At 69.5% G+C, this 115343-nt stretch carries 97 protein-coding genes (2 of these 97 cut by a window edge); 58 read left to right on the forward strand and 39 right to left on the reverse strand.

Annotated elements, in window-relative coordinates; translation table 11 throughout:
* The 6 genes from AC6CH0_RS09400 to AC6CH0_RS09425 all read left to right on the forward strand — a co-directional run.
* Positions 1-564 carry the 3' end of an ABC transporter substrate-binding protein gene (locus AC6CH0_RS09400; protein ID WP_498100027.1) on the forward strand. Its footprint begins 702 nt before the window's first position, so only the last 564 of its 1266 coding nucleotides appear in the window; its start codon lies beyond the left edge, outside the window; it ends in the stop codon at positions 562-564.
* Between the two features lie 90 nt (positions 565-654).
* Positions 655-1575: a carbohydrate ABC transporter permease gene (locus AC6CH0_RS09405; RefSeq protein ID WP_498100029.1), complete on the forward strand. Its 921-nt coding sequence runs from the start codon at positions 655-657 to the stop codon at positions 1573-1575.
* Positions 1575-2516 carry a carbohydrate ABC transporter permease gene (locus tag AC6CH0_RS09410; protein WP_498100031.1) on the forward strand — a complete coding sequence of 314 codons (942 nt, stop codon included), beginning with the start codon at positions 1575-1577 and terminating at the stop codon, positions 2514-2516. Before AC6CH0_RS09405 ends, AC6CH0_RS09410 begins: the two co-directional genes overlap by 1 nt.
* Positions 2517-2521: 5 nt before the next feature.
* Positions 2522-3301 carry a YesL family protein gene (locus AC6CH0_RS09415; RefSeq protein ID WP_498100033.1) on the forward strand — a complete coding sequence of 260 codons (780 nt, stop codon included), beginning with the start codon at positions 2522-2524 and terminating at the stop codon, positions 3299-3301.
* A gap of 31 nt (positions 3302-3332) precedes the next feature.
* On the forward strand, positions 3333-3938 hold the full coding sequence (locus tag AC6CH0_RS09420; protein WP_498100035.1) for a class I SAM-dependent methyltransferase: 606 nt from the start codon (positions 3333-3335) through the stop codon (positions 3936-3938).
* 29 nt (positions 3939-3967) lie between these two features.
* A complete protein-coding gene (locus AC6CH0_RS09425) occupies positions 3968-4162 on the forward strand; it encodes a hypothetical protein (RefSeq protein ID WP_498100037.1) in 195 nt (64 codons plus the stop codon).
* Between the two features lie 58 nt (positions 4163-4220).
* Here AC6CH0_RS09425 and AC6CH0_RS09430 read toward each other — a convergent pair whose 3' ends face one another.
* On the reverse strand, positions 4221-5051 hold the full coding sequence (locus AC6CH0_RS09430) for an alpha/beta hydrolase (RefSeq protein ID WP_498100039.1): 831 nt from the start codon (positions 5049-5051) through the stop codon (positions 4221-4223).
* A 124-nt stretch (positions 5052-5175) separates the two neighbouring features.
* On the opposite strand from AC6CH0_RS09430, the gene AC6CH0_RS09435 reads away from it, so the two are divergent.
* Positions 5176-5748 carry a TetR/AcrR family transcriptional regulator gene (locus AC6CH0_RS09435; RefSeq protein WP_498100041.1) on the forward strand — a complete coding sequence of 191 codons (573 nt, stop codon included), beginning with the start codon at positions 5176-5178 and terminating at the stop codon, positions 5746-5748.
* Between the two features lie 134 nt (positions 5749-5882).
* Here the strand turns inward: AC6CH0_RS09435 and AC6CH0_RS09440 are convergent, their stop codons facing one another.
* Positions 5883-6389, reverse strand: a complete 507-nt coding sequence (locus AC6CH0_RS09440) for a MarR family winged helix-turn-helix transcriptional regulator (RefSeq protein ID WP_498100043.1) — start codon at positions 6387-6389, stop codon at positions 5883-5885.
* A gap of 106 nt (positions 6390-6495) precedes the next feature.
* Here AC6CH0_RS09440 and AC6CH0_RS09445 point away from each other — a divergent pair, with 106 nt between their 5' ends.
* Positions 6496-7287 (forward strand): SDR family NAD(P)-dependent oxidoreductase, encoded by a 792-nt coding sequence (locus AC6CH0_RS09445; RefSeq protein ID WP_498100045.1) that lies wholly within the window; start codon positions 6496-6498, stop codon positions 7285-7287.
* Between the two features lie 13 nt (positions 7288-7300).
* Here the strand turns inward: AC6CH0_RS09445 and AC6CH0_RS09450 are convergent, their stop codons facing one another.
* The gene (locus AC6CH0_RS09450; protein WP_498100047.1) at positions 7301-8209 is read right to left on the reverse strand and encodes a transposase; all 909 of its coding nucleotides are present in this window, start codon (positions 8207-8209) and stop codon (positions 7301-7303) included.
* A 125-nt stretch (positions 8210-8334) separates the two neighbouring features.
* On the opposite strand from AC6CH0_RS09450, the gene AC6CH0_RS09455 reads away from it, so the two are divergent.
* Complete coding sequence (locus AC6CH0_RS09455; RefSeq protein WP_498100049.1) at positions 8335-9030, forward strand: NAD-dependent deacylase; 696 nt, start codon at positions 8335-8337, stop codon at positions 9028-9030.
* A gap of 35 nt (positions 9031-9065) precedes the next feature.
* Here the strand turns inward: AC6CH0_RS09455 and AC6CH0_RS09460 are convergent, their stop codons facing one another.
* Positions 9066-9563 carry an NUDIX hydrolase gene (locus tag AC6CH0_RS09460; RefSeq protein WP_498100051.1) on the reverse strand — a complete coding sequence of 166 codons (498 nt, stop codon included), beginning with the start codon at positions 9561-9563 and terminating at the stop codon, positions 9066-9068.
* A 74-nt stretch (positions 9564-9637) separates the two neighbouring features.
* On the opposite strand from AC6CH0_RS09460, the gene AC6CH0_RS09465 reads away from it, so the two are divergent.
* Positions 9638-10276 carry an SDR family oxidoreductase gene (locus AC6CH0_RS09465; RefSeq protein WP_498100053.1) on the forward strand — a complete coding sequence of 213 codons (639 nt, stop codon included), beginning with the start codon at positions 9638-9640 and terminating at the stop codon, positions 10274-10276.
* Positions 10277-10576: 300 nt separating this feature from the next.
* On the opposite strand, the gene AC6CH0_RS09470 is transcribed toward AC6CH0_RS09465, so the two are convergent.
* Positions 10577-10999, reverse strand: coding sequence for a hypothetical protein (locus AC6CH0_RS09470; protein WP_498100055.1), 423 nt, complete (start codon positions 10997-10999; stop codon positions 10577-10579).
* A gap of 13 nt (positions 11000-11012) precedes the next feature.
* Positions 11013-11492: a hypothetical protein gene (locus tag AC6CH0_RS09475; protein ID WP_498100057.1), complete on the reverse strand. Its 480-nt coding sequence runs from the start codon at positions 11490-11492 to the stop codon at positions 11013-11015.
* A gap of 170 nt (positions 11493-11662) precedes the next feature.
* On the opposite strand from AC6CH0_RS09475, the gene AC6CH0_RS09480 reads away from it, so the two are divergent.
* Positions 11663-11902 (forward strand): hypothetical protein, encoded by a 240-nt coding sequence (locus tag AC6CH0_RS09480; protein ID WP_498100059.1) that lies wholly within the window; start codon positions 11663-11665, stop codon positions 11900-11902.
* A 71-nt stretch (positions 11903-11973) separates the two neighbouring features.
* The gene (locus AC6CH0_RS09485) at positions 11974-12459 is read left to right on the forward strand and encodes a helix-turn-helix domain-containing protein (protein WP_498100061.1); all 486 of its coding nucleotides are present in this window, start codon (positions 11974-11976) and stop codon (positions 12457-12459) included.
* Between the two features lie 99 nt (positions 12460-12558).
* On the opposite strand, the gene AC6CH0_RS09490 is transcribed toward AC6CH0_RS09485, so the two are convergent.
* Positions 12559-13176 carry a ClpP family protease gene (locus AC6CH0_RS09490; RefSeq protein ID WP_498100063.1) on the reverse strand — a complete coding sequence of 206 codons (618 nt, stop codon included), beginning with the start codon at positions 13174-13176 and terminating at the stop codon, positions 12559-12561.
* A complete protein-coding gene (locus AC6CH0_RS09495; protein ID WP_498100065.1) occupies positions 13173-13814 on the reverse strand; it encodes a ClpP family protease in 642 nt (213 codons plus the stop codon). Before AC6CH0_RS09495 ends, AC6CH0_RS09490 begins: the two co-directional genes overlap by 4 nt.
* 177 nt (positions 13815-13991) lie before the next feature.
* On the opposite strand from AC6CH0_RS09495, the gene AC6CH0_RS09500 reads away from it, so the two are divergent.
* Positions 13992-14936 (forward strand): cytochrome b/b6 domain-containing protein, encoded by a 945-nt coding sequence (locus AC6CH0_RS09500; protein ID WP_498100067.1) that lies wholly within the window; start codon positions 13992-13994, stop codon positions 14934-14936.
* A 38-nt stretch (positions 14937-14974) separates the two neighbouring features.
* Here the strand turns inward: AC6CH0_RS09500 and AC6CH0_RS09505 are convergent, their stop codons facing one another.
* Positions 14975-15457: a hypothetical protein gene (locus AC6CH0_RS09505; RefSeq protein WP_498100069.1), complete on the reverse strand. Its 483-nt coding sequence runs from the start codon at positions 15455-15457 to the stop codon at positions 14975-14977.
* 176 nt (positions 15458-15633) lie between these two features.
* On the opposite strand from AC6CH0_RS09505, the gene AC6CH0_RS09510 reads away from it, so the two are divergent.
* Positions 15634-15936, forward strand: a complete 303-nt coding sequence (locus tag AC6CH0_RS09510; protein ID WP_498100071.1) for a DUF1540 domain-containing protein — start codon at positions 15634-15636, stop codon at positions 15934-15936.
* A gap of 36 nt (positions 15937-15972) precedes the next feature.
* On the opposite strand, the gene AC6CH0_RS09515 is transcribed toward AC6CH0_RS09510, so the two are convergent.
* Positions 15973-16710 carry an SDR family NAD(P)-dependent oxidoreductase gene (locus tag AC6CH0_RS09515; RefSeq protein ID WP_498100073.1) on the reverse strand — a complete coding sequence of 246 codons (738 nt, stop codon included), beginning with the start codon at positions 16708-16710 and terminating at the stop codon, positions 15973-15975.
* 303 nt (positions 16711-17013) lie between these two features.
* On the opposite strand from AC6CH0_RS09515, the gene AC6CH0_RS09520 reads away from it, so the two are divergent.
* The gene (locus AC6CH0_RS09520) at positions 17014-17577 is read left to right on the forward strand and encodes a dihydrofolate reductase family protein (protein WP_498100075.1); all 564 of its coding nucleotides are present in this window, start codon (positions 17014-17016) and stop codon (positions 17575-17577) included.
* On the opposite strand, the gene AC6CH0_RS09525 is transcribed toward AC6CH0_RS09520, so the two are convergent.
* Positions 17578-18117, reverse strand: coding sequence for a MarR family winged helix-turn-helix transcriptional regulator (locus AC6CH0_RS09525; protein ID WP_498100077.1), 540 nt, complete (start codon positions 18115-18117; stop codon positions 17578-17580).
* A 100-nt stretch (positions 18118-18217) separates the two neighbouring features.
* Between AC6CH0_RS09525 and AC6CH0_RS09530 the strand changes: the two genes are divergently transcribed.
* A complete protein-coding gene (locus tag AC6CH0_RS09530; protein ID WP_498100079.1) occupies positions 18218-18790 on the forward strand; it encodes an NADPH-dependent F420 reductase in 573 nt (190 codons plus the stop codon).
* A gap of 75 nt (positions 18791-18865) precedes the next feature.
* On the opposite strand, the gene AC6CH0_RS09535 is transcribed toward AC6CH0_RS09530, so the two are convergent.
* Entirely contained in the window at positions 18866-19723 is an 858-nt protein-coding gene (locus AC6CH0_RS09535; protein ID WP_498100081.1) for an MBL fold metallo-hydrolase, read from the reverse strand.
* A 58-nt stretch (positions 19724-19781) separates the two neighbouring features.
* Here AC6CH0_RS09535 and AC6CH0_RS09540 point away from each other — a divergent pair, with 58 nt between their 5' ends.
* Positions 19782-20510 (forward strand): NUDIX hydrolase, encoded by a 729-nt coding sequence (locus AC6CH0_RS09540; protein WP_498100083.1) that lies wholly within the window; start codon positions 19782-19784, stop codon positions 20508-20510.
* 4 nt (positions 20511-20514) lie between these two features.
* Positions 20515-21954 (forward strand): phytoene desaturase family protein, encoded by a 1440-nt coding sequence (locus AC6CH0_RS09545; RefSeq protein WP_498100085.1) that lies wholly within the window; start codon positions 20515-20517, stop codon positions 21952-21954.
* Positions 21955-21974: 20 nt separating this feature from the next.
* Here AC6CH0_RS09545 and AC6CH0_RS09550 read toward each other — a convergent pair whose 3' ends face one another.
* Positions 21975-22856 carry an AraC family transcriptional regulator gene (locus AC6CH0_RS09550; protein WP_498100087.1) on the reverse strand — a complete coding sequence of 294 codons (882 nt, stop codon included), beginning with the start codon at positions 22854-22856 and terminating at the stop codon, positions 21975-21977.
* Positions 22857-22988: 132 nt separating this feature from the next.
* On the opposite strand from AC6CH0_RS09550, the gene AC6CH0_RS09555 reads away from it, so the two are divergent.
* From AC6CH0_RS09555 to AC6CH0_RS09565, 3 genes are all read left to right on the forward strand, one after another.
* On the forward strand, positions 22989-24425 hold the full coding sequence (locus AC6CH0_RS09555; protein ID WP_498100089.1) for a lipase maturation factor family protein: 1437 nt from the start codon (positions 22989-22991) through the stop codon (positions 24423-24425).
* Positions 24426-24581: 156 nt separating this feature from the next.
* Positions 24582-28193, forward strand: a complete 3612-nt coding sequence (locus AC6CH0_RS09560) for a metallophosphoesterase (protein ID WP_498100091.1) — start codon at positions 24582-24584, stop codon at positions 28191-28193.
* A complete protein-coding gene (locus tag AC6CH0_RS09565; protein ID WP_498100093.1) occupies positions 28190-29350 on the forward strand; it encodes a HupE/UreJ family protein in 1161 nt (386 codons plus the stop codon). The genes AC6CH0_RS09560 and AC6CH0_RS09565 overlap by 4 nt, the downstream gene beginning before the upstream one ends.
* A gap of 15 nt (positions 29351-29365) precedes the next feature.
* On the opposite strand, the gene AC6CH0_RS09570 is transcribed toward AC6CH0_RS09565, so the two are convergent.
* A complete protein-coding gene (locus AC6CH0_RS09570) occupies positions 29366-30808 on the reverse strand; it encodes an MDR family MFS transporter (protein WP_498100095.1) in 1443 nt (480 codons plus the stop codon).
* A gap of 253 nt (positions 30809-31061) precedes the next feature.
* Here AC6CH0_RS09570 and AC6CH0_RS09575 point away from each other — a divergent pair, with 253 nt between their 5' ends.
* Positions 31062-32117 carry an AI-2E family transporter gene (locus AC6CH0_RS09575; RefSeq protein ID WP_498100097.1) on the forward strand — a complete coding sequence of 352 codons (1056 nt, stop codon included), beginning with the start codon at positions 31062-31064 and terminating at the stop codon, positions 32115-32117.
* A gap of 22 nt (positions 32118-32139) precedes the next feature.
* On the opposite strand, the gene AC6CH0_RS09580 is transcribed toward AC6CH0_RS09575, so the two are convergent.
* Together AC6CH0_RS09580 and AC6CH0_RS09585 are read right to left on the reverse strand one after the other, a co-directional pair.
* Positions 32140-33471 carry a GNAT family N-acetyltransferase gene (locus AC6CH0_RS09580; RefSeq protein WP_498100099.1) on the reverse strand — a complete coding sequence of 444 codons (1332 nt, stop codon included), beginning with the start codon at positions 33469-33471 and terminating at the stop codon, positions 32140-32142.
* 108 nt (positions 33472-33579) lie between these two features.
* Positions 33580-34581 carry a hydroxyacid dehydrogenase gene (locus tag AC6CH0_RS09585; protein WP_498100101.1) on the reverse strand — a complete coding sequence of 334 codons (1002 nt, stop codon included), beginning with the start codon at positions 34579-34581 and terminating at the stop codon, positions 33580-33582.
* Positions 34582-34723: 142 nt separating this feature from the next.
* Between AC6CH0_RS09585 and AC6CH0_RS09590 the strand changes: the two genes are divergently transcribed.
* The 5 genes from AC6CH0_RS09590 to AC6CH0_RS09610 are packed head-to-tail and all read left to right on the forward strand — an operon-like array spanning position 34724 to position 40650.
* A complete protein-coding gene (locus AC6CH0_RS09590) occupies positions 34724-36049 on the forward strand; it encodes a sugar ABC transporter substrate-binding protein (RefSeq protein WP_498100103.1) in 1326 nt (441 codons plus the stop codon).
* Positions 36046-37032 carry a carbohydrate ABC transporter permease gene (locus AC6CH0_RS09595; RefSeq protein ID WP_498100105.1) on the forward strand — a complete coding sequence of 329 codons (987 nt, stop codon included), beginning with the start codon at positions 36046-36048 and terminating at the stop codon, positions 37030-37032. The genes AC6CH0_RS09590 and AC6CH0_RS09595 overlap by 4 nt, the downstream gene beginning before the upstream one ends.
* The gene (locus AC6CH0_RS09600; protein ID WP_498100107.1) at positions 37029-37895 is read left to right on the forward strand and encodes a carbohydrate ABC transporter permease; all 867 of its coding nucleotides are present in this window, start codon (positions 37029-37031) and stop codon (positions 37893-37895) included. The genes AC6CH0_RS09595 and AC6CH0_RS09600 overlap by 4 nt, the downstream gene beginning before the upstream one ends.
* Positions 37892-39205, forward strand: coding sequence for an alpha-L-fucosidase (locus AC6CH0_RS09605; protein ID WP_498100109.1), 1314 nt, complete (start codon positions 37892-37894; stop codon positions 39203-39205). The genes AC6CH0_RS09600 and AC6CH0_RS09605 overlap by 4 nt, the downstream gene beginning before the upstream one ends.
* On the forward strand, positions 39202-40650 hold the full coding sequence (locus AC6CH0_RS09610) for a polysaccharide lyase 6 family protein (RefSeq protein WP_498100111.1): 1449 nt from the start codon (positions 39202-39204) through the stop codon (positions 40648-40650). The genes AC6CH0_RS09605 and AC6CH0_RS09610 overlap by 4 nt, the downstream gene beginning before the upstream one ends.
* 114 nt (positions 40651-40764) lie before the next feature.
* On the opposite strand, the gene manD is transcribed toward AC6CH0_RS09610, so the two are convergent.
* From manD to AC6CH0_RS09625, 3 genes are all read right to left on the reverse strand, one after another.
* Entirely contained in the window at positions 40765-41994 is a 1230-nt protein-coding gene (gene manD / locus AC6CH0_RS09615) for a D-mannonate dehydratase ManD (RefSeq protein ID WP_498100113.1), read from the reverse strand.
* 102 nt (positions 41995-42096) lie between these two features.
* Positions 42097-43272: a LacI family DNA-binding transcriptional regulator gene (locus tag AC6CH0_RS09620; RefSeq protein ID WP_498100115.1), complete on the reverse strand. Its 1176-nt coding sequence runs from the start codon at positions 43270-43272 to the stop codon at positions 42097-42099.
* A gap of 11 nt (positions 43273-43283) precedes the next feature.
* Complete coding sequence (locus tag AC6CH0_RS09625) at positions 43284-44687, reverse strand: mannitol dehydrogenase family protein (protein WP_498100117.1); 1404 nt, start codon at positions 44685-44687, stop codon at positions 43284-43286.
* 106 nt (positions 44688-44793) lie between these two features.
* On the opposite strand from AC6CH0_RS09625, the gene uxaC reads away from it, so the two are divergent.
* Positions 44794-46212 carry a glucuronate isomerase gene (gene uxaC / locus AC6CH0_RS09630; RefSeq protein WP_498100119.1) on the forward strand — a complete coding sequence of 473 codons (1419 nt, stop codon included), beginning with the start codon at positions 44794-44796 and terminating at the stop codon, positions 46210-46212.
* Positions 46213-46221: 9 nt separating this feature from the next.
* Here uxaC and AC6CH0_RS09635 read toward each other — a convergent pair whose 3' ends face one another.
* Together AC6CH0_RS09635 and AC6CH0_RS09640 are read right to left on the reverse strand one after the other, a co-directional pair.
* Positions 46222-46848: a response regulator transcription factor gene (locus AC6CH0_RS09635; protein ID WP_498100121.1), complete on the reverse strand. Its 627-nt coding sequence runs from the start codon at positions 46846-46848 to the stop codon at positions 46222-46224.
* The gene (locus AC6CH0_RS09640) at positions 46845-48092 is read right to left on the reverse strand and encodes a sensor histidine kinase (protein ID WP_498100123.1); all 1248 of its coding nucleotides are present in this window, start codon (positions 48090-48092) and stop codon (positions 46845-46847) included. The genes AC6CH0_RS09635 and AC6CH0_RS09640 overlap by 4 nt, the downstream gene beginning before the upstream one ends.
* A 203-nt stretch (positions 48093-48295) precedes the next feature.
* Here AC6CH0_RS09640 and AC6CH0_RS09645 point away from each other — a divergent pair, with 203 nt between their 5' ends.
* Positions 48296-48769, forward strand: coding sequence for a hypothetical protein (locus tag AC6CH0_RS09645; RefSeq protein WP_498100125.1), 474 nt, complete (start codon positions 48296-48298; stop codon positions 48767-48769).
* Between the two features lie 46 nt (positions 48770-48815).
* Here AC6CH0_RS09645 and AC6CH0_RS09650 read toward each other — a convergent pair whose 3' ends face one another.
* The 3 genes from AC6CH0_RS09650 to AC6CH0_RS09660 are packed head-to-tail and all read right to left on the reverse strand — an operon-like array spanning position 48816 to position 52212.
* A complete protein-coding gene (locus tag AC6CH0_RS09650; RefSeq protein WP_498100127.1) occupies positions 48816-49694 on the reverse strand; it encodes a sugar phosphate isomerase/epimerase family protein in 879 nt (292 codons plus the stop codon).
* On the reverse strand, positions 49691-50965 hold the full coding sequence (locus AC6CH0_RS09655; protein ID WP_498101088.1) for a dihydrodipicolinate synthase family protein: 1275 nt from the start codon (positions 50963-50965) through the stop codon (positions 49691-49693). The genes AC6CH0_RS09650 and AC6CH0_RS09655 overlap by 4 nt, the downstream gene beginning before the upstream one ends.
* A 2-nt stretch (positions 50966-50967) precedes the next feature.
* Positions 50968-52212 (reverse strand): Gfo/Idh/MocA family protein, encoded by a 1245-nt coding sequence (locus tag AC6CH0_RS09660; protein WP_498101090.1) that lies wholly within the window; start codon positions 52210-52212, stop codon positions 50968-50970.
* A gap of 426 nt (positions 52213-52638) precedes the next feature.
* Here AC6CH0_RS09660 and AC6CH0_RS09665 point away from each other — a divergent pair, with 426 nt between their 5' ends.
* Complete coding sequence (locus AC6CH0_RS09665; protein ID WP_498100129.1) at positions 52639-58992, forward strand: rhamnogalacturonan lyase family protein; 6354 nt, start codon at positions 52639-52641, stop codon at positions 58990-58992.
* Positions 58993-59096: 104 nt separating this feature from the next.
* Here AC6CH0_RS09665 and AC6CH0_RS09670 read toward each other — a convergent pair whose 3' ends face one another.
* Positions 59097-60146: a LacI family DNA-binding transcriptional regulator gene (locus AC6CH0_RS09670; RefSeq protein ID WP_498100131.1), complete on the reverse strand. Its 1050-nt coding sequence runs from the start codon at positions 60144-60146 to the stop codon at positions 59097-59099.
* Positions 60147-60355: 209 nt separating this feature from the next.
* Here AC6CH0_RS09670 and AC6CH0_RS09675 point away from each other — a divergent pair, with 209 nt between their 5' ends.
* Positions 60356-61699: a Gfo/Idh/MocA family protein gene (locus AC6CH0_RS09675; RefSeq protein ID WP_498100133.1), complete on the forward strand. Its 1344-nt coding sequence runs from the start codon at positions 60356-60358 to the stop codon at positions 61697-61699.
* Here the strand turns inward: AC6CH0_RS09675 and AC6CH0_RS09680 are convergent.
* The 4 genes from AC6CH0_RS09680 to AC6CH0_RS09695 are packed head-to-tail and all read right to left on the reverse strand — an operon-like array spanning position 61696 to position 66276.
* Entirely contained in the window at positions 61696-63156 is a 1461-nt protein-coding gene (locus AC6CH0_RS09680) for an aldehyde dehydrogenase (NADP(+)) (RefSeq protein WP_498101092.1), read from the reverse strand. The two genes, AC6CH0_RS09675 and AC6CH0_RS09680, sit on opposite strands and share 4 nt — an antisense overlap.
* Positions 63157-63206: 50 nt before the next feature.
* Positions 63207-64331, reverse strand: coding sequence for a mandelate racemase/muconate lactonizing enzyme family protein (locus AC6CH0_RS09685; protein WP_498100135.1), 1125 nt, complete (start codon positions 64329-64331; stop codon positions 63207-63209).
* Positions 64332-64342: 11 nt separating this feature from the next.
* Positions 64343-65293 carry a 5-dehydro-4-deoxyglucarate dehydratase gene (locus AC6CH0_RS09690; protein WP_498100137.1) on the reverse strand — a complete coding sequence of 317 codons (951 nt, stop codon included), beginning with the start codon at positions 65291-65293 and terminating at the stop codon, positions 64343-64345.
* Positions 65290-66276, reverse strand: coding sequence for an NAD-dependent epimerase/dehydratase family protein (locus AC6CH0_RS09695; RefSeq protein WP_498100139.1), 987 nt, complete (start codon positions 66274-66276; stop codon positions 65290-65292). The genes AC6CH0_RS09690 and AC6CH0_RS09695 overlap by 4 nt, the downstream gene beginning before the upstream one ends.
* Before the next feature lie 157 nt (positions 66277-66433).
* Here AC6CH0_RS09695 and AC6CH0_RS09700 point away from each other — a divergent pair, with 157 nt between their 5' ends.
* The 14 genes from AC6CH0_RS09700 to AC6CH0_RS09765 all read left to right on the forward strand — a co-directional run bounded on the left by AC6CH0_RS09700 (position 66434) and on the right by AC6CH0_RS09765 (position 81656).
* Positions 66434-67444: a LacI family DNA-binding transcriptional regulator gene (locus AC6CH0_RS09700; RefSeq protein WP_498100141.1), complete on the forward strand. Its 1011-nt coding sequence runs from the start codon at positions 66434-66436 to the stop codon at positions 67442-67444.
* Positions 67441-68577 (forward strand): M24 family metallopeptidase, encoded by a 1137-nt coding sequence (locus AC6CH0_RS09705; protein WP_498100143.1) that lies wholly within the window; start codon positions 67441-67443, stop codon positions 68575-68577. Before AC6CH0_RS09700 ends, AC6CH0_RS09705 begins: the two co-directional genes overlap by 4 nt.
* Before the next feature lie 62 nt (positions 68578-68639).
* Positions 68640-69614 carry a DUF6807 domain-containing protein gene (locus tag AC6CH0_RS09710; protein ID WP_498100145.1) on the forward strand — a complete coding sequence of 325 codons (975 nt, stop codon included), beginning with the start codon at positions 68640-68642 and terminating at the stop codon, positions 69612-69614.
* Positions 69611-70420 carry a cupin domain-containing protein gene (locus tag AC6CH0_RS09715; RefSeq protein ID WP_498100147.1) on the forward strand — a complete coding sequence of 270 codons (810 nt, stop codon included), beginning with the start codon at positions 69611-69613 and terminating at the stop codon, positions 70418-70420. The genes AC6CH0_RS09710 and AC6CH0_RS09715 overlap by 4 nt, the downstream gene beginning before the upstream one ends.
* The gene (locus tag AC6CH0_RS09720) at positions 70413-71507 is read left to right on the forward strand and encodes a Gfo/Idh/MocA family protein (protein WP_498100149.1); all 1095 of its coding nucleotides are present in this window, start codon (positions 70413-70415) and stop codon (positions 71505-71507) included. The genes AC6CH0_RS09715 and AC6CH0_RS09720 overlap by 8 nt, the downstream gene beginning before the upstream one ends.
* A 232-nt stretch (positions 71508-71739) precedes the next feature.
* Entirely contained in the window at positions 71740-73056 is a 1317-nt protein-coding gene (locus AC6CH0_RS09725; protein WP_498100151.1) for an ABC transporter substrate-binding protein, read from the forward strand.
* Positions 73057-73298: 242 nt separating this feature from the next.
* Positions 73299-74147, forward strand: a complete 849-nt coding sequence (locus AC6CH0_RS09730) for a carbohydrate ABC transporter permease (protein WP_498101094.1) — start codon at positions 73299-73301, stop codon at positions 74145-74147.
* A complete protein-coding gene (locus tag AC6CH0_RS09735) occupies positions 74144-75061 on the forward strand; it encodes a carbohydrate ABC transporter permease (protein WP_498100153.1) in 918 nt (305 codons plus the stop codon). Before AC6CH0_RS09730 ends, AC6CH0_RS09735 begins: the two co-directional genes overlap by 4 nt.
* Before the next feature lie 7 nt (positions 75062-75068).
* Positions 75069-75728, forward strand: coding sequence for a hypothetical protein (locus AC6CH0_RS09740; RefSeq protein ID WP_498100155.1), 660 nt, complete (start codon positions 75069-75071; stop codon positions 75726-75728).
* Positions 75729-75809: 81 nt separating this feature from the next.
* On the forward strand, positions 75810-76241 hold the full coding sequence (locus AC6CH0_RS09745) for an alpha-L-fucosidase (protein ID WP_498100157.1): 432 nt from the start codon (positions 75810-75812) through the stop codon (positions 76239-76241).
* 81 nt (positions 76242-76322) lie between these two features.
* Positions 76323-77612 carry an ABC transporter substrate-binding protein gene (locus AC6CH0_RS09750; protein ID WP_498100159.1) on the forward strand — a complete coding sequence of 430 codons (1290 nt, stop codon included), beginning with the start codon at positions 76323-76325 and terminating at the stop codon, positions 77610-77612.
* Between the two features lie 125 nt (positions 77613-77737).
* A complete protein-coding gene (locus AC6CH0_RS09755; RefSeq protein ID WP_498100161.1) occupies positions 77738-79771 on the forward strand; it encodes a beta-galactosidase in 2034 nt (677 codons plus the stop codon).
* A 41-nt stretch (positions 79772-79812) separates the two neighbouring features.
* The gene (locus tag AC6CH0_RS09760; protein ID WP_498100163.1) at positions 79813-80544 is read left to right on the forward strand and encodes a ThuA domain-containing protein; all 732 of its coding nucleotides are present in this window, start codon (positions 79813-79815) and stop codon (positions 80542-80544) included.
* Positions 80541-81656, forward strand: coding sequence for a glycerate kinase (locus AC6CH0_RS09765; protein WP_498100165.1), 1116 nt, complete (start codon positions 80541-80543; stop codon positions 81654-81656). Before AC6CH0_RS09760 ends, AC6CH0_RS09765 begins: the two co-directional genes overlap by 4 nt.
* A 27-nt stretch (positions 81657-81683) precedes the next feature.
* Here the strand turns inward: AC6CH0_RS09765 and AC6CH0_RS09770 are convergent, their stop codons facing one another.
* From AC6CH0_RS09770 to AC6CH0_RS09785, 4 genes are all read right to left on the reverse strand, one after another.
* Complete coding sequence (locus AC6CH0_RS09770; protein WP_498100167.1) at positions 81684-81989, reverse strand: hypothetical protein; 306 nt, start codon at positions 81987-81989, stop codon at positions 81684-81686.
* A 198-nt stretch (positions 81990-82187) separates the two neighbouring features.
* Entirely contained in the window at positions 82188-83591 is a 1404-nt protein-coding gene (gene xylB, locus AC6CH0_RS09775) for a xylulokinase (RefSeq protein WP_498100169.1), read from the reverse strand.
* Positions 83592-83596: 5 nt separating this feature from the next.
* Complete coding sequence (gene xylA / locus AC6CH0_RS09780) at positions 83597-84790, reverse strand: xylose isomerase (RefSeq protein ID WP_498100171.1); 1194 nt, start codon at positions 84788-84790, stop codon at positions 83597-83599.
* Positions 84791-84998: 208 nt separating this feature from the next.
* Positions 84999-89663: a glycoside hydrolase family 3 C-terminal domain-containing protein gene (locus AC6CH0_RS09785; RefSeq protein WP_498100173.1), complete on the reverse strand. Its 4665-nt coding sequence runs from the start codon at positions 89661-89663 to the stop codon at positions 84999-85001.
* A gap of 862 nt (positions 89664-90525) precedes the next feature.
* Here AC6CH0_RS09785 and AC6CH0_RS09790 point away from each other — a divergent pair.
* The 6 genes from AC6CH0_RS09790 (at position 90526) to AC6CH0_RS09815 (ending at position 98219) form a co-directional block, all read left to right on the forward strand.
* Positions 90526-91566, forward strand: coding sequence for a LacI family DNA-binding transcriptional regulator (locus AC6CH0_RS09790; RefSeq protein WP_498100175.1), 1041 nt, complete (start codon positions 90526-90528; stop codon positions 91564-91566).
* Positions 91567-91690: 124 nt separating this feature from the next.
* A complete protein-coding gene (locus AC6CH0_RS09795) occupies positions 91691-92980 on the forward strand; it encodes an ABC transporter substrate-binding protein (RefSeq protein WP_498100177.1) in 1290 nt (429 codons plus the stop codon).
* A gap of 70 nt (positions 92981-93050) precedes the next feature.
* The gene (locus AC6CH0_RS09800) at positions 93051-94052 is read left to right on the forward strand and encodes a carbohydrate ABC transporter permease (RefSeq protein ID WP_498100179.1); all 1002 of its coding nucleotides are present in this window, start codon (positions 93051-93053) and stop codon (positions 94050-94052) included.
* The gene (locus AC6CH0_RS09805; protein ID WP_498100181.1) at positions 94049-94975 is read left to right on the forward strand and encodes a carbohydrate ABC transporter permease; all 927 of its coding nucleotides are present in this window, start codon (positions 94049-94051) and stop codon (positions 94973-94975) included. Before AC6CH0_RS09800 ends, AC6CH0_RS09805 begins: the two co-directional genes overlap by 4 nt.
* A gap of 2 nt (positions 94976-94977) precedes the next feature.
* Positions 94978-97107, forward strand: a complete 2130-nt coding sequence (gene yicI, locus AC6CH0_RS09810; protein ID WP_498100183.1) for an alpha-xylosidase — start codon at positions 94978-94980, stop codon at positions 97105-97107.
* A gap of 29 nt (positions 97108-97136) precedes the next feature.
* Positions 97137-98219, forward strand: a complete 1083-nt coding sequence (locus tag AC6CH0_RS09815; RefSeq protein WP_498100185.1) for a LacI family DNA-binding transcriptional regulator — start codon at positions 97137-97139, stop codon at positions 98217-98219.
* Here the strand turns inward: AC6CH0_RS09815 and AC6CH0_RS09820 are convergent.
* From AC6CH0_RS09820 to AC6CH0_RS09840, 5 genes are all read right to left on the reverse strand, one after another.
* The gene (locus tag AC6CH0_RS09820) at positions 98191-99834 is read right to left on the reverse strand and encodes a glycoside hydrolase family 43 protein (RefSeq protein WP_498100187.1); all 1644 of its coding nucleotides are present in this window, start codon (positions 99832-99834) and stop codon (positions 98191-98193) included. The two genes, AC6CH0_RS09815 and AC6CH0_RS09820, sit on opposite strands and share 29 nt — an antisense overlap.
* Positions 99831-102191 carry a beta-xylosidase/alpha-l-arabinosidase gene (locus AC6CH0_RS09825; protein WP_498101096.1) on the reverse strand — a complete coding sequence of 787 codons (2361 nt, stop codon included), beginning with the start codon at positions 102189-102191 and terminating at the stop codon, positions 99831-99833. Before AC6CH0_RS09825 ends, AC6CH0_RS09820 begins: the two co-directional genes overlap by 4 nt.
* Before the next feature lie 101 nt (positions 102192-102292).
* The gene (locus AC6CH0_RS09830; RefSeq protein WP_498100189.1) at positions 102293-103165 is read right to left on the reverse strand and encodes a carbohydrate ABC transporter permease; all 873 of its coding nucleotides are present in this window, start codon (positions 103163-103165) and stop codon (positions 102293-102295) included.
* The gene (locus tag AC6CH0_RS09835) at positions 103162-104199 is read right to left on the reverse strand and encodes a carbohydrate ABC transporter permease (RefSeq protein WP_498100191.1); all 1038 of its coding nucleotides are present in this window, start codon (positions 104197-104199) and stop codon (positions 103162-103164) included. Before AC6CH0_RS09835 ends, AC6CH0_RS09830 begins: the two co-directional genes overlap by 4 nt.
* 12 nt (positions 104200-104211) lie before the next feature.
* A complete protein-coding gene (locus AC6CH0_RS09840; RefSeq protein ID WP_498100193.1) occupies positions 104212-105510 on the reverse strand; it encodes an extracellular solute-binding protein in 1299 nt (432 codons plus the stop codon).
* 144 nt (positions 105511-105654) lie between these two features.
* Between AC6CH0_RS09840 and AC6CH0_RS09845 the strand changes: the two genes are divergently transcribed.
* The 3 genes from AC6CH0_RS09845 to AC6CH0_RS09855 all read left to right on the forward strand — a co-directional run bounded on the left by AC6CH0_RS09845 (position 105655) and on the right by AC6CH0_RS09855 (position 109165).
* Entirely contained in the window at positions 105655-106824 is a 1170-nt protein-coding gene (locus tag AC6CH0_RS09845) for an ROK family transcriptional regulator (protein ID WP_498100195.1), read from the forward strand.
* A 243-nt stretch (positions 106825-107067) separates the two neighbouring features.
* Complete coding sequence (locus tag AC6CH0_RS09850; RefSeq protein ID WP_498100197.1) at positions 107068-108342, forward strand: multidrug effflux MFS transporter; 1275 nt, start codon at positions 107068-107070, stop codon at positions 108340-108342.
* Positions 108343-108481: 139 nt separating this feature from the next.
* Positions 108482-109165 carry a phosphatase PAP2 family protein gene (locus AC6CH0_RS09855; protein ID WP_498100199.1) on the forward strand — a complete coding sequence of 228 codons (684 nt, stop codon included), beginning with the start codon at positions 108482-108484 and terminating at the stop codon, positions 109163-109165.
* 77 nt (positions 109166-109242) lie between these two features.
* On the opposite strand, the gene AC6CH0_RS09860 is transcribed toward AC6CH0_RS09855, so the two are convergent.
* Positions 109243-110286, reverse strand: a complete 1044-nt coding sequence (locus tag AC6CH0_RS09860) for a LacI family DNA-binding transcriptional regulator (protein WP_498100201.1) — start codon at positions 110284-110286, stop codon at positions 109243-109245.
* Positions 110287-110526: 240 nt separating this feature from the next.
* Here AC6CH0_RS09860 and AC6CH0_RS09865 point away from each other — a divergent pair, with 240 nt between their 5' ends.
* From AC6CH0_RS09865 to arfA, 4 genes are all read left to right on the forward strand, one after another.
* A complete protein-coding gene (locus tag AC6CH0_RS09865) occupies positions 110527-111855 on the forward strand; it encodes an ABC transporter substrate-binding protein (protein ID WP_498100203.1) in 1329 nt (442 codons plus the stop codon).
* A gap of 100 nt (positions 111856-111955) precedes the next feature.
* Positions 111956-112909 carry a carbohydrate ABC transporter permease gene (locus tag AC6CH0_RS09870; RefSeq protein ID WP_498100205.1) on the forward strand — a complete coding sequence of 318 codons (954 nt, stop codon included), beginning with the start codon at positions 111956-111958 and terminating at the stop codon, positions 112907-112909.
* Positions 112909-113856, forward strand: coding sequence for a carbohydrate ABC transporter permease (locus AC6CH0_RS09875; protein WP_498100207.1), 948 nt, complete (start codon positions 112909-112911; stop codon positions 113854-113856). Before AC6CH0_RS09870 ends, AC6CH0_RS09875 begins: the two co-directional genes overlap by 1 nt.
* An 88-nt stretch (positions 113857-113944) precedes the next feature.
* Positions 113945-115343 carry the 5' portion of an arabinosylfuranosidase ArfA gene (gene arfA, locus AC6CH0_RS09880; protein WP_498100209.1) on the forward strand. 116 nt of this gene lie beyond the right edge of the window, so 1399 of the gene's 1515 nt are visible here — the first part of the coding sequence; it begins with the start codon at positions 113945-113947; its stop codon lies off the right edge, out of view.

The raw sequence follows: 115343 nt of genomic DNA on the forward strand, positions 1-115343 counted from the left end.
GGTTTCTCGCTCGACTACGCCACCGCCAAGTCGCAGCAGATCAGCTACCGCACGATGTTCGAGACCGGCCAGGCCGCCATGATGCACATGGGCACCTGGTACATCGCCGGCATCAAGGCCGCCATCGACAACGGCACCTCGACCGTCGACTGGGGCGTCGCCTCGATGCCGCAGGTGAAGTCGGGCGACGAGACCGTCACCTTCGGCGGCCCGACCGCGTTCGCCGTGAACAAGAACTCGAAGCACCAGGCGGCGGCGAAGAAGTTCCAGGAGTTCGCGGCCGGCGAGCAGGCCGCGATCGCGATCGCCGGCATCGGCGTCGTTCCCGCGTACAGCTCCGACGCCGTCACCGAGGCGTTCACCGCGCTGCCGACCGACGAGATCTCGGTCACCGCGTTCAGCGAGCCGAAGGACGTCGTGCTCGAGATGCCCGCCACCGAAGACGCCTCCGACGTCAACACGATCCTCGACCAGGAGCACGACCTGATCATGGTCGGTGAGACGTCGGTCGACGACGGCATCGCGGCGATGGACGACCGCGTCACCAACGAGGTGTTGCGCTAGCAACCGGCGGGGTCCGCTCCCCGTCGCGGAGCGGACCCCCTCAGCATCGACGGATGCCGCGGCATCCGACAACCCGGAAGGACCCCCCCCATGGCCGTCACCGCCCCGGCGGCGCCCGCATCCCGCGAGCGCGCGAAGCGCCGGCGTCGACTCCGCGACATCGCCGTCGGCTGGAGCTTCATCCTGCCGAACTTCGCGGGTTTCGCCCTGCTCACCCTCGTGCCGATGGTCGGCGCCCTCGTGCTCGCCTTCATGGAGTGGGACTCCTTCACCCCGCCCGAGTGGGTCGGCCTCGACAACTTCGAGCGCCTCGCGCGCGACCAGACGTTCTGGATCGCACTCGGCAACACCGCCTACTACGCGATCGGCCACATCCCGCTCACGATGGCGGCGGCGCTCGGGCTCGCCCTGCTGCTCAACCGCAAGCTCAGGGGCCTCGGCTTCTTCCGCACCGCGATGTTCTTCCCGTACGTGACCTCGCTCGTCGCGGTCGCGGTGGTGTGGAACATGCTGTTCAACCCGACGGCCGGCCCGATCAACCAGGTGCTGGAGTTCTTCGGCGTCGCCGACCCGCCCGGCTGGACCTCGAGCTCCGCGTGGGCCATGCCGGCCGTGATCATCACGAGCGTGTGGCGCGACATGGGGTACTACATGGTGCTGTACCTGACCGGATTGCAGGCCATCCCCACCGAGTACTACGAGGCCGCCGAGGTCGACGGCGCGAACGCGTGGCAGCGCTTCTGGAGCATCACCCTCCCGTCGCTGCGGCCCACGACCTTCTTCGTTCTGGTGATGATCACCATCTCGAGCTTCAAGGTCTTCGACCTGATCGTCGTCATGACCGACGGCGGGCCCGGACGAGCGACCACGGTGCTCTCGCAACTCATCTACCGTGAGGGCATCGTCGAGAACCGATTCGGATACTCCTCGGCCATCGCCCTCGTCCTCTTCGTGATCGTGCTGGCCTTCACGGCCGCGCAGTTCACCCTGCAGAAGCGCAAGGAGCAGTGATGACCGACACCAGGCTCGACGACGAGACCCGGTTGGGCGCCTTCGAGTCGACCGTCACGGCGGCGATGACCGCTCCCGACGCCGACCGGGCCGTCGGGCGCACGCCTCGGCGCGGACGGCGGCTGCCCTCGGCGAAGCAGGCGGCGCTCTACGCGCTGCTCGCCGTCGTGGTGGGGCTCGTATTCGTCCCGTTCTTCTGGATGATCTCGTCGTCGCTGAAGCACGACAACCAGGTGTTCCAGATCCCGACCCAGTGGATTCCGACCGAGTTCGTGTGGTCGAACTACGTCGACATCTGGACCCGCATCCCGCTCGCGAACTACCTCAAGAACTCGATGTTCCTCGCGATCGTGATCACCTTCCTGCAGCTGCTCACCGGCAGCTTCGCGGCATACGGCTTCGCGAAGCTCCGCTTCCCGGGCCGCGACGTGCTCTTCGTCGCCTACATCGCGACGATCGCGGTGCCGTGGCAGGCCTACATGATTCCGCAGTACATCATGATGCAGCAGGCCGGGCTCGTGAACACGCACCTCTCGATCATCCTGTTGCAGGCGTTCGGCGCGTTCGGGGTGTTCCTCATGCGCCAGTACTACCTGACGATCCCCGACGAGCTCGTCGAGGCCGCCCGCATCGACGGCATGAGCGAGTACGGCATCTGGGCGCGCATCATCCTGCCGCTCTCGAAACCGGCCCTCGCGAGCCTCGGACTGCTCACGTTCGTCACCGTCTGGAACGACTACATGGGCCCGTTCATCTACTTCACGAGCAATGACCTCTGGACGGTGCAGCTCGGGCTGCGCTCCTTCGTCGGGCAGTTCGACGCGCAGTACGCGATGATCATGACCGGCTCGGTGATCTCGGTCGTCCCGATCGTGATCGTGTTCCTCCTCGGGCAGAAGCACTTCATCCAGGGCATCGCGACGAGCGGACTGAAGGGGTGAGCCGCATGGAGGCGACGGGTGGGGGCTCCGCGCGGGGGCCCGTGCGGCGGTTCCTCGCCCCGTCGGCGTCGGCGTTCCAGTCGCTCTTCGAGACCCTCTACCTGGCGCTCGGCGTGGGAATGAGCACCGTGGCGGTCGGCGTGCTGCCGCTCGTCGTCGCGGTCGCCTCGCTCGCGCAGCCCCTCGAGGCCTGGCCGTTCCTGCTCCTCTGCACGTTGCCGCTGGGGCCGGCGATCGCCGCGGGATTCGCCGTGTTCGCAGACGCGAAGACCGCGGCCGACGTGGCGCCGTTCCGCGACTACTTCCGCGCGTGGCCGTCGCTGGCGGTTCCGGCGCTCACGATCTGGGCGACGTTCATCGCACTCGCCGGGGTGCTCGTCGTCGACATCGGGGTCATCTGGGGCTCGCCGTTCGCCGCGCTGATCGGCCCGGTCACCGTCGTGGTGGGCGCCATCGCCGCAGCCGGTACGCTGCACGCGCTCGCCATGCTCGCCTCGCGGCTGCGGACCCCGGCGCGGGTCGGGGCGTTCGCGGCCGTGAAGGCGGGCCTGTACCTCGCGGTGCGACGGCCGCTGCTCAGCGCGCTCTCGCTCGTGGTGCTCGCCGTGTGGGCCATGGTCGTGCTCGCGCAGCCCGCCATCGGGCTGCTCGCACTGACGGGATTCGCGCTGCTCGTGCTGCAGGCGAACTCCGCGGCGGTGATCGCGACGCTCGTGCCGGTCGAACAGCGCGAGCTCGACGCCGTCTCCGAGCCGGAGCACGCCGGTCTCGACCGACGAGGTTGACGCGAGCCCGTCGACGTGCTCGCATGGCGGGATGGAACACCCTTCCGCTCCCGCGTCGACCGACCTCGTCGGCGATGACGAGCTCGACGAGCTCGAACGAGAGTTCGTCGGCCGCGTGCGCGGTCGCGTACTCGAGATCGGCGCCGGCGAGGGCGAGAACTTCGGGGCGCTGCATCCGGATGTCTCCTGGCTCGGCCTCGAACCCGATGCGCCTCGCCGTGCCGAGCTCGCGACCCGCGCTCGCGAGTGGGGGCACGCCGCCGAGCCGTTCGACGCGAAGGCCGAGGCGATTCCGCTGCCCGACGGCTCCGTCGACGCGGTGGTCGGCACCTATGTGCTCTGCTCGGTCGGCGACCTGGCCGCGGCGCTCGCCGAGGTGCGACGGGTGCTCGCGCCCGGCGGTCGGGTCGTGTTCATCGACCACGTGGTCGCGCCGCCGCGCACCGTCAAGCGGCTCGTGCAGCGGGTCGCGACGCCGTTCACCGCGCGGTTCCACCACGGATGCCACTGGGACCGCGACACCCGGCGGGCGCTCGCCGATGCGGGATTCCTGGCCGACGAGGCGCGGCAGCTGCGGGTTCGCTCGGCGCCGTTCGGCCCGGTGCCGACGCTGCTCTTCGACGGGCACGCGCCGTGAGGCATCCGTCGCTCGACTAGCCTCGAACCATGAGCCGCACCGTCTGGACCGTTCTCGGCGTGATCGCCGCCGTCGTCATCGCCTGGTTCCTCGTCGACGTGGTGTTCAGCGTGCTCTGGTTCATCGTCAAGCTCGGCATCGTGGCCGTGGTGGCGGTCATCGTGTTCTTCGTACTGCGCAGCGTCTTCGCGCGGCGGGGCGACCGGGACTCGATCGAGCGCTGACGCGGCGACGGCGCGGAGCCGAAGCTTCCGCGCCGTCCGCGATCTCCGCGATCTTCGGTCACGCCGTGCGCATGGTCGCCTCGGCGTGCTCGGTCGCCCAGGTGAGGGCGTACTCGGCGACCTCCTGCCAGCCGTCCTGGCTGACGATGCGGTGCGTGCGGCCCGGGAATTCCCGGTAGTCGACGATCGCGCGGCTGCCGGTGGCCCGGTACTTCTTCACGATGGCCCGTCCGATGGCCGGCGGCACGACGTGGTCGATCTCGCCGGTGATGACGAGCAGCGGCGCGCGGTCGGCGCGGCCGTAGTCGACGTGGCTGACGCCGCCCCGCTCGTTGAACGCACCCGCGACGCCCTCGAAGAACACCCGGTTGTAGGAGTTCACGGCGAACTCGTCCCAGAGCCGATCGGATGCCGCGCGGTCGAGGTCGTTGCCGAAGGTGAAGTGGAAGTGCGCCTTCGAGATGGGCTTCGCGCCGTTCCTGTCGAACGGGTTGGCGAGGATCGGGAAGCCGGTGCGAAGCGTCGACGGCGGCAACGTCGTGATGCCGGCGGGCTGGCCGGGCGTGACACCCACGTAGGCGACGCCGAGGCCGCGGTCGGCGAGCATCTGGGTGAGCAGGCCGCCGAAGGAGTGGCCCATGATGATCGGCTTCTCGGGGAGGGCGCGGATGATGCGCTCGTAGTGATCGGCGATCTGCTGCAGGCCGATGCCCTTGAGCGCTTCGGCGTTCGAGCGGATGTCGGCGACCTCGCGGTCGTCGATGCCGGGCCAGCCGGGAACGATGACCTCGTGGCCGCGGGCCCGGAAGTACTCGGCCCAGGTGTTCCAGCTCTTCGGGGTCATCCAGAGTCCGTGGATGAGGACGATGGGGGTCTTGGTGGCGTTCATGATCTCTCCTTGGGTGACTTCGTTCGGTAAAAGTAGAACGATCGTTCTGTCTCTGTCTGTGAAGTTACGCCGAGGCGTGGCTCGTGTCAAGCAAAAAGAGAAAGATCGTTCTATCATTTTCCGTATGGCCACTCGAACGACTTCTGCGGGCGCCTCCGAGGCGCGCGAGCGCTTGCTGCGCACCGCGTCCGAGCTCTTCTATCGCGAGGGCATCCACTCGGTCGGCGTCGACCGCATCATCGGCGAGGCCGGCGTCACCCGGGCGACGTTCTACCGGCACTTCCCGGGCAAGGAGGACCTCGTCGAGGCGTACCTCGGCGTCGAAGACGCGAACATCCGCGGTGCGTTCGCGGCAGCCGAGGCATCCGGGGCCGAACCGAAGCCGCTCGTCGGCCTCGTCATCGAGGCGCTCGCCGACGACGTCGCCCGACACCACACGCGCGGCTGCCCGTTCATCAACGCCGCCGCCGAATACCCCGATGCCGACAGCGGCGTGCGCCAGACGGTCGCGCGGCATCGAGCCTGGTTCCGCTCCGAGCTCGAGTCGTTGCTCACCGCGGCTGAGGTGAAGGATGCCGCGACCGCCGCCGGGCAGCTCGTGCTGCTGCGCGACGCGGCCATGGTCGGCGGCTACCTCGACGGATGGGAGCGGGTGCGTCCGGCGTTCCTCGCCGCGGCCGCGCGCACCGCGGTCTGACCCGCACTCCGTGCACATGGCCCGCGTCGGTCAGGCGAGGCCGACTTCTGCCGGTGAGCCGGTCGTCTCCAACTCTGGCCGTGCGCGTAGATGGCCGCCAGCGTTGCAATTCGAGTGGCGCCCGCGGGAGCGACTCACCGCACGCGGTCGGTCTCCGATGGCGGCTGCCAGGCAGCGTCCTGCCGAATGGCGCGCTGGATGCGCCGACTGATCTCGAGCAGTTGCCGCCGTTGAGACGCGGTCAGCGGCTGGAGAACGAGCTGATTCACCGTCTGCACGTGACCCGGGGTGGCTGCGTCGAATTTCGCCACCCCCTGCTCGGTCAGGATTGCGAGTGTGTAGCGGCCATCGTCGGGGTCGGGCCTGCGCTGCATCCACGCGCGGTCTTCCAAGCGCTTCGCGGCGCGCGACAGCCTCGACAGCGAGCTGTTCGCGTAGTCGGCGAGCACGCTCATGCGAAGTGTGCGGTCGCGAGCATTGGCGAGCGCGAACAGGATGCCGTACTCGAAGTGCGTCACCTCGGCGTCTCGAAGCAACTGGGCGTCGAGCGCCGCCGGCAGCCATTCGAGCACGGTCGCGAGAGAAGCCCAGGTCGCGAGGTCGTCGCCGCTCAGAGTCGAGGGCGGGTTCTGATCCGACATAGCAGCAGACTACGGGAGAAGGCGAGTCGTTCGTGGCCGGTTTGACTTGATCAATCAAGTCAGTAGGCTGGCGTGTGACTTTACTGGGAAAGTGAATGGGAGCATCGTGGATCTGCAACTGACGGGAAAGAAGGCGTTCGTGAGCGGGTCGACGCACGGCATCGGCTCCGCGATCGCGCGGGGTCTTCTCATGGAAGGCGCAACAGTCGTCATCAACGGTCGGACCGAGGAGGGTGTGCAGCGCGCGGTCCGGGAACTGACGAAACAGGTACCCGGCGCCGAGCTCTCGGGAATCGCCGCCGACTTCGATGACGCAGATCAGGTGAGCCGGCTCGCGAACGCGCTCGACGACCTGGACATCCTGGTGAACAACGTCGGACTGTTCGAGCTCGCGGCCTTCGAAGACATCGATGACGACACCTGGCAGCGGTATTTCGACGTCAACGTCATGAGCGGCGTGCGACTCTCGAGGCACGTGATGACGTCGATGCTGGCCAAGGGCGCCGGGCGCATCATCTTCATCGGAAGCGAGTCGGGCGTCAACGTCCCTGCCGACATGGTGCACTACGGCGTCACGAAAGCAGCCATGCTCGCCCTGAGCAACGGCCTGGCGAAGCTCACCCGAGGAACGGGAGTCACCGTGAACACGATCCTCGGTGGACCGACCTACTCCTCCGGCGTCGCAGAGACGGTGCACCAGATCGCGCAGGCACAGGGCATCTCGCCCGACGATCTCAAGGCGGCGATCATGTCGGGCACTGCGACCTCGCTGCTCGAGCGGTTCATCGAGCCCGGTGAGCTCGCGAACCTGGTGCTCTACTTGGCGAGTCCGCTGTCGTCGGCGACGAACGGAGCCGCCCTGCGGGCGGACGGCGGGGTCTTGACGGCGATGCTCTGATCGCTGGGCGCCGTCACTCGAGCGCGGCCTGCGCCTCGTCGGCGGCGGCTCGTGCCTCGCGAGCCGACCTGGTCGCGCGATCGTGCTCGCGGCCGAGCGGCCGCAGCTCGTGCTCGGCATCGGCGAGCTCGCCTTCGACCCGGCGCAGCCGCTCCTCGAGCTCGTCGCGCTCCTGAGCGCGTTCGTCGACGAGCCGGCGGAGGGCAGCAATGCGGGAATCGAGCTCGTCGAGTGCCCGTTCGGCCTCGACAGCTCGCTCCTCCGCCTCGCGTGCTTCGCGTTCAGCGCGCTCTCTCGCCTTCGCCTCGCGGGCGCGCTCAGCCTCCTTCGTACCCTCGTCGTGCTTCGCCGAACCCGAGCGTGCCGGCCGGGAACCGTCACGCGACCGCGACGCACCCCGGCCGGCGGGCGACGCTGCCCCGCCGGCGACGGCGCCGTCGAGATCCACCTCGCGGCCGACGGCCTCGAGTGCTCGCACGAGTCGTCCGCTGCGCACGGCGTCGGCAGCGGCGGCATCCGACATCGCAGCCTGCACGGTCTGCGCGACCTCGTCGAGCACGGGGGTGCGCACCGGATTGCCGAGTTCCTCGGCGAGCTCGCCGGCATCGCGGGCGAGCGCGGCGACGAGTTGCCGGCGCTGCCGCGCGAACTGCGCGAGCGTGTCGGCGTCGAGGTCGTCTTGCGCGTCGCGCAGGCGCTCGCCGAGCTCGATGATCGAGTCGACCTGATCGGTGCGGTGCCGCACGAGCTGGTTGACGAGCCACGCGGCAGGCGACGGTCGCCGCAACGCCTGCACGGCATCGGCGAGCTCGCGGTCGTCGACCTTGGCGGCCTTCGCGCGGTCGTTGCGCGCCGCCGTGAACGCGTCGGGGAGCAGCGCGTACAGCTCTGCAGCGACGTCGATCGGCGTTTGCCCGGGCACGCACTCATCCTCGCGGATCGGGCGGCGGGGAGGAAGGGCGGCCCGCCGTCCGCCGTCCGCCGTCCGCAGTGCAGCGGCGCACGCGGCATCCGTGATCTCGGCGGCATCCGCGATCTAATGGACGCATGCGAATCGTCGTGCTGACCGGCGCCGGCATCTCGGCCGAGAGCGGCGTTCCGACGTTCCGCGACGCCGGCGGGCTCTGGGAGGGCCACCGCGTCGACGACGTCGCGACGCCCGAGGGGTTCGAGCGTGACCCCGAGCTGGTGCAGCGCTTCTACGACGCGCGCCGGCACGCCGTGGCGGCCGCACTGCCCAACCCGGCGCACGAGGCACTCGCCCGGCTCGAGCAGCGACTCGGTGACGAGCTGCTGCTCGTCACGCAGAACATCGACGACCTGCACGAGAGTGCAGGATCCACGCGGGTCGTGCACATGCACGGCGAACTCGGCTCGGCCCTCTGCGTCTCGTGCGGCGCGAGGTCTCCCGTGCCGGCCGATCTCGTCGAACGACCTCCGTGCCCGGTCTGCGGTGAGCGGACGCTGCGCCCCGACGTCGTCTGGTTCGGCGAGATGCCGTACGAGCTCGACCGCATCGAGGCCGCGCTCGCGGCGTGCGATCTCTTCGTCGCCATCGGCACGTCGGGCGCGGTGTATCCGGCAGCGGGATTCGTCTGGACGGCGACCGAATACGGTGCCCGCACGCTCGAGCTGAACCTTGCAGCGAGCGAGGTCTCATCGCTGTTCGACGAGTCGCGACTCGGACCGGCCAGCGTGGTGGTGCCGGCCTGGGCCGACGAGGTGCTCAGCGCGACGGCGTGAGCCTCAGCGGCATCCGCTCGCCGCTCACCGGCCGCTCAGCCGACCGTCGAGAGGTGCTGCTCGAGCGCACCGAGCGCCGGTCGCTGGCCCTTCGTGAGGAGTTCGCGGGCGTCGCCGACGCGTACCCACCGGGCCTCATCGACCTCGGGGAACGACCGGTTGCGTCCCGACCGCGGCGGCCACTCCATCTCGAAGGTGTTGCTCGTCAGCTCCTCGATCTCGAAGTCGGGCGCTTCGCCGGCGAACACGTGCACGATCTTGCCGGAGGAGTAGCGGAAGCCGCCGAGATCGAGGTACTCGAGCGCCGGCGGCGGCACGCCGATCTCCTCCGTGAACTCCCGCGCCGCGGCGACCAGCAGCTCCTCGGGGGTGCCGTCGGCGTCGACGCCGACCTCGCCCTTCGGGATCGTCCACGCTCCCTCGTGCTTTCGTGCCCAGAACGGCCCGCCCATGTGCGCGATGAAGACCTCGGTGCCGGTCTCGGTCTCGGCCGGCCGCCGGTAGAGCAGCACGCCGGCGCTCGTCACCGGCACGGCGGACGCACCGCCCCGGCCAGGCCCGGCGCACCCGGGAGTAGCGTTGACGTGAACCCACGAAGGAGAAGCACATGGCACGCATCATCGTCATCGGCGGGCACGGCAGAGTCGCACTGCAGCTCGAACGACTGCTCGTCGAGCGCGGAGACGAGGTCGACGCCGTGATCCGCAACGCCGAACACACCCCCGACATCGAGGCCACGGGTGCCAGGGCGGTCGTCGCCGACATCGAGCGACTCGACATCGATGGGCTCGTCGATCTCATCCGCGGCCACGATGCCGTCGTCTGGTCGGCCGGTGCAGGGGGCGGCGATCCGAAGCGCACCTTCGCGGTCGATCGCGACGCGGCGATCCGATCGATGCGGGCGGCCGAACGCGCCGAGGTGCCGCGCTACGTGATGGTCTCCTACTTCGAGTCGCCCGACCACTCGGTGCCCGAGTCGAACTCGTTCCACGCTTACGCCGAGGCGAAGGCCGTCGCCGACGAGCATCTCGAGCAGACGCAGCTCGACTGGACCATCCTCGGCCCGAGCAGGCTCACCGACGGCGACGGAACGGGACGCATCGACGTCACCGCGACCGAGAGCAGCTCCGTCGATCGAGCGGATGTCGCCGCGGTCGCGGCTGCCGTGCTCGAACGGCCGCACACCGCTCGTCGCACCATCCGCTTCAACAGCGGCAGCACGCCGATCGCCGAGGCGCTCGGCTGAGTCGCGCTCGGCTGGCCCGCCCTCGGTTGACCGGGAGCGCACCGCTGCGCGGGCGCGCCCCGGAACGGTTCGGTGAGCGCTCAGTGCTCGCGGGGCCGGCGCACGAGCGCCCAGAGCGCCGCGACCAGCAGCACCCCGGCGACCGCTCCGATCAGACCGAGAATCGACCACAGCACGAATTCCGTCGACATCGCACACCTTTCGCGTTTGGCGTTCATTCTGCACGCGGCCGGGGTCGACCGCCAGCATTTCGGGCCCGGGTCGGCCCCGGCCGGCCCGGCGGGGCGGGGCGGGGCGGGCTCAGCCGAGCATCACCGAGTTCCGGTCGTTCGGGCTGACCCGCACCGGCAGCACCGAGCCCGGCTGCCAGTTGTGCAACGCCCCCTCGGCGATGACCGTCTGGTACACCGTGCGATAGGTCGACTCACCCGGCAGCGTGACGTCGAGCTGCACCTCGTACACGACCGTCTCGCCGAGGCGCTTGCCCGTGTCGGCGAGCGCGACGACGGTGCCGGAACCCTGGATCATCTGTCCGTAGGCGGCCATGTTGGTGAACGGGTTGGCGACGGCCGCGCCGTGCGTGCCGGTCACGTCATTCGGCCCGACGCCCGCGAACTGCTCAGCCAAGTCGGCCGACTGGCGCAGGTTCTCGCGGTAGTCGGTGTTGACCGACTGGGTGTAACCCGCCTTGGTGAGGCGGAAGAGGTCGCGGAACACGCCCATGATGCCGACCCGGTCAGCTCGTGAAGGCGGTCTTGTTCGGGTCGGCCGGGTCGACCGCGATGTCGTGCACGCTGCCCTCGGCGTAGCTGGCGAGGAACTGCGGCGCGAGCATCTCGCGCTTCTGCACGGTGTACGGTTCCCGACCGGGCAGGGTCACCTCGATCTCGAGCTGGTACCAGGGGTTGCCCGAGATGCGCTCGCCGGTGTCGACCGCGCTGCGGATCACCGAGGTGCCGGGCTGACCGACCGCGATGATGCGGTTGAGCTCCTGACCGTAGGCGTTCAGCACGTCGTGGTCGGCCGACATCGCGGCGCTCACCTCGCTCGCGTTCGCCATCGTGACGGGGGCGCCATCGGTGTATCCGGCATCGCGCATCGCCTGGTTCGCGAGCTCTTGAGCAGCCTGCGCCTGCGCCGCCCAGTCTTGACCGGCCGCCTGCCCCTGCGCCCCGGGCTGCGTGAATGCGTTCTTCGCCTTGTCGAACAAGCCCATCTGCGGTGTCCCTTCGTCTCGGCGCCCGATTCGGGCTCGGTCGCTCCCACCATCTCACGGAGCGGTGTCGCGTGGGCAGCGAATCGATGAACGTGCGCGCCGCGTGCGTCAAGCGGTTGACGGATGTCGCTGCGCCCGCGCACGCTGGAGGCAACCACTGCGGAGGAACCATGACTGACCCACAAGACCCGACCGATGCGCGAGGCGTGACGCAGCGTCGCGACCCGCTGAACGTCGCTGAGCCGAACGATGCCGAGGAGCGCACCGCCGCCGACGACATGGAGACCGCGGAGGAGGACGCCGCGACGCATGCCGCGACGCAGGGCGACGACCGCAACGAGCTCGAAGCCGACAACGCGGTGGAGGCGGATTCGGTCGAGACCCTCGATCCCGACAATCCTCCTGCGTAGGCGCCGACCAGTCGTTCTGCTCTGAGCGGATCGACCTGACGGCGAGCGGATGCCACGGCTAGCCTCTGGGCATGGGCAACGTCGTCGAGTTCACACGGGCAACGGGCGGGCGTGCGGCGGAGTCGCGCACCCCGAAGAACGGCGCATCGAAGCCGCTCTGGAGGCATGCGCTCGGCGAGGTGCTGCGGGGCGAACGCCTCGGGCAGGAGCGAATCCTGACCGAGGTGGCGGCGACCGCCGGCGTCTCGCCGCAGTACCTCTCCGAGATCGAGCGGGGCCGCAAGGAGCCGTCATCAGAGGTGCTCGGCTCGGTCGCCGAAGCGCTGGGGCTCGAATTGATCGATGTCGTGCAGCGCGTCGGAACGCTGCTCGGCGAACGGCAGCGGGCCGAGCGCACGGAGGCGGAGCGACGCGAGCTGTTGCGTGTCGAGGCGTCGTTCGCGTTCCGGGCCGACGCGGTCGCTCCGTACGACGTCGGCTCGGAGCATCCGCTCGCCGTCGTGCCCGGCGCGCCGTTCGCGCCCGCGGTGCTCGACGCGTACCTGCTCGCCGCCTGAGCCCGCAGGTCGCGGGCTGCCGAGCACCCCGGCGCCGCCGTTGGGAGCCCGCGCGAGACGCGCCGGGCTGAGCGACCGCGCCCGGCTACTCGCGCCCGGCTACCCGCGCCCGGCGCCGCCGCCCACGAGCACCTGCCGCGTCAGGACGTGATCGGCGAGACCGTACTCGACGGCGGCCACCGCCGGCAGGATGAGGTCGCGATCGGTGTCGTGGCGCAGCGCGGACGCCTCGCGGCCGGTGTCTGCGGCGAGGGCGGCCTCGAGCTCGGCGCGCACGCGCACGACCTCATCGGCGTGCAGGATGAGGTCGGGGATGGTGCCCCGCCCCTGCGTCGACGGCTGGTGCAGCACGACCCGCCCGTGCGGCAGGATCGCCCGCTGCCCCTTCGCGCCGCCCGCGAGCAGCACGGCGGCCGGCCCACCGGCCTGGCCGACGCACGTCGTCGCGACATCCGGTCGGATGTGCTGCATCGTGTCGTACACCGCGAGGGCCGCCCCCGGCGAACCGCCCGGCGAGTTCAGGTAGAGGCTGATCGGCGTCTCGCTCGACTCCGAGGCGAGGTGCAGGAATTGCGCGATGAGCACATTCGCGACGCCGTCGTCGATCTCGGTGCCGAGGTAGACGATGCGGTCCGAGAGCAGCCGGCTGTAGACGTCGAGCGAGCGCTCGCTGTTGCCGCGCTTCTCGACGACGTAGGGGATCGTGTAACTGGTCATGCGGGCACTCCCATTCCGGTGTTGGCCTGCAGCCCGAGTTGGGGGCGCTGACCCTGCGGGAACATCTCGCCGAAGCCGTCGGCGATGCGGTCGATGAAGCCGTAGTCCACCGCTTCGGCCGCCGTGTACCAGCGGTCGCGCAGGGAGTCCTCGGCGATGCGTTCGACGGGCTGGCCGGTGAACTCCGACACGAGGCCGAGCACGGTGTCGCGGGTGTAGCGCAGGTCGTCGGCCTGCAACTCGACGTCGACGGCCGTGCCTCCGATACCCGCCGAGCCCTGGTGCATCAGGATGCGGGCGTGCGGCAGCGCGAAGCGCTTGCCCGGCGTGCCGGCCGAGAGCAGGAACTGGCCGGCGCTCGCCGCGATGCCGACCGCGATCGTCGAGACGTCGTTCGGGATCGAGCGGATGACATCGGCGATGGCGAGCATCGCTGCGACCGACCCGCCGGGGGAGTTGATCCAGAAGCGGATGTCGCGGCGCGGGTCGTCGGCCGCCAGCGTGACGAGCTGCGCACAGAGCCGATTGCCGCCGGCCTGATCGAGTTCGTCGCCGAGCACGATGATGCGCTCGTGGAAGAGACGCTTCGTGAGCTCGGCGTCGATGGGAAGGAACGGTGGGGAATCGTGGTCGCTCATGCATCCAGACTGCGCGCGCCAGGCCGGGTGCGGGGCGGATGCCGCTGACGGCAGTGCTGCCCTGAGCAGTGCTGCCGAGAGCGGAGCTGCCGAGGGCCGCGGGCGCGCCGCGGCATCCGTGACACTTCGGGTCATGGCCGTCGGCGCGCGCACGGAGCGTCATGTCAAAATGTGTCGGTGACCCGCCTCACCGACCCGACCGCGCATCACGCGACCCGTCGGCGCACTCGGTGGCTGCCCCTCGTCTGGGTCGTGCCGATCGGGGTGGCGCTGCTCGTCGCCGTCGTGCTGCTGGCGATCTGGCTGCGCGGTCAACCGGCGGTGCAGGAGTTCATCGGGCGGTATCCCGGTACGACGCCGCTGCCCGACGGGGCGCCCGTCGGCATTCCCGCGTGGATCGGCTGGCAGCACTTCCTCAACGGGTTCTTCCTCGTACTCCTCGTGCGCACGGGGCTGCTGCTGCGCAAGGGCGGGCGGCCGCCGGCGCGATGGGTGCGGGGCAACAACGGACTCGTGCGCACGAAGAATCCGCCGTGGAAGATCAGCATCTACCTGTGGCTGCACTACGCGATCGACGTGCTCTGGGTGCTCAACGGCGTCGTCTTCATCGTGCTGCTGTTCGTCACCGGTCAGTGGATGCGCATCGTGCCGACGAGCTGGGACATCTGGCCGAACGCCGTCTCGGCGGCGCTGCAGTACGCGTCGCTGAACTGGCCGATCGAGCACGCCTGGGTGAACTACAACAGCCTGCAGGTGCTCACCTACTTCGCGATCGTCTTCATCGTCGCGCCGCTCGCCGTGATCACCGGCCTTCGCCTCTCGTCGGTCTGGCCGCAGCGGGCCGAACGGCTCAACGCGCTCTATCCCGCGTCGCTCGCGCGAGCGGTGCATTACCCCGTGATGCTCGCCTTCGTGGCGTTCGTCATCGTGCACGTCGTGCTCGTCTTCGCCACGGGTGCGCTGCGGAACCTCGATGCCATGTACGCGAGCCGTGACGACGCATCGTGGCTCGGCTTCACCGTCTTCGCGGTCTCGCTCGTGGTCTTGATCGCGGGCTGGTTCGCCGTGCGCCCGGCGGTGTTGAAGCCGATCGCCGAGCGCACGGGTACCGTCTCACGCTGAGCGGCTGACCTGCTCGACCGCCCCGAAGGCTGCGCCGGCTACGACGCTCGGCGCGTGAGGTGCATGTGCCAGTTCGGCGGCTGCCAGGTCGCGCCCCCGTCGCGCGAGAACGATTGCTGCCAGTGCGGATGCTCGGGGTCGCTCGTGATCCACTCGAAGCGCTCGCGGGCGGGCGCACCGCGGAGCTCGAAGTCGGCCTCGAACACGCCGTGCCCGTCGGTGAACCGGCCTTCGACGGGGGTGTCGAGCACTCCGGGGAACCGCGAGGAGCTCCACCAGATGCGCCAGAGGTCGGCACCGGGCTCGTAGAGACGCAGAGTGAACCCCTCGAATGCTCCGCCGTCAGGCGCTGCGGGCACGATCATGCGGTCGACGTGCCCGGCGCCGTCGAGGATCGGATACACCTCGGCGGTCGCGTCGAACTCGACCCACTCGGTGCAGTCGGGATCGGTGACGTCGCGCAGCTTGCGGTTGCGTACGTGCCACTCGCCGTAGAGGAACTCGAAGTCGTCGGATGCCATGGAGGCAAGCCTCCTGCATGCCTCCGACATCTGGCGCCGAACACTGGATAGGTAAGGCTCTCCTCAGAAAAAAGTCCCCTTGATCTGCGGAAAATCAGCGGCCGGATGCTGCGCGGCGAGCGTGCACGGGCGTAGCATCGCCGACAACGAGGTCGTCACCCACTGGGAGGTCCACCATGAGCATGACGCTCGACGAACTGCCCGCCGTCGCCGAATGTTCGGTGTCCGGATGCTCCTACAACGATCATTCCCACTGCCATGCCGCGGCCGTCACGATCGGCGGGTCCGTCGGCGACGCGGAGTGTGCGACATTCATTCCCCTCAGCACGAAGGGCGGCCTCGACAAGGTGCTGACCCACGTGGGCGCCTGCCAGCGCGCCGAGTGCGTGCACAATTCCTCGCTCGAGTGCACCGCGCCCTCGGTGCGAGTCGGCCCCGGCGCCGTCGACGCCGACTGCCTCACGTACGACCCGCGCTGACGCCTCACCACGTGACCGCGCAGCGCTCGACCGCGCTCACCACGCGACCGGGCCTGCGCTGCTGACGAACGTGCCCGACTCGGCGTGCTCCGGAAGTGTCGCCGCGGTCACGACGATGCGGGCCGCTTCATCGGCGCTCGTCGGCGCCTGCTCCCGGTTGCCGGGAGCGAGGTCGGTCTGCACCCAGCCCGGGCACACCGCGGTGACCTTGAGCCGCGTGCCCGCGAGCTGCTTGCTGAGCCCGATCGTCATGCTGTTCACCGCGGCCTTCGACGCTTGGTACGCGGGCACGACGCTCGAGTAGTACGGCGAACTCGCATCCGACTGATCGCTCAACGAACCCATCGTCGACGAGACGTTGACGATGCGGCCGGCGTCGCTGCGGCGGAGCAGCGGCAGGAACTTCTCGGTGACCGTCGCCACTCCGAGAACGTTCGTCTCGAACGTGCGCGCGAACGCGCCCAGGTCGACGAACTCGTGGTCGCCTGCGCTCGTCGCCTCGGGGAGGATGCCGGCGTTGTTCACGAGGATGTCGAGGCGACCGTGGCGCGCGTCGATCGCCTCAGCGCCGGCCGCGACGCTCGTCGCCGAGGCGACATCCATCATCAACGGCTCTGCGTGCAATCCCTGCGCGCGCAGGGTGTCGGCCGCAGCGCCGACGGCGTCGAGGTCGCGTCCGGCGATGATGACGGTGGCCCCGGAGCGGGCGAGGGCGGTCGCTGTTGCGAGACCGAGTCCGCGGTTTCCGCCGGTGACCAATGCGATGGTGCTCATGGAATGGGTACATCCCTCCTGTCCGGCGGCAGGCGCCGGTTCGAGTCGTGCTTCCGATCCTGCGCTGATCGACGACGGCGATCTGGCGCGATTCGGACGTCGCATGGCTGAGGTCGCATTTCCGCGATGGAGTGCGAGCACACGGGCTCTGCTCGCGTGCGTCCGAACGCTCGGTCTGCGGTCGGCTTCGCCTCACGATGGTTGTGGGTTGATGCGATCGGGGCGCTGATGAGACAGTGGTGCCGGCAGACGTCTGGGTACCGTCCGGTGAACGCGCGGCGCGCATCAAGGGGGAGCAACGAGATGAGAGCACTTCGATACTCGATCAACGTCACGCTCGACGGCTGCTGCCATCACGAGGCAGGGCTGCCGCCCGACGAGGAGTCGATGCGCTACTGGACCGCTGAGATGGAGCGAGCCGATGCCCTGCTCTTCGGCCGGGTGACCTACGAGATGATGGAGTCGGCGTGGCGGCAGCCGGCCACGGGCACGTGGCCTGACTGGATGGACGAGTGGGAGATCCCGTTCGCCGAGACCATCGACCGGGCGAAGAAGTACGTCGTGTCGAGCACGCTGAGCGCGGTCGATTGGAATTCCGAGTTGGTGCGAGGCGACTTGGGGTCAGCGGTTCAGCGACTCAAGCAGGAGCCAGGCGAGGGCCTGTGGGTGGGTGGCGTGACGCTCCCCATGGCGTTGGCAGATCTGGGACTGATCGATGAGTACGAGTTCGTTGTTCAGCCGGTCATCGCCGGACACGGGCCGACGTTGCTCGCCGGTCTGCGCGAGCGCATCCAGCTCGAGCTCGTGGACCGCCACGAGTTCCGCTCGGGGGCGGTCGCCCTGCGATACCGGCCCACGCGACCGTGACTACCGAGCGGGGGACTGGAGACGCTCGCCGTCGACGACCGGGCCCTCGCTGAACTGGCACGAGGTCGCGGTGAGGCGTTCGTCTGGGTCGAGTCGGGAGAGCACCGCGCCGGCGATGTCGTAGAGCTGCTCGAGTTGGTCGGGAGACAGCGCGTCGAGCACGTTCGCGCGAACGGTCTCGACGTGCCCGGGCGCGGCGTCGGCGATGAGACCGAGACCGGCGTCGGTGATGCGCGCGTTGGTCGCACGCCGGTCTTCGGGGCACGGGAAGCGTGTGATGAGTCCGCGCTCCTCAAGACGCTTCGCGACGTGCGAGAGGCGGGGGAGTGTCGCGTTCGTGCGCGAGGCGAGCTCGGTCATACGGACGGTGCGGGCGGGCGCCTCCGCGATCGCCATGAGGGCGACGTACTCGAAGTGGGTGAGCCCGGCGTCACGCAGCAGCTGCGCGTCGAGCGCGCCGGGGAGCAGTTCGGCCACCGCGACGAGTCGCACCCACGCCGCCGACTCCTCGGGGGCGAGCCACCGCGTGTCATCCGTCATGCCTGAGAGTCTACCGCATTGGTTGACGCGACAACTGATTGGGCCTAGGGTGATAGTTGTCGAAACAAGTAATCGCGTCGAACGGCGCGGAAAGGAAGTCATGACGACCGTCAGCATCATCGGAAACGGCAACATGGGCACGGCCATCGGAGGCATCGTGGCAGCGGGCGGCAACACCGCGCAGTTCGTCGGGCGCGACACCGCAGATCAGATCACCGGCGACATCGTGGTGCTCGCCGTGCCGCACCCCGCTCTCGCCGAGATCGTCGCGGCGCGCGGCGCCGAACTCGCCGGCAAGATCGTCGTCGACATCACGAACCCGTTGAACTTCGAGACCTTCGACAGCCTGGTCGTGCCGGCCGACGGCTCCTCGGCGAACGAACTCGCCGCGGCGCTGCCCGACTCCACCGTGCTCAAGGCGTTCAACACGAACTTCGCCGCAACGCTCACCTCGAAGTCCGTCGGCGCGAACCCGACGACCGTGCTCATCGCGGGTGACGACGATGCAGCAAAGCAGGCGCTCGCCGAGGTCGTGCGCGCCGGCGGCGTCGACGCGGTCGACGCCGGTCGCCTCTCGCGAGCCCGTGAACTCGAAGCGGTCGGCTTCCTGCAGCTCACCCTCGCCGTGCAGGAGAAGGTCGCCTGGAACGCGGGCCTCGCCCTCGTCGCGTGAGCTGACCAGAGCGCGGCGTCAGAGCCGATGAATCCCGTCCGAGTCAACGAATCCGTTGCCTCGGGCGGGATTCGTTCACTCCGAGGCGGACGACTGCTGCCGCAGGTAGGCCAGTTGCGCCCGAACGGATGCCTCGGCCGCCGTTCGCACCGAGGCATCCGTGTCGGCGTACACGAGGTCGGTGACCGCGTCGTACTGGGCGTCGGCGCCGAGGTGCCGCAACGCCGCGCGCACCTGCTCGAGCCGCTCGGCGCGGTGCGCGAGGTACGCGTCGCAGATCGCTGCGAGGTCGGGCAGCACCGGCCCGTGCCCGGGCAGCACGCCGACCGGCCGCGGTGTGCCGAGCGCCCGGAGCCGCTCGAGCGAGTCGAGATACGGACCCAGGGCGCCGTCGGGATCGGCGATGATCGTCGTGCCGCGCCCGAGAATCGTGTCGCCGGTGAGCACCGTGCCGCGAGCGCCGTGCGAGTGCGTGCCGCCGGCATCGACGGCACCATCCGCGCCGTCGAGGCGGTCGGCCGGCAGCGAGAAGCACGCCGAGTCGGCCGTATGCCCGGGCGTCGCGAGCACGTCGATCTCGAGACCGGCGGCGCGGATGCGCTCGCCGTCGGCGAGTGGTGCCCCGCCGAAGCAGAGTGCCGGGTCGATCGCGCGCACCGGAGCATCCGTCATCGCGTGGAACTCGCCGAGCGCTTCGGTGTGGTCGGCATGGTGATGCGTGACGAGCACGAGCTCGACGCGGCCCGCGGCGGCGAGCGCCGTGAGGTGCGCGGCATCGGCCGGACCCGGGTCGACCACGACGACGCCTGCCGCGCCGCCCGCGCGAAGCAGGTACGAGTTCGTGCCGTCGAGCGTCATCGGCCCGGCGTTCGGTGCGAGCACGAGGCGCGCGAAAGCCGACACGCGCTCGCCGGGGGCGTCGGCCAGATCCATGCCGGAAGTGTATCCGGCACCCGTGCGTCGCGGCCGCACGCGGCCTAGTCTGAAGGGCATGGACAGCGATCTCGAATCATTGACCGATCCCGCGGCCACGGGTTCTGCTGCGACCGTCGTGCTGTTGCGCGACGGCGAACGTGGCCTCGAGGTGCTCCTCGCCGAGCGCCCACGCGATCGGGGATCGTTCGCGGGCGCCTGGGTCTTCCCGGGCGGCGCGGTCGACGAAGCGGATGCCGCGGGCGACCCCATCGACGGCATCGACGCCGCCCGGCGGGCCGCCGCGCGCGAGACCCTCGAAGAGGTCGGTCTCGTGATCGACCCCGCCGAGCTCGTGCCGTTCTCGCACTGGACTCCGCCGGCGAACTCGCCGAAGCAGCTCACCACGACGTTCTTCGCCGTGCGCATGCCCGACGGCGAGCTGCGGCTCGCCCCCGACGAGGTCGCCGCGGCGGAGTGGCTGCGGCCGGTCGACGCGCTCGACCGGCACACGGCCGGGTCGATGACGCTCTGGCCGCCGACCTGGGTGACGTTGCACGGGCTGGCGCAGGCGGCATCCGTCGAGGAGGCACTCGACGAACTGCGTTCGGGCGAGGTGCGGCCGTACGTCGCGCGAGTCGCCGACGGCGGTTCGACGATCCTCTGGCAGGAGGACGACGAGTACGCCGACGCCGAGCAGCTCCGCGAGCGCGAGCCTGCCGTGCCCGACGATGCGCCCGACGCAGACGGCAACCGCCACCGGCTCGTGATGGACCGGCTGCCCTGGGTCTACCTCAACTCGTTCTGATGACATGACCGACGTCACCGTCGTCGGCAGCGGACCCAACGGTCTCGTCGCCGCCGTGATCGCCGCTCGCGCCGGCCTCTCGGTGCGAGTGCTCGAGGCCGCGCCCACGATCGGCGGCGGGCTGCGCACCGCCGAGCTCACGCTGCCGGGGTTCCGGCACGACGTGTGCTCGGCCGTGCATCCGGCCGGCCTCGCCTCACCGGTGTTCAAGAAACTCGGCCTGCTCGACCGTGTCGGCTGGGTAGTGCCCGAGGTGTCGTACGCGCACCCGCTCGACGGCGGGCGGGCCGGCGTCGCGTGGCGCGATCTCGACCGCACCGTCGAGGGGCTCGGTCGCGACGGAGCAGCGTGGCGGCGACTGCTCGCACCGTTGCTGGCTCGCAGCCGCGGCGTCGTGGACTTCACTGGTTCGCAGCTGCTGCGCGTGCCCCGTGACCCGATCGCCGCCGCACTGTTCGGCCTGCGTTCGCTCGAACAAGGCACCCAGATGTGGAACACGCGCTTCGGCGGCGACCTCGCGCCGGCACTGCTGACCGGCGTCGTGGCGCACGCCGCAGGGCCGATGCCGTCGCTCTCGGGCGCGGGCGCCGGGCTGTTGCTCGCGATGCACGGTCACGGCGTCGGCTGGGGGGTGCCGCTCGGCGGTTCGCAGGCCATCGCCGATGCCCTGGCCGACGAGCTGCGCGAGCGTGGCGGAGAGATCGTCACGGATGCCCCGGTGACCTCCATCTCAGAGGTGTCCGACTCCCGCGCGGTACTGCTCGACACCTCGCCCGAACTGCTCTTCACCGCCGATCTGCCGGCGGGATACGCGCGAGCGCTTCGGCGCTACCGCTACGGCTCTGGTGTCGCGAAGGTCGACTTCGCTCTCAGCGGGCCGGTGCCGTGGGCGAATCCCGACGTGCGGCTCGCGCCCACGGTGCACCTCGGCGGGTCTCGTGCCGAGATCGCGGCTGCCGAGAACGCGGTGCACCGCGGATTCCAGCCCGGCGTGCGCGGGGCGGACGGCGGCGCGCGGCATCCGTACGTGCTCGTGACCCAGCCCACGGTCGCCGACCCGAGCCGAGCGCCCGCGGGCCGGCACGTGCTCTGGGCGTACACTCACGTGCCGGCCGGCTCGACGCTCGATGCCACCGACCTCATCACCGCCGAGGTCGAACGCTTCGCGCCGGGGTTCCGCGACGTCGTGCTCGCCTCGGCCGCGAGTTCGGCCGTCGAGGTCGGGCGGTACAACGCGAACTACATCGGTGGTGACATCTACTCGGGCGAGCTGACGCTGCGGCAGTTGGTGAAGCGGCCGGTGGTGTCGACGGCGCCGTGGCGCACCCCGGTCGACGGGGTGTACCTCTGTTCGAGCGCGACGCCGCCGGGGCCTGCGGTGCACGGCATGAACGGATGGTTCGCCGCGAAGCTCGCCCTCCGGGAGCGCTTCGGCATCCGCTGAGCAGTGTGCTCGGCGGCCGGCTACTCCTCTCGCCCTTCGGAGCGCTCGACCGGCAGCCACAGCTCGGAGGTCGCGGTGCTGAAGTCGGCGGCGCGGTCGAGGATGGCCACGATCGACGGGCCGGGCCTCAGTCGCCAGGGGTTCGAGGGGAACCAGTCGGAGGCCGTCGCCGACCATGTGGACTGGAGCGCCGCCGGGTACGGCCCCGAGGTACGGAACACCGCCCACGCACCGGCCGGGACCTCGATCGTGTCGAGGTCTGCGGGCACCGCCGTTCCCTGGTTGACGGCGACGCCGTGCAGGTACGTCAGTTCGCTGCCCTCCGTGTAGTCGGGGTCGACGTCGGCACTCACCTGCAGCAGGCCGGCCGGCTCGGTGTCGCCCAGCGACTTGAGGCGGAGGTGCTCCGCTTCGGGCAGCGAGGCGATGAACGCTTGGATGCGCGGGTTGGGGCCGTCGTGAATGAGCGGCACGCGCGCCGTGTGGCCGACGAGCCGGAAGGCCGGCTGATCTGCGATACGAGTGTCCATCGTGGTGTTCCCTTCTATCGTCAGGCGGAACCTGAGCTGTGGTTGAGTGCGAAGGGGGCCACCGTCTCGGCGTGCATCGCCGGGGCTGATGCCGTGCACCGCCCGGAACGCGCGGCTGAAGGCTTCAGCGGAGCCGTAGCCGAAGCGCACCGCAGTGCCCAGCAGATCACGCTCTTCGAGCACATCGGCTGCGGCGACGGTCATGCGCCGCCGCCGAACGTACTCGGACAACGGCATGCCGGCCAGCGACGAGAACATCCGGCGAACGTGATACTCCGTGGTGCCGAGCTCGCTCGTCAGGCCGGCGACGTCGATCTCCTCGGTGAGGTGCTCCTCGATGAACTCGACGACTCGGTTCAGAACTGCGATCACGGTTTCCCCTTTCCGCATCAAGCCTGCTCATCGACCCGATCTCACACCCAACTATCGCGGTTCGATTCGATCGCAGCACCGGCGTCGGGACTGCGCCGACCGCAACTCGCACGGCGGGCGTAGCGTGAGGGGGTGGACTGGGGCGGCTGGTTCGAGGCGCACGACTACGAGATCGCGCGCCAGATTCTGCAGCGCGGGGTGGCGGCGCTCGCCTTCGTCGCGTTCCTGTCGACCCTGAACCAATTCCGGCCGCTGCTCGGCGAGCACGGACTGCTGCCGGTGCCCGAACTGCTCAGGCTCGCGCCGCGCCTGCGCGGACCGAGCGTGTTCCGGTGGGGCTACACCGACCGCCGGCTCGTCGCCGTCACGGTCGCCGGGCTCGTGCTCGCGGCATCCGTCGTCGTCGGATTGCCGCAGCTCGGCCCGCCATGGGTGCCGCTCCTCGTCTTCCTCGCCCTCTGGATGCTCTACCTCTCGATCGTGAACGTCGGCCAGACCTTCTACGGCTTCGGCTGGGAGATGCTCCTCTGCGAGGCGCTCTTCACGGTGGGGTTCCTGGGCTCGAACGGGTCACCGCCGCCGCTCACGATCATCGTGCTGACCTGGTGGCTCGTGTTCCGGCTCGAGTTCGGCGCCGGCATGATCAAGATCCGCGGTGGGCGGGAGTGGCGCGACCTGACGGCACTCACGTACCACCACGAGACTCAGCCGATGCCGAATCCGCTGAGCCGGCAGGCGCACCTGCTGCCGCGCTGGTTCCACAAGGGCGAGGTGCTCGGCAATCATTTCGCGCAGCTCATCGTGCCGTTCCTGCTGTTCGTGCCCGGGCCGGTCGGTTCGAGCGCCGCGGCCATCGTGATCCTCACCCAGTTGTGGCTCATCGTCACCGGCAACTTCGCCTGGCTGAACTGGATCACCGTCGTGCTCGCGGCATCCGCCATCACGGACTCGGCGTGGCACCGGGTGATTCCGGCGATTCCTGCGGATCTCGGCACGGATGCCGCGGCGACTCCGTCCTGGTGGGCGATCGTGGTGCTCGCGGCATCCGCTGTGCTCGTCGTGCTCAGTTACTGGCCGGTGCGCAACCTGCTGTCGCGCCGACAGCTCATGAACGCGTCGTTCAACCGGTGGATGCTCGTGAACGCCTACGGCGCCTTCGGCACGGTGACGAAGCGGCGCATCGAGTACGTCGTCGAAGGCACGCTGGCCGAGTCGCCAGGCGATGACGAGTGGCGGGAGTACGGGTTCAAGGGCAAACCGGGCGACGTGCGGCGGGTGCCTCGGCAGTGGGCGCCGTACCATCTGCGGCTCGACTGGCTGATGTGGTTTCTACCGCTCGGTCACCGGTGGGAACCGTGGTTCGAGGTGTTCCTCGCCCGCCTGCTCGAAGCGGATGCCCCGACGCTCGCGCTGTTGCGCAGCGACCCGTTCGACGGGGTCGCCCCGCGATGGGTGCGGGTGAGGGCGTACCACTACCGCTTCTCGACGCATGCCGAGTTCCGCACGACGGGGGAGCGCTGGGTGCGCTCGCTCGAGGGCGACGTCGTTGCGCCGTCGAGCCTGCGCTGACCGGACGAACCTGCAGTCGGGGCGAGCGTTCCCCGATCCGTCGCCGACACGTCGACCACGCCACCCCGCCTGTTCACCCGGCGCCGCCACCGTTTCACCGGGAACTCCTCGCGTTCGCCGCGAGGGCCGGTACGGCGACGCCAGGGAGGGCGCGGCATGCGGTGGAGGAACGAGCGGGTCAGGGCACGCGGTTCGTCGAGGGGAGCCGTCGCAGTCGCGATCGCGGCAGCGATCGGTGCGGCGATGCTCGTTCCGGCGCAGGCGGCTTTCGCCGTGCCGCTCGCCGATGCACCCGCACCCGCGACGGCGATCGCAGCGCCGAAGCAGCAGCCGAAGCCCTCACCGGCCGTGCCGTCGCCGCCGCAGCTCGTGCCCGCAACCGGGAGCTTCCTCGAGGGCGTCGAGACGATCGCAGCGTCCCCCGTCACCGTCGACGATGACGTCACGAGCCTCACGCTCGACGGCGCCGGGCTCGATGCCACCGAGACGGTCGGCGTCTCGTATCTTCGCTTCGACGTCGGCACGAACTCCATCGAGGCGCGCTTCGGCAACCACGTGCTCGTGAACGGCGAGCACCGCCTCGAGCTCGACGACTCGGTGAACGAGCGGATCGACCTCGAGGTGCCGAACGGCGCTCTCGTGCAGGGCGAGAACACGATCGAGTTCGTCACGGGCGCGATCGAATCGTCGTGCGGGCTGAACCACGACGACTTCGTGCTCTCGAACATCGGCCTCGAGCTGCTCGGCGAAGTCGCCGATGGCGAAGAGAACGAGTACAGCTACTCCTTCGGCGACGGCAGCTGCGGCTCGAACACCTCGCTGCGGCTCAGCGCCGAGCTCTCGTTCTTCGTGCTCGGCGACCCGCAGGGCACGACCGGGCTCACCGCGGAACTCGACACGACGACCGTCGCGAACGGCGAGCACACGATCGTCGCGACCACGGCATCGGGCGTCAGCGCCTCGAGCACGGTCAGCGTGAACAACGCTCCGACGGGAGCGCCGTACGTGACCCCCGCCGACGGCACGATCGCGCACGGCGTGCAGCAGATCTTCGCCACGCAGCGCGCGACCGCCGAGGGCAACGTCGCTTCGCTCACCGTCGATGAAGCGCCGATCGGGGCCGTGCCCACGCTCGGCGCGGGCGACGCCGCGTTCAGCTTCAACGTCGGCTCGAACTCCATCGAGGCCAGGTATCGCAGTCATCTGCTCGTGAACGGCATGCGGCAGGACCTCGGCGGCGACTACGTGAACCGCCGCGTCGACGTCGCCTTCCCGAACGAGTGGCTGAAGCCCGGCGCGAACACGATCCAACTCGTGACCGGCAGCGTCGACGCCACGTGCGGCGTCAACCGCGACGACTTCGCGGTGTCGGCGATCGCGCTCGCTTCCGCCAGCGGCGCCGCAGCCGGTGTCGCACTGAAGCCCACGTACAGCATGGGTGACGGCAATTGCGGCAGCAGTGCCACCGCGCTCCGCGAGATCACGCTCCAGTTCACCGTCGAGGGTGCCGCGCAGGGTCTGCGCGCCGACTTCGACACCACGACCGTCGACGACGGTGCTCACACGATCGCCGCGGCATCCACCACCGGTGAAGTGGCGACCCGCTCGATCGTGACCGACAATTCCGGACCGGCCGTGCTGTCGAGCGTGCCCGCTGCCGGCCAGACGATCACCTCTGCGGTCGCCCTCGACGTGCAGCTCGACGATGCGTCGGGCGTGCTCTCGGGGCCCGATGTCACGCTCGACGGCACCGCCATCGCCCTCGCCGAACCCGTCGGCCCAGGGCTCGCGGCCGGCGAGCACACCCTCGTGGTGAATGCCGTCGACGGCCTCGGCAACGCGGTCGCGCACGAGATCGTCTTCGTCTCGGCGGGCATTCCGGATGCCCCGGCGGAGCTTGCTCCGGCGTCGGGCAGCACCGATGTCGGCAACACCGTCAGCCTCTCGGCACGGGTCGCCGAGCCCGACGGCGGAGCGGTCACCGCAACGTTCTCCCAGACCGAGATCCTCACCCCGAACCAGGTGTGGCAGGGCACCTCGCCGAGCGTGCCCACGACGCTGCAGGTCGAGGGCGAGCAGAAGGTGACCGGCCCCTCGGCGCTGACGCCCGGGGACGACCGGACGCTCGACACCGAGGCGTCCCGCGATGTCACGTTCCAGCGCTTCGACGTGATGGTGAAGGGGCACGTGCAAGCGCCGGTGCTGCGCTGGGCCGGCGTCATCGACCCCGACCGTCTCGCATCGCTGCGAGCGTGGAACCTCGAGGCCGGCGCCTGGGACGTGCTCGCGAGTGCGCGCGGTGCCGCCGAGGGCGACACGGTGCTCACGGCGAACGTCGACGATCGCCATCTCGACGGCCAGCGGGTGCACGTGATGGTCACGGGCGAAGACCCCTTCGCCGACGACCTCGAAGCCGGCGACCCCGACGGTTTCGCCGACCCGGCCAGCTACGACTTCTCGATCGCGCACTTCACCGACACCCAGTACATCTCCGAAGGGGCCGTTGAGCAGGAGACGCCAGCAGAGCGCGCCGTCTGGGAGTCGGCCTACGCCGGCATCGTCGACTGGATCGCCGCGAACGCGGAATCGCGCAAGATCTCCTATGTCGCCCACACCGGCGACGTGATCGAGAACAACATCCGCAAGCCCGCGACCCCCGAGCTCGAGCAGCAGGTGGTCGGCGAGTTCGAGGTCTCATCGCGGCAGCAGGGCGTGCTCGATGCGGCGGGCGTGCCGAACGGCGTGATCGCGGGCAACCACGACAACCAGTCGGGCACCGAGAACGGCGCGGGGGCTCTCTTCAACCGCTACTACGGACCCGACCGCTATGCCGCAGCATCTGCGGGGTGGGCGCACGCCGAGTACGGCGGCCCGTGGCGCGAGGGCGACAACCAGAACCACTACGACCTGTTCTCTGCCGGTGGGCTCGACTTCGTCGTGGTCGGGCTGTCGTACGGCGTCACGCGGGAGGAAGCGGAGTGGGCCGGCAGCGTGTTCGCGCAGTTCCCGGGCCGCAACGGAATTCTGCTCTCGCACGACTACCTCGCGCCGAGCACCCAGCCCGACGGCCGCAACGCCTCGTTCTCGGCGCCCGACGGCTCGATGCTCTACAACACGGTCGTCGCACAGAACCCGAACGTGTTCTTGATCCTCGCGGGCCACGAACACGGCGTCGGCACGAACGTGAAACCGAACGTCGGCGAGATCGGGAACGGCGTCGTCGAGCTGCTGGCCGACTACCAGTTCTACACGGTCTCCGCCGACCGGCTCGGGCTCACCGAGATCGGCGGCTACCAGCCGACCGATCAACTGCGCTTCGGGGCGAGCTTCTTCCGCCTGCTGCAGATCGACGTCGACCGCGGCATCATGAACGTCGACACCTACTCGCCGCTGCTCGACGAGTTCGGCGCCACCGAGTACGACGACCGGCACCGCTACGACGGCACCGAAGACAACATGGTGCTGCCCATCGACCTCACGAGCCGCACGACGACCCTGCAGACCGACTCCGTCGCGATCTACTCGCCGATCGCGGTGATCGGCGAGTCGACCGTCGCCTCCGGTGCGGTCGCCACCGTCGACTGGTCGAAGCTGAAGGCCGGCGACGCCTACGCCTGGATCGTCACCGCGCGGTCGGAAGGCGGCGGCGAGACCACCTCGGAACCGGCGGTGTTCGTCACGAAGGACACGACGGGCAAGCCCGGAGTGTGGGATCAGCGGTCGCCGCTCTTCCCGTACTTCCAGCCGAGTGAGCCCGTCGCGGGATGACGCACCATCCACCCCGCCGCCGCGGTCCGTTCGCACGGGCCGCGGCGGCGATCGTCGCGGCGTTCATCGCCATCGTGCTTCCGGCGGCCCCCGCTTCGGCGCACGACGCCACCACCTCGGCCTTCGCCGACATCGAACGATCGCGCGGAGCGGTCGTCGTCGAGCTCGAGCTCGAATACGACCTGCTGATGAAGTCGGCGTGGCTCTACGCCGAGGCCTACGAGGCGACCGGCCGCGACGAGCAACTCGAACAACTGGCCGAGAACGCCGACGCCGTCGACGAGTACGTCACCGAACGGTTCGCACTCGACGCGGACGGAGAGCGCTGCCGCCTCGAGCGGGTCGACACCGGCGACATCCGTGACCGCGACGCGCGCGCCTTCGCCGTGCTCGCGTACACGGCCGAATGCCCCGGCGCCGCCGACGCGACGCTCGCGGCGTCGAGTGCGCTGTTCCCCGACCTCGAAGGGTTCGTGCACGACACCGAGACGCTCGTCTCATGGAACGTCGACGGAGTCGCGGGCAGCGCGCTGCTCACCGCGGCGGCGCCGACCACCGAGCTCGGGTCGATGGCCGGGCACCTCGGTGAGTTCTTCCTGCTCGGCGCCGAGCACCTGCTGCTCGGCCTCGACCACATCCTCTTCCTCGTCGCTCTCCTCCTCGGAGCCAGGAGCCTGCGCGGCGTCATCGTGACCGCGACGACGTTCACCATCGCTCACAGCGTGACCTTCCTGCTCGCCGGCATGGGGGTCGTCAGCGTGCCGGCCGAGATCGTGGAACCGGTCATCGCCCTGTCGATCGTGGCGGCCGCAGGCGCCGTCTTCTTCCGCCGAGACGTGCCGGCGCGATACCTGATGCCCGTCGTCTTCGCGTTCGGGCTCCTGCACGGGCTCGGCTTCGCGAGTGCGCTCGGAATCGACGCCGCGTGGTCGTGGGAGCTGCTCGGCGCGCTGCTCGTCTTCAACCTCGGCATCGAGGTCGTGCAACTCGCGATCATCGCGATCGCGTTCCCGCTGCTCGTGCTGCTCCGCCGCACGCCGGCGGCCGACCTCACGACGAAGGCGGTCGGCGCGCTGGTTGCTGCGGTAGGACTGTTCTGGGTCGTCGAACGCATCGTCGGCGCGGTCGGAACCGCCGCGGCCGTCGCAGCCGGGTGAGCGGGCCGAACGCGATCAGGCGTCGGCCGTCTCCTCGACCGGACGGTGCTCGACCTCATCGACCGAGGCGCTCGGCATCGCCAGCCCGCCCGCGATCGTGATGACGGCGGCGGCGAGCACCGCCATGAACACCGCCGTCGAGGCGCCGTGGATCGCCACGGGGGAGTGCTCGCCGAGCCCCGACCTCGCGATCACCCCGTTCGCCACCGCGCCGAAGATCGCGACGCCGACGGCGCTGCCGATCGAGCGCAGGAACATGTTGGCACCGGTGACCACGCCGCGCTCCGTCCACGGCACCGATGATTGCGCGGCGATGAGGGTCGGGGAGGCGACGAGGCCGAGGCCGAGTCCCACGATGAAGCACGCGATCGCGGTGGTCCACACGTTCGGCACCAAGGATGCCGCGACGAGCGCAGCGGACCCTGCGACGGTGATCGCAAGACCGATGAGCGCGGTGCTCCGGAAGCCGATGCGCAGGAACAACCGGCCGGCCTGGCTCGCCGAGATCGGCCAGCCGAGCGTCAGCGCGGCCACCGCGAGGCCCGAGATCAGCGGCGTCGCCCCCGCCGTTGCCTCGAGGAACGTCGGCACGTACGACGTCAGCCCGATGAGCACGGCGCCGACCCCGAGGGAGATCAGCGAGGTCGTGACGATGAGACGACGCGAGAAGACCCACAGGGGCAGCACCGGCTCAGCGGCTCGCCGCTCGATGAGGACGAAGGCGACGAGGAGCACTGCACCCACGGTGAACGCGCCGATCGACTGCCACGACAGCCACTCCCATGCCTGCCCGCCCTCGAGCACGGCGAGGATGAGCAGGGTCAGGGCGATGGTGAGCACGCTCGCGCCGGCCACGTCGATGCGGTGCTTCTCGCGGGTGACCGACTCGTGGTATGCCCGCACGAGCATCCATGCCGCGATCAGGCAGAGCGGGATGTTCACGAAGAAGATCCACCGCCACGAGGCGAACTCGGCGAACAGGCCGCCGAGCGTCGGGCCGACGACCGAGGAGACCGCCCAGACGCTCGCGATGTAGCCCTGCACGCGGGCGCGCTCGCGCACCGAGTAGATGTCGCCCGTGATGGTGATCGAGACCGGCAGCACGGCGCCGGCGCCGAGGCCCTGCACCGCGCGGAAGACGATGAGCGAGGTCATGTCCCACGCGAAGCCGCAGAGCACCGAGCCGACGAGGAAGAGACCGATACCGATGAGCATGATCGGCTTGCGCCCGACGGTGTCGGCGAGCTTGGAGTAGAGCGGCACCGACACGGCCTGGGCGAGCAGGTAGATGGAGAACAACCACGGGAACTGCGCGAACCCGCCGACGTCGGCGACGATCGACGGCACTGCGGTGGCGAGGATCGTCGAGTCGATCGCGATCAGCCCGGTTGCCAGCATCACGGCGATGAGCACCGGCCCGCGCTCGGAGCGGAATCCCACTGCCGTCGTCACCGTCACGTTCCACCTCGTTTCCGGGCGCGCCGCAGCGCTCCCACAGAGGCAAACGTCGGCGACGCCGATTCATTCCACGGATGTCGGGCCGCAATGTCGTGCGCCCGACCTCGCGTGGATACCGGAATGAACTCGCCGGGTCAAGCACGTGCCCTCGAGGGCGCCGCCCACTACCGTCGGATTCATGCGGATCCGAACGAAACGAGTGGCGCCTGCGTCACCCCCCGCCAGCGCGGAGATCACGAGCGACGGCCACTCGATGGCACCCGAGATCAAGATCCGTGCGTTCCGCATCGGGTTCGTCGGTGCGCTCGGGGTGCTGCTGGCGGTGATGCTCGGCGGCATCCTCGGCGAGCTCGGCACGGTCATCCTCTACGTGGCGCTCGCGCTCTTCCTCGCGCTGGGTCTCGACCCGATCGTCAGCTGGCTGCAACGGCGGGGCATGCCGAGGTGGCTCGCGATCCTCATCGTCTTCGCCGGGGTCATCGGCATCTTCGCCGGCCTCATCGCAACGATCGTGCCGATCGTCGTCGAACAGACGACGATCGTCGTCGAGAACTGGGACGACATCGTCACCAACTTCACGAACAGTGATTTCGTGGCATGGCTCAACAGCCTGACCGGGAGCGGACACGCGATCGAGGAGGCCATCACGTCGGCCGGTGACTGGCTCGCCGACCCAGAGAACCTCGGGTCGCTCGGCGGCGGCATCCTCGCGGTCGGCGTCGGCATCGCCGGCGGGTTCACCGGCGCGACGATCGTGCTCATCCTGACGCTCTACTTCCTCGCATCGCTCGACTCGATGAAGCGCTATGCCGCTCGCTTCGTGCCGGCGAGCTCGCGTGGTTCCTACCGCGATGTCTCGGAGGAGATCACGGGCTCGGTCGGTCGCTACGTCATCGGGCAGTTCGGTCTCGGTGCGACGAACGGCGTGCTGAGCCTCATCTACCTCTCGATCATCGGCGCGCCGGCACCGATCCTGCTCGCGTTCATCGCGTTCCTGTTCTCACTGGTGCCGCTCGTCGGAACGCTGACGGGCGCGGTGATCATCTCGCTCGTCTCATTCGCCGCTTCACCCGAGACGGCGCTCGCCGCAGCGATCTACTACCTGATCTACATGCAGGTCGAGGCTTACGTGCTGAGCCCGCGCATCATGAGTCGCGCGGTCGCGGTGCCCGGAGCGCTCGTGGTGATCGCGGCGGTCGCGGGTGGCACGCTCGGTGGTGTGCTCGGCGCGCTCGTCGCGATCCCGATCGCGGCGTCGCTCATCATCATCGTCGAGAAGGTCGTCTTCCCGCGTCAGGACACCGTCTGACCTGAGCCCGTCACCGTGCGACTCAGAACCAGATGCTGAGATGCGGTGCGCGCTGCGCGGCGAACATGCGGTCGGCGAGTTCGATCGACCGCGGTGAGAGCTCGCCGATGCGGCCGGCCCGTGCGAGCACCGAGGGGTGCACGCCGCCGAGGTAGATCGCGCCGAGCTCGCCGATGCCGAGCCGGATGCCTCGTGCGCCCTTCACGGATGCCGCGGTATCCGGCGACTCGATGGCCGTGACCTCGGCCCGCCCCGCCTCGTCGACCACGAGCTCGAACCGCCCGGCCGCGATGCCGACCGGATCGTCGATGTCGACGACGAGACGACCGGGCGTGCTGTACCGGCGCGCGGCAAGCGCCGCGACCGGGTCGATCACGCGCAGCCAGAGGTGGTCGACGACGTCGCTGAGGGTGATCGCCCGGGGGTCTTCGAGCAGCCACGGTAGCGGCTCGTCGATCGATCGCAGCAGCCCGCGCGTGCCGGAGACGAAGTCCTGCTCGACGAGGAAGCGCCAGAGCGCCTGCTCGGCGTCGTCGGTCGCCGCAGCGAGGAAGTCGAACTCGGCGACGCCCGGTTCATTCGGTTCACGGGTCACGTGGAAGACCGCGAAGCCCTGCGGCTGGCCGCGCTCGTCGTCGTAGCGCACGACCCTTCTGGAACGTGATCGTTCGCCCTCGGGGTCGTGGAGGCCGAGCACGCGGTCGAGCAGGCCCGGCCAGCGATCGATCTCGCCCGGGGTGCGGGCGACCGCGCGGCGGGCGAGCGCCGGCGCGACCTCGCGAAGGGACGCGGCATCGACGAACTGCACGCGACCGGGTGCATCCGGACCGATCCAGTGCGCGCGCCTCCGGTCGACGTACACGGTCGCGGCGCGTGCCGCCGGCGCGTAGCCGTATCGCCCGTAGATCGTGGCCTCGGTGGCAGTGAGCATGGCGAGCGCAGCTCCGGCCGCGCGGGCGTTCTGCAACTCGGCGAGCATGAGCGCTCGAGCGATGCCGCGGCGCCGGTGCGTGGGCGAGACGGTGACGGAGCTCACCGCCCACGCGTCGACGCTGCGGCCACCCGGAACGCTCAGCCCCGTCGGCCAACTCGAGACGGTCGCGACGGGCACTGCCGGGTCGGCGATGGTGGGGTCGTACACGCCGTGCACGCGGCGTTCGGCGAGCATGCCGAGGTCGAAGTCGAGGTCGATCTGCCGCGGACGCGCGTGGTGGAAGCCGCGGAAGTCGGCCTGCGCCCAGGCCTCGGTGGCCGCGACATCGCTCGTGTCGACCAGGCGGTAGGCGAGTCCTCTCGCGGAGAGCGTGGCCAGTGCCTCGGAATCGGCGGGGAAACCCTGCAGGTCGAACGACATCAACCCATCGTAGTCGGCGACAGCCGAGCGTGTCGCGGCCAGCGCGGGTCGACGCGGCATGGTCGTGATCGAGGGAAATTCAAAGGCAATCGCTTGCCAAAACGACGGTCAAGCCGACTGATGGAGCCTGGAAGCATCGACGCGATGGCGCAGCTCCTGGCCTTCGCAGAAACGGCCGAGCTCGGCCGCGACCAGCCTGCCGAGCTCACCCCGGTCGCGCCCGATGGCGCCGGCGATGTGCGGGGTCAGTTCGACGTTGGGCAGTTCGTGGAGCGGAGAGTCCTGTACCGGGGGTTCGGGCCAGGTCACGTCGAGTACCGCGCTGAGGTCGGGGCGAGCGCGGAGCACGGCGATGAGGTCGGGCTCGGCGATGATGCCGCCCCGGGCGGTATTGATCAGCGTGGCGCCGGCTCGCATCGTTGCGAGGAGGGCGGCCGAGACCATGTTGCGAGTCGCATCGACGAGCGGGGCATGCAAGCTGACGACGTCGGAGCGTTCGAACAGCTCCGGCAGTGACGTCAACTCGATGCCGCAGGACCTCGCCGTCTCGGCATCGGTGTAGGGGTCGTACGCGAGGATCTGCACATCGAAGGGTTGGAGGAGCTCGACGACCCGGCGGCCGATCTCGCCGAGCGCGACGAGGCCGACCGTGCTGCCGGCGACGCCGGTCGCGACAGCCGCCGAGGTCAGTTCCCGACTCGTGCCGAAGCTGCGGGCGGCGAGCGATGCGCGCCGCACCGCGAGCAGGATGTGTGCGAACGCGAACCGTGCCACAGGCTCGGCGTTGGCGGCGGCGGCGGAGACGATCGGGATGTCGCGCCGCCAGAACTCGGGCGTGGCGATGTGCTTCACCGAACCCGCGCCGTGCAGCACCAGCTTCAGCTCGGGAGCGGCATCGAGCAGAGCAGCGTCGAGCACCGGTGGGCCCCATCCGGTGATGAGCACCTCGGCGCCACCCAGCAGCTCGGGGGTCTTCATGAGCTGCTCGCTCGTGAGGAACGGGCGGCGAAGGTGCACGAGTGTGTCGATGTGCTCGATGACGTCCACAGGGAACACCTCTGCGCGACGTCGCTCCTCCATGACGAGCACAGCCTCAAGTCGGTCGTTCACGGTCGGCCTCCGATGGTCTGGATGGGATGTCGTCATCGCGACGAGACATCCGATCATTGATTGACAGCGTCGTCACCCTACGTTAGGTTCACAAGCGACGTCTTGCAAAGTGGCAAGCGTTTGCCAAGCGTACGGAGAAATCATGCACAGATTCACGAGGACCGCAGCAGTCGTCGTCGGTGCCGCGCTCGCCCTCACGGCGTGTTCGTCGGCGGCTCCGACCTCCGAGGTGGAACAGGACGAGAGCGCCACGCTCGAGCTCTGGATCCGAACAACTCCTGGAGGCCCGGCGGAGGAAGGGGCCAACAAGCTCGTCGATGCGTTCGAGGAGCAGACCGGCTACGACGTCGAGGTCACCGCCATCTTCGACGACTTCGAGACCAAGCTCGCTCAGCGCGCCGGTCAGCGCGACCTGCCCGACATCGTGCTCAACGACGTCAGCCAGCTCGGAACGATGCACACGCAGGGGATCCTCCGCGAGATCGACCTCGAGGAGGTGCCGAATTCCGAGGATCTGACTCCGCAGGCACTTGCGGCGGCGAAGGCCGTCGACGGAGGGGTGTACGGAATTCCCTATTCCGCTCAGGCCAACGCGCTGATGATCCGGAGCGACTGGCTCGACGCGCTCGGCCTCGAAGCGCCGACCGACTGGGACGAGATGCTCGCCGTGGCGACCGCGTTCACTCACGACGACCCCGATGGCAACGGCGCCGACGACACTTTCGGCCTCGCCGTGCCGGGCTCGACCAAGCGCGGGTACGCCTCGTGGTACTTCTCGAACTTCCTCTGGGCAGCCGGCGGCGACTTCATCACGAAGTCCGGAGACGGGTACCTGCCATCGATGACGAGCGACGAGTCGATCGAGGCGATGGCCTGGTTCCGCGACCTGCAATGCTCGGCCGGCGTGATGCAGCCCGGCGCTCCGAGCATGGACACGCCGCCCACGAACGAGGCGTTCGAATCCGGCGTCGCCGGCATGTACGTCACCGGGCCCTACCTCATGCCCCGGTTCGACGGCGTGCTCGGGGCCGACAAGTACACCGTCGTGCCGGCTCCCACCGGCCCGGAGGATGCCTCGGTGCTCGCCGAGGGCGGAACGGTCTACCTGATGGCCGGTTCCGAGAACCAGGCGGGGCAGAACGCCTTCGCCGACTTCGCGATCAGCAGTGAGGGGCAGGTCGTCGGCATGGAGGGCGATGAGGCCTTCATCGTGCAGCTGCCCGTCAACAGCACCGTCGACATCACCGAGATCCGGGAGGATCCGCGCTGGGTGACGTTCCTCGAGGCGTACCAGGAATCGGGCCGCTACGCGCCGACCATCCCCAGCTGGACGCCGATCCGTCAGATGAGCGCCGACACCGTGAACGCACTCATCGCCGATTGCTCCCTCGATGTCGAGGAACAGCTCGAGAAGCTCGACGGCAAGCTCACCGCCGAGCTGCTCACCCAGGGAATCCTCGCCCAGTGAGCCTGACCGTGAAGAACACTTCGACCACGCCCGCGGTCGCGACGAGCACGTCGCGGCCGGGGGCCGGGCCGGCGATCGAACGGGATCGACGCCGGCCGCGCTGGCATCGCGGTCGGCGGCTCGGACGATGGTGGGTGCCGTGGGCGTTCCTCGCCCCGGCCCTCCTGCTCTTCCTCGTCTTCCGCTACATCCCGATGGTGCAGGCCATCACGATGTCGATGCAAGACGTGAAGCCCTACCTCGGCAACACCTGGGTCGGATTCGACAACTATCGGCATATCCTCTCGTCGCAGGAGTTCCTCGATGCCACGGTGAATACGCTGGTGCTCGCCATCGGCCAGACCGTGGGATCGCTCGTGCTCGGATTCGCACTCGCCCTCCTCCTCGAAGGCCAGACGCGCAAACTCTCCTTCATCCGCTCGGCCGCCTTCCTCCCCGTGGTGGTGCCGATGGCGGTCATCGCCGAGCTCTGGCGCATCATGTACTACCCGACGTCGGACGGGTTCCTCAACTCGATCACCGGCCTCATCGGGCTGGGCCCGAGCGAGTTCATCAACCACCCCGACTCGGCGATGGGCTCCATCATGGTCATGGGCATCTGGCGCGGTGCTCCCTACGACATGATGATCATCCTGGCCGGCCTTGCGGGCATCGATCGCGGCCTCTATGAAGCCGCGACCGTCGACGGTGCGTCGCGGTTCCAACGCATCGTGCATGTCACCCTGCCCGGACTGCGGCCGGTCTTCGCGATCCTCTTCATCCTCGCGGCGATCCGCGGCTTCCGGGTGTTCACCGAGGTCTTCCTCATGACCAATGGGGGGCCGAACGGCGCGACGGAGGTCGTAATGACGCTGCTGTACAAGCTCGGCCTCGAGCAGGGCAAGCTCGGCATTGGCTCGGCTGGTGCGGTGCTCCTCTTCATCGCCACGCTGATCCTCACCGTCGGCGTGCAACTTCTGGTGCGCAGAAAGAAGGACTCATGAGCGTCGGCACCGATACCGCCCTCGGACTCACCGAGAGCCGCACTCCCGTCGCGATCACGGTGAAGGTGGTGCTGTACACGCTGGTCGCGGCGCTGTTCGCCGGGCCACTGCTCGCACTGCTCGCCAGTGCGTTCAGCGAGGTGAACAACCCCACCGAACTGAGCGTGATCCCGTTGCGACCGACCCTCGAGAACTTCGCGATCGCGTTCGACTACGGCGTGCTGAAATACCTCGCGAACTCCTTCCTGGTGGTCGGATTCGGATTGCTCCTGCAGGTGGCGGTCTCGGTGCTCGCCGGCTACGCCCTCGCCCGCAAACGGTTCCGCTTCTCGGCGCTCGCGCTCGTCGCGATCCTCGCGACGATGATGCTGCCCGAAGAGATCCTCGCCCTGCCACTCTCGATCCTCCTCGCCGATCTGCCGCTCCTGCACATCAACCTCATGGGCACGCTCGCAGGCATGATCGTGCCGCTCGGCGCTTGGGCCTTCTCCATCCTCGTGATGACCGAGTTCATGAAAGACGTTCCGGTCGAGCTCGAGGAGGCGGCGCGCATCGACGGAGCAAGCGAGTTCCGCATCTTCGGACAGATCATCCTGCCGTTGTGCAAGCCGGCGATCGGCGTGATCGGCGTCTTCGGCTTCACGATGATCTGGGACCAGTACCTGTTGCCGTTGCTCGTTGCCACGGGATCGGATTCGTACACCCTGCCGCTGGCGTTGCGCACCCTGCGCATCGACCCGGTCATCACCCCGGGCGTGATCATGGCCGCGTCGCTGCTCGCGCTCGCGCCATCCGTGATCGTATTCCTCCTCTTCCAGCGCTCGTTCGCGCTCGGCCTGACCTCTGGAGCGCTGAAGGGATGACCCGCACCGACTGGCTCACTCACGACCGGCTCGGCATGTTCGTGCACTGGGGGCTGTACGCACTGCCGGCTCGGCACGAATGGGTGAAGAGCCACGAGCGCATGAGCGACGCAGAGTATCAGCCGTACTTCGACCACTTCGAGCCTGACCGGTACGAGCCGCGAGAGTGGGCGCGCATCGCGAAGGCCGCGGGAATGGCCTACGTCGTGCTCACCGCCAAGCACCACGACGGCTTCTGCCTCTGGGATTCGTCGCTCACGGAGTACAAGATCACCAACACCCCCCACGGACGCGACGCGATCGGCCCCTTCGTCGAGGCCTGCCGGGCCGAGGGCTTGAAGGTCGGCATCTACTACTCGTTGATCGACTGGCATCACGAGTCGTTCCCCGTCGACGGCACGCATCCCCAGCGAGACGACGAGGAGTTCAAGGCCGCGACGGCCGATCGCGACATCCGCGAGTACCAGCGCTATCTTCACGGCCAAGTGCGTGAGCTCCTCACCGGCTACGGTCGGATCGACTACCTGTTCTTCGACTTCTCATACCGTCACCGAGCCGACTACTGGGGTGGCAAGGGCGCTGAGGAATGGGATGCCGAGCGTCTGCTCGACCTGGTGCGCGAACTACAGCCCGGCATCATCGTGAACGATCGGCTCGGCATTCCCGGCGACTTCGTCACCCCCGAGCAGTACCAGCCGGCCCGGCCGATGGAGTCGGAGGGGCAACCGGTGATCTGGGAGGCCTGCCAGACGCTGAATGGGAGTTGGGGGTATCACCGCGACAACCACGACGACAAGAGCCCCGACACCATCGCGCGGCTGTTGATCGACGGCGTCGCAAAGGGCGGCAACCTGTTGTTGAACGTCGGGCCCGATGGGCGCGGCCGCATCGACCCGCACGCGCAGGCACTGCTCGGCGAGCTCGGCACGTGGATGGATGATCACGAGCGTTCCATCCGGGGAGCCGGCCCCGCCCCATGGGCGCCGCCCGCCGATGCCCGCTACACCCTTCGCGGCGACCGCCTCTATCTGCACCTCTTCGCCTGGCCCTACAAGCATGTGCACCTGCCGGGGCTTGCCGACCGAGTAGCGTACGCGCAGTTGATGGCGGATGCCTCGGAGATCCGCATCGAGCATGTGGATCCCGATCGGCCGGCCCAGAACACGCAGATGGGCGGCCAACCCGCCGGCACCCTCACCTTGCTGCTGCCCGTGCGGCGGCCTGACACGCTCGTGCCGGTGATCGAGCTGTTCCTGACCGACCCGACGGACACCTCCGCCGGGCGCACCCTCGACGAGGAGGAAACATGAAGCGACGAAGCCTGCTGATCGGAGCCGTGGCCGGAGCCGCGGCGGTGGCGACGGGCGGTGGACCGGCGACGGCGGCGCCAGCGGTCGCCTCCGCCAATGGGCCGCGCACGCGGGTCGCCGATCTGGTGGCACTGCAGGCGGCGATCGATTCCGCCGCTCCGGGCGCGACAATCGTGGTCGCGAACGGCGTCTATGCGGTTCCGAGCGGATCCCCGATCCGCGTCGTCGGGGTCGGCGGCCGACAGAACCGGCCGATCACGATCGCGGCCGAGTCCGTCGGCGGGGTGACGCTCACCGGCGAGCAGAGCTTCGTCTTCGGCGACGCGCACGACGTCGTCGTGAGTGGATTCGTGTTCACCCAGGCAACGACGCTCGAGCTCCCGGCAGACTGCGCGCGCATCACGCTCAGCCGAAATGAACTCGTCTTCGCCGACATCGAGGGCCTGCACTGGGTCATGCTGCGTGCCGATGATTCGGTCGTCGAGTACAACCACTTCCACGGCAAGTCGACGCTGGGCGTCTACCTCGGCATCGAGGGGGCCGGAACGACCGCGATGGCGCAGAACGCGCACGTGCACCACAACTTCTTCAGCGACCACAGCTTCGCCGGAGCCAACGGCGGCGAACCGATCAGGCTCGGCGTCAGCCCTCGCGCGCTCAGCAGCGCCAATGCCGTCGTGGAGCACAATCTCTTCGAACGGGCCGACGGCGACCCCGAAGCGATCTCGGTCAAGTCCTCTGACAATGTGGTGCGGTACAACACGATCCGGTCGAGCTTCGGCGGCATCGTGCTTCGACACGGCAACCGCACTCGTGTCGAGGGCAACTACCTGCTCGGCGGTGAGAACGGCATTCGCATCTACGGCAACGACCACGTCATCGTCAACAACCACCTCGATGGACTCGCAGGAAGCGCGATCGTCATCGGCGCCGGCACCCTTCGCGACCACTACGAGGGCGAGCCTTCGACGTCGCGTACGAAGAACGATGCCGCGGACCGCGTGCTGATCGCACTCAACACGCTCGTCGGCAACGGCGATGGCATCATCGGCGAGACGCACCGGCCGATCGAACCGAACGACCTCGTCATCGCCGACAACATCGTGGTCGGAGAGACCGGCCTACTGGCGAACGTGCCGAACTCGCAGGGGTTCACCTGGTCGGGCAACGTGCTCTTCGGGACCGCGGCCGACGGCGACCTGCCGCCGACGGGGTTCACCCGCCTCGACCCGCAGCTGGTGGCCGACGAGTTCGGGGTGTTCCGCATCGGTCAGGGGAGTCCCGCGATCGACGCGGCGACGCGTAACCACGACGCGATCACCCGCGAGGACATCGACGGGCACCGCCGCCGCGGCATCGCCGACGTGGGCGCCGATGAGTACACGCCGGCTCACGCGAGCCGTGGACCGCTGCACCCCGCCGACGTCGGTCCGTTCGCACGGTGAGCGGCGGAGTGTAAGACGAAACGAGGGCACGGATGCTGCGGCATCCGTGCCCTCGTTCGTGCAGCACCGTGGAGTGCACGGCTCGACGCGGCCGCATCATCGCGCCGAGCCGGCTCACCAGTCGTGGACAGTGCCGTCCTTCAGCCGGTTGAACGGGAGGTAGGCCGGGTGATACGGGTGGGCCGCCGCCGCCTCGAGGTCGATCGTCACGCCGAGCCCGGGTGCGTCGCCAGGGTGCAGGAGCCCGTCGTCGAAGGTGAAGGACTGCTGGAAGACCTCGTTCGTGGCGGGACCATGCCGCATGTACTCCTGGATGCCGAAGTTGTGGATGGTGAGATCGAGGTGCAACGCGGCGGCCATGCCGACCGGTGAAATGTCGGTGGGGCCGTGGATGCCCGACTTGATCTGGTACTGGGCGGCATAGTCGAGGATCTTGCGGAGCGGGGTGATGCCGCCGGCGTGGGTGACCGCCGCCCGTACGTAATCGATCATCTGGTCCCGGATGAGGTATTGGAAGTCCCAGACCGTGTTGAACACCTCTCCGATCGCGAGCGGAGTCACGGTGTGCTGGCGCACGAGGCGGAGCGCGTCCTGATTCTCAGCGGGCGTGCAGTCCTCGAGCCAGAACAGGTCGTACGGTTCGAGATCGCGACCGAGCCGGGCCGCCTGAATCGGGGTCATCCGGTGGTGCCCGTCATGGAGGAGGGGGAGCTCGGGACCGAACTCGGCGCGGACCGCTTCGAAGACCGTCGGGATGTGCCGGAGGTAGGCGCGGGTGTCCCAGTCCTCCTCCGCCGGCAGCGGCAGGCGCTGCGCCGGCTCGTAGTCGTACCGGACGCCGCCGGCGGAGGGCTGGGCGGCCACGCCGTAGACGGCGTTGATGCCGGGCACCGCCGTCTGCACACGGATCGCGCGGTAGCCGAGTTCGAGGTGCTCGCGCACCGAGTCGAGCAACTCGGGGATGTCGCGTCCGCTCGCGTGCCCATAGGCCAGCGCGCCCCGACGGCTCGCACCGCCGAGCAATTGGTAGAGCGGGAGTCCTGCCACCTTGGCCTTGATGTCCCAGAGCGCCATGTCGACTGCCGCGATGGCTGCCATCGTGACGGGGCCGCGCCGCCAGTACGCACTGCGATAGAGGAACTGCCAGGTGTCTTCGATCGCATGCGGGTCCCGGTCGATGAGGAGCGGCACGACGTGGTCGGCGAGGTAGCTCGCGACAGCGAGCTCGCGGCCGTTCAGTGTCGCGTCGCCCAGACCGGTGACACCATCGTCGGTGGTGAGCTGCAGGGTGACGAAGTTGCGGTCGGGGCTCGTGACGATGACGTCGGCAGCAGCGATGCGCATGGCGTTGGATCTCCTTCGATCGGCGTGAGTTTGGCAAGCGTTTGCCAAGCCACGATAGCAGGCTGTCGCACCATGACGCGCCGGCCACGCTCGTTCAGCCGATCAGGAGCGTGCGGTGTGTTCGTTCGGCGGGGTCTCGAAGCCGTTCGCCACCGGGCCGGTCGACGCGCGCACGACAAGGCGGGTCTCCATCTCGAACCGCGGTCGCACATCGGCGGTGGCGCCCTCGATCAGTGAGAGCAGCGAGGCGAGGGCGTACTCGCCCTCTTCGCGAAGCGGTGACTTCACAGTCGTCAGGCCGGGGGAGGTGAGGTTCGCGCCGAAGATGTCGTCGAAGCCGAGCACGCTCAACTGGCCGGGCACCGGTACGCCGGCCTCGGCGAGCTCCTGCATGAGGCCGATGGCGACGAGGTCGTTGTACGCGACGATCGCGGTCGCGCCGCTCTCGAGCGCCGCCTTCGCGCTGCGGCGGCCCCCGTCGATCGTCGGCGCGACCGGCCCGAGCGCCGTGAACCCGATCTGCGCCCATTCGCAGCGCCGGGCGAGCAGGTTGCCGCGGTGGTGCGCCATCCATGACAGTTCTGGTCCGGCGAGGTAGGCGATCGAGCGGTGCCCGAGGGCGCGCAGGTGGCGGATCGCCTCGGCCACGCCGAGTTCGAGCTCCGGCACCACCGAGAGCACTCCGTCGACCTCGCGGTTGACGACGGCGACCGGCTTCCGAGCTGCGAGCGCGCGAATCGAGTCATCGCTCATGCGCGGGGTGGCGAGGATCAGGCCGTCGACGATGCGCATGAGGCGTTCGGCGTGCTCGTGCTCGCGTTCGCCCGACTCCTCAGACTCGGCGAGCACCAGGGTGTAGCCGCGTGCGGCAGCGGCGCTCTCGGCGCCGCGCACGACGTCGAAGAAGACGGGGTTCGTGATGTCGGAGACGAGCAGCCCGAGAATCGAGCTCCTGCCGGTCGGCAACGCCCGGGCCATCGGATTCACCTGGTAGTTCAGCGTGGCGGCTGCCGTCTTGATGCGCTTCTCGGTGGCCGCACTGACTCGGCCGGGTTTGTTCAACGCGCGCGAGACCGTCGATGGGTTGACCCCGGCGAGCCGGGCGACGTCGTAGATCGTCACGGTGCCGTTCTCGCCATCGGGCGACGTCGATTCGGCCTCGCGCTCGGAGTCCGGCTCGGCAGCGCCCCCGGCTTCCTCGGCGGTCGCGCCCTGGTCGGCCCGTGGGTGGCGTTTCGACGGGGTCGAGGTGGTCGGCTGCTCGCGATCTGCGGACATGTGCGATCCTCTCAACGCGGCACGCCGGTGCGCCCGCCGACACCCAGCGTACGGATCTCCGCGTCGACGAGCGAGCGGACGTTCCGTGCTCGTGGACCTTCGCCGAGGCGGCCCAGCAGGGCGTCGACCCGTGCCGGCACGGTCTGCGGCTCTCCCGCGTGCGCCGGCTGCAGTGACCATGCCGCGATGACGGATGCCGCGGCCCTGGGCACGACGCCCGAATCCAGGGCATCGAGCATGACGGGCAGTATGCGTTCCGGGAGCTTGTGCTCGCCGTCCTGGGCGATCTGAGCGAGATGATGAGGAAGACGTCGGTTGGCGAAGCGGACACGCGTCGACTCGATCGAGGCAGCGAGCTCGGGCGCAGGCAGGCGGCATCCCGGTAGCGCCTCCTCCCAGTACCGTTCGGTGAGAGCCCGGAGTGCGGGATCCTCGAACGCCTGATCGATCGTCGTATGCCCGCGCCGAAGCCCGTGATAGGCGAGGAGAGAGTGGCCGCCGTTGAGCAGGCGGAGCTTGCGTTCGGCGAATGGGGCCAGTACATCGGCAGCGCGTGCGCCCGCCAGTTCCCAGGCGGGCCGCCCCGCTGGGAACTCACCCGAGAGGATCCACTCCGAATGCGGTTCGGTGACGACGCATGCCGGGTCGGCCACCTGCGTCAGCGCTTGCGCCGCCTCGAGGTCGTCGGCGGTGATCGCCGGAGTGATGCGGTCGACCACCGACGAGACGAACGAGACCTGGTCGAGGATCCATCGTGCGAGTGACGGGTCGAGCGCTGAGGCGAATCCGTGCACCATGTCGCGTGTGAGCGTGCCGTTGTCGGCGAGGTTGTCGCAACTGACGATCGCGAGCGGCGGGGCGTCGGTGCGGCGCCGCTCTGCGAGGGCGGCGACGAGGCGCGCTGCCGCCGTCGCGACAGGGGCCGACGGGTCGGCGGCGAGGGCGGCGAGGTCGGACGTCACGATCGGGTCGTCGATTGCGAGCCGTCGGTTCGAGCCGAGGTGGTAGCCGCGCTCCGTGATGGTCAACGAGATGACCGCCGTCTCGGCGGCCGCCGCTCTCGTGAGCCAAGCGGCGGAGTCTGCGCCGTCGCCGACTGAGCGGATACTCGTGATGAATCTGGCCTCGTCGCCCGCTGCCGCTCGGGTGAGCAGCGTGTAGCCGCCGCGCTGCGCGCTGAGCAGCTCTGCGGCGCCGGCGGTCCGACCGGTGAACGCGGCGATCGCCCACGGGAGCGAGTCGTCGAGCTGCGCACCCTTCGACTGGATGCGCAACCGCTCGTTCGCCTCGTGGGTGTACCAGGCCTGGTGCGCGCGATGGAAGGCGCCGACGCCGAGGTGCACGAGCCGAATCGGCATCTCGCTCGAGTTGTGCGGCGGTGTGAAGCGGTCGGTGCGCAGCGTGGTGGTCAGCATCGACTCATCATACTTGGCAATCGCTTGCCAACCATGCACGGTGATGACTACGCTGCAACACGAAGCACCGCCCCGATGCCCGATGGCATCCCCAGCCGAGAGCGACATGACTGCCCTGATCCTCGACCCAGACCGCCTCCTGCCCGCCGACCCCGCAGCGCGAGCGATCGCCCGTTCGCTCGTCGCGCTCGTGGCGGACGCACCGATCTGCTCGCCGCACGGGCATGTCGAAGCGTCGATGCTCGAGGCCGACGAGCGGTTCGGCGGCCCGGCCGAGCTACTCGTGACCTCGGACCACTACGTGGTCCGCATGTTGCATGCCCTCGGCGTGCCGATGTCCGAGATCGCGCCGACGGCGGAACCCGACTCGCGGTCGGTCTGGCGCGAGCTCGCCCGCAATTGGCCGGCCTTCCGCGGCACCGCTGTGCGGTATTGGCTCGATTTCCAGATGCACGAGTTGTTCGGCGTCACCGAGCGGCTCGACGAGTCGAACGCGGACCGGATCTTCGATCGCATCGAAGCGCAGCTGGCCGAGCCCGCCTTCCGGCCGCTCGCCCTGTTCGAACGCTTCAACGTCGACGTGCTCGCCACGACCGACGATCCGGCCGATGACCTTGCGGCGCATCGCCGACTGGCGGCGGCGCCGGAATTCACCGGGCGGGTACTGCCCACGTTCCGCGCCGACCGCTATATGGACCCGTCTGCGCCGGGCTGGCGCCACGCACTCGCCGAGCTCTCCGTCGTGGCCGACATCGACTGCGGAACCCGCCGCGGTCTGCTCGACGCATTGCGGGCTCGCCGGGCGGCGTTTCGGGCGCACGGCGGAACGGCGACCGACACCGGAGTGCGCGACGCCTCGGCCGAGCCGCTGTCCGAGGCGGACGCTGAGCGCATCCACGCGGCGGCCCTTGCCGGGGCGATCTCTCGTGCCGACGCGCGGGCCTACCGCAGCGACATGCTCTACCGCTTCATCGAGATGGCCGCGGGCGACGGTCTCGTGATGCAACTCCATGCCGGCGTCATCCGGAACCACCATGGCCCGACGCTCCGCACGTACGGCCCCGACACCGGCCACGACCTGCCGGCCAACGGAGCCTTCACCGAACCGTTGCGACGGGCGCTCAACGACTTCGGTGGCGAGGCGAGTCTGCGACTCGTGCTGTTCACCGTCGACGAGACGACGTTCTCGCGCGAGCTGGCTCCGCTCGCCGGGTTCTATCCGAGCGTCTACATCGGGGCACCGTGGTGGTTCCTCGACGCACCGTCGGCGATCTCGCGTTATCGTGACGCCGTGACGGATGGCGCGGGGTTCGTGAAGACGTCGGGTTTCATCGACGACACCCGGGGGTTCTGCTCGATCCCCGCGCGGCACGACATGTCGAGACGCACCGACGCCGCGTTCCTCGCGAACCTGGTGGTCACGCATCGACTCAGCGAGGCGGATGCCGCCGAGATCGCCGTCGACCTCGTGACCAAGATCCCCTACGAGACGTTCCGCATCGCGCGTCGCGTACCGTCGGCTTGAGGGCTCGCCTCAGATCCAGCCCTGCTGCCACGCGTGTTCGGCCGCTTCGTGCCGGGTGCGCGCATCGAGCTTCGTCATCGCCGACGAGAGGTAGTTGCGCACCGTCCCGGGTGCGAGGTGGAGTTGCTGGGCGATCTGCTGCACCTGCGTCGTCGAGCGGCTCAGGCGCAGCGCGTCGAGTTCCCGATCGGTCAGTGGACAACGTTCGGCGGTCAGCGCGGCGGCCGCGATCTCAGGGTCGATGTACCGCTTGCCCGCCGCGACGTCGCGGATGACGTCGGCGAGGTCTTCGGCCGGCGTGGACTTGGGCACGAATCCGGAGACCCGCGCAGCGAGCGCGCGCCGGAGCACACCGGGCCGCGCGTGCCGCGTGACGATGACGACGCGCGTGCTCACCGTCTCGAGGATGCGAGACGCGGCCTCGATGCCATCGGCTCGGGGCATCTCGAGGTCGAGCAGGCAGACGTCGGGTTGCGTCGCGAGTGCCGCCTCGGCGGCGGCGATGCCGTTGTCGACGCTCGCGACGACCTCGATGTCGGACTCCAGTCCGAGCAGGGCCTGCAGTGCACCACGGATCAGGTGCTCGTCGTCGGCGATCAGCAGGCGGATGACGCGTGGGATCGACGGCTCGTTCATGCCGTGCCCCCCGGCTGCGACGGGATCCACGCCCGCAGCTCGAAGCGGCCGCTTGCGGCATCCGTCGCCGTGTCGAGTCGCCCGCCCAGCGCGGTCACCCGTTCACGCAGGCCGGCGAGGCCAGTGCTTGGGGTCCGTCGCGCGCTCGCACCGCTCGTCGTCCCGTCGTTCACCACCTCGAGCGCGTAGCCTCCATCGGTGTGCTGCAGCGTGATCGACGCGTTGACCGCCGCGCTGTGGCGCAGGATGTTCGTCGTCGCCTCGCGCACGACCATGGCGAGGGCCCGCCGAACGACGGGCTCGACGGGCAGCGACGCGACGCTGAGCTCGCACCGTGCACCCGCAGCCGCGAGCACCTCCTTGGCGTTCTCCAGCTCGACGTCGAGCGCGATGTCGCGGTACCCCGAGACGAGCGATCTGGTCTCCTCGAGTGCTTGCTTCGCGATCAGGCGTGTCTCGTGCAGGTGCTGTCGGGCGGCTGCAGGGTCGACCGCGAGCAGGCGATCGGCGAGTTCGGCCTTCAACGCGATCACCTGCAGGTGGTGGCCCTGGATGTCATGGAGATCGGACGCGAAGCGCAGACGCTCCTGCGCCACCGCGAGCTCGGCTGCGACGCGCCGATGTCGATCGAGGGTGACGACGATCTCCCACCACCAGAGGCTGCTCCAGACCATGAGCGGGAGGAGCGCGCCGTAGATCACGAGCAGCCACGACGGGGAATCGCCGAAGAGGTCGTACGGCTCGCCGTGCAGCAGCGACACGATGACCGGCTGCAGGAGCACGAGGCCGAACCCGAGCGCGAGCGCGGTCCAACGGCGTGCCCGCTCCGGCAGGAGACAGGAGTACAGCACGACGGCCATCCAGAAGGGCGCGACCGAGGTGATTCCGCTGCCCGGCGCGAAGAGGCCGAGCACCCAGGTGGTCCCCGCCGGAATGAGGAGCGCAGCGGTCCAGAACCCAGCGGGGGATCCACCGCCACGGCCGGCGCGCAAGAACCAGCAATACCGCAACTGCACGCCGACGGCGAGGACGAGCGCGGCGAGCTGCGCGGCGCTGAGCACGCTCGGCGACGCGGTGAACGACTCGAGCGCGGAGAACACCAGGATGGCGTCGAGCATCACGAAGAAGAACACGATCGAGCCGAGCGTGTACAGCCACGTGGCGTGCACGCCTCGTCCGTCGCGCGCCCCGTCGTCTCGCACGCTCGCCTCGATGTCGGCTGCTCGAGCAGCGGGCGCGCTCAACGGCGGAACCTCGGGGAGCGGGCGATCACGCGGCACATGCAGCCCAGCGTATGGCAGTGACATTTGTCATGATCCGCAGTGCGGAACGTCACCGTGAATGCCTGCCACGGGGCCACTGTGCCCTCACGCCGCGGCGAGCCAGCCTTGATGCAGATGAACCGGCCACCGCGAGAACCGCGGCGCCCCGACGGAAAGGCACCACCATGTTCGACGCCCTGCAGGACTTCACCGCTTCGCTCCCGACGCTGCTGCAGTGGGTGGGAGTCGTGATCGCTGCCGCCATCCCGTTCGTCGAGTCCTACTTCGGATCGGTCGTCGGCATCCTCGCCGGCCTCAACCCCGCTGTCGCGATCGGCGCGGCCATCGTCGGAAACGTCATCTCGATGCTGATCTTCGTGCTCAGCGCGCACAGCGTGCGGTCGAAGGTCGTCGCCGGCAAGGTCGAGCAGCCGCTGTCGCCGCGTCGAGAGAAGCTGCGCGAGCGGTTCGACAAGTACGGCGTCGCGGGCGTGAGCCTGCTCGGGCAGACGATCCTGCCGAGCCAGATCACGTCGGCGGCGATGGTCTCGTTCGGTGCGTCGAAGAACGCCGTCATCCTGTGGCAGGTGATCTCGATCACCATCTGGGGCGTCGTCTTCGGAGTGCTCGCGACGCTCGGCGTCTCGCTGAGCCGCTGACCGGTGCGCGCCGGTGCGCCGGTGCCCTCGGTCGCGAGGGCGCCGGCTACGCCGTGACGGATGCCGCGAGGTACGGGCTCACCGTAGCGTCGAACGCCGCGGCGGTGCGAGCGGCGACCTCGGGCCACGGGGCATCCCAGATCGCCTGGTTGAAGATCTCGACCTCGATGTCGCCGGAGTAGCCGGTCGCCTCGACGGCACGCGTGAACCCCGCGAAGTCGATGACGCCGTCGCCGGGGTAGTGGCGTGAGAGCAGCACGTCGGCCGCGAGCGGCGTCTGCCAGTCGCACACCTGGTAGCTCGCGATGCGGCCCTCTGCGCCGGCCCGCTCGATCGCGGTGAAGACCTCTGGGTCCCACCAGACGTGGAACGTGTCGACCACGACGCCGACGGCCGACGCCTCGAACGGTGCGGCGAGATCGAGCGCCTGGGTGAGCGTCGAGACGACCGCCCGGTCGGACGCGTACATGGGGTGCAGCGGCTCGATGGCGAGGGTCACGCCGGCGGATGCCGCGTGCGGCACGAGCTCGGCGAGCGCATCGCCGACCCGGGCACGGGCTCCGACCAGGTCGGTCGATCCAGCGGGGATTCCGCCGGCGACGAGCACGAGCACCGCCGCCGAACCGGTCGCACCGGCCGCGGCGAGCGTCGCCGTCTCGTCGATCGCCCGACGGTTCTCGTCGATCGCCGCGCGGCGTTCGGCGCCTTCGGGCAACGTGAAGAACCCGCCGCGGCAGAGGCTCGAGACGCGCAGGCCCGAGTCCGCGAGACGGCGTGCCGCCTCGTCGAGGCCGACGTCGGCGACGGGCTCGCGCCAGAGGCCGATCGATTCGTAGCCGGCGTCGGCAGTGACGCGGAGCGCATCGTCGTATGGCGCGTACTTGATCGTCGCCTGGTTCAGCGAGAGTCGCGGGTGCGCGGTCATGCCAGCACCTCGGCGACATCGGAGGCAGGCGGCGTCGCGGCATCCGATGCCGTGCTCGCGGTGTCTGCACTGCGCACGTCGTTCGGCGAGTCGGGGCTCGCCGAACCGGCTGTCACGTCGAGCCCGTTCACGGTGAGCAGCGAGTGCCATCGCGCCGCTGCGAGCTCGGGGCGCTCGAGCGCGCCCGAGGTGTTCGCGAGCTCGACGATGCGCGAGAGGTGCGGCAGGCTGCGTGCGGCGTGCAGGCCGCCCACCATCTGGAACGCTCCCTGGTGGCCGTTGAGCCACGACATGAACGCGACGCCGGTCTTGTAGTAGTAGGTCGGTGCGGCGAAGATCTGCTGCGAGAGCGGCTCGGTCGGCGCGAGGATGTCGCGATAGGCGGCCACGTCGCCGCGGTCGAGGGCCTGGATCGCGGCGGAGGCGTTCGGCGCGAGCGCCGCGAACGCGCCGAGGAGAGCATCGGAGTGCGAGCGCGAGTCGCCCTCGATGAGGCCCACGTAGTGGAAGTCGTCGCCGGTGAACATGCGCGCCGACTCGGGCAGCCGTTCGCGCACCGAGATCTCGGCGGAAGCATCGAGCAGGCTCATCTTCACGCCCGAGACCTTGTCGCGGTTGTACTCGATGACCTGCAGCAGGGTCGCCGCGGCGGCATCCGTGTCGTCGGAACCGAAGTAGCCGGCGAGGGTCGGGTCGAATGCCGGGCCGAGCCAGTGCAGCACGACCGGCGCGCCCGACGCGGCGAGCACCTCGCGGTACACGCGGCGGTAGTCGTCGGCGGTCGCCGCCGCCCGGGCGAGGTGCCGGCTCGCCATGAGCACGACACCCGCGCCGGCGTCTTCGGCGTGGTGCAGCTGCAGCTTGTAGGCGTCGATCACCTGCTCGAGCGAGATGGACTCCTCGTCGACGTGATCGGTGTTCACGCCGACGACGAGCTTCGCGTTCACGGATGCCGCTTCGGCGGCGCTGCGCGAGATGAGTTCGCGCGTTGCGGCGGCGTCGAGGCCCATGTAGCGCTGCGCGGTGTCCATCGCGTCGGCGACGCCGAGACCCCATGACCAGACATGATGGCGGAACGCGAGCGTCGCGTCCCAGTCGATGTCGGCCGGCCGGCCCGGTGTGTTGTCGGCGAACGACTTCGGCACGACGTGCGCCGCCGCGTAGGCGACGCGGCTCGTGAGCGGATGCCGCGGCCTGGTGAACGCCGGCGCCTCCACGAGCGGCGCGGTGCGCAACCGGCCTGAGGCGTCGAGCAGGGTGAGGCCGGTCATCGTCATCGAGCCGATCCGCTGAGGGCGGATGCCTCCGTGACGAGGCTCCCGACTTCGGCGAGGTCGGCGGCGGTGGGCGCGGTTGCGGCCGAGGCGGGCGCCGCGGCATCCGCTGCCCCGTCGAGCGTGACGATGGGGATGTCGATGCGGCGACCCTCGGCGGAGGAACGGAGGCCTTCTTCGGCGAGCAGCACGCCGCGGGCACCGGCGAGGAAGTCGAAGCGGTTCGGCGCGTCTTCGACGACGTGGCGGATGAATTCCTCCCACTGCGTCTTGAAGCCGTTCTCGAACTCCTGGTTGCCGGGGCTCTCGATCCAGTCGGCGTCGTAGTCGTGCGCATCGGCGAGGTCGGGGTTCCAGACCGGCTTCGGGGTGGCGTTGCGCGGCTGGATCTTGCAGCCGAACAGTCCGACGACCGCCGAGCCGTGCGTGCCGTCGACTTGGAACTCGACGAGTTCGTCGCGGTTCACGCGGGTGGTCCAGCTCGAGTTGAGCTGCGCGACGGCACCGCCCTCGAGCTCGAAGATCGCGTACGCGGCATCGTCTGCGGTGGCGGTGTAGGGCTCGCCCTGCTCGTCGACGCGGGAGGGGATCTCGGTGACGGCCTTCGCGTAGACCGACTCGACGCGGCCGAAGAGGTTCTCGAGCACGTAGTTCCAGTGGGGGAACATGTCGACGATGATGCCGCCGCCGTCTTCGGCGCGGTAGTTCCAGCTCGGACGCTGCGCCGGCTGCCAGTCGCCCTCGAAGACCCAGTAGCCGAACTCGCCGCGCACACTGAGGATTCGGCCGAAGAAGCCGGAGTCGATGAGTCGTTTGAGCTTCTGCAGGCCCGGCAGGTAGAGCTTGTCGTGCACGACGCCGTTCTTGATGCCGGCGGCCTGTGCGAGTTGCGCGAGCTCGAGCGCCTCGTCGAAGCTCTCGGCGGTGGGCTTCTCGGTGTAGATGGCCTTGCCGGCCGCGATCGCCTTCTTGATCGCGACGGCGCGCGCCTTCGTGACGAGGAAGTCGCTGTAGATCTGCCAGCGCGGGTCGGCGAGCGCCTCGTCGAGGTTCGTCGTGTAGTGCTCGAGGCCGTGCTTGGCGGCGAGGTCGGCGAGCTTCTTCTCGCTGCGCCCGACGAGGATCGGCTCGACCTGGACGCGGGTCTCGCCGTCGGCGAGCAGCACGCCACCCTGCTCGCGGATCGCGAGGATGGAGCGCACGAGGTGCTGGCGGTACCCCATGCGGCCGGAGACGCCGTTCATGATGATGCCGATGGACTGCGGGGTGGTCTGCTCTGCCACGGTGATGATTCCTGTTCAGGCCGGGAGCGGGTGGCGGAGGCCGCCGCACCGCTGCGGGAAAGCGTTTACCCGAGTGTAGGACACGTCGGCGTCCTTTTGCAATACGCAGTCGCCCTCGATGCGGAGGCCGCGGTCGGCCGGCCGCAAAGGCCGCGCCACGCCGGACGGCCGGATGCGAATCCGCTGCGCGACGATGAAGATGCCGGCGACGAACGTTCCCCTTGTGCCCGTCGATTGAATCGTGTCAAGATGGCGCCCACGCCTCGGAATGCGTTTTCCGAGTCGGCCGGGGCGAGTCCCATGGGCCCGGCCTTGCACCGTCGGATGCCGCGAGGCAGGGGCATCCGATGCGTGCATCCTTTGCCAGTGCTGTCCGAGGAGGAAACCGTGCCCCATCCACCCGTGCGCGTCGATCGCGCCGATGACCAGTCCGCCGCGTCGAGCCCGTCGAGGCGACCTCGAGGCCGATTCGGCCGCTCCGCAGGCATCGTCGCCACCGGAACGGCCCTCGCTCTCGTGGGCGCGCTGCTCACCACGGGTCCGGTCGCGGCCCTGAGCCCGACGGCCGACGGTGCCTACCGCTTCGACTTCGGCACCGCGACGAGCGCGGTGGCCGAGGGTCACCTCCAGGTGACGAACACGACGACGTACACGGCCGAGCTCGGCTACGGCGTCATGCCGGGCGCCGGCGTGACGCTGATCTCCCGTCACCGCGCGACCGACGGCAGCACCGTTCCCGTCGACGCCGTGAAGAACGACTTCGTCGCGGGCACCCCGTGGCAGTTCCTGGCCGACGTGCCGAACGGCGAGTACGACGTCACCGTGCTCTCGGGTGACGAGCTCGTCGGCACCTCGAGCACGGCCACCTCCGTCGCGCTCGAAGGCGTCGACGCGGGCCGCATCACGAGCCGCCAGGCCGTCGCATCGCAGACCTTCCGTGTCACCGTGGCGGACGGGCAGCTCACCGCGGGCTTCAGTGGATCCGGCGTCGGCGCGTACGTCAACGGCATCATCGTGCAGCCGGTCGTGCCCGAAGCACCTGCCAGCCCGGCCGGTCTCACCATCACGCGCCTCGCGCACGACGGCGTCGACCTCGCCTGGACCGGCGTCGACGGCGCATCCGCCTACCGCGTGCACCGGGCCCCTGTCGCGCTCGACGATGCGGGCATGCCCGTGCTCGGCGCCGCAGTGCAACTGGCCGAGGTGACGGATGCCGCCTACGCCGACGCCGCTGTCACCGTCGGCGAGTCGTACGCCTACACGGTCAGCGCGGTCAGCGCCGACGGCCTCGAGTCGCCGCGGAGCGAGCCACCCGTGCTGACCGGTGAGATCCCGGCGCTGCAGCCGCCCGCCGCACCGGCCGACGTGCTCGCCGCGCAGGTGTCGCGCACGACCGTGACGCTCGTGTGGAGCGCCGTGCCGAACGCCGCCGAGTACGTCGTCGAGCGGTCGGATGCCGCCGACGGCACGTTCTCGCAGCTCGGACTCGTCACGACCCCCGGCTTCGTGGACGAGGGCGTCGACACGTCGTCGGTCCGGTACTACCGCGTGACGGCACGCAACGAGGCCGGCGCCTCCGAACCATCCGCCGTCGCCGCCTCGACCGTGTACACCGAGCCCGCGCCGCTCCCGGCGGGCGACGTCGTGGCGTTCGACTTCGGCCCTGGCGCAGTCGCCGAGGGAGCGCTGTCCGTCACGGCCGCAACCGCCTTCGATCCCGAGTGGGGCTACGGCTTCACCGTCGCGCCGGCCGGCGAGGGCGACCGCGGCGGCGACGATCCGCTGCGAAGCGACTTCGTCGCGGCACAGGGTGCCACGTTCGAGGCCGCGCTCGGCACCGGCGACTACATCGTCTCGCTGATCGCGGGTGACGCGGCGGCCGCGAGCTCCATCGCGATCACCTCGGAGTCGATGCCCAAGGTGCAGCTCACGACGAAGGCCGCCGGCGAGTACCTCGAGATGTCGTTCCCGATCGCGCTCGTCGACGGCCGTCTCACTTTCGAGGTCACCGGCGACGCCGCCGCGCTCAACGCGCTCACGATCACCCGTCAGGCACCCCGCGTGGCAGGCGCCCGAGCTACCGTGTACCTCGCGGGCGACTCGACCGTGCAGACGTACGACCCCATCGCCTGGGCTCCGCAGGCCGGCTGGGGCCAGATGATCGACCGGTTCTTCGACGACGACGTCGACTTCGCGAACCACGCCATCGGCGGCCGCAGCTCGAAGAACTTCATCAGCCAGGGACGACTCGACGAGATCCTCCGCTCGGTGCGCCCCGGCGACTACCTGATGGCGCAGTTCGGCCACAACGACGCGACGCAGGGCGTCGACGACCGGTACGCCTCGCCCGCCGACTACAAGGAGTACCTCCGCGTCTACGTCGACGGTGTGCGCCAGCGCGGCGGCACCCCGGTGCTCGTGACGCCGGTCTCGCGTCGCAGCTTCGACGCCGCCACCGGTCTCTTCAACGTGAGCTTCCCCGACTACGTGGCGAAGATGACCGAGCTCGCCGTCGAGGAGGACGTGTTCCTCGTCGACCTGTCGGCTTCGAGCCGTGCCTACCTCGACGAGATCGGGCCCGAGGCGTCGAAGGCCGTCTTCCTGCACGTCGATCCGAACATCTACCCGAACCGCCCTGCCGGCATCGCCGACGACACGCATTTCCAGGAGTACGGCGCCATCCAGATGGCGAGACTCATCGCGCAGGGCGTGCAGGGCCTCGACGACCCGCTCGCGGCATCCGTCGTCGACGTGGAACCGCCCGCAGAGGTGCCGGCAGCACCCACCGGGCTCGTCGCCGGCGCGATCTCGAACGCCGGAGCGGTGCTGCAGTGGGACGCCTCGCCCGGCGCCGACATCTACAAGATCTACCGGCAGCTGGCGAACGATCCCGAGCAGAGCTGGAGCCTCGTCGGCACGACGACCCAGACGAGCTCGATCGTGCAGGGGCTCCTCGAGGGGGCGACGTACCGCTACCACGTGGTCGCGGTCAACGGTCGCGGCGATTCCGCGGCATCCGACACCGTGTCATTCACGACGAAGCAGGCACGCTGGAAGTTCGACTTCGGACCGGTGGGTCAGCCGCTCATGGCCGGCTACACCGAGGTGAACCGCACGATGGCGTACGACGAGGAGCGGGGCTTCGGCTTCGAGAGCATCGGCAACCTCGGCGACCGCGACCGCGGCTCCACCGACGGCGTGCCGAACGACCTGCAGCGCGACTTCGTGCTGCCCGGCGACAGCGCCGTGTTCGCGCTCGACGTGCCGAACGGCACCTACTCGGTAAAGACGTACTCGGGCGACTGGATCGGATCGACCCGCACCGACTTCGAGATCGAGGGTCGGAGCTTCGGATCGGGCAACGCCGGACGCGCCGCCGTCAACGAGTCGGTCCGCGGGCCGGTGCTCGTCACCGACGGGCAACTGAGCATCCGGGCCTACGGCAACGCAGCGGGAACGCGCCTCAACGGCCTCGAGATCACGCCGATCCTCCTCGGGCCGACGGGCCTCGAGGTCACCGAGGTCGACGCCGACCCGGCGGGCCCCGGCATCTCCCTCGCCTGGGACGCGGAGCCCGACCTCAGCTGGAAGGTGTATCGGCAGAGCGAGAGCGACCCCAAGCCCGTGTTCGTCGGGTCGGTCGACACAGCCGAGTTCACGGATGTCTCCGCCCGAATCGGCCTCGACTACCGCTACCACGTGACCGCGGTCGACCAGACCGGGCTCGAGTCGGTGCCGTCGGACGCGGCCGAGGTGTCGCTCGTCGACCCCGAGGTCGAGGCTCCGGATGCCCCGAGCGGCATCACCCTCGAGTCGATCGACAAGCGCGAGCTCGAGCTGTCGTGGTCGGCGTCGCCCGGAACGCTCTACTCCCTCGTGTTCCGCTCCGAGGTCGCGGGTGAGGACGGCGAACTCGTCGGGCTCACCGAGACCAACCGGTACACGGACACCGACGTGCTCACCACTATCCCGTATTTCTACCGGGTCGTCGCGGTGAACGCCGGCGGTCGCTCAGCGGCATCCGAGGAGTTCGAGACGCCCGCGCCGACCGTGCTGCAGCGCGAGGCCGAATACCTCGACCGCGCACCGTCCGCGATCGCGGCCGACGCGGGCGTGCTCGTGTCGTGGCGCATGCTCGGCACCGACCCCGACGCGGTGGCGTTCCACGTCTACCGCGACGGGGCGCGGATCACCGACGAGCCGATCGCAGATTCGACCAACCTGCTCGACGAGTCCGGCACCGCGGAGTCGCAGTACTTCGTCACCAAGGTGCTGGACGGTGTCGAGACCACCGAGACCGAGCCGTTCGGCGTCTGGAGCGCCCCGTACTTCTCGGTGCCGCTCGACAAGCCCGCCGACGCGTATACGAAGGACGGGCAGCCGTACAGCTACTCGGCCAATGACACGAGCGTCGGCGACATCGACGGCGACGGCACCTACGAGCTGTTCGTGAAGTGGTACCCGTCGAACGCGAAGGACAACTCGCAGGCCGGGTACACGGGCAACGTCTACCTCGACGCCTACCGACTCGACGGCACGCGCCTGTGGCGCATCGACCTCGGGCAGAACGTCCGGGCCGGCGCGCACTACACGCACTTCATGGTCTACGACCTCGACGGCGACGGCCGGGCCGAGGTCACGATGAAGACCGGTGACGGCACGCTCGACGGCGTCGGCCAGCCGATCGGCAACGCCGCCGCCGACCACCGCAACAGCTCGGGCTACGTGCTCACCGGACCGGAATACCTCACCGTCTTCGATGGCGCGACCGGTCGTGCGATCGACACGATCGACTACGTGCCTGCGCGCGGCGACGTCGGATCGTGGGGCGACACCTACGGGAACCGGGTCGACCGTTTCCTCGCGGGCGTCGCATATCTCGACGGCGAGAAGCCGAGCGTGCTGTTCAGCCGCGGGTACTACACGCGCGCGGTCGTCGCAGCCTACGACTTCGACGGCGAACAGCTCGTCGAACGGTGGGTCATCGACTCGAACGATGAGGGCGCAGAGGGTCTCTACGGCCAGGGCAACCACAGCCTCGCGACCGCCGACGTCGACTTCGACGGCAAGGACGAGGTGCTCTTCGGCTCCGCGACGATCGACGACGACGGCGAGCTGCTGTACTCGACAGGCCTCGGCCACGGCGATGCGCAGCACACGAGCGACCTCGACCCGTCGCGTCCCGGCCTCGAGGTGTTCAGCGCCCACGAGGACATGGGGTCGGCGGGCGACCGCGGCGCCACCATGCGCGATGCCCGCACGGGTGAGATCCTCTGGGAGATCCCGGCGACGCAGGACACCGGCCGCGCGGCAGCCGGTGACATCGACCCGAGGCACGCAGGTGCCGAGGCCTGGGCCATCGGCGGCGACGCCTCGTGGAACTCGCCGGTGGGGCAGTTGAAGTCGGCGGGCGGCGAGCTCATCGCGGAGCAGATCCCCGCGGCGAACTTCCTCGCCTGGTGGGACGGCGACCCGCTGCGCGAGATCGTCGACCACGACTGGGATGCCGCGGCGAACCAGGGCGTGCCGACCGTCTCGAAGTGGAACTGGGAGACCGAGTCGTCCGACGTGCTGCTGCGCGACGAGGGAGCCCGGTCGAACAACAGCACGAAGGGTACGCCGAACCTCCAGGCCGACCTCTTCGGCGACTGGCGCGAGGAGATCGCGTGGCGCAATGCCGACTCGACCGAGTTGCGCATCTCCGCCACCGACCAGCCGACCGAGCTCCGCATCCGAACACTCATGCACGACTCGCAGTACCGCACCGCCGTGGCGTGGCAGAACACCGGGTACAACCAGCCGCCGCACCCGAGCTTCTTCATCGGCGAGGGCATGGCCACGCCGCCGGCCCCGAGCATCGCGGTCACCGCGGCGCCCGGTGGTTCGACGGATGCCACGGCGCCGGTCGTGACCGGAGTGCCGGCATCGGGCACGCTGCTGCCCGACTCGGGCGAGTTCACGGTCGCAGTCGCGGCATCCGACCCCGAATCGGGCGTGCGCAACCTCGACCTCGCGTTCGACGGGGAGCCGGTCGCGCCCGGCCAGGCGATCACTCTTGAGGGGCTCGCCGGGGTGCACACGTTCACGGCGCGCGCGGCGAACCACGCGGGGCTCGTCACGGCCGAGACGGTGGAGCTCCTCGTCTATGAGGACGAGGGGGCGACGCGGGCTCCGGCCCGCGGAACGCTCTCGTCGAGCAGCGGCTGGGATGACGGCCTCGCCGACGGCACGTTCACGATCTCGATGAACCTCTGGCACGGCGTGAACGGCAGCGTGTTCCGGCTCTACGAGAACGGTGAGTTCGTCACGACGACGCTGCTCTCACCGGACTCGCCGAAGGCGCAGCTCACCACTGTCGACGTGTCGGGGAAGGAGAACGGCGACTACGTGTACACCGGCGAGCTCGTGAACGCGGCAGGCACGACGGCGACGACGAGCGTGACGGTGCGGGTGCGGGATGCCGCGCCGACGCAGCCGGTGCTCAGCCACGACAACCGCGATCGCGACGGCAACTTCGTCGTGACCGCGAACCTCTGGTGGGGCACGAACGGCACGGCGTATCGGCTGTACGAGAACGGCGTCGTCATCGACGCGCAGGCCCTCGTCGGGGCGTCACCCGCGGCGCAGTCGGCGTCGACCGCGATTGCGGGCCGGGCGCCCGGCGACTACGTCTACGTCGCCGAGTTCCTCAATGCGGCGGGCGGCACGATGTCGAAGCCGATCACGGTACGGGTGAAGTAGCGCGAGCGAGACGGGGCTTCGGGAGTGGATACTCCCGAAGCCCCGTCTGCACGTTCACCGTGCCGGCTGCAGCCCGGCCGGGGCGGGTTCAGCGATGCTCTCGCTCAGCGGACGATGCCGGGCGTCGACTCCCGAAGCACGACCTCGGTGCGCACGGCGCCCTCGTTCGCGGCCTCCGCGTCGCCGAGCGCGAGTCGGAGCGCGCGGCGGCCGAGCTCCTCCAGCGGCACCCGCACCGTCGTGAGAGCCGGCGTGACGTCGCGCACCGTCGGGATGTCGTCGAAGCCGGCGACCGCGACATCCGTGCCGGGCGTGAGGCCCGCGTCGCGGATCGCCGAGAGCGCGCCGACCGCCATGACGTCGTTCGCGGCGAACACGACCTCGAGGTCGCCGAGGCCCCGTTCGAGCAGGGTGCGCATGCCGTTGTAGCCGCCGTCGCGGGTGAACGCGTCGCGGATCACGTCGTCGTCGTTCAGCGTGCCGCCCGCTGCGGCGATGCCGGCCCGGAATCCCTCGACTCGGTCGGCGGCCGTGCGCAGGCCCTCGCCGCCGGTGATGACCGCGAAGCGGCGGTAGCCGACTCCGGCGAGTTCGCGGGCGAGCGACTCGGCGCCGCCGCGGTTCTCGACGAGCACGGTGCGAAGGCCGAGCTCGTTGCGGCTGATGAGCACCACCAGGCCGCCTGCACGTTCGTAGGCGCGCAACTCGTCGCCGAGTGCTCCCTCGGTGGGGTCGCTCGTCGGGCGCGAACCCGCGAGGATCATGACGCGTGGGCGCTGGCCGCGCAGTGTGCGCACGAGTTCGAGTTCTCGCTCGGGGTCGCGTTCGGTCGCGGCCATCGTGACGATGAGTCGCTCGCTGTCGGCCTCGGCGACGACGCCGGCGGCGATCGAGGAGAAGTAGGGGTCGGCGATGTCGGCGACGAGCAACGCGACGGTCGTCGACGTGCCTCGCGCGACGGCCTGGGCCGACAGGTTGGGCGAGTAGTCGAGCTTCGCGGCGGCGGCGAGCACGCGCTGCCGGAACTCCTCGTTGACCTTGCGAGTGCTGCCGTTGAGCGATCGCGACGCGGTCGCGAGGGAGACCCCGGCCTCGCGTGCGACATCGTGCAGCGTGGCCGGTGCGCGCCTGCTCGTCATGCCGCCGTCGCTCATGGGTCCTCCCGCATCGTCGTCGCCCTCGGGCGGCTCGACTCTATCGCGGAGGGACACGCGCAGCGGCGAAGGTTTGGCCGCACGGAGCGGAACTGATAGAAATGTGAGCGTACCGAGATAGCGCTTTCCCGGTTCGGGTCGGCACTGGCGCGTGCGCCGCGACGTCGACGCGGGAAGCGCTTTCTCGGCAAACCCGAACGGAGCGAGCGTTGGCGCAGCAGGAACGATACGGTCTCATCGGCACGGGCAGCCGTGCAGGAATGTACATCGGGGCGCTCGCCGGCACGCAGCTGGGTGCCGAACACGTGCCCGAGGTTGCTCGACTCGTCGCCTGGAGCGATGCGAACCCGGGCCGCCTCGACGTGTACGAGCGCGAGGTCGTCGCCGCGGGGCATCCGGCGCCCGTTCGCTACGAACCCGACGACCTCGAGCGGATGATTCGGGATGAGCGCCTCGACCGGGTCATCGTGACCACCCCCGACGTCACCCACGCCGACTACGTCGTGCGGTCGCTGCGGGCCGGCGCCGACGTCGTCGTCGAGAAGCCGCTGACCATCGATGCCGCGAGTGTGCGCCGCATCGGCGAGGCGATCGCCGAGACCGGGCGCGAGGTGATCACGACGTTCAACTACCGCTACAGCCCGCGCAATGCCGCCCTGCGGCAGGTGATCGCCGACGGACGCATCGGTCGGGTCACGAGCGTGCACCTCGAATGGGCGCTCGACACCGTGCACGGAGCCGACTACTTCCGCCGCTGGCACCGCGACAAGTCCAACTCGGGCGGACTCTTCATCCACAAGGCCTCGCACCACTTCGACCTCGTCAACTGGTGGATCCAGGCGGTGCCCGTGCGGGTCTTCGCGAGCGGCGGCCTGCGATTCTACGGCGCCGAGAACGCCGCAGCGCGCGGCCTCGGCGAACGGCCGTCGCGCGGCACCGGAATCGCCGGCGACCCGTTCGCACTCGACCTCGCGAGCGACGCGCGCATGAAGGAGCTCTACCTCGACAACGAGCACCATGACGGGTACCTGCGCGACCGCGACGTGTTCGACGCGGGCATCACGATCGAAGACAATCTCGCGGCGATCGTCGACTACGACTCGGGCGCGACGATGAGCTACTCGCTGAACGCGCACGCGCCGTGGGAGGGCTATCGAGTGACCGTCAACGGCACCGAGGGGCGTGCCGAGCTCGAGGTCGTCGAGCGAGGAGCCGTCGTCGTCGGCGACGATGGGCGCGTGGTCGTCGACCCGAGCATGCACCCCGAGCACTCGTCGGTCGACGAACTCCGGCCGGATTCGGAGCGGCTCCTGCTGCAGCGGCACTGGGAGCGGGCGCAGCTCGTCCCGATCCCCGCGGGAATCGGCAGCCACGGCGGCGGCGACGCCTACCTGCTGCAGCATCTCTTCGGCCGGGTGACCGAGGATGCTCCGCTCGGACGGGTCGCCGGCTACGCCGACGGGGTGCGGGCCGTCTCGGTCGGCATCGCCGGCAACCTCTCGCTCGCCACCGGCGCGCCGGTGCGCATCATCGACCTCGAGCTCGGGGTCTAGCCGGGCGCGAGTGTGAGCACGCCGTCGACGCGGCGCGGGATGCCGAGCGGATTCGCCTCGCGCAGCTCGAGGGGCAGAGCGGCTTCCGGTGCGTCCTGGTAGGCGACGGGGCGGAGGAACCGGCGGAGCGCGGTCACCCCGACCGAGGTGTGGATCGACGTCGTCGCGGGCCACGGTCCGCCGTGCTGCTGGGCCCAGCTCACGGCGACCCCGGTCGGCCAGCCCCCGAACAGCACGCGTCCGGCCATCTCGGCGAGCACCGCGACGACCGCATCGAGCGACTCTCCGGGCTCGGCGTGCACGGTGGCCGTGAGGCTGCCGCCGATCGCGCGGATCGTCTCGAGGGCGTCGTCGACCTCCTGGTACTCCACGATCAGCGTCGCCGGGCCGAAGCACTCGGCGAGCAACGCGTCGGGGTCGGCGCGCACGGCATCGGTGGTCGTCGCCAGCACGACCGCAGAGCCCGAGCCCGGCCGCTGCACCGGGTCGCCGGCGGCGACCTGCACGTCGGGGCGGGCAGCGAGGGCGCCGACCCCGTCGGCATAGGCGGCGGCGATGCCGTCGGTGAGCATCGGCACCGGGGCATCCGTCGCCACGGCGCGACCGAGCAGCTCGGCGAAGCGCGAGCCGGCCGGCACGAAGACGACGCCGGGGTTCGTGCAGAACTGCCCGACGCCGAGCGTGAAGGATGCCGCGAGGCCGGCCGCGAGCTCGTCGGCGCGAGCGACGACCGCGGCGGGCGTGACGAGCACCGGATTCACGGCGCTGAGCTCTCCGTAGAAGGGAATGGGGTCGGGTCGGCCCGACGCGAGGTCGAAGAGCACCCGGCCGCCGTGCAGCGATCCCGTGAAGCCGACCGCGCGCACCTCGGGGTGCTGCACGAGGGCGATGCCGAGTTCGCGTCCCTCGGCGAGGGCGAAGATGCCTGTCGGAGCGCCCGCCGCCGACAGTGCGGCGGCGACGATCTCGGCCGTGCGGCGTGACAGGCGAGGGTGCGCCGAGTGGCCCTTCACGATGACGGGGCAGCCGGCCGCGAGGGCAGATGCGGTGTCGCCGCCGGCGACCGAGAACGCGAACGGGAAGTTCGAGGCGCTGAACACGGCCACGGGGCCGAGCGGTCGCAGCAGGCGGCGCAGGTCGGGTCGAGGCGGCGTGGTGGTCGCGCTCGGATGATCGATCGTCGCCTCGAGGTACGAGCCCTCGACGATCGCCTCGGCGAAGAGTCGAAGCTGCGCCGTGGTGCGCGCGAGTTCGCCGGTGAGGCGCGCAGTGCCGAGGTGAGTCTCCTCGTCGGCGATGCCGATGAGTTCGGCGCCGTTCGTGTCGAGGGAATCGGCGACGGCGCAGAGCCACGAGGCGCGTTCGGCGCTCGTCGATGCGACGGACACCGCGAAGGCGCGTCGGGCCGCGGCGGCCGCCGCGTCGAGGCCGGCGAGATCGGTGGAGACGGCGTGCACGGCGCCGTCTGCGTCTGCGTCTGTGCCTGTGGCTGCGGCAGTGGTGCTGGTCACGATTCCTCCGTCGAGTGAGCGGATACCGCGGCATCCGATCGTCGGTTGCTGAATCGGATGCCGAGGCCGGCCTGACCGGTCGTGCGCACCCGGTTGCCGTCGATCGCGATCGGCGGCGGCGTCGCCAGGGCGCCGAGCTCGGCGAACGACGCATCTTCGACCGCCTCGACGAGGTGCTCGCCGGGCAGGATCAGCGCGAGCTGCGCCGACAGCTCGAGCAGCAGGTGCGGGGCGAGACCGACTCCGCGGTCACGGGCGAGCTCGGCGATCGTGAGGAACGGCGTGATGCCACCGACGCGCACGATGTTCGGCTGCGCGAGGTCGACGGCTCCGGCGTCGATGAACTCGGCGAAGCGGTAGCGGGTGTACAGGTTCTCGCCGAGTGCGATCGGCACCTCGACGCGGCTGCGCAGCGTGACGTGCGCGGCGAGGTCGTCGGCTCGGAGCGGCTCCTCGATCCAGGTGAGGTCGAAGGTCGACAGCTCGCCGATCGCGCGCTCTGCGTCGTCGAGGCTCCATCGCTGGTTGGCGTCGATCATCAGGCGTCGCGACGGCCCGATGACGGCGCGCACCGCTGCGATGCGGTCGAGGTCGCGGCCGAGCTCGGGGCTGCCGACCTTGACCTTCACCGCCTCGAAGCCCGCGTCGACCCAGCGTTCGGCCTGCGCCACGAGTTCGTCGAGTGGATAGTGCAGGTTCACGCCGCTGCCGTAGACCTCGGTGGCCCGGTGCCGCCGACCGAGGTGGTCGGCGATGCCCATGCCGGCGCGGCGCGCGGCGAGATCCCACAGGGCGAGGTCGAGTCCGGCCATCGCGATCGTCGTGATGCCGCCCCCGCCCCCTTCGTGGAGGTGCGTCCAGAGCGGATCCCAGAGACCTTCGGGAGCGGCCGGCCGGCCGATCGCGAACGCCGCGATGTCGTGGTCGAGGTGGGCCTGCACTGCGGCGGCTCCGATCGAGGGGGTCCACGAGAATCCGTGCCCGCGCTCGCCGTCGGAGTCCTCGACGACTACCTCGACGAGCGAGAGGTCGCGCACGTCGGGCCCCCATGGCCGCCGGAGCGGCACCCGGATGCGCCGGGTCGAGAGGCGAGTGATCGTCGCCGTCGCGGTGGCGTCCACCGTCGCGTTCCTCACCGCAGCACGGCGGCCGGGCTCAGCCGCTCGACGAGGGCCGACCCGGAGTCGAGGAGCGCAGCGAGCCGGGCCTCCTGCTCGGGCGTCGGATCGACGAGCGGCGGGCGCACCGAGCCGACGGCGAGTCCCCTGAGCCGGAGGCCGGCCTTGATGAGCGAGACCCCGAAGCCGGGCGTCTCGTCGCGCAGCGCCACGAGCGGGGTGTAGAACTCGCGCAGCAGCGTGAGCCGCGTCGCTTCATCGCCGTCGGTGTAGGCGCGGTAGTGCAGTGCGGCGAGGTCGGGGATCATGGCGAACGCCGCCGAGGAGTACAGCGGGATGCCGATGCCGCGGTACGCGCCCTGGCTGAGTTCGGCGGTGAGCAGTCCGTTGAAGAACGCCAGCTCGCGGCCGGTCGACTCGGCGGCGAGCACGATCTCCTGCGCGAGCCCGATGTCGCCCGTTCCGTCCTTGAACCCGACGATGCGTGGGTTGGCGGCGAGCCGGGTGATCGCTGCGGCCGTGTAGCGGGCGGTACCGCGGTGGTACACGATGACCGGCAGCTCGGTTGCTGCGGCGACCGCCTCGACCCAGGCGACCAGGCCATCGGTCGTGCCCGAGACGAGGTACGGCGGCAGCAGGAGCAGTCCATCGGCGCCGGCGGCCGCTGCACCCCGGGCGAGTTCGATCGCGTGGCCGAGCGGCCCGCCGGCGCCGGCGATGACCGGCACGCGGCCCGCGACGGCGTCGGTCGTCGTCTCGACGACCGCGATCGCCTCGCTCGCCGACAGCGCATGGAACTCGCCGGTGCCGCAGGCGGGGAACACCCCGCCCGGGGAGAACGGCAGACGGCTCACGACATGCTCGGCGAGCACGTCGTGCGCGACCGTGCCGGCCGGAGTGAACGGCGTGACCGGAAAGAAGAGCACGCCGTCGAACGCGAGTGATGGAACGGATGCGGCGGTCATGACGCCCTCGATTCGTGGTGGGGGTCGTGCGTGGAGGGAACGGTCGATGCTGCAGCGATCGGCCTCGCGTGCGCTGCCGCGGCAGCCGTGGCCGCATCGGGTGGTCCGAGCTCGGCGAGCGCGGCCCGCCAGCGGTGTCGCGGCCGCCAGCCGAGCAGCGCCGCAGCCTTCTCGATCGCGAATACCGGCCGGGTGCCGCCCAGTCGCTCGGCCGCCTCGCCCAGGCCGGGGGCGTACTCGCGCCACAGCTCGGCGACGGGCCTGCGAGCGAGCGCATCGGGTGCGCCCACGAAGAAGCCCTCACCGTCGACGACCGCGACGGGCGCGGCGAGCCAGGCATCGACGAAGGATGCCGCGTCGCGGGCGTCGAGGTAGTTGAAGAGGCTCACCGCGGCGAGTGACGGGTCGCCCAGCCGTTCGAGCATCGTGTGGCCCTGCTGCGTCGGGGCACCGGCCCACTCTTCGGGGGAGACGACGTAGCAGGGGCGGAAGAAGCCGTACGCGCCGGGGGAGGTGCGGGCGAACATGCGCACCGCGTGCTCGATCACGAACTTCGAGAGGGCGTAGGCGTTCGCGGGCTCGACCCGGTGCGTCTCGTCGATCGGCACCGACGAGGCCCGCCAGTCGGGTGAGCTGTATCCGATGACGGTGGGACTGCTCGCGGCCAGCACCCGAGACACCCCGGTCTCTGCTGCTGCGGCGAGCACGGTGTGGGCGAGCGCGGTGTTGGTGAGCAGGATCTCGCGCTCGGGTGCGCTGAACGGCACCGCGATGCCGGCGAGGTGCACGAGGGCGTCGGGTCGCAGTTCGTCGACGAGCGCGTGCGTCGCGACGGCGTCGAGCAGGTCGATCTCATGCTCCTCGACTCCGTCGAGTCCCGACGGGGCGCGGTCGGCTCCGACGACCGCGTGGCCCGACGCCACGAGGCCGGCGGCCAGGCTCCGGCCGAGCCGACCCGATGATCCGGTGACGAGGATCTGCATCTGTGCCCCTGTCGCTGAGAAACCGCTTTCTCCGCGGAAGCCTAGGTGAACACCGGGTCGGTGAGCAAGCCTGCGGCTACACTGAGGAACCGGTTTCCCATCGGGGAGCCACTACTCGGCGACGGTCCACGCCCGGTCGCCACGGGGAGGGATGCGCATGAGCGAACGTCAGCGGGCGGTCACGATCGCCGACGTCGCCGCGCATGCCGGCGTCTCCCAGGCCTCGGTCTCGCGAGTGCTGAACGGCAAGCAATCGGTCGATCCGGTGATCGTGCGCCGAGTGCAGGCGACGATCGCCGAGCTCGGCTACCGCCCGAGCGTTGCGGCACGGAGCCTCGTGCACGGCCGCAACCAGACCGTGGCGATGGTCGTGCCCGACCTCGAGAATCCGCTCTTCCAGGGCATCCTCAAGGGCCTCAGCCTCGCCGCGGCATCCGACGGCTATCGGGTGCTCGTGGCCGACACGGCCGAACAGGTCGACGATGAGGAGGCGATCGCGCTCGAAGCGCGGCAGCGGTGCGATGCACTCGTGCTCTGCGCGCCGCGCATGCCGGAGGAGCGACTGCGGCGGCTCATCCGTCGCGTCGCCCCGGTCGTCGTCGTCAACCGGCCGCTGCCCGACACCGAGGTGCCGATCGTCGGAGTCGACTACGTGCGTGGCATCCGTGACCTCGTGGAGCACCTGACCGGGCTCGGGCACCATCGCATCGCGTACGTGAGCGGACCGTCGACGAGTGCCTCGAACGCAGAGCGGCTCCGCGGAGTCGCCGAAGCGCTCGCCGCCGACGACTCGGTGCGCATCGACATCCTCGCGGGCGGCTCCCGCGCCGAAGACGGTGACGAGGCGGCCGAGGCGGTGCGCGACGCCGCCCGCCACGGCGTCACCGCGGTGATCGCCTTCAACGACCTCGTCGCCCTCGGCCTCATGACCCGGCTGCGCGAGCTCGGCGTGGACGTGCCGGGTGACCTCTCGGTCGCGGGCTTCGACGATGTGCCGATGTCGCGATACGCGACGCCCCGGCTGACGAGCATGTCGGTGCCGCGCGCCGAGATGGGCGCCCAGGTGTGGGCGCGACTGCGCACCCTCATGGCGGGCGGCCCGATCGCGCACTCGGTGTTCTACCGTCCACGACTCGAGGCCCGCGAGAGCACCGGGGCGATGCGATGACGACGCCCGAGCACGCCGTCGCCGTCGACCAGCGCGCGGTCGACCGCCGGGCGAAGCGGAGCCGGGTGCTCGCGGTGCTCGACCAGCGCGGAGCCGACGCCGTCGTGCTGCGCTCGCACGCCGCGGTCGCCTGGTACCTCGACGGCGCCCGCACCCACGTCTCGCTCGCGGGCGAACCCGTCGCCGCGGTCGTCGTCGGCCGCGACGGCGACGAACTGCGCGTCTTCGAGAACGAGGCGGAGCGGCTGCTCGCCGAGGAACTCGGCGGAGACGCCGCAGCGCCGCCCGGCGGACGCGCCGCCGCGGCGGACGCCGCTGAACGACTCGCCGTCGTGCGGGTGCCGTGGCATCAGACGCTCGTGCCGACCGGGCTCGCTGCGATCGACGAGACCGACGCCGCCGCCGAGCTGCGCGCAGCGCGGGCGAGCCTGCTGCCGGGGGAGCTGGCGCGGTATCGCGCGCTGTGCCGAGAGGTCGCAGAGGTGCTGACGGATGTCGCGAGCGCTGCCGATTCCCGCGACACCGAGTTCGACGTGGCTGCGAGGCTGGCCGCGGAGCTCGTCGCCCGCGGCATCGACCCGCTCGTGACCCTCGTCGCCGGACGATCGAGGCTCGGCCACCGGCATCCGCTGCCCACCGCCTGGCCGCTCGGCGACCGGGCGATGCTCGTCGTCTGCGGTCGGCGGCACGGGTTGATCGCGAACGCGACACGCTGGGTGCGGTGGGGTGAGGCCTCTCGTGACGAGCGTGACGCCGAACGACGCATCCTCGAGGTCGAGGCGGAGTTCCTCGGCGCGACGCGGATCGGCTCCACGATCGGCACGGCGTTCGAGACCGGCATCGCCGCGTACGGGCGGCACGGCTTCGACCCCGAGGAATGGCGGCGGCATCACCAAGGGGGCGCGGCCGGGTACGCCGGGCGCGACCCGCGGGCGACGCCGGCCGTCGCCGAGCTGGTGCAGCCGCATCAGCCGTTCGCCTGGAATCCGACCGCGCCGGGCGCGAAGGTGGAAGACACCGTGCTCGTCACCGACGCGGGTCTCGAGGCGCTGACCGTCGATGCGCGCTGGCCGACCGTGCCGGTGGCGGGTCTCGAGCGGCCGATCGAACTCGACCGTGTAGAGTTCGGATAGCGCTTTCCCAGGGATACCATGGGCGGCGTCCGATGATCGACGACGATTCGCGAGGAGCACCGATGTCCGGCATCCGCATCGACGGGGGCGACGACCGCCTGCGCATCCGCACCGGTGAGGCCGTGCTCGCCGAGTACGTGCACCGGCCCACCGATCCAGGACTCGAGTCGCCACGCCCGTACTTCAGCCCGATACGCACCCTCGGCGGCGAGGTCGTCTCGCTCTTCCGTCCGCACGACCACGTCTGGCACAAGGGAATCGCCTGGTCTCTGCCCGTCGTCGGTGACGAGAACTTCTGGGGCGGCCCCACCTTCGTCGACGGCCGGGGCTACACGCAACTGCCCAACAACGGCACGCAGGCGCATCGCTCTTTCACGGATGCCGCGGAGCCCGACACTGCCGCAACGGTCGAGCGCCTCGACTGGGTCACCGAGGCCGGCGGGACCGTCTTCGAGGAGCAGCGCACGATCAGTGCCGCCCTCGTCGACGGCGAGCCGGCGTGGTTCCTGGGATTCGAGACGCGTCTCCGCAACGTCAGCGACCACGCGATCTCGATCGGCTCGCCCACGACCCGCGGCCGCGACAACGCGGGGTACGGCGGTCTCTTCTGGCGCGGGCCGCGATCGTTCACCGGCGGCGATGTGCTGGCACCCGGCGTCGTCGGGGGAGACGAGCTGCGCGGCATCCGCTCGCCCTGGATGGGCTTCAGCGGGCGCCATGACGGCACCGACGGCGCCTCGACGATCGTGATGGTCGACGACCCAGGCAACGTGCAGCATCCGCCGCAGTGGTTCGCCCGCTCCGAGGACTTCGCCTGCCTCTGCCCCGCGCCGTTCTTCAGCGAGGAGCACCTCGTCGAGCCGGGCGACACGCTCGGGCTGCGCTACGGCGTCGTGATCGCCGACGGCGCGAGCGACGCCGACCGGGCCGAGCGACTCGCCGCTGCCGGGGCGGCGCTGTTGCGCGACACGGCGGCGTCCGAGCCGGCGATGTCTGCGCCGGCGATGTCCGCGCCGGCGACGTCGGACGCCTCGTGACCGCCCGGTCGCCGGCCTTCCCCGGCGCCACCTCCGTGAGCGCACTCGCCGTCTACACGGACGCCGCGCCCGACGGGCTCGCCGGAGGCACGCCGCACCTGCACACCGTCTCGACCGAGGCGTACCTCGTCGTCGCGGGCCGCGGACGCCTGCAGACCGTCGATGGTTCGGGCTTCGCGGAGCACCGTCTCGAACCCGGCTCGCTCGTGTGGTTCGCACCCGGCGTGATCCATCGCGCCGTCAACGACGGTGGGCTCGAGGTGCGGGTGATCATGCAGAACGCCGGACTGCCCGAGGCGGGCGACGCCGTGATGACCTTCCCCGACGAGGTGCTCGCCGACTCGGAGCGATACCGCGCGGCCGCCGCGCTGCCGGGTTCGGACCAACCCGATGACGAGCGGCTCGCCGCTGCGCTCGCACGCCGCGACCTCGCGGTCGAGGGCTTCCGCGAGCTGTTCGACGCCGACGGGCGGCTCGATGCCTCCCGGCTGCAACGCCTCTACTCGCGCGCCGTCGCCCTCGTGGCACCGAGAGCGCCGGCCTGGCGTCGGCAGTGGGAGTCGGGGGCGCTCGCCGTCGCCCTCGAGACCGGTGACCGCCTCGATGCGCTCGACGACGGCCGTGATCCCGGCCTCGCCGAGGCTCGCGTGACGCGTGCACCGGCGAGCGATGCGTTCGGCATGTGCGGATGCCTCGTCCGCTACGGCACCGACACCGACACCGACGCCGCCGCTGCCCGAACCTCTGCCCCGTCACCCGCCGCGACGCCCGTCCCCGTCTCGCCGCAGAAGGAGAGCAATGCCTGAGACCGCCCCCCTCCGCGCCGCGATCATCGGCACCGGGGCCATCGCCAACGCGCACGCGACGGCGTTGGCCGCGACCTCCGACGCCGAGCTCGTCGCCGTCGTCGACCGCGACCCGGCGTCGGCTCGTGCGTTCGCGGCGCGTTGGAACGTGCCGACCGTCGCCGATTCGATCGAGGTGCTGCTCGAGGGCGACGCCGTCGACGTCGTGCACGTCTGCACCCCTCCGGGTGTGCACGCCGAGCAGGCGATCGCGGCACTCGATGCCGGCCGGCACGTGGTCTGCGAGAAGCCCGCCGCCCTCTCACTCGATGAGCTCGATGCCATGACCGCCGCCGCGGAGCGCAACGACCGCCGTCTCGCCGTCGTCTTCCAGCAGCGCACCGGCACCGCCGCCGCCCATGTGCGCCGCCTGCTCGACGAGGGGGCGCTCGGCCGCCCGCTCGTGGCGACCTGCCAGACCCTCTGGTACCGCGATCCCGGGTACTTCGCCGTGCCCTGGCGCGGCAAGTGGGCGACCGAGGGAGGCGGGCCGACGCTCGGCCACGGCATCCACCAGATCGATCTGCTCGCCTGGCTCCTCGGCGACTGGGCGAGCGTGCAGGGCCAGCTCTGGCGGCTCGACCGTGAGACCGAGACCGAAGACGTCTCGACCGCGGTCGTCACGTTCACGGGCGGCACCGTGGCGTCTGTCATCACGAGCGCGCTCTCGCCTCGCGAGACGAGCTCGATCCGTATCGATACCGAGCACGCCACGGTGACCGTCGATCATCTCTACGGTCACGGCCATGAGCACTGGCGCATCACTCCCGCTCCGCACGTCGAGGGCGCCGTGGCAGCGGCATGGGCGCTGCCCGAGGTCGAGGAGGCGAGCGGACACGACCCGCTGGTTCGAGACATCTACTCGGCGTTGCGTTCCGGCGATCCGCTGCCGTCGACGGCTGCGGGTGCCGCGCGGTCGCTCGAGATCGTCACCGCGATCTACTCCTCGGCGGCGACCGGGCGGCAGGTGACGCCCGCGACGCTTCGCGACGATGTCGCTCGTGGCCGGAGCCTCGAGAGCCCGGTGACCGACCTGCGTCGTTCCTGAACGATACCTGTACCCGGCCCGCGACCCGGCCGGCTCGTGTAATTGCTCCCGATATAGCCCTGATCAGGTTATCTCGAAGCGCCGTCGGTGCCTGGCTCGAGGCATCCGGAAACGAATTGAAACGATTTTGCGGATTCGGTTGACCGGTAGATTTCGCTCGACTACCGTGAGGGAAGCGCTTTCCCACCCGCGTGGAACGCACCAGGCAGACACAGACGTTTCCAGGAGGACGATGATGTTCAACATTCGCAACCGCCGCACGGCGGTCGCCGCCGCGGCACTCACCGCTGCTGCAGCGCTCGCGCTCTCGGCATGCTCCGGAGGCGGCGAGGCTCCCGCGGCCAGCTACGATCCCGACGAGAAGGTCACCCTCGACCTCGCCTTCTGGGGCAACGACGTGCGCGCAGCCCTCTACGAAGACGCGATCGCCGCGTTCAACGAGGAGTACCCGAACATCACGGTCAACACCTCGTTCCTCGGCTTCCCCGAGTTCTGGGAGAAGCGCCAGACCGAGGCGGCCGGCGGCGGACTGCCCGACGTCATGCAGTTCGACTACTCCTACCTCCGCCAGTATTCGGAGAACGGCCTGCTGCTCGACCTCGCGCCGTACCTCGGCAACATCATCGACACCGAGCCGCTCTCGCAGAACATCCTCGACATCGGCGTGGTCGGCGACGAGACCACGGGCATTCCGACCTCCACGAACGCGTGGGGCATGTACACGAACCCGAAGCTGCTCGAACAGGTCGGCATCGACGAATTCGCCGGCGGTGACTGGCAGGACTACGACGCCTGGATGAAAGAGGTCAGCGATGCCGCTGTCGCGCAGGGCGTCGAGCTCTGGGGCGGCACCGACTGGACCGGCCGCATCCAGAACTTCGAGGTGCAGCAGCGCGCCGCCGGTGAAGACCTCTTCACCGAAGAGGGCGAGCCGAACTTCACCGAAGACGATCTTCGTGCGTTCTGGGAGCAGGGTGACCAGATGCGCACCGACGGCTCGGTCATCGGGCAGCAGCGGCTCGAAGAGATCTACCCGCTCTCCGCGTTCGACTCGGCGCTCACTGCAAGCGAACTCACGTGGGACAACTTCGGCGCCGGGTACCTCGGCAACCTCGGAGCCGACTACACCGAGCTCGGCCTGATCGAGCCACCCGTGACCGAGGAGGGCGCGAAGGACCTCTACCTGAAGCCGTCGATGCTGCACTCGATCTCGGCCGGGACCGAGCACCCCGAGGCTGCGGCAACCCTCGTGAACTTCCTCGTGAACAGCCCGGAGTCCGGCGCGGCGTTCGGTACGAACCGCGGCCTGCCCGCGTCGACGACCGCCCTCGAAGGCGCTGACCTCGACCCGCTGAGCCAGCAGATCGCCGACTACGAGGCATCCATCGAGGCCCGCCTCGGCGACGCGCCGCCCGTGCCGATCGTCGGCTACGGCGGCCTCGAAGAGAAGTTCCGTCAGATCGGTCAGGAGCTCGGCTACGGCACCCTGACCGTCGACGACGCCGTCGACCAGTTCTTCAGCGAGATGGACATCGTCCTCAACCAGTAACACCCACGGCCACGGGGCCCGGCACCGTTCCACCCGCCGGGCCCCGGTACTGTTTTCCTCGCAGGAACCGGAGAACCATCGTGAGCACCACGGAAACCCGATCGATCGTCACGGCCGACGCCGAAGGCCGCAGCATGCGCAAGAGCCTGCGCCAGATCAAGCGCGACGAAGGCAAGATCCCGACGAGCGCCGGCCGGCGAAAGCACGTCCGTCGCGAGACGGCCGCGGGCTACGGCTTCCTCATGCCGTGGCTGATCGGCTTCGTCGGTCTCACCGTCGGTCCGATGATCTACTCGCTCTACCTCGCGTTCACGAAGTACAACCTCTTCAAAGATCCCGAGTGGATCGGGTTCGACAACTTCGTGCGCATGTTCACGGACGACCCGAACTACATCCAGTCGGTGCAGATCACCCTCGTCTACGTGCTCGTCGGCACGCCGATCAAGCTCGCCGCGGCGCTCGGCATCGCGATGCTGCTGAACTACCGCAACAAGGGTTCGGGCTTCTTCCGATCCTCGTTCTACGCGCCGTCGCTCATCGGCGCCTCGGTCTCCGTCGCGATCGTGTGGCGGGCGATGTTCTCCACCGACGGCCCCGTCGACAATTCGCTGAGCTTCTTCGGCATCAACATCGGCGGATGGGTCGGCAACGTCGATCTCGTCATTCCGATGATGATCCTGCTCGCGGTCTGGCAGTTCGGCGCCCCGATGGTGATCTTCCTCGCGGGTCTCAAGCAAGTGCCGCAAGAGCTGTACGAGGCGGCAGAGGTCGACGGCGCCGGTCCGGTGCGCAAGTTCCGCTCGGTCACGGTCCCGATGCTCTCGAGCGTCATCTTCTTCAACCTGCTGCTCGAGACGATCAACGCCTTCCAGGTCTTCGCGTCGGCGTACATCATCTCCAACGGCTCCGGCGGGCCCGCCGGCATGACGAACTTCTACACCGTCTACCTCTACAAGCGCGGCTTCGCCGACCTGCAGATGGGGTACGCCTCGGCCATGGCCTGGGTGCTCGTCATCGCGGTGGCGATCATCGCCTTCATTCTGTTCAAGACCCAGAAGTCATGGGTGCACTACGCGGGAGAGAACCGATGAGCACGACGACGGATGTCCCACGCGCCGAGTTCCTCGAGGTCAGCACCGAGCCTGCACCACCCCGGCGTCGGGGCGTGAAGCGCAAGACGGTCAACACCGTCATCTGGTTCGTGGTGCTGCTGGCTCTCACCGCGGTGATCCTCTACCCGCTCGTCTGGCTGCTGCTCTCGACCTTCAAGCCGTCGAGCGAGTTCGGCCAGAACCCGGGCCTGATTCCCGAGAACCCGACGATCGACAATTACGTCAAGGTGCTCGAGGGCATCGGCGGCACACCGCTCTGGCGGTTCTTCGCGAACTCGCTCTTCATCGCCCTGATGGCGGTGATCGGCACCCTGTTCTCGTCGGCGCTCGCGGCCTACGCGTTCGCGCGCATCAAGTTCCGCGGGGTGGGCGTGCTGTTCGCGGCGATGATCGGCACGCTTCTGCTGCCGTTCCACGTGATCATCATTCCGCAGTACATCATGTTCAATAAGCTCGAGCTGGTCGACACGTACTGGCCGCTCATCCTGCCGAAGTTCCTCGCGACCGAGGCGTTCTTCGTCTTCCTGATCGTGCAGTTCATCCGCAACATCCCGCGCGACATGGACGAAGCGGCTCGCATCGACGGCGCCGGCCACGTGCGCATCTTCACGTCGATCATCCTGCCGCTCATCAAGCCGGCCTTGATCACCTCGGCGATCTTCGCGTTCATCTGGACCTGGAACGACTTCCTGGGGCCGCTGCTGTACGTCAACAGTCCAGAGAAGTACCCCCTGCCGATCGCCCTCCGGCTCTACAACGACGCGACGTCGACGAGCGACTACGGCGCGACTGCCGCCGTCTCGTTCCTCGCGCTGCTGCCGATCCTGATCTTCTTCATCGTCTTCCAGCGATTCCTGGTCGACGGTGTCGCCACTCAGGGACTGAAGGGCTAGGCAGCGGATGTCGCGAGCCACCGAACGCGCGGAGCGTCGGGCAGCCGAGTCGGGCAGCGGCCCGACGGCCGAGACCGCGCCGCCGCGCTTCGCCGGTGCGCGGAGCGCCTTCGGGCTCCTCGGCGAAGTGCTGCTCGTCGGCGTCCTCGTGGCGCTGCTCTCGCTGCCGGTGATCACGCTGCCCGTCGCGCTCGCCGCGGGCGTGCGGCATCTCGGGCGCTTCCTGCGTGCAGAGGACTCGGGGCTCGAGTGGTTCTGGCGTGATGTGCGGTCGGCGCTCGCCGGCGGCATCGCGGTCGGCGCGGCATCCGTCGCCGTCGGGCTCGTGCTCGCGCTCGACCTCGACCTCGCGGCATCCGGAGCCCTGCCCGGTGCGCCGCTCATCGGACTGGTGGGCTGGCTCGGGGTCGCCGCGCTCGTGCTCGTGCTCTTCACCGCGGCGGGTCGGTGGAGCCCCGAGTCGGGCTGGCTCGGGGCGCTCCGTGAGGTGCCGGGCACGCTCCGCGGCGATCTCGCGGGCGCGGGCTACCTGCTCGCGACAGCGGTCTTCGCGGTCGTGGTGACCTGGCAGCTCGTTCCGCTCGCCATTCCGGCACTCGGCTGCGTCGCCCTCGCGATCGTCGCGGTGCCCGAGCGCCCACGCCGTCGGCGCGGGGCGGGGGCGTGACTCGAGGCGACCCGTCGCGTCCTGCCGCCGTGGGCTGCTGACGCGACCCTCGGCATCTTCGTGCACTGAGGCGCGTACTCGGTGCCGGCATGGGTCGAGCCGACGGGTGCACTCGGTGCGGTGCCCGGCGAAGTGGGTGCCGACGACGTCGTGCCGACGACGAAGCACCACGACGGCATCGCGCGCTGGCCGGCGCCCGGTTCGGGGGAGCTCACGACGGTCGCGCGCGGGCCGAAGCGCGACCTCATCTCACCGCTCGCCGACGCGCCCGTACGCCCACCCGCGCGTCACGACCTTTTGCGCACACACGACCGTTGCGAGATCACCCGTTTGCGGCAAATGGTCGTGGCGTATCGCGATCGGCCGTGGCGTGCGTGGCACCCGTCGTGCGTGTGCAAATGGTCGTGGCGTATCGCGATCGGCCATGGCGTGCGTGGCACCCGTCGTGCGGGCTGCCGCGCACGCCGCGAGCGATCGAAACCGATCCGTGACATTCGCTCATTGACCGATTGAATCGGTTCACGCTACAGTTTCGGGAAGCGCTTTCCAACGACGGAGGCGCGCCCGAGCCCACGAACCACCTGGAGGACGACGATGTTCACGAATCGCCGACGGCGAGGCCTGCTCGCCACCGCAGCTCTGACCGGAGCGGCACTGCTCGCCCTCACCGGCTGCGCGAGCGGAACCGACGAGGCCGCCGCCTACGACCCCGAGGCCGAGGTCACGCTCAGCTTCACGTGGTGGGGCAACGACGACCGCGCCCAGCGGTACCAGGCGCTGATCGACGCGTTCCAGGAAGAGCACCCGAACATCACGATCGAGGGCACGTTCACCGACTTCCCGTCGTACTGGGAGAAGCGCCAGACCGAGGCAGCCGGCGGGGGCCTGCCCGACGTCTGGCAGTTCTCCGACTCCTACTTGCGCGAGTACGCCGAGGCCGGCCTCCTGCTCGACCTCGACACGGTCGTCGACCAGATCGACTTCGACGCCTTCGAGGAGTCCCTGCGTCAGACCGGCCAGCTCGAGGGCGTGCAGTACTCACTGCCCACGGGCTACAGTGCCTGGTCCGTCTTCCTCAACGACGATCTGGTGACCGCCGCCGGCGTCGAGCCCTATGAGGGCGGCACGAGCACCGCGGAGTACATCGACTGGATGAAGACCGTGACGGATGCCACGGGCGGAACCGTCTACGGCGGCACCGACATGACGCAGCGCATTCAGACCTTCGAGAACGAACTGCGCCAGCAGGGCAAGAACCTGTACACCGAAGAGGGCGAGCTCGGATTCACCGAAGACGAGCTGCGCGACTTCTGGAACTCGGGCGCCGAAGCGCGTGACGGCGTCGCCGTGCCGCAACAGCGACTCGAAGAGATCGCGCCGAAGTCGGGCTTCGGAGCCGGCCTCACCGCGAGCGAAGCGAGCTGGAGCAACTTCCTCGGCGGGTACCTCGCCGACTCGGGTGCCTCCGGCGTGACGCTGGTCGCCCCGCCCACCGACGAGCCCGGCGAGAAGGACCTCTACCGGCAGGCGGGCCTGCAGGTCGCGATCTCCGCCGACACCGAGCACCCCGAAGCGGCGGCACTCTGGCTCGACTACATCGTCAACAGCGAGGCGGCCGGCGAGATCTTCGGCACGACGCTCGGCTTCCCGGCGTCCGAGACGAAGCTCGCCGGCACCACGCTCGAGGGGATCGACGCGCAGGTGGCCGACTACCTCGACTCGGTCGCCGACCGCATCGGCGACGCTCCGCCGGTTCCGGTCGTCGGGTACGGCTCGCTCGAGCAGACCTTCTGGGACCTCGGCAAGTCCATCGGCCTCGGCGCGCTGAGCGTCGACGACGCGGTCGACCAATTCTTCACCGAGGCCGGAGTCATTCTCGGCTGAGACATCCGCCGTTCGGTGCCACGGGCGCCCGGGTCGCGATCGCGACCCGGGCGCCCGTGGCACGCTAGTCTGGGAGCGACCACTGGAATGCGCTTTCCCATTCGCGAAGCTGGAGGATTCCCACCGTGCACTACGGCGCCGACTACAACCCCGAGCAGTGGCCCGAAGAGATCTGGCCCGACGACGTCGCGCGCATGCGCGAGGCCGGCGTCACCATGGTGAGCCTCGGCATCTTCTCGTGGTCGCGAATCCAGCCGCGTGAGGGCGAGTTCGACTTCGCATGGCTCGACCGCGTGATCGCCCTGCTGCACGAGGGCGGCATCGCCGTCGACCTCGCGACGGCGACCGCCTCGCCGCCGCCGTGGGCCTCGGCGAGTTACCCCGAGCTGCTCCCGCAGGATGAGAACGGCGCAACGTACTGGCCGGGCAGCCGGCAGCAGTTCGCGCCCTCGTCGCCGGTCTACCGGCGCCTCGCCGGCGAGCTGGTCACCGCGATCGCCGAGCGCTACGCGGGGCACCCTGCCGTCGTCATGTGGCACATCAACAACGAGTACGGCTGCCACGTCAACATGGACTTCTCGGATGCCGCGCGCGACGCCTTCCGTCGTTGGCTGGCCGCCCGCTACGCCGGCGTCGACGCGCTCAACCAGGCGTGGGGCACCAACTTCTGGTCGCAGCGCTACCAGTCGTTCGACGAGGTCTTCCCGCCCCGGAAGGCGCCGTACAGCCACAACCCGGGCCAGCTGCTCGACTACCGCCGGTTCACGAGCGACATGCTGCTCGAGTGCTACCTCATGGAGCGCGAGATCATCCGCGCGGCCGGGGCGACGCAGCCGATCACGACGAACTTCATGGGGGCGTTCAAGCCGGCGAACTACGAGCAGTGGGCGCCGCACGTCGACGTCATCAGTGACGACGCCTACCCCGACCCGAACGACCCCGAGTCGTTCCGTGCCGCGGCGTTCCAGCGCGACCTCATGCGCTCGCTGAAGCCCGAGGTGCCGTGGTTGCTGATGGAGCAGGCCACGAACGCGCTGAACTGGCGACCGTCGAACGCGCCGAAGTCGCCCGGCCAGATGGCGGCACTCAGCGCGCAGGCGATCGGTCGCGGCGCAGACGGCATCCTGTTCTTCCAATGGCGGCAGTCCCGGGCGGGCGCCGAGAAGTTCCACTCGGCGATGCTGCCGCACGCGGGCACCCAAACCCGAACCTGGAGCGAGGTCACCGAGCTCGGCCGGCGACTCGGCGCGCTCAGCGCGCAGGGCACGCTGCCGTCCGCGCCGGCCGGCGAGACCGACGCCCGGGTCGCGCTCGTCTTCGACTGGGAGAACTGGTGGGCCGTCGAGGCCTCCGACCACCCCATGAACGAGCTCGACTACCTCGAGGTCGTGCAGCGTTGGTACCGGGCTCTGCACCGGCGGCACGTGCAGGTCGACATCGTGCCGCCCGAGCGCGTCGACGCCCGCTACTCCCTTGCGATCGCGCCGTTGCTGTACCTGCTGCGCGACGAGGGGGCTCTGGCGCTGACGAGCTTCGTCGACGGAGGCGGTCATCTGCTCGCCGGCCCGTTCTCCGACATCGTCGACGAGCACGATCGGTTCCGCGATGGCGGATTCCTCACGCAGCTCGGCGAGCTCTGCGGAGTTCGTCTCGAGGACTTCGGGGCGCTCGTCGCGACCGGTGCCGCGGGACCGGGTGAGCGCGAGGCGGCGTTCGCAGGTGCACGCGACGATGCCGGTGCCACCGTGTCGAACAGGGTCGCGGGCGTCGGCACGTACCTCGCCGAAGAGATCGTGGCGACGGATGCCGCGGTCGAGGCGACCTTCACGAGCGGCCGCCGCAAGGGGCATCCGGCCCTCACCGCGCGTCGTACCGCGCAGGGCGTGGCGCGCTACCTCGCCACCGTTCCCGATGAGGCCGGGGTCGGCTCCATCGTCGACCACGTGCTCGCCGACGCCGGAATCGAACCCGTCGTCGCCGGCCTGCCCGCGCACGTCGAGGCCGCCCGGCGGGGTTCCCTCCTGACCCTCATCCACCACGGTGCGCACGAGGCCGAGGTGACGATCGACATCGCCGGCGTCGACGCCGTCACCGGCCGTCACGTCGACCAGGTCGCGCTCGCTCCGTTCGACTGGGTGCTCCTGCGGCAGGACGCGTGAGCGCCGAGCGCGATACGATGCCCCAAACGCGAGGAGGCGCCATGCGTGCCGTCATTCTGAGCGGCTCCGGTCGCTACGCCGACCCATGGCACCCGTACTCAGAGACGACGCCGCGGCTCGCGGAGCTCGCCGAATCCGCCGGATTCGCCGTGACCGTGGCCGACGACATCGACACCGCGCTGGCGGAGCTCGGTGACGATGTTCGCCTCATCATCGTGAATGCGGGCGACCCCGAGGGGCCGATCACGCGGCAGGACGCGGACGCGCCGGCGATCGAGGCGTCCAGCGCAACTGCACCGGATCCGGCCCGGCTCGTCGCCGCGAATGCCGTCTTCGAGGCGGCGATCGAGCGCGGCGTCGGCATCCTCGCCCTGCACGCCGCCGCGGCGAGCCTGCGCGACTACCCGGCGTACGAGCGAGCGCTCGGTGCCCGCTGGGTGCGCGGGCATTCCTGGCATCCGCCCATCGGCGACGCCCACGTGCACCTCGTCGGCAACCATGCGATCACCGAGGGATTCGCCGACTTCACGGTCTTCGACGAGCGGTACACCGACTTCCGGCTCGATGCCGTGATCGAGCCGATCGCCGAGCACGAGCACGACGGTACGCGCCACCCGCTCGTATGGGCGCGCGAGTTCGGGCACTCCCGGCTCGTCTACGACGCGCTCGGACACGACGCGCGCTCCTACGACTCGGCTGGCCACCGCGAGCTGCTCGGGCGTTCGCTCGCCTGGCTCGCCCGCGTGCCAGCACTCACGGCGAACGACCGGTGAGCCGCGTCGTCTTCGCCCCTGACTCATTCAAGGGCACGGCGAGCGCAGCGGATGCCGCAGCCGCCCTCGCCCGCGGCTGGCACTCGGCACGGCCCGCCGACGACGTCGTGCTGCGACCGATGGCCGACGGCGGGGAGGGGACGCTCGACGCCTTCGAGGCGGCCGTGACCGGGTCGAGGCGCATGCCCGTCGTCGTGCGCGGCCCGGTGTCGGAGCCGGTCGCGACCCACTGGCTGCTGCTGCCCGACGGCACCGGCGTCGTGGAACTCGCCGCGACCTCCGGCATCACCCTGCTCGACCCGCTCGAGCCGCTCGACGCGCACTCGGCCGGCTTCGGCGAGGCGATCGACGCCGCCCTCGACTCCGGAGTCGAACGAGTGCTGCTCGCTCTCGGCGGCAGCGCCAGCACCGACGGGGGAGTCGGGGCGTTGGCGGTCCTGGGCGGTCGGTTCCTCGACGCCGACCGGCGCCCGGTGCGACTCGGCAATCGCGGTCTCGGCACGCTCGCCCGGGTCGACCTCTCGACACTGCGCCCGCTGCCGAGCGGCGGCGCGGTGGTGCTCGGCGACGTCACGAACCCATTGCTCGGCGAGCTCGGCGCCGCGACGATCTTCGGGCCGCAGAAGGGCGCGGACAGCGCGATGGTCGAGGTGCTCGACGGCAACCTCGCGCGGCTCGCCCGACTCGTACCGGGAGTCTCGCCCGAGACTCCCGGTGCGGGCGCTGCGGGTGGAGCAGGCTTCGGGCTGCTCGCCTGGGGAGCTGAGATGGGCGGCGGCTCCTCGCTCGTCGCCGCCGCGATCGGGCTCGATCGGAACCTCGCCGATGCCCGACTGGTGATCACCGGCGAGGGGCGCTTCGACGGGCAGTCCGAGGCGGGCAAGGCGCCGAGCGAGGTCGCCCGACTGGCGGCGGCTGCGGGGGTGCCGGTGGCGCTCGTCGCCGGCGCGATCACGGCCGAGCCGCGCGGGTTCGCGGCAACCGTCGCCTTGACCACGCTCGCCGGCGGTGCCGCCGCCGCGATGGCGGATCCGATCCGCTGGCTCGAGGCGGCCGGGGCGCGGCTCGCCGAGGAATGGTCGGCAGGCCGGGAGCTCGGCAGCGCGGACTGACTCGTCCGCACCGCCGCCTCGGCGTCGTCAGATGTGGTGCAGGCCCGGATGCGGGTGCGGCTTCGGGCGCTCGTCGCTCACGTAGTCGCCCTCGGGTGCAGCCGGATCGTGCGTCTGGGGATGCTCTTCGGTCGAGGTGTACTCGCCCACGGCCGACTCGTCGTCGGCGACGCCGTCGGTGCGGGTGTAGTCACCGGCGACGGTGCGCTCGTGCGGTGCTTCTCCGTCGACCTCGGTGTAGCTGCCTTCGACCTCGTCGCTGGCATCGACCGCGTCGGCGGGCAGGTTCGGCTCGTCGGGCTGCTGCTCGGCGGGTCGGTTCGATTCGGACATCATCGCTCCCTCACTCGTGGTCGGGGCGCCGTCATCAGGGCGACGTCTCGCTCCCCATGCTATGCGCCTGCGCCACGAGTTGAGCTGCCCGCCGTGCAGGCCGCGCTCAGACTCTCGGGACCAGTCCTGTCGCACGGGACCACGGAGAACGCGGATCCGGCGCGACAGGACTGGGCCTGAGTTCGAGCAGAATGCCCGTCAGGCGCCGACTCGGGCGGCGCGCGCGTACTGCTCGCGAATGAGCGGGCGCGTGTCCATCGCGAGCTCCTCATCGAGGTCGAGCGGCCACGACGGGCGTGCCCCGGACAGCACCCAGCTCGCCTGTCGAGCGGCTCCGTCGGCGACGTACTCACCGGGTGCGGGCACCACGACCGGCAGGTCGAACACCTGCGCGGCGATGCGACGCACCGCGGGGTTCTGCGCCGCCCCGCCGATCAACAGCACCCGTGATGCCGCGACACCCTGCCCTCGCACGGCGTCGAGCCCGTCGGCGAGGCCGCAGAGCAGGCCCTCGATGGCCGAACGCGCGATCGACGTTCGAGTGGTGTTGGCGAGCGTGAGACCTGCGAACGAGGCCGTGGCGTCCGGGCGGTTCGGGGTGCGTTCGCCTTCGAAGTACGGCACGAGCACCACCCCGGATGCCCCGGGCGCCGCCTCGAGCGCGAGCCGCCCGAGCTCGGCGTGATCGACGCCGAGCAGGCCGGCCGTCACGTCGAGCACGCGGGCGGCGTTGAGCGTGGCGATGAGGGGAAGGCCCCGCCCCGTTGCGTCGGCGAAGCCCGCGACCGTTCCCGAGTCGTCGGCGGTGGCGGCATCCGTGACCGCGAAGACGGTGCCGCTCGTGCCGATCGACACGACGACATCGCCGGATGCCGCGTCGAGACCGAGTGCTGCGGCGGCGTTGTCGCCGGCGCCCGCGCCGACCAGGATGCCGTCGGGCGTGCTGCCTGCGGCCTCGTGTGGTTCCAGCACCCGGGGGAGGATCGCGTCGTGCCCGAGCGCGCGTGCGAGGAGCTCGCGATCGTAGCCGTCGACGCCCCAGTACGCCGTGCCGCTCGCGTCGGACCGGTCGGTCGTGAGTTCCTCGAGCACCGGGCCGAGGAGTGACTCCCCGGCCGGTCCGTAGCCGCGCAGCCGCCAGGTGAGCCAGTCGTGGGGGAGTGCCACCGCGGCGACGCGCGCCGCGGCATCCGGTTCGGCGTCGCGAAGCCAGCGCAGCTTCGTCGCCGTGAACGAGGCCACCGGCACGACGCCCGTGCGCCGGGCGTACTCGGCGGCGCCCACCTCGGCGATGAGGTCGCGTGCGGCCTGCGCCGAACGCGTGTCGTTCCAGAGCAGGGCGTCGCGGATGACGCGGCCCTCGCCATCGAGCACGACCATGCCGTGCTGCTGGCCGGCGATCGAGATCGCCGCGACATCGTCGAGCCCGCCCGCGTCGGCGAACGCCGAGAGCAGGGCGCCCCACCACGCGGCGGGGTCGACCTCGGTGCCGTCGGGGTGGGGAGCGCGACCCGAACGAACGAGCGCCCCGGTCGCGGCATCCCGAATCACGACCTTGCAGGCCTGCGTCGACGAATCGACACCGGCGACGAGCTCAGTCATGTGAGCTAGCGCCTCGCGCCGAGCAGGTGCTCGGTCGCGAGCTGTTGCAGCCGCACGAAGCCGCCGCCCTTGCCGCCGTAGTACGCGTCGGCATCGAAGTCCTCGTACGCCGAGCGGTCGGCGAGGAACTCGGCGTAGGTCTCGCCCTCGTTCAGCGTCGGCACCGCGAGCTCGGGGACGCGGGCGGCCTCGAGCGCCTCCTGCACCTCGGGGTCGGCGCGGAAGGCCGCGGCGCGCTCCTTGAGCAGCAGGTACGTGCGCATGTTCGCCGCGGCGGACTCCCACACGCCCTTCTCGTCTTCGGTGCGCGAGGGCTTGTAGTCGAAGTGGCGCGGACCCTCGTAGGCGGGCACGCCGCCGGGGCCGCCGTTCTCGAGCAGGTCGACGAGCGCGAACGCGTTGTGCAGGTCGCCGTGGCCGAAGACGAGGTCCTGGTCGTACTTGATGCCGCGCTGCCCGTTGAGGTCGATGTGGAAGAGCTTGTTGTGGAACAGCGCCTGCGCGATGCCGGCGGCGAAGTTCAAGCCTGCCATCTGCTCATGGCCGACCTCGGGGTTGAGGCCGACGAGCTCGGGGCGCTCGAGGGAGTCGATGAACGCGATCGCGTGGCCGAGCGTCGGCAGCAGGATGTCGCCGCGAGGCTCGTTGGGCTTCGGCTCGATCGCGAACTTGATGTCGTAGCCCTTGTCGGTGACGTAGTCGCCGAGCAGGTTGACCGCCTCGCGGTAGCGTTCGAGCGCCTGGCGGATGTCCTTTGCGGCGTCGTACTCGGCGCCTTCGCGGCCTCCCCACATGACGAACGTCTTCGCGCCGAGCTCGGCGCCGAGGTCGAGCTGGCGGAACACCTTGCGCAGGGCGTAGCGACGCACATCGCGGTCGTTGGCGGTGAAGCCGCCGTCTTTGAAGACCGGTGCGCTGAACAGGTTCGTCGTGACCATCGGGATGATGAGGCCGGTCGACTCGAGCGCACCCTTCAGACGGTCGATCTGGGTCTGGCGCGCGGCATCCGTCGATCCGAACGCGAAGAGGTCGTCGTCGTGGAAGGTCAGGCCGTAGGCGCCGAGCTCGTCGAGCTTCTCGACGACCTGCACGACATCGAGCGGATGCCGCGTGGGGCCGCCGAACGGATCGGTGCCGTTGTAGCCCACGGTCCAGAGACCGAAGGAGAACTTGTCTTCGCGGGTGGGGGCGTTCGCCATGGTGTGTCGCCTTTCAGCGTCCTCGATGATTTGTTGGCATGTACAACATACCTGCCCATTCTCGTCTGACGCAAGATGCCATCGCTCCGACCCTCATGAATCTCCCGTCGTCGACACGGCGTTCCGGCGCCTTCTTCTCGGGCGTGCTCGAGCATCGCGGAGATGCGGAGACGTGAGCGCAGTCGGCCCCAGAGGAAGGTTCGAACCATCAGCCGCAGTCGTACGCGTCGTACGCGAGCGGCACCGTCACCGACACCGGTTCACCCGATCGAGCGGTGGCCACGACGGTGACTTCGCCGCCGGTGATCGCGCTCTTCCGCGTCGTGAATGAGGCCGACTTCGTCTTCCCTGGGGGGAGCGATGCCACCTCCTTGGTGCCGTACGGCGACGCGATCGACAGCGTCGTCGCGACATCTGGATCTCCGGTCACTTTCGTGACGAGCACGACCTTGCCCGCGACGCATCTCTGGGAGACGACTCCGGTCACCTCGAGCGGAGGCGCGGCCGTGGCCTCGAGACCGAACCAGTTGATGCCCAGATCGAGCCAACCCGCTGCCGCCCCGTAGGTGCTTGAAATGTCCGTGTCGGGCACCGCGGACGACACCTCGAACACGAAGTACACGTCGTGCACACCTGCAGGCGTCTCGACCGGGAAGCTGACGTCCTCCCACTCGTAGACCGGGTCGCGGTAGTCCTCGACAGAGTCGAGGTCGAGGTCACCCGTGAGTGAGATCTCGCCCAGCTTGACTCCCGAGACCGGGTCATCAGCCATCACCGTGATCTTCGCCGCCGCAGACGATGCCTTGAGGTAGCGCAGGTGCATCGTTGACGAGGAGGCCTGACCCAGGTCGACGTTGCGGTAGACCGCCCAGTCGCCGTTGCGGATCCGGTTCAGCTGCATGCCGACGTCATCGCCGTGGACATTGTCAGCCCGAAGGTTGGACGCCGCTCCTCCGATGTTGCCGTGTCCGTCGAACAGCTCGGCCTCGTAGCGCGCACCGGAGAAGCTGCGGGTGTCCTGACCCTGGATCACGATCTTCGAGGTCCAGCTCAGCCCGTTCTCCGTCGTCGCGGTGACGTAGACGTCGCCGTTGCCGGCACCGGTCGCGTTCAGCGTCGCGTTGTAGGCGCGGTTGTTGTCACCAGAGGTCTGACCCTCGATGAAGCCGGCACCTTCGACGACGATCTCAGCCAGATCGGTCGCGTTCCCGTCCTTGTCCGCAAGGGCGAACGTCACCGGTCGGGCCGCTGCCGCATCAGGGTAGGTCACGGCGCTGAGCTTGACGCTTCCCCGATGCTGGTAGATGGAGCCGAACGAACCGAACTGGTTCGGACCCCACGAGATATCCTGCGGCCGAGAGTCCCAACCGCTGCGGATCACAACGGCCTCGGCGTTGGTGTTGACGGGAACTGTCTGGTTACGCAGCTCGACGTCTGTGGAGCCCGACACCGAGCCGTCCACCGTCGGGAAGGTTGCAACCACCCGGACCATGCCGTCGCCAGTGCCCGAAGCCGTGAGCTGGCCCTGCGCGCTGATGGTGGCCAGGCTCGTCGCCCCGCCGTCGGGAGTTGTCACTGACCACGAAACCCCGCCGGTGGCGACCTTGGGAAGCGCGATCGCCGACTCCATCACCAGGCTGCCGCCCGACTGCCCCACGACAGCGGGCACCTTCACGTGGAAGCGCGAGAGCGAGGTGCTGATGTCGGAGTTGTAGTGGTTCACCGTCACGCTGACGTCACCGGACTGCGCCGGCTCGAGCGTGCCGAGACGAAGCCAGGAGATCGCCACGTCCGCAGAAGGCGACACGAGGTACAGATCCGCCGTGCCCGAGGGGACGTCGCTGAGATTCGCACCCACGTTGACGAACGTCTGGGCGTGCCCGGTCGCCGGAACCTGCACCGTGCCGAGCCGGACACCGCCCTCGGCACTGCTCTGGCCGTGCGCCCAGACCTCCAGCTCTGCCGGCGTGGTGTTCGAATTCGAGGCACGCAGCGCGATCCCAGCCGGCTGATCGGAGAGATCGACCTCGGCGTACTTCACCCACGCGCCGGCCTTGCGGACGGATATCCCGTAGGTATCGTCCTCGTGGACCGAGACGGGGATGACGTCGGCGCGAAGGCCGGTCTCCGTGAGGTCCGTGAACGAGTAGTCGTCGAAGTTGTACGCCGCAGTGACATCGCCCAGGTTTCGCGCAGAAAGCGGGCTGCCCGTCACGGTCAGGGTGCCCGTGGCCAGCTGGTCATCGTCCGCCGACGAGCGACCCGCTGAGATCGTGTACGTGCCCGGTTCGACGAAGAACCGGCCCTCGGATACATCCCAGATGGCGAGGTCGGACAGGCGAACCGGGATCGAGACGTCGGCTGACTGCACCATCCCGCCGGAACTCCCGGCGAGATGGATGCGTTCGAAGCCGACGAGCGTCCGACCGGGGTGCTCGACGCGCGAGTCCTCACGGCTGTCGTACGTGGCGTAGATCTGGACGACCTCGTCGCTCGCCACCTCGCCGGCGTTCTCGACCGTCAATTGCACGTCGACCGATGCGTCGTCGACCGCAGTGTTCTCCACGGTCGTGGGCGCAACAGACATGCCCGAGTACTCGAAGTCCGAGTACGTCATGCCGAAGCCGAACGGATAGATGACCTCACCCTCGTGGTACTGGTAGGTCCGCTTGCCCTTGATGTTGTCGTAGTCCGAGATCGCTGGGAGCTCGCTCAGGCCGGCGTACCAGGTCTGACTCAGGCGACCGGCAGGGGCGTAGTCACCGAACAGCACGTCGGCGACGGCGTTGCCGAGTTCCTGACCGGCGTGACTCGTGTGCAGGATGCCCTTCACATTGGGGTTCGCCTGAACACCCGTGATGTCGAACGGGTAGCTGCCGACAACGATGACGATCGTGTTGGGGTTCGCTGCAGCCACGGCATCGATCAACTCCTCCTGAGCTGCCGCAAGCTCGATTCCATCTCCGGTCGACTGCCGGTCGTTGGTCTCGCGCGACGTCAGGTGCGGCTGGTCTCCCACCGCCACGACGGCCACGTCTGCCGTCGAGGCCTTGGCGACGGCATCTGCGGCGCCATCCTGCACCGTGATGAGCTCGAACTGGCGGTTTGCGCTGCTCTCGCTGCCGTTGTGCTGGACGTTGTGCGGCGCATCGGTGTTCACGAACACGTTGGCGGATTGAGTGGGGCTCACGACGCCCGTGTCCTTCGAGAAGCGCAGCGATACGGCATCGCCGGATCGCGCGACGATTCCGAAGTTCTGGTTCGTGAACCACTCCGCGGTAGCGCGGTTCGCGGACTGGAACCCCGGCGGGTCGGCCTCCGCGGTGAGCGTGTTCCCCGGGCCACGAGCAGCGACGTAGCGGTCCGTATCAACCGAGCGCAGCAGCAGGTTGTTGTAGCCGTAGTCATAGAGCTGGAACTGCGCCTTGGGGTCATCGGCACTCGTGCCGGTTCCCGTCAGCGGGGACGAGGCGGCTTCACCTGCGACCAGGAACTTGTCGGCGGGAGCGCCAGAGCCGTTGAGCACCTTCAGGGCGACGGTGTCGATGCCGCGACTGACCGCGAGGGAGCCTTCTCCGGCCTCGACCTTGTCCTTGACCTTGTCGTCGATCAACGTGACATACGGGAACGTCCCCGAGTAGAAGTCGGTCGAACTCTCGTCGATGAGCGGGCCGACGAGCGCGACATCGGCAGACTTCGCGAGCGGCAGGATGCCGCCCTCGTTCTTCAGCAGGACGACCTGCTCGTGCGCTGCCTGCGCGGCGACGGCCCGGTGCTCGCTCGTGTCGAGGGCGTTCCGCTTGTTGAGCATCTTGTGGGGGTTGATCGCGTCGACGTCGAGGTCGCCGGCGTGGAGGCGAACGAGCAGAACACCGTGGATCGTCTTGTCGATGTCGGCCTCGGTGAGCATGCCGCGACCGAGTGCCTCGTAGAACCAGCGGCGCGTCGTCGGCGTATCGGTGTCGCTCGGAGTCATCGCAGCAATGCCGTTGCGAACCGAGTCCGCCATCGAAGCCGCTTGGCCGAGCCGGCTGTCGGGGTAATAGGCGTTCTGGCCGCTGAGATTTCCTGGTGACGCAGCGTCGGTGACTGCGAAGAACGCGCCTTCGAGGCCGCCCGGAACCCATTCGCCATACATGTCGTCCGAGACCTCGGGCATCACCATCGAAGGCTTGCCGTTGATGAGGTTGTAGCCGGTCATCACGCCGTTGACGGTGCCGTCTTCGATGGTGTCGCGGAAGCCCTTGAAGTAATACTCGTGCAGGTTCCGCGGGCTCGCGTTGGCAGAGTAGGAGGTGCGCTGTTCCTCCTGGCCGTAGGCGGCGAAGTGCTTGAGCGTCGGAATCGTCTGGTAGTACATGTCGTCGGCACGCCCTTGCATGCCGCCACCCATGCTCGAGGCCATCCGTCCGGCGAGGAAGGCATCCTCGGACATCGTCTCGGAAATGCGGCCATAGCGCGGGTCGCGTGCCGTGTCGACCACCGGAGCCCAGACATTGAGGCCATTGAATCGGGCGTCCACGCTGTTGTACGCGCGCGTCTCCCTGCCGACCACGTTCCCGATCTCTTCCGCGAGATCGGGGTTCCACGTCATTCCGATGCCGCTCGACTGCGGAAACACCGTGGCGTACCCGAGCCACGACAGACCATGCAAGCCCTCGGTTCCCGTCCGGAACTGGGGAACACCGAGGCGCGTCACCGCGGCGCTGAACTGGTGCAACAGGCCGACCTTCTCGTCGAGCGTCATCCGCGAGACGAGATCGCGGACACGGTCATTCGGTGCCAGAGACGGATCCTGGAACGGGTACCGGGTGGATGACAGCTCGCTCGCGGAGCCGCCGGCATCACCGGGTGCCGCGACGGCCGGCGCCATCGCCATTCCCGTCGCGAGGAGAACTCCTGTCGTCAGCGTTGCGATCGCGCGTGATGCAGGAGTTCTCCATCGTGACTTCGTGCTCTGCGTTGGGCCAGTTCCTTGCATCTCATCGCTCCTCACTGAACGTGGAACCGGTCGGCCCCAACCTGTTTCGATCTGCTCGGTGTCTCGGTTGTCGAAGCGCTTCGATGGTGTAGACACGACGACTCCTCACTCTCGCGCGACTTCTCAGCGGCGGGTTCCGCGCGCCCCGGCTGGCGCGAGATCCTGGTAGGTAGGCGGCGTCTTGCTGTCGTGGATCCGTTCGATGAGCGAATCGACCGCCGCGGGACAAGTGAATCTCGGGTCGACCGATACGACCGACGAATGCCCGGGGACTTCGAGCCCGCGCTGCGGGCGTGCGGCGAGAAGAGAACTCGCGACCGCCGTCGAGGTCGAGACGCCCGGCTCGCGGGCTACCTCGTGCATCGTGACCATGTCGTGACTCCGTCGTCATCGGAAAGCGCTTCGACCGCTTCGAAGGGCACTGTACGCAGAGATGCCGGACCACCGCAAGGTCTTTTGTGGATCTGGCGAACAAATGTGTTGGGTCGCTTGAATCCGAGTCAGTGCGGCGTCTGTGTCGGATACGCAGCACGTCGGTGAGGTGAACGTGCCGGCTCAGTCCGGTCGGGCACTCAGTGGAATGGCGGCATCCTTGTTGACCTTGTTGTGGGTCGACACATGCGTTGTCGACCTCGGCCCGCAGCGACCACCCTATTTGTTTGCCAATTCCACAAAAGAACTTGCGGTGGTCCGGCAACTCTGCGTACAGTGCCCTTCGAACGAGTAGTCGAAGCGCTTAGACGATGGAGTCCTGATGGCGAAGATCCACGAGGTGGCCGAGGCCGCCGGCGTGTCGATCAGCACCGTGTCGTACGCCCTGAGCGGCAAGCGCACGATCTCGGCTGAGACGCGGCGGCGCATCGACGAAGCCGTTCGCGAACTCGACTACGAGCCCAACGCCGGAGCGCGAATGCTGGCGGGCCGGCGCACGAACATCTTCGCCCTGACCGAGCCGTTCCGGGCCGACACCTACGCGCCGGCTCACATGGCCTTCGTGCTCGCCACCTCGATCGCTGCCCGGCGGCACGACTACGACATCCTGCTCCTGACCGACGAGGAGGCATCGGCCGGCATGCGCAGGGTCGCGTCGAGCGGGCTGGCCGACGGTGTCATCGTCCTCGACGTGGCACCAGATGACGAGCGGGTCGCTGTGGCTCGGCGTCTCAAGATCCCCGCCGTCTTCGTCGGCCTGCCGACCGACCACGACGGTCTCGTCTGCGTCGACCTCGATTTCGAGGAAGCAGCCGCGCTTGCGGTCGATCACCTGGCCGACGCCGGTCATCGTGCGATCGGTTTCGTCGGCCACCCGGCGGAGGCCTACGTGCGCTCGAACTTCCCGCCGCGGGTGCGCGCAGGCTTCGAGGCGCGTGCCGCGCACCGCGGTGTGCGCGTCGCCATGGGGTCGCCCGCGATCGGAGGTTCGTCGCGCCGTGCAGCCGAGAGTGTGCACACGATGGTCGCGTCACTGCTCGCACAGGGCGTCACCGCGCTCGTGCTGCATTGCGATGACACGGCGCACGCGGCCGTCACCGAGGAACTCGCGCGTCGCGGACTGCGTGTGCCCATCGACATCTCACTCGTCTCGGTCGGCGCCACGTTCGACACCGGCGCGTTCCATCCAGCCATCGATGCCGTGCCGCTCGTGCCGCAGGCATCGTGCGACCTGGCGGTCGATCTCGCGATGCGGCTGCTCTCCGAGGCTCCGCCCGAGCCCGGCGTGCATCTGATCGCCCCCGAGTACCGCGACCGGGGTTCGGTCGCCGCGCCAGGCCGCCCGCCCACGTCGGGAGGCTGAGCGCCGAGCACGACCGGCGCGACACCCGACACCACCGACCCACCCGCCCGTCTCACCATCATCGAAGCGTTTCGACCATCGCCGGCCGGAACGCACCAGCAGTACCCACACCGAGGAGGTAGCAATGAAGCACACCAGGAAGCTGGGCGCCGCAGCGGCGCTCGCCATCACCGCACTCGCCCTGAGCGGCTGCTCAGCAGACCAGGGGGGCGACGACAACGTGCTGCGAATGTGGCACTTCGAGAGCGAGTCGAGCGCAATGGGACTCGCCTGGGCGGAGGCCATCAAGGTCTTCGAGGAGGAGACCGGTGCCACGGTCGAGTTCGAGGAGAAGAGCTTCGAGCAGATCCGCTCGACCGCGAGCCAGGTGCTGAACTCCGATGAGGCGCCCGACCTGCTCGAGTACAACAAGGGCAACGCGACCGCCGGCCTGCTCTCGAGCCAAGGCCTGCTGAGCAGCCTCGACGACGCCGTCGACGAGTACGGATGGGCCGACCAGCTCGCCCCGTCGCTGCAGACCACCGCCCGGTACGACGAAGACGGCATCATGGGTTCGGGCAGCTGGTTCGGCGTGCCGAACTACGGCGAGTTCGTCGAGGTGTACTACAACGTCGACGCGTTCGCCGCGGCCGGCCTCGAGGTGCCCACCACCCTTGCCGAGTTCGAGGCGGTGCTGCAGGCCTTCGCCGACCAGGGCGTCACTCCGCTCAGCGAGTCCGCCGCCGAGTACCCGCTCGGCCAGCTCTGGTACCAGCTCGCGCTCACCAAGGCCGATCGCGCATTCGTCGACGACTACCAGCTCTACGAGGGTCCGGTCGACTGGGAGGGCGATGAGATCACCTTCGCCACGGAGACCGTGAAGGACTGGACCGACCGCGGCTTCATCAGCACCGACTCCAGCGGGCTGAAGGCCGAAGACGCCGGTGTCGCGTTCATCAACGGCGACGCGCCCATCTTCTTCTCGGGCAGCTGGTGGCACAACCGGTTCACGACCGAGATCACCGGCTTCGAGTGGGGCACGTTCCTCTTCCCCGAGGCCGAGATGTCGCCCGGCTCGGGCGGCAACATGTGGGTCGTGCCCGAGCGGGCGGCCAACAAGGAACTCGCCTACGAGTTCATCGACATCACGATGCGCCCCGAGATCCAGGCGATCATCGGCAACAACGGCGGTGTGCCGGTGGCGGCCGACGAGGCCGACATCACCGACGCCAAGAGCGCCGAGCTGATCGGCAACTTCAACACGCTCACCGAGCGCGACGGCCTCGCGTTCTACCCCGACTGGCCCACCTCGACGTTCTATGACGAGCTGAACGCCGGCCTCCAGGAGCTCGTGAACGGCACGAAGACCCCGGCCGAGGTGCAGCAGCAGCTCGGCGAGCAGTATCAGTCCGGCGTCGACGACATCGTCGGTTAGCCGAGCGGATGCCGCGGGGCCGGCCGAGACCCGCCCCGCGGCATCCGACCCATTGGAAGGAACCCCGAGCATGCCCGATGCGCTGAGCACCCGCGCCCTCACCGCGCCGCCTGACGCCGACCCGGCGGCACGTCGCCGCACGAGAGGTGCAGCGACGCCCGCGAGCCTCATTCCGGGCTCGCCCCGCAGCGCCTACTGGCCCTACCTGGTGCCGGGACTCGCGCTGCTCGCCGTCATCATCGTCGTGCCGCTCGTGTGGAACGTCTACCTGACCTTCACCGACTACCGCGGCATCCGACCGCCTGAGTGGATCGGCCTCGAGAACTGGATCGAGCTCGCCGGCGACGCCGTCTTCTGGACCTCGTTCGGCAACTCGATCGCGATGATCGTCGCGATGGTGCTCGTGCCGACGCTGCTCGGCCTCGTGCTCGCCGCGATGCTGTTCGACCTCATCGGCAAGAAGTTCGGGGGCCGTCTCGCGAGCTTCCTGCGGGCCACCTACTACCTGCCGCAGATTCTGCCCGCGGTCATCGCGGCGATCGTGATCGGCTGGATTCTCCGGCCGCAGAACGGTGCCCTCAACCAGGTGCTCGAGGCGATCGGCCTCGGTTCGCTCGCGCACAACTGGCTCGGCAGTGCCGACACGGCGTTGCCGAGCATCATGGTGATCATGGTCTGGGTGCAGCTCGGCTACCCGATCGTGATCTTCATGGCGGCGCTGCAGCGCGTCGACCCCGAACTCTACGAGGCCGCCGAACTCGACGGTGCGAACTGGTTCCAGCGGTTCCGTGCGATCACCGTCGGCATCATCCGGCCCGAGATCTTCGTCGTGACGCTCACCTGCACGATCGCGGCGCTCAAGGTGTTCGGGCCGGTGTACGCCCTCACCGGCGGCGGGCCGGGCACCGCGACGATGGTGCCGGCGTACTACGCCTACAGCGAGTTCTTCCAGTCGCAGCAGGTCGGCTACGGCGCGACGATCGCGACCGCCCTGACCATCGTCATCGCCGCGGTCAGCGTGGTGTTCATCCTCGCGCAGAACCGCGCGGAGAAACTGGAGGAGAGCCGATGAGCGCCCTGCTCGACGGCGCCGAGACCGACTCGGCGCCCCGCACCTCGGCCATCGTCGCCCCGAACCGCCGTGCCCCCAAGCGCCGCTCGGGCGGCCCGTCGCACCGTGGGCCCGGCGACTGGCTGGTGCTCGTCGTCGCGATCGTCCTCGGCTTCTTCATCGCCGTGCCGTTCCTGCTGATCCTCGTGAACTCCTTCAAGTCGCCCACCGACTACAACACCTCGGGCCCGCTCACGCTGCCGACCGAGCTGTACTTCGACGGCATCGTCGCGTTCTGGGAACGCGTCGACTTCCCCGAGAAGCTGCTGAACAGCGTGTTCATCTCGGGGGTCGTCGCGGTGCTCGCGGTGCTCCTGTCGATGCTGAACGCCTTCGCACTCGGCATCGGCCGGGTGAAGGGCCGGCTCTGGATCGTCGTGCTCATCCTGCTGGCGAACATGCTCCCGCAGGAGGTGCTGCTCTACCCCCTGTACTTCATGTTCAAGGAGGTGGGCCTCTACGACAGCCAGTGGGCCGTGATCATCATCTTCACCGTGATCCAGTCGGCGTTCGGCACCTACCTGCTCGCCTCCGTGTACGGCACGTTCCCGAAGGAGCTGCTCGAGGCCGCGTCGCTCGACGGCGCGAGCCGGTGGCAGATCCTCTGGCGCGTGGTCTACCCGATCTCGCGGCCGACGCTGTCGGTACTCCTGATCTTCTTCTTCATCTGGACGTGGAACGAGTTCCTCATTCCGCTGACGTTCCTCGTGTCGAACGCGACGCAGACGGTGCCCGTGGCGATCACCGTGCTGCAGGGCGATCGGCTCATGGATGTCACGACGACGAGCGCCTCGGCGCTGCTCGGCCTGATTCCGACCCTCGTCTTCTTCCTCATCTTCCAACGCACCCTGACCAGGGGCATCACCGCAGGAGCAGTCAAGTAGTCATGAAGTTCACCGATGGATTCTGGCTCCCGCGGCCCGGCGTCGACGCGCGCTACGCGCAGGAGGCGTACGCGCTCGACGTCGAAGACGGCGAACTCGTCGTCGAGGCCCCCACCCGTGTGATCGCGCGCCGCGGCGACACGCTCAATCGTGCGCTGCTCACGGTCTCGCTCGCGAGCCCTGCCGAGGGCGTGATCCGCGTTCGGGTCGAGCACCACCGCGGTGCCCGGCATGATCGGGGCTTCGAGATCGCGACGGATGCCGCGCATCAGGCGCTCATCGAGGTCGACGAGTCGGGCGGCGTGGTCGACGCCGGCACCCTCCGTGCCCGCGTCGTGCGTGGTGCGCCCTGGAACCTGTCGTTCGAGCACGAGGGCGGCACCTACACGTCGAGCGGGCACAAGTCACTCGCGCACCTCAGCCTCGCGCCCGGTGCGCCGGTCGCGGCGGAGCCGACGGGTGTCACCGGCGTGACGAGCACTGGCCTCGCCGCGGCATCCGAGTACATGCACGCCCAGCTCTCGCTCGATGTCGGCGAGCTCGTCTACGGCCTCGGCGAACGGTTCGGCCCGCTCGTGAAGAACGGCCAGACCGTCGACATCTGGAACGCCGACGGCGGCACCTCGAGCGAGCAGGCCTACAAGAACGTGCCGTTCTACCTCACGAACCGCGGCTACGGCGTGCTCGTGAACCACGCGGGGCACGTCTCGTTCGAGGTCGGCTCCGAGGCCGTCGAGCAGGTGCAGTTCTCGGTGGCGGGGGAGTCGCTCGAGTTCTTCGTGATCGCCGGGCCGACACCGGCCGAGGTGCTCGACCGCTACACCCGCCTCACCGGGCGGCCCGCGATCGTGCCCGACTGGTCGTACGGGCTCTGGATGTCGACGAGCTTCACGACCGACTACGACGAGGCGACCGTCACCGAGTTCATCGACGGCATGGCCGAGCGCGACCTGCCGCTCAGCGTCTTCCACTTCGACTGCTTCTGGATGCGCGAGTTCCACTGGACCGACTTCGAGTGGGACCCGCGGGTCTTCCCCGACCCCGAGGGCATGCTCGCGCGACTGCACGAGCGCGGACTGCACGTGAGCGCCTGGCTGAACCCCTACATCGCCCAACGGTCCCGGCTGTACCAGGAGGGGGTCGACGGCGGCTTCCTCGTGCGCCGTGCCGACGGCACGGTGTGGCAGTCCGACCTGTGGCAGGCGGGCATGGCGCTCGTCGACTTCACGAACCCCGGCGCGGTCGAGTGGTACCAGCGGCACTTGCGCGGACTGATCGCGCAGGGCGTCGATGCGATCAAGACCGACTTCGGCGAGCGGATCCCGATCGACGTCGTCTGGCACGACGGCAGCGACCCAGAAGGCATGCATCACCGGTACACCCAGCTCTACAACCGGGCGGTCTTCGACGTGCTCGAAGAGCTGCGCGGCCCGGGCGAGGCGGTGCTGTTCGCCCGCTCGGCCACGGTCGGCGGCCAGAGCATGCCGGTGCACTGGGGCGGCGACAACTCCTCGTCGTTCGTGTCGATGGCCGAGAGCCTGCGCGGCGGTCTTTCGCTCTCGTTGAGCGGCTTCGGGTACTGGAGCCATGACATCGGGGGTTTCGAGGGCGACCCCGACCCGGCGGTGTTCAAGCGCTGGCTCGCGTTCGGGCTGCTGTCGAGCCATTCGCGCCTGCACGGGTCGACGAGCTACCGGGCGCCGTGGCGGTTCGACCGCGGCGACGAGGCTCCGGGGAAGAGCGCCGTCGAGGTGACCCGGCGGTTCGCGAAGCTCAAGCTTTCGCTGCAGCCCTATCTCGTGGCCGCCGGCCATGAGGCGCATCGCACCGGCACGCCGGTGATGCGCCCGATGCAGCTCGCGTTCCCCGATGACCCGGCGGTGGCCTACCTCGACCGGCAGTACCTGCTCGGACCCGACCTGCTCGTCGCACCCGTCTTCAGCGCGGAGGGCGACGTCGAGTACTACCTGCCGGCCGGTCGCTGGACGAACTGGTTCACCGGTGAGGCCGTCGATGGTGGCGGGTGGCGGCGGGAGCGGCACGACTTCGACACCCTGCCGCTGTGGGTGCGCGGCGGTGCCGTCGTGCCGCTCGTCGAGGAGGACGGCTCGCTCGGGGAGTTCCGCGGCTGACCGCAAGTTTCGGGCTTAGACTTCGAAACATGGAATCCGACGGCGAGGAGGGCCGCGTCACGCTCGCGAGCGTGGCCGAAGAGGCGGGCGTCAGCCTGTCGACCATCTCGAAGGTCCTGAACGGTCGGGCGGATGTCTCGCCGCCGACCCGTGCGCGGATCGAGCAGCTCCTCGCCGACCGGGGCTACCGCCGCCGCGGCGGTGGTCGGTCGGAGTCGAGGGCCGAGCTCATCGAGCTCGTCTTCCACGAGCTCGATCCGATCTGGTCGATGGAGCTCATCGGCGGGGTCGAGCAGGTCGCGAAGGAGCACGGGCTCAGCGTCGTGCTCACGGTGAGCGGCAGCCGGCATGCTCCCGACCCCGACTGGATCGAAGGCGTGATGCGGCGGCGGCCCGTCGCGATCGTCCTCGTCTTCTCAGAGCTCGCGCCCGAGTACCGCGAGCGTCTGCATTCCCGGGCCATCCCGTTCGTCATCGTCGATCCAGCCGGCGACCCCTCGCCCGATGCGCCATCGGTCGGCTCGGCGAACTGGTCGGGCGGCCTCGCCGCCACGCGGCACCTCATCGAGCTCGGCCACACGCGCATCGCCGCGATCACCGGCCCCGACGACATGATGTGCTCGCTCGCCCGGGTCGACGGCTACCGGTCGGCGATGAACTCCGCGGGCCTGCCGATCGACCCCGAATGGATCCGCTTCGGCGACTTCCACGTGAGCGGCGGCCGCGAGCGCGCCCGTGAACTGCTGGCACGGCCCGACCGACCCACGGCGATCTTCGCCGGCAGTGACATGCAAGCGCTCGGCGTCATGGAAGCGGCCCGCGAGCAGGGCATCCGCGTGCCCGAGGATCTCTCGATCGTCGGGTACGACGACATCCCCCTCGCGCGCTGGCTCACGCCTCGGCTCACGACCGTGCACCAGCCCCTGCGCCGCATGGGAGAGGAGGCGGCGAGGCTCGCGATCCGGCTGGCCGACGAGCGTGACGCATCGGATGCCGCGGCGACCCCGCCGTCGGCGGTGCCAACGCCTCGCATGGACCTCGCGACGAGTCTCGTCGTGCGCGACAGCACGGCGCCGCCGGCGATCAGCCCGGCGGAGCGTGCACGAGGCTGAGCCGGTCGAAATCGGCCCAGGCCGCCGGCACGGTCTTCTCTTCACGGGCCGGGGGCTCGTGGGCCGGGAACTCGTGGGCGGGGGGCTCGTCCACGACGAACACGCCGCCGACGACGCCGACGAACCCGCCGCCCTGGCTCGGGCTCAGCGGCGAGAGATCGGCCGAGCCGACCGCGATGCGGTGTTCGCCGAGTGCCACCGTGGCGACCACGTCGAAGCCGTCGATCTCGAGGGTCAGGCCGAGCCGGCCGGCCGGCGCCTCGGCATGGCCGCACGCCCGGTCGTCGCCGTCGACGTGGAGGGTGAGCTCCACCAGCCGTGCGTCGGCGCTCGCGCGCACGCCGAAGGTCAGGTAGCGGCGTTCCGAGAGACGCAGGGCGAGTCCGGCGATCAGCCCGGGTGCGGCGACATCCGGTACCTCGAGCACCGTCTCGAGCGATGCCGCGGGCTGCTCGAGGCGGAATCCCGCGAACGCGTGCGCGGCACGCTCGTGCAGTCGTCCCGAGGCGGCATGGAGGCGTAGATGCCCCGGCCGCTCGTCGAGTCGGGCCCTCGGCGAGCCGAGAGCGGAGCGCACCGTCACGAGTTCCGGATGCCGGTTCGGGGCGTCGAAGTCGTCGACCAGCGTCCGCTCCGGGATCGCGGGTGCGTCGGCCCACGACACCACGACCTCCTCGGACAACCGGCCGGTACCCGGTGCGAACACCGGCCAGCCGTCTTCGAGGGCGAGCGGAACCAGCCACGTCTCCCGGCCCTGCAGCGCATCGGCCCGGGCTGCGGTTCGGGTTCCGGCTCCGTCGAGCGGCAGCCTCCTCGTCGCGAGCACGGTCGCCCACCAGCCACCGCGACCGTCATCGACGAGGTCGGCATGGCCGACGTTCGCCACCGATGCTTCGCCGCCGAGGTGGCGATGGGTGAGCAGCGGGTTCGCGCGCGATCCGGTGAAGGGGCCGGTCGCGCCGGGGCCGCGCGCCGCGCTCACGGCGTGGTGGCGTTCGGTGCCGCCCTCGCTCGCCACGAGCAGCACCTCGTCGGCTCGACGGTAGAGGTGCGGTCCCTCAGCCCAGACCGCGCCGTCGACGGCGCCGTGCCAGACCACGTGCTCGTCGCCGACGAGCGACATCGTGCCGAGGTCGAGCTCCCGCACCCACACCTCGGTCTGCTCGGGCCAGTCGCCGGGCTCGGCGAGCCGGGTGCCGCACCACCACGCTCGTCCGTCGTCGTCGAAGAGGATCGAGGGGTCGATGCCCTGCGCATCCTCGATCCAGGCCGGATCCGACCACGGCCCTGCCGGGTCGGTCGCGGTCACCACGAAACTGCCCTGCCGCCCGTCGCCGCCGACGAGCGTGCACGCCACGAAGAAGCGGCCGTCGTGGTGGCGGATCGTCGGTGCGAACAGCCCGCCCGAGGCGGGCACCGTCGCAAGGTCGAGCTGATCATCGCGGTGCACCGCGTGCCCGATGAGCTGCCACTCGACCAGGTCGCGAGAGCGGTGCACCGGCAGCCCGGGGAAGTACTCGAAGGTCGAGGTCACGACGAAGAACTCGTCGCCCACCCTGCAGATGCTCGGATCGGGGTGGAACCCCGGCAGCACCGGGTTGCGCGCCGTGCTCACGGCGATTCGGCTCCGATCCGTTCGGCGATCCACACCGGATGCAGCGCCCGGGTGTGGTCGACGATGCGCACCGGCCCGGTCAGCTCGACGCGAGCCCGCAGTGGCAGCTCGCCGCTCGACCGTCCGAAGCCGAGCACGAGTTCCCCCGGTTCGACGATGCGCCGGCCGCCGCGGCCGGTGAACGCCGCGAGGTCGGCCGGCACCTCGACGCGCAGGCGCACGGATGCTCCGGGAGCGAGCTCCAGTCGCTGGAAGCCGATCAGTCGCTGCACCGGGCGCACCACCGACGCCACGGGATCGTGCAGGTACAGCTGCACGATGTCGGCCCCGTGGCGGTCGCCGACGTTCTCGACCGTGATCGACAGCTGCAGCGCGGCATCCGTCGTCGCCTCCGCGATCTCGATCTCGAGGTCGCGCCACGCGAACGCGGTGTAGCCGAGGCCGTGGCCGAAAGGGTAGCGGGCCGTCGGGTCGATGTTCGACACCTCGCTGCGACGGGCGAGCGTCGACGCCAGGTAGGTCGACGGCTGCGCGCCCGGGGTGGCCGGCACGCTGACGGGCAGGCGGCCGCTGGGGTTCACCCGCCCCGCGAGGATGGCGGCGAGGGCTCGAGTGCCCTCCTCGCCCGGGAAGAACGCCTGCACGATCCCGGCGGCGCGATCGGGCGCGGTGCCGAGCACGTACGGGCGGCCCGCGAGCAGCGTCAGCACGGTCGGGGTTCCGCCATCGAGCACGGCTTCGAGCAGCGCAGCCTGCGCGCCGGGCAGGTCGAGGCTCTCCGCGTCGCAGCCCTCGCCGCTCGTACCTCGGCCGAAGAGGCCGGCGCGGTCGCCGAGCGCGAGCACCACGACATCCGCGGATGCCGCGACCTCGACCGCATGTTCGATGCCGTCGGTCTCGCCGCCATCGATCGAGGTGCCCGACGCCACGGTGATCTCGGCGGCGGGGAACTCGGTGCGCAGCGCCTCGACGAGGGTCGGAAGCTCGATGCCGAGGCCGCTCTCGGGGTGGTGCACCCCGACGTGCGTCGGGAAGGCGTAGCAGCCGAGCACGGCGAGCGGGTCATCGGCGGTCGGGCCGATCACGGCGATGCGCGCCGGCGCGTCCAGGGGCAGCGTGCCGTCGTTCCGCAGCAGCACGATGGCCTGTTCGGCGATGCGGCGCGCGAGCGCGCGATTCTCCTCCGAGTCGAGATCGACGCTGCCCTTCGCGGCGCCGGCCGCGGCAGGTGCAGCGGGGTCGTCGAGCAGGCCGACCTCGATCTTCTGGGTCAACACCCGCAGGAGCGCCCGGTCGATGACCTCTTCCGCCATGCGGCCGTCGGCGATCGCGCGCACCAGGGGCTCGCCGAACGCGTGCACCGTGGGAAGCTCCACGTCGATGCCCGCCTGGAGTGCGGCCACGGCCGCGTCGCCCAGGCCGCCGGCCGTGCCGTGCAGCGTCTCGAGGAAGGCCACCGAGAAGTAGTCGGCGACGACGGTGCCCTCGAAGCCCCACGTCTCGCGCAGGAGGCCGGTGAGCAGCTCGCGATCGGCCGCGGTGGGCACGCCGTCGAGATCCGTGTACGCGTTCATCACGGAGCGCGGCTTGGCGTCGCGAACCACCATCTCGAAGGGCGGCAGCAGCACGTCGGCGAGCTCGCGTGCGCCGACCGACACGGGCGCCAGGTTGCGCCCCGCGCGAGACGCCGAGTATCCGACGAAGTGCTTGAGGGTCGCGACGATGCCGGATGCCTCGAGCCCCCGCACGTATGCCGTGCCGACGGTGCCGACGAGGTAGGGATCTTCGCCCATGGTCTCCTCGACACGGCCCCACCGGGCGTCGCGCACGACGTCGAGTACCGGCGCGAGCCCCTGATGCACGCCGACCGAGCGCATGTCGGCGCCGATGCGGTGCGCCATCTGCTCGATGAGCTCCGGGTCGAACGTGGCACCCCACGACAGTGGCACCGGATACGCGGTCGCACCGTACGCCGCGAAGCCGGCCAGGCATTCCTCGTGCACGAGCGCCGGAATGCCGAGCCTGCTCGACGCGACGATGCGCTCCTGCAGCCGCGCGAGCGACTGCGCTCCGAGTGCCGCATCGACCGGGGCGGTGCCGAAGGCTCGCGTGATCTGGCCGAGCCCATTGGGCAGCAGTGCATCGAGATCGACCGTGCCGCTCATCTCGTGCTGGTGCGGCGCCACGTCGGCGCCGTCATCCGAGGCGCCGATCCAGATGCCGTAGAGCTGGGCGATCTTCTCGTCGAGGGTGAGCGCCGTGATCAGCGCATCGGCTCGCGCCTGGGCCGGCAACGACCGGTCGCGCCATGGCTCGGGCGTCGCGGCATCCGCGGTCTGTGTCTGTGTCTGCGTCATCGTGCCGGCCTCTCGCGCGGTCGTGGAATCAGTGGTGGGCGCGACATCCGGGGTCGCGGCATCCGCGGTCTGGGTCTGCGTCGTGTTCGTCACCGGCTCGCTCATCCCTTCACCGCGCCGGTCAGGCCGCCGACGATGCGGCGCTCGAAGATGCTGAAGAAGATGAGGGCCGGAATCATCGACAACGAGGTGAACGCGAGCACCTTTGCCGTGTCGACGGAGTACTGGGAGGCGAAGGCCTGCACACCGAGCGGCAGCGTGAAGCTCGCCTCGTCGTTCAGGATGAACAGCGGAAGGATGTAGCTGTTCCAGCTCGCGATGAAGGCGAGGATGCCGACGGTGATGACACCGGGCAGTGCCAGCGGCACCACCATCCGCCAGAAGAAGCCGAGCCGCGAACATCCGTCGATCGAAGCCGCCTCCTCGATCTCATCGGGAATGGCGCGCAGGAACGGCACGAGGATGATGATCGTCGCCGGCAGGGCGAACGCGATCTGGGGCAGGATGATGCCGGCCATGGAGTTCATCAGGCCGAGGTTGCGCACGACGAGGTAGAGCGGTGTGATCGCCACCGTCATCGGGAACATCAGGCCCGCGGCGAAGACCGCGTACAGCACGCCGCGCGCACGGAATCGGTACCGGGCGAGCACATAGCTCGCCATGAGACCGAGGGCGACGACGCCGAGTGTCGTGGCGACCGCGGCGACGGTGGAATTGGCCACCTCGCCCCAGAAGGTCGTGCTGGCGAGCACCTCGGCGTAGTTCTTCCCGACCCACGGCGCAGGCAACCCCGACGGATCGGCGGTGATCTGCGCATTCGTGCGGAAGCCGCCGACGATGATGTACAGGATCGGCGCCAGCATGAGCGCCACGACGACGAGGGCGCCGAAGTAGATGGCGGGGCTGCCCCAGGGCAGCCGGCCGTTGCCGCGGGGCCGTCTGGCCCGCGGAATGGCGATGGCGGATGCGGTCATCGCTCGCTCCGTTCGGTGAGGGCGCCCGCCGTGTCACGGCGCAGCACGTAGCGCTGGTAGATGAGGGCGACGATGAGCGAGATGACGAAGAGCACGACCGCCACGGCGTTGCCGTAGCCGAAGTTGCCGGCATTGCGCCCGTTGGCCACCATGTACGTCGCCATCGTCGAGGTGCCCGCGGTCGAGGCGATGTACTGGCCCCAGATGATGTACACGAGGTCGAACAGCTGCAGCGACCCGATGATCGACAGGAACGCCCAGATGCGCAGCGTCGGTCCGAGCAGCGGGAGCGTGATGCGTCGCTGGATCTGCCAGTACGAGGCGCCGTCGATCTGCGCGGCTTCGGTGAGCTCCTGCGGGATGCCCTGCAGGCCGGCCAGGAAGAGGATGACGGCGAAGCCGATGTACTTCCAGGTGATGATGCCGAGCAGGGTCCAGATTGCCAGGTCGGGGTTCGAGAGCCAGTCCTGGGCGAGTCCGCCGAGTCCAATCTTCTCGAGCAGCCCGTTGAGTGCACCGTCGCTCTGGAGCATGAGGCTCCAGCCCGTGCCGACGACGACCTCGGCGAGCACGTAGGGCACGAAGATGAGCACCCGGATCAGCGACTGCCCGCGCATCGGGCGATTCAGCAGGAGCGCCAGGAGCAGCGCCAGCGGCCCCTGCAGTACGAGCGACATCACGACGATGACGGCGTTGTGCCAGAGCGCCTCGTGGAACGTCGGATCCTGGAAGATCGTCACGTAGTTCTGCAGCCCGACGAAGTCGGTCGGGGGACCGTAGCCCTTCCACCGGAAGAACCCGTAGTAGCCGGCCATCACGACCGGGAAGATGACGAAGCCGAGGAAGACGACGAGGGCCGGGCCGACGAGCACGGCGATCTCGACGGCCTTCCGCCAGTCGGCCCCGCCGCGACGCGCTGCCGGCGTCGTTGCGGCGGTGGCGGCCGCGCGGGCCGGGGACGACGACTCGTCCCCGGCCCGCGCGCCGTCCGCCGATGCTCGCCTCGTCGTCGGAGAGCTGGTGCGAACGCTCATGCTGGGCGGGCCTCAGCCCTTCTTGATGGCGTCTTCGACGGCGTCGACGATGCCCTGGGCGTCGCCCTTGCCCGCGAGCAGGTCGACGACGCCGACGTTCAGCGCGTTGCCCACGTTCTGGCCGAGCAGGGTGTCGAGCCATACCGAGACGTACGGCGCGTCGTTGTACGAGGCGAGCACCTCCTGCAGCGCAGGATCGGTCACGACGCCCTGTGCGTCCTTGTTGGCCGGGAGGGTCACGAAGGCCTCCGCGTAGGCCTCCTGCTGTTCCTTCTGCGAGGCGAACTCGAGGAACTCGGCGCACTCCTTCGGCGCGTCGACGAAGCAGCTGTACCCGTCGACACCACCCATCATCGCGCCGGCGCCGCCGTCGCCGCCGTCCACAGCGGGGAAGGGGAACCAGCCGAGGTCGGCGAGCGGCTGCTCGTCGGGCGTGAGCGACGCGATGACTCCGGGATCCCAGGCGCCCATGAGTTCCATGGCCGCCGAGTGGTTGGCCAGCAGGCCGGCGGAGGAGCCGGCGCCCTGCTGGGCCGTGGTGGTGAGGAAGCCGTCGTTGAACGGCTCGGTGGCCGCGAAGTCGGCGAGGTCCTCACCGGCGCGAAGGAAGCACTCATCGCTGAAGCTCGGGTCCGATGCGAGCTCGGCCACGACCTCCTGCGAGCACTCGCGGAGCACGAAGAAGTAGTACCAGTGAGCTGCCGGCCAGGCGTCCTTGGCTCCCAGCGCGATCGGCGCGACGCCGGCGGCCTTGAGCTTGTCGACGCCGTCGCTCAGCTCGTCGAACGTGGTCGGCGTTTCGGTGATTCCGGCCTGGGCGAACAGGTCCTTGCTGTAGTAGACGCCGCCCGGCAGCACCGACGAGGGCACGCCGTAGATCTTGTCGTCGACCGAGAGCGCGGCGAGGGATGCCTCACCGAGGGCGGCCTTGGTGTCATCCGAGAGCGCATCCGTGAGGTCCTGCACCTGGCCGGCCTCGACGACGGCCGCGAGCTTGCCACCGCCGCGGGCCATGAAGATGTCGGGCGCGTCGCCGGAGTTCAGCGCGGTCTGCAGCTTGCCGTCCATGTCCTCGTTCTGGATGGCCTGGATCTCGATCACGACGCCGGGGTGCTCGGCCTCGAAGTCGTCGGCCGTCTGCTGCCAGTAGGCCTTGCCGTCGCCGGTGGTGGAGTTGTGCCAGAAGGTCAGTTCGACCGAGCCGTCGTCTCCTGCGTCGCCGCCGCCGGCGCTGCACCCGGTGAGGGCGGTGAGCGCCAGTGCGGCCACAGCTCCCAGCGTGACGAGCCGTGTGGTGCTGCGTCTGTTCATCATTGAACCTCTCGAAAGTTTCGACGCCCGCGTCGAAAGTGGTCTGGACGTGTCGAATAGTACGTGGCTTCGCATTTGGGGTCAAGGGCAACATATTCGGCGCGGCGTAGCTCAGCCCACCGGCGGCGCCCCTAGAGTGGTCGCGTGGCAGAACGGGACGGCACCCTCGACGGCGTGCATCGCCGAAATCTCTCGAAACTCCTCGGGTTCGTGCACCTCGACGGGCCACTCTCGCGAGCCCGCCTCACCACGCTGACCGGATTGAATCGCTCGACGGTTGCCGCACTCGTCGGCGAACTCGTCGAGCTCGGCCTCGTGGTGGAGCGCGCGCCCGACCCGACCAATCGGGTGGGGCGGCCGTCGCCCGTCGTCGCGGCCGATCCGCGAGTGCTCGCCCTGGCGATCAACCCCGAGGTCGATGCCGTCACGATCGCGGCCGTCGGCCTCGACGGCTCGGTGCCGCGGCGCGAACGCATCGAGGTCGACCGTCTGCTGGCGCCCGAAGACGTGGCGGCGCTCGCTGCCGAGACGCTCGCGCGCTGGCGCACGACCGAGCTTCGGTCATCCCGGTTCGTCACCATCGGCCTCGCCGTGCCGGGCCTCGTGCGCGCCGTCGACGGCATGGTGCGCCTGGCGCCGCACCTCGGGTGGGCGGATGCGCCGATCCGCACGCTCGTCGAGCAGGCGACGGGCCTGCCCGTCACGGTCGGCAACGACGCGAGCCTCGGCGCCGTCGCCGAGCATCTCTTCGGCGCCGGTCGCGACGTCGACGACCTCGTCTACCTCAACGGCGGCGCGAGCGGCATCGGCGGGGGCATCGTGCTCGGCGGTCGCCTCGTGGGCGGCGCGGGCGGCTATGCCGGCGAGTTCGGCCAGAACCGTCCGGGCATCGCCACGACCGAGGACCGGCGCGCCGACGGCGGGGTGCTCGAAGACGAGGTCAGCCGGTCTCGACTGCTCGAGGTCGCCGGACTCGGCAGCGCCGACGAGCCGACCCTCGCTGCGGCGCTCGCCGACTCCGCTCGACCCGAGGTCGCGGGCGAGCTCGCGCGTCAGCGCCGCATCCTCGCGACGGCGCTCGCGAACGCGGTGAACGCGCTGAACCCGTCACTCGTCGTGCTCGGTGGATTCCTCGCGACCGTCGCCGGCAGCGATCCCGGCGCCCTCGAGGGGGAGGTCGGCGAGCAGGCCATGCCGGCGGCATTCGAGCACCTCACGATCCGCGTCGCTGCCCTCGGCGAAGACCGGCTCATGATCGGCGCGGCCGAGGCCGCATTCTCGCCGCTGCTCGCCGATCCGCTCGGCCGTCCCTGACCCCGCCCTTGAAGGGCGCGACACGCCTCCGCTCCTGAATCGCTGCAGGTGATGATCGCCGAGGCATTGCGCCGGGTGCCACCTGAACCGTTACACTTGTCTCTTGTCGAATCGATTCGAGGGTGGTGCCGGCCGCCCCGAATCCACGCATGACGATGTCGCGAGGCACCGTCGATGCCTTCCATCGGTGCCCGAGGGCGCGCGCCGTCTCCAGCCCACGCACGATCCCGCACAGGAACACGCATGTCCTCCACCGCTTCCATCCCCATCATCCGTCCCGACGACTACGACCGCCCCGCTCACCCGGGTGATCGGCTCACGAGCCGCCAGCGACTCGTCTACGTGCTCGTGCTCGGCGCGCTCACGGCGCTCGGCCCCTTCACGATCGACCTCTACCTGCCCGCCTTCCCGGTGCTGCAGAGCGAGCTCGGCGTCTCCGCCTCGGCCGTGCAGCTCACCCTGACCGGCACCATGGTCGGCTTCGGCCTCGGACAGCTCATCGTCGGGCCCTGGAGCGACAAGGTCGGGCGGCGGCTGCCGCTCATCCTCGCGACGGCGCTGCACATCGCGGCATCCGTTGCGGCCGCGTTCGCGCCCGACATCGTGTGGCTCTCGGTCTTCCGTCTGCTCCAGGGATTCGGCGCCGCGGCCGGCGGTGTCGTCGCCATGGCCATGGTGCGCGACCTCTTCGGCGGCAAGCCGCTCGTGCGCATGCTCTCGCGCCTCGCGCTCGTCAACGGCCTCGCCCCGGTGCTCGCGCCGGTCATCGGTTCGCAACTGCTGCAGGTCATGGACTGGCGCGGCATCTTCGTGGTGCTCGCGATCTACGGCGCGGTCGTCGTGGCCGCGGTCGGCTTCTTCATCGTCGAGACGTTGCCGCCGGCGCGCCGTCATGTCGCCGGGCACTCGACCCTGCGCGATCGCTACGCGGCGCTCTTCCGCGACCGCGTCTACCTCGGTGCTGCGCTGATCGGAGGCATGACGTTCACCGGCCTCTTCGGGTATCTCTCGACGTCGTCATTCCTCTTCCAGGATCTCTACGCATTCACCGCGCAGGAGTACGGGCTGCTCTTCGCGGTCAACTCCGTCGGCATCATCATCGGCGTGCAGGTGAGCTCCCGGCTGATGCGCGGGCCCGTGCAGCCGCAGTGGATCCTCGCGATCACGACGGTCGTGCACCTGGCGATGGCGGCGACGATCATGGTCCTCGACAGCTCGGGCGGGGGATTCTGGGGCACGGCGATTCCGCTGTGGTTCTACATCCTCGCGTGCGGTTTCTCGTTCCCCGCCGTGCAGGTGCTGGCGCTCGCGCACCACGGCGCCGAGGCGGGCACCGCTGCATCACTGCTCGGAGCCCTGAACTTCGGGCTCGCCGGCGTGATCTCGCCGCTCATCGGGCTCATGGGCGTCGGTAGTGCCGTGCCGATGGCGTTCGTGATGCTGCTCGCGGCCCTCGTCGCGATCGCGGCGCTCTGGGGTCTGGTTCGCCCGAAGACGGTACCGCCGCTCAGCGACTGATCGACCGAGCGGCGCAGCTCGCGGGCGGATGTCGCTGCGCCGGCGTCGCGGCATCCGCCCCGTACTCTGCGCGCAACCCTGAATCGGATACCTCGGCGGGATGACGCGGTCGCCGCCCCACCGCCGGTAGCGTGAGGGGATGACGCCCGAGACTCCCGAGACCTCCCAGAAGTCCCGCGCCGTACGCGTCGCTCGCCGAGTGCCGCTCATCGCCGGCGGCGCGGCGGTGGTGATCGCCGGGCTGCTCGGACTCCTGCTCACGGTGCGTTCAGGTGCACTGCAGCTCGAGATCGACGAGGAATGGGCCGAAGAGGTGCTCGACCTTCGCGGCCCGGTCGGCGACGTGTTCGCGTACGCCATGAACGCCCTCGGCGGCGGCATCATCGGCGTCTTCGTCGTGCCGATCGGGGCCGCCCTGCTCCTCCTGCTCCTGCGTCGGCCGTGGGCGGCGCTGTACTTCATCGTGGCGTTGGCGGTGAGCGCCGGCGTGGTGCAACTGCTGAAGGGCCTCTACGCGCGACCGCGGCCGGAGGACATGATCGTGGCGTCGGACTTCGGTTCATTCCCCTCGGGGCATGTCGCCAACGCCGCGACGATCGCGGTCGTCGTGGGCGTGATCGTTCCGCGGGTCTGGGTCTGGGTGCTCGGCGCCGTGTACACCGTGCTGATGGCGATCAGCCGCACGTACCTCGGGGCGCACTGGGTGACCGACACGATCGGGGGAGCACTCGTCGGAGCCGGCGTCGCCCTGCTGCTCTTGGCGGCCTTCGCCTACCCGCTCGAACGCGAGCGCATCGCATGGGGCGAGCGCCGAAGGGCCTGACCCAGACCGTTCGATTCGGCGCGAGCCGCTGAGTGCGTGCCGCTGGGCGAAAGCCCGCTGAGCGATTGCCTCCGCGGTCAGCCGGCTGTGACGGATGCCACGGCCGGCGCCGACTCGCGTTCGACGATGCGGAACTCGGCGAGCTGCAGCGCAGGCGGCGGCACGGTGGATGCGGCGAGGGCCGAGCCCTCGATACGGCCGAGCAGGGTCTCGACCGCGGTGCGGGCGATCCACCGTCGACCGGGATCGACGGTGGTGAGCGAGGGGATCGAGTACTCCGCCTCGTCGAGGTCGTCGAAGCCGATGACCGACACGTCGTGCGGCACGCGAATGCCGGCCTCCTGCATCACGCGCATGGCGCCGAGGGCGAGGGTGTCGTTGAGCCCGAAGACCGCGTCGAACGGCGCGCCGTGGGCGAGGATGTCGCGCATGGCCTGGGCGCCGCCCGAGCGGTGCCACGGCGCCGTGTAGCCGACGAGATCGGGTTCGAACTCGAGGCCGGCGGCGTCGAGCGCCTCGCGGTAGCCCTGCAGGCGGAATCCGGCCGAGCCGATGATCTCGCCCTCGTGTGCGCCGACGACGGCGATGCGGCGGCGGCCCGAGGCGATGAGGAACTCGGTCGCGGCCCGGGCGGCCTCGACGTTGCGCATCGTGACGTGGTCGAGCTCGGGGTCGAAGACGCGCTCGCCGAGGAGTACGAGCGGGTAGGGCACGCGGAGCGCCGCGACATCCGACTGCTCGATGCCGAGGGGGCTGAAGAGGAGCCCGTCGGTCATGGTGAGGCGCGGGCTGCGCAGCAGTTCGAGTTCGCGGGTCGGGTCGCCGCCGGTCTGCTCGACGAGCACGACGATGCCGGCGGCCTCGGCGGCCGCGATCACCGTGCCGGCGAGCTCGGCGAAGTAGGGGAGGCTGAGGTCCGGCACGGCGAGGGCGATCGCGCCCGTGCGGCCCGAGCGCAGGCTCCTGGCGGTGAGGTTCGGCTGGTAGCCGAGTTCGGAGATGGCCGCTTCGACCTTCGTCTTCGTCGTCGGCCTGATGTGCGGGTAGTCGTTGATGACGTTCGACACCGTCTTGATCGAGACGCCCGCCGCGCGGGCGACATCGTGCAGTGTCACGGCCATTCTTCCTCCTCGTTGCTCGAACTCTACAACGTTGTATGCCGGTTGCGGTGAGGCCCGGCCATCGGTTTCGAGTGCGCTTGACAAGCTGCGGCCGCCACGTGCACAATGCCTCTACAACGTTTACTTTACAACGTTGGAAAGACTCGGACTCGACGCGGAGCAGCCACTGTGCGCGGCGGAGACGAGCCATCTTCGCCAAGAGACAACGGTGTCCTCAACACCGCGAGAGGAAGCACAGCAATGAAGTCGAAGCTCCTTGCAGGGGCCGCGGTCACCGCAGTTGCGGCCGTGGCACTCACGGGCTGTTCGGGCGGCGAGCCTGAAGCATCCTGCACCAACAAGATCGTCAACGCCGAGGCGACGCAGGTCAGCGTCTGGGCCTGGTACCCCGCCTTCGAAGAGGTCGTCGACCTCTTCAACGAATCCCACGACGACGTGCAGATCTGCTGGACGAACGCCGGTCAGGGCAACGACGAGTACACCAAGTTCTCGACGGCCATCGAAGCCGGTTCGGGCGCTCCCGACGTGATCATGCTCGAGTCCGAGGTGCTCTCGAGCTTCTCGATCCGCGACGCGCTCGTCGACCTCACCGAGTACGGTGCCGACGACGTGGCCGCCGACTACACCGAGGGCGCCTGGAAAGACGTCTCGAGCGGCGACGCGGTCTACGCGATCCCGGTCGACGGCGGCCCCATGGGCATGCTCTACCGTCAGGACATCCTCGACCAGTACGGCATCGCCGTGCCGACCACCTGGGACGAGTTCGCCGCAGCCGCCCAGACCCTGAAGGACGCCGGCGCTCCCGGCGTGCTCGCAGACTTCCCGACGAACGGCCGCGCCTACAACCAGGCGCTCTTCGCCCAGGCAGGCTCGGTACCGTTCGAGTACGACAACGCGAAGCCGACCGAGATCGGCATCAACGTCAACGACCAGGGCTCCAAAGACGTGCTCGCCTACTGGGAGGGCCTCGTCGACAGCGGTCTCGTCGCGACGGATGACGCGTTCACGGCCGACTACAACACGAAGCTCGTCGATGGCAGCTACGCGGTCTACGTCGCAGCGGCGTGGGGCCCCGGCTACCTCGGCGGTCTCTCCGACGCCGACAGCGACGCGGTCTGGAAGGCCGCACCGGTTCCGCAGTGGGACCCGGCCAGCCCGGTGCAGATCAACTGGGGCGGCTCGACCTTCGCCGTGACGAGCCAGTCGAAGAACCCCGAGGCGGCAGCGGTCGTCGCGAAGGAGGTCTTCGGCACCGAAGAGGCGTGGAAGATCGGCATCGAAGAGGCCGCGCTGTTCCCGCTGTGGAAGCCGATCCTCGACTCCGACTACTTCCGCGACCTCGAGTACCCGTTCTTCGGCGGCCAGCAGATCAACAAGGACGTCTTCCTTCCCGCGGCCTCGGGCTACACCGGCTTCACCTTCAGCCCGTTCCAGAACTACGCCTACGACCAGCTCACCGAGCAGCAGTTCGCGATGGTGCAGGGCGAGAAGGACTCGGCCACGGCGCTCGACGACCTGCAGGCCTCGCTCGAGAAGTACGCGACCGAGCAGGGCTTCACCCTCAAGTAGCAGCGGGCGAGCGGTTGCCCCGTGCCGGCACCTCCGACACGGGGCATCCGCTCCCCACCACCGAGACGAACCGATTCGAACTCGACGAAGAGAGCACCACATGACCACCCAGACCACGACTGCGCCGCCACTAGCCGCAGCCGGCCGATCCCGAGCTCCGCGATCCGGCGGATCGACGCTCGTGCGACGCCGGCAGCGCTGGGGCTGGCTCTTCGTCGTTCCGTTCCTCGTCGTCTTCGCGCTGCTGCTGATCTTCCCGCTCTTCTACGCGTTCGGCATGAGCCTGTTCACGTCGACCCTCGCGACGGGCACCGACTTCACCGGCCTCGCCAACTACGCGAAGGCCTTCACCGACCCGCTCTTCCTCGAGGGCATGCTGCGCGTGCTCGCCTTCGCTGCCGTCATGATCCCGACGCAGCTGCTCGTCGCCCTCGCCGCGGCGCTCGTGCTCGACACCCTGGTCAGCCGCCTGTCGAAGCTCTCGCGGTTGTTCATCTTCGTTCCCTACGCGATCCCCGGCGTCATCGGCGCCCTCATGTGGAGCTTCCTCTACAGCCCGCGGTTCGGCCCCGGCGCCACGATCTTCGGGGCCTTCGGCCTGCCGACCCCCGAGTTCCTCGCACCCGACAGTATCTTCGGCAGCCTCGTGAACATCGTCACGTGGCAGTGGGCGGGCTACTACATGGTCGTGATCTACGCGGCACTGCGCTCGATCGATCCCTCGATCTACGAGGCCGCCCGCATCGACGGCGCCAACGGCTGGCAGACGGCCATCGGCATCAAGGTGCCGATGATCAGCTCCTCCATGGTCATGGTCGTCATGTTCGCGCTCATCGGCACGCTGCAGTTCTTCACCGAGCCGGTCGTGCTGCGCAGCGTCGCCCAGGGTGCGATCGACGCCGCCTATACGCCGAACATGTACGCCTTCTCGCTCGCCTTCTCGTACAGCCAGTTCAACTACGCCTCCGCCATCGCGTTCGCGCTCGGCGCGTTGGTGTTCGCTGGTTCGTTCGTGTTCCTCTTCCTGACTCGCAAGCAGAGCGGACTGAAGTGATGTCGATCTTCTCCCCACGCACGGCCGACCGGGCCGAGCCGCTGACCACCGCCACCGGACTGCCGTCGCACGTCGACCGCAGCGTGCCGCGACGAGGCCGTCGCACCGGCAGCCGTCGCATCGGCTCGCACGTGTTCCTGGTGATCCTCGCGATCTACTTCATCGTGCCGATCTGGTGGCTCGTCGTCGCCTCGACGAAGGACACCGCCGGCCTGTTCTCGAGCCCGGCGTTCTGGTTCGACGGCAACTTCGCATTCTTCGACAACATCGCGGGGCTCTTCAGCCATCAGGGCGGCATCTACTGGCGCTGGCTCGGCAACTCGTTCCTCTACGCCTTCGCGGGCGGCATCGGCGCGACCATCCTCGCCGTGCTCGCCGGCTACGGCTTCGCGAAGTACAACTTCCGGGGTCGCAACGGGGTCTTCACCGTCATCCTCGGCTCCGTCATGGTGCCGCTCACGGCACTCGTCATTCCGACGTTCATGCTGCTCAGCCAGTACGGCATCATCAACACCCCGTGGGCCGTCATCCTGCCCAGCCTGCTGAGCCCGTTCGGCGTGTACCTGATGCGGGTCTACACGCAGGATGCGGTGCCCGACGAGATGCTCGAGGCTGCCCGCATCGACGGCGCAGGCGAGATACGCACCTTCTTCCAGGTCGCCCTGCCGCTCCTCCGGCCGGCGATCGTGACCGTGCTGCTGCTGTCGGTCGTCGGCACCTGGAACAACTTCTTCCTGCCGCTCGCGGTGCTCACCGACCCGAACCTGCTGCCGGTCACGGTCGGCCTGAATCGCTGGACGGCGCTCTCCAACGCCGGCGCCGGCGGCGAGCAGGTCTGGAACCTCATCACCTCGGGCGCCTTCATCTCGGTGCTCCCGTTGATCCTGTCGTTCCTCTTCCTGCAGCGCTACTGGCAGGGCGGCCTGTCGCTCGGCAGCATCAAGTGACCGAGCGGATGCCGCGGCATCCGCTGCCCTCAGAACCTGACTTCGGCCGTCTCGGCCGGCGCTTCGAACCACACACAGAAAGCACAGCATGACGTCCGCACACCTCACCATCGACCCTCACTTCACCGTCGGGGCCATCGACCGTCGCGTCTTCGGCGGCTTCGTCGAGCACCTCGGCCGTCACGTCTACGACGGCATCTACGAGCCGGGGCACGCGACCGCCGACGCCGAGGGCTTCCGCCAAGACGTCATCGAGCTCGTGAAGGAGCTCGGCGTCTCGACCATCCGCTACCCGGGTGGCAACTTCGTGTCGGGCTTCCGCTGGGAGGACTCGGTCGGCCCGGTGGTCGAGCGGCCGCGGCGACTCGACCTCGCCTGGCACTCGACCGAGACGAACGAGATCGGCCTGCACGAGTTCTCGTCGTGGCTCGAGAAGGTCGGGAGCGAGCTGATGCTCGCGGTGAACCTCGGCACGCGCGGCACGCTCGAGGCGCTCGACCTGCTCGAGTACACGAACATCGCGAGCGGCACGACGCTCTCGCAGCGGCGCATCGACAACGGCAAGACCGACGCGTTCGGCGTGAAGATGTGGTGCCTCGGCAACGAGATGGACGGCCCGTGGCAGCTCGGCCACCGCTCGGCCGACGACTACGGCAAGATCGCCTCGCAGACCGCCAAGGCGATGCGTCAGCTCGACCCGTCGATCCAGCTCGTCGCCTGCGGTTCCTCGAGTGCGCACATGCCGACCTTCGGCGAGTGGGAGCGCGTCGTGCTGACGCACACCTACGACGACGTCGACTACATCTCGTGCCACGCGTACTACGAGGAGAAGAACGGCGACGTCGACTCCTTCCTCGCCTCGGCGGTCGACATGGACCGCTTCATCGAGACGGTCGTCGCGACGGCGGACCACGTCAAGGCCGTCGTCGGCAGCGAGAAGACGATCGACATCTCGTTCGACGAGTGGAACGTCTGGTACATCGACCGCTACCACGGCGTCGACAAGATCGAGGGCATCGACAATTGGCCGGTCGCCCCGCGCCTGCTCGAAGACGTCTACTCCGTCGTCGACGCCGTCGTCTTCGGCAACCTGATGATCTCGCTGCTGAAGCACGCCGACCGGGTGACGAGCGCCTCGCTCGCCCAGCTGGTGAACGTCATCGCGCCGATCATGACCGAGCCCGGTGGCCCGGCCTGGCGGCAGACGACGTTCTTCCCGTTCGCGCTCACCTCGCGGCTCGCGAAGGGCGTCGCGCTCGAGGTCAAGCTCGACTCGCCGACCCACGAGACTCAGGTCTACGGGGTCGTGCCGCAGGTCGACGCCGTCGCCACGCACGACGCGGAGACGGGGGAGTCGGCGGTGTTCCTCGTGAATCGCAACCGCACCGAGTCGATCACCGTGACGATCGATGCGTCAGCGCTCGGCGCCGTGCAGGTGCGCAGCGCCGAGACGCTCGCCGATGACGACCTGTACGCGAAGAACACGC

The organism is Agromyces sp. GQ35 (assembly GCF_059758475.1).

Coding starts and splice junctions, on each gene's coding strand:
- AC6CH0_RS09405 (WP_498100029.1), top strand. CDS start 655: ATGGCCGTCACCGCCCCGGCGGCGCCCGCATCCCGCGAGCGCGCGAAG.
- AC6CH0_RS09410 (WP_498100031.1), top strand. CDS start 1,575: ATGACCGACACCAGGCTCGACGACGAGACCCGGTTGGGCGCCTTCGAG.
- AC6CH0_RS09415 (WP_498100033.1), top strand. CDS start 2,522: ATGGAGGCGACGGGTGGGGGCTCCGCGCGGGGGCCCGTGCGGCGGTTC.
- AC6CH0_RS09420 (WP_498100035.1), top strand. CDS start 3,333: ATGGAACACCCTTCCGCTCCCGCGTCGACCGACCTCGTCGGCGATGAC.
- AC6CH0_RS09425 (WP_498100037.1), top strand. CDS start 3,968: ATGAGCCGCACCGTCTGGACCGTTCTCGGCGTGATCGCCGCCGTCGTC.
- AC6CH0_RS09430 (WP_498100039.1), bottom strand. CDS start 5,051: ATGAACGCCACCAAGACCCCCATCGTCCTCATCCACGGACTCTGGATG.
- AC6CH0_RS09435 (WP_498100041.1), top strand. CDS start 5,176: ATGGCCACTCGAACGACTTCTGCGGGCGCCTCCGAGGCGCGCGAGCGC.
- AC6CH0_RS09440 (WP_498100043.1), bottom strand. CDS start 6,389: ATGTCGGATCAGAACCCGCCCTCGACTCTGAGCGGCGACGACCTCGCG.
- AC6CH0_RS09455 (WP_498100049.1), top strand. CDS start 8,335: ATGCGAATCGTCGTGCTGACCGGCGCCGGCATCTCGGCCGAGAGCGGC.
- AC6CH0_RS09465 (WP_498100053.1), top strand. CDS start 9,638: ATGGCACGCATCATCGTCATCGGCGGGCACGGCAGAGTCGCACTGCAG.
- AC6CH0_RS09470 (WP_498100055.1), bottom strand. CDS start 10,999: ATGGGCGTGTTCCGCGACCTCTTCCGCCTCACCAAGGCGGGTTACACC.
- AC6CH0_RS09475 (WP_498100057.1), bottom strand. CDS start 11,492: ATGGGCTTGTTCGACAAGGCGAAGAACGCATTCACGCAGCCCGGGGCG.
- AC6CH0_RS09480 (WP_498100059.1), top strand. CDS start 11,663: ATGACTGACCCACAAGACCCGACCGATGCGCGAGGCGTGACGCAGCGT.
- AC6CH0_RS09485 (WP_498100061.1), top strand. CDS start 11,974: ATGGGCAACGTCGTCGAGTTCACACGGGCAACGGGCGGGCGTGCGGCG.
- AC6CH0_RS09490 (WP_498100063.1), bottom strand. CDS start 13,176: ATGACCAGTTACACGATCCCCTACGTCGTCGAGAAGCGCGGCAACAGC.
- AC6CH0_RS09495 (WP_498100065.1), bottom strand. CDS start 13,814: ATGAGCGACCACGATTCCCCACCGTTCCTTCCCATCGACGCCGAGCTC.
- AC6CH0_RS09505 (WP_498100069.1), bottom strand. CDS start 15,457: ATGGCATCCGACGACTTCGAGTTCCTCTACGGCGAGTGGCACGTACGC.
- AC6CH0_RS09510 (WP_498100071.1), top strand. CDS start 15,634: ATGAGCATGACGCTCGACGAACTGCCCGCCGTCGCCGAATGTTCGGTG.
- AC6CH0_RS09515 (WP_498100073.1), bottom strand. CDS start 16,710: ATGAGCACCATCGCATTGGTCACCGGCGGAAACCGCGGACTCGGTCTC.
- AC6CH0_RS09520 (WP_498100075.1), top strand. CDS start 17,014: ATGAGAGCACTTCGATACTCGATCAACGTCACGCTCGACGGCTGCTGC.
- AC6CH0_RS09525 (WP_498100077.1), bottom strand. CDS start 18,117: ATGACGGATGACACGCGGTGGCTCGCCCCCGAGGAGTCGGCGGCGTGG.
- AC6CH0_RS09530 (WP_498100079.1), top strand. CDS start 18,218: ATGACGACCGTCAGCATCATCGGAAACGGCAACATGGGCACGGCCATC.
- AC6CH0_RS09535 (WP_498100081.1), bottom strand. CDS start 19,723: ATGGATCTGGCCGACGCCCCCGGCGAGCGCGTGTCGGCTTTCGCGCGC.
- AC6CH0_RS09540 (WP_498100083.1), top strand. CDS start 19,782: ATGGACAGCGATCTCGAATCATTGACCGATCCCGCGGCCACGGGTTCT.
- AC6CH0_RS09545 (WP_498100085.1), top strand. CDS start 20,515: ATGACCGACGTCACCGTCGTCGGCAGCGGACCCAACGGTCTCGTCGCC.
- AC6CH0_RS09560 (WP_498100091.1), top strand. CDS start 24,582: ATGCGGTGGAGGAACGAGCGGGTCAGGGCACGCGGTTCGTCGAGGGGA.
- AC6CH0_RS09565 (WP_498100093.1), top strand. CDS start 28,190: ATGACGCACCATCCACCCCGCCGCCGCGGTCCGTTCGCACGGGCCGCG.
- AC6CH0_RS09575 (WP_498100097.1), top strand. CDS start 31,062: ATGGCACCCGAGATCAAGATCCGTGCGTTCCGCATCGGGTTCGTCGGT.
- AC6CH0_RS09580 (WP_498100099.1), bottom strand. CDS start 33,471: ATGTCGTTCGACCTGCAGGGTTTCCCCGCCGATTCCGAGGCACTGGCC.
- AC6CH0_RS09590 (WP_498100103.1), top strand. CDS start 34,724: ATGCACAGATTCACGAGGACCGCAGCAGTCGTCGTCGGTGCCGCGCTC.
- AC6CH0_RS09600 (WP_498100107.1), top strand. CDS start 37,029: ATGAGCGTCGGCACCGATACCGCCCTCGGACTCACCGAGAGCCGCACT.
- AC6CH0_RS09605 (WP_498100109.1), top strand. CDS start 37,892: ATGACCCGCACCGACTGGCTCACTCACGACCGGCTCGGCATGTTCGTG.
- AC6CH0_RS09610 (WP_498100111.1), top strand. CDS start 39,202: ATGAAGCGACGAAGCCTGCTGATCGGAGCCGTGGCCGGAGCCGCGGCG.
- manD (WP_498100113.1), bottom strand. CDS start 41,994: ATGCGCATCGCTGCTGCCGACGTCATCGTCACGAGCCCCGACCGCAAC.
- AC6CH0_RS09620 (WP_498100115.1), bottom strand. CDS start 43,272: ATGTCCGCAGATCGCGAGCAGCCGACCACCTCGACCCCGTCGAAACGC.
- AC6CH0_RS09625 (WP_498100117.1), bottom strand. CDS start 44,687: ATGCTGACCACCACGCTGCGCACCGACCGCTTCACACCGCCGCACAAC.
- uxaC (WP_498100119.1), top strand. CDS start 44,794: ATGACTGCCCTGATCCTCGACCCAGACCGCCTCCTGCCCGCCGACCCC.
- AC6CH0_RS09635 (WP_498100121.1), bottom strand. CDS start 46,848: ATGAACGAGCCGTCGATCCCACGCGTCATCCGCCTGCTGATCGCCGAC.
- AC6CH0_RS09645 (WP_498100125.1), top strand. CDS start 48,296: ATGTTCGACGCCCTGCAGGACTTCACCGCTTCGCTCCCGACGCTGCTG.
- AC6CH0_RS09650 (WP_498100127.1), bottom strand. CDS start 49,694: ATGACCGCGCACCCGCGACTCTCGCTGAACCAGGCGACGATCAAGTAC.
- AC6CH0_RS09655 (WP_498101088.1), bottom strand. CDS start 50,965: ATGACCGGCCTCACCCTGCTCGACGCCTCAGGCCGGTTGCGCACCGCG.
- AC6CH0_RS09660 (WP_498101090.1), bottom strand. CDS start 52,212: ATGAACGGCGTCTCCGGCCGCATGGGGTACCGCCAGCACCTCGTGCGC.
- AC6CH0_RS09670 (WP_498100131.1), bottom strand. CDS start 60,146: ATGAGCGACGGCGGCATGACGAGCAGGCGCGCACCGGCCACGCTGCAC.
- AC6CH0_RS09690 (WP_498100137.1), bottom strand. CDS start 65,293: ATGACCGCCGCATCCGTTCCATCACTCGCGTTCGACGGCGTGCTCTTC.
- AC6CH0_RS09695 (WP_498100139.1), bottom strand. CDS start 66,276: ATGCAGATCCTCGTCACCGGATCATCGGGTCGGCTCGGCCGGAGCCTG.
- AC6CH0_RS09700 (WP_498100141.1), top strand. CDS start 66,434: ATGAGCGAACGTCAGCGGGCGGTCACGATCGCCGACGTCGCCGCGCAT.
- AC6CH0_RS09705 (WP_498100143.1), top strand. CDS start 67,441: ATGACGACGCCCGAGCACGCCGTCGCCGTCGACCAGCGCGCGGTCGAC.
- AC6CH0_RS09710 (WP_498100145.1), top strand. CDS start 68,640: ATGTCCGGCATCCGCATCGACGGGGGCGACGACCGCCTGCGCATCCGC.
- AC6CH0_RS09720 (WP_498100149.1), top strand. CDS start 70,413: ATGCCTGAGACCGCCCCCCTCCGCGCCGCGATCATCGGCACCGGGGCC.
- AC6CH0_RS09725 (WP_498100151.1), top strand. CDS start 71,740: ATGATGTTCAACATTCGCAACCGCCGCACGGCGGTCGCCGCCGCGGCA.
- AC6CH0_RS09730 (WP_498101094.1), top strand. CDS start 73,299: ATGCCGTGGCTGATCGGCTTCGTCGGTCTCACCGTCGGTCCGATGATC.
- AC6CH0_RS09735 (WP_498100153.1), top strand. CDS start 74,144: ATGAGCACGACGACGGATGTCCCACGCGCCGAGTTCCTCGAGGTCAGC.
- AC6CH0_RS09740 (WP_498100155.1), top strand. CDS start 75,069: ATGTCGCGAGCCACCGAACGCGCGGAGCGTCGGGCAGCCGAGTCGGGC.
- AC6CH0_RS09750 (WP_498100159.1), top strand. CDS start 76,323: ATGTTCACGAATCGCCGACGGCGAGGCCTGCTCGCCACCGCAGCTCTG.
- AC6CH0_RS09760 (WP_498100163.1), top strand. CDS start 79,813: ATGCGTGCCGTCATTCTGAGCGGCTCCGGTCGCTACGCCGACCCATGG.
- AC6CH0_RS09770 (WP_498100167.1), bottom strand. CDS start 81,989: ATGTCCGAATCGAACCGACCCGCCGAGCAGCAGCCCGACGAGCCGAAC.
- xylB (WP_498100169.1), bottom strand. CDS start 83,591: ATGACTGAGCTCGTCGCCGGTGTCGATTCGTCGACGCAGGCCTGCAAG.
- xylA (WP_498100171.1), bottom strand. CDS start 84,790: ATGGCGAACGCCCCCACCCGCGAAGACAAGTTCTCCTTCGGTCTCTGG.
- AC6CH0_RS09785 (WP_498100173.1), bottom strand. CDS start 89,663: ATGGCGCCGGCCGTCGCGGCACCCGGTGATGCCGGCGGCTCCGCGAGC.
- AC6CH0_RS09790 (WP_498100175.1), top strand. CDS start 90,526: ATGGCGAAGATCCACGAGGTGGCCGAGGCCGCCGGCGTGTCGATCAGC.
- AC6CH0_RS09795 (WP_498100177.1), top strand. CDS start 91,691: ATGAAGCACACCAGGAAGCTGGGCGCCGCAGCGGCGCTCGCCATCACC.
- AC6CH0_RS09800 (WP_498100179.1), top strand. CDS start 93,051: ATGCCCGATGCGCTGAGCACCCGCGCCCTCACCGCGCCGCCTGACGCC.
- AC6CH0_RS09805 (WP_498100181.1), top strand. CDS start 94,049: ATGAGCGCCCTGCTCGACGGCGCCGAGACCGACTCGGCGCCCCGCACC.
- yicI (WP_498100183.1), top strand. CDS start 94,978: ATGAAGTTCACCGATGGATTCTGGCTCCCGCGGCCCGGCGTCGACGCG.
- AC6CH0_RS09815 (WP_498100185.1), top strand. CDS start 97,137: ATGGAATCCGACGGCGAGGAGGGCCGCGTCACGCTCGCGAGCGTGGCC.
- AC6CH0_RS09825 (WP_498101096.1), bottom strand. CDS start 102,191: ATGACGCAGACACAGACACAGACCGCGGATGCCGCGACGCCCGAGCCA.
- AC6CH0_RS09830 (WP_498100189.1), bottom strand. CDS start 103,165: ATGACCGCATCCGCCATCGCCATTCCGCGGGCCAGACGGCCCCGCGGC.
- AC6CH0_RS09835 (WP_498100191.1), bottom strand. CDS start 104,199: ATGAGCGTTCGCACCAGCTCTCCGACGACGAGGCGAGCATCGGCGGAC.
- AC6CH0_RS09840 (WP_498100193.1), bottom strand. CDS start 105,510: ATGAACAGACGCAGCACCACACGGCTCGTCACGCTGGGAGCTGTGGCC.
- AC6CH0_RS09850 (WP_498100197.1), top strand. CDS start 107,068: ATGTCCTCCACCGCTTCCATCCCCATCATCCGTCCCGACGACTACGAC.
- AC6CH0_RS09855 (WP_498100199.1), top strand. CDS start 108,482: ATGACGCCCGAGACTCCCGAGACCTCCCAGAAGTCCCGCGCCGTACGC.
- AC6CH0_RS09860 (WP_498100201.1), bottom strand. CDS start 110,286: ATGGCCGTGACACTGCACGATGTCGCCCGCGCGGCGGGCGTCTCGATC.
- AC6CH0_RS09865 (WP_498100203.1), top strand. CDS start 110,527: ATGAAGTCGAAGCTCCTTGCAGGGGCCGCGGTCACCGCAGTTGCGGCC.
- AC6CH0_RS09870 (WP_498100205.1), top strand. CDS start 111,956: ATGACCACCCAGACCACGACTGCGCCGCCACTAGCCGCAGCCGGCCGA.
- AC6CH0_RS09875 (WP_498100207.1), top strand. CDS start 112,909: ATGTCGATCTTCTCCCCACGCACGGCCGACCGGGCCGAGCCGCTGACC.